General features: G+C 70.3%; 110 protein-coding genes (1 of these 110 only partly in view). 28 read left to right on the top strand and 82 right to left on the bottom strand.

What is annotated here, in order from left to right; genetic code table 11:
* From H284_RS0118400 to H284_RS0118340, 13 genes are all read right to left on the bottom strand, one after another.
* Positions 1 to 705, bottom strand: partial view of an FtsQ-type POTRA domain-containing protein gene (locus H284_RS0118400; RefSeq protein WP_155885518.1) — the 5' portion only. Its footprint begins 318 nt before the window's first position; only the first 705 of its 1,023 coding nucleotides appear in the window; its start codon is at positions 703 to 705; its stop codon lies off the left edge, out of view.
* 11 nt (positions 706 to 716) lie between these two features.
* A complete protein-coding gene (gene murC / locus H284_RS0118395; RefSeq protein ID WP_020077373.1) occupies positions 717 to 2,144 on the bottom strand; it encodes a UDP-N-acetylmuramate--L-alanine ligase in 1,428 nt (475 codons plus the stop codon).
* A 95-nt stretch (positions 2,145 to 2,239) separates the two neighbouring features.
* Positions 2,240 to 3,307 carry a UDP-N-acetylglucosamine--N-acetylmuramyl-(pentapeptide) pyrophosphoryl-undecaprenol N-acetylglucosamine transferase gene (locus H284_RS0118390; protein ID WP_020077372.1) on the bottom strand — a complete coding sequence of 356 codons (1,068 nt, stop codon included), beginning with the start codon at positions 3,305 to 3,307 and terminating at the stop codon, positions 2,240 to 2,242.
* On the bottom strand, positions 3,304 to 4,596 hold the full coding sequence (gene ftsW, locus H284_RS0118385; RefSeq protein ID WP_018191366.1) for a putative lipid II flippase FtsW: 1,293 nt from the start codon (positions 4,594 to 4,596) through the stop codon (positions 3,304 to 3,306). The genes H284_RS0118390 and ftsW overlap by 4 nt, the downstream gene beginning before the upstream one ends.
* Positions 4,559 to 6,139 carry a UDP-N-acetylmuramoyl-L-alanine--D-glutamate ligase gene (gene murD / locus H284_RS0118380; protein ID WP_020077371.1) on the bottom strand — a complete coding sequence of 527 codons (1,581 nt, stop codon included), beginning with the start codon at positions 6,137 to 6,139 and terminating at the stop codon, positions 4,559 to 4,561. The genes ftsW and murD overlap by 38 nt, the downstream gene beginning before the upstream one ends.
* Entirely contained in the window at positions 6,136 to 7,251 is a 1,116-nt protein-coding gene (gene mraY, locus H284_RS0118375) for a phospho-N-acetylmuramoyl-pentapeptide-transferase (RefSeq protein ID WP_018191368.1), read from the bottom strand. The genes murD and mraY overlap by 4 nt, the downstream gene beginning before the upstream one ends.
* Positions 7,248 to 8,687, bottom strand: a complete 1,440-nt coding sequence (locus tag H284_RS0118370; RefSeq protein WP_020077370.1) for a UDP-N-acetylmuramoyl-tripeptide--D-alanyl-D-alanine ligase — start codon at positions 8,685 to 8,687, stop codon at positions 7,248 to 7,250. Before H284_RS0118370 ends, mraY begins: the two co-directional genes overlap by 4 nt.
* Positions 8,688 to 10,232 (bottom strand): Mur ligase family protein, encoded by a 1,545-nt coding sequence (locus H284_RS0118365; RefSeq protein ID WP_018191370.1) that lies wholly within the window; start codon positions 10,230 to 10,232, stop codon positions 8,688 to 8,690. It abuts the gene before it with no gap.
* 27 nt (positions 10,233 to 10,259) lie between these two features.
* On the bottom strand, positions 10,260 to 12,002 hold the full coding sequence (locus H284_RS0118360; protein WP_020077369.1) for a peptidoglycan D,D-transpeptidase FtsI family protein: 1,743 nt from the start codon (positions 12,000 to 12,002) through the stop codon (positions 10,260 to 10,262).
* A gap of 20 nt (positions 12,003 to 12,022) precedes the next feature.
* Complete coding sequence (ftsL, locus tag H284_RS0118355; RefSeq protein ID WP_018191372.1) at positions 12,023 to 12,694, bottom strand: cell division protein FtsL; 672 nt, start codon at positions 12,692 to 12,694, stop codon at positions 12,023 to 12,025.
* Positions 12,691 to 13,695 carry a 16S rRNA (cytosine(1402)-N(4))-methyltransferase RsmH gene (gene rsmH, locus H284_RS20420; protein WP_020077368.1) on the bottom strand — a complete coding sequence of 335 codons (1,005 nt, stop codon included), beginning with the start codon at positions 13,693 to 13,695 and terminating at the stop codon, positions 12,691 to 12,693. The genes ftsL and rsmH overlap by 4 nt, the downstream gene beginning before the upstream one ends.
* Positions 13,696 to 13,810: 115 nt before the next feature.
* Positions 13,811 to 14,242 (bottom strand): division/cell wall cluster transcriptional repressor MraZ, encoded by a 432-nt coding sequence (gene mraZ, locus H284_RS0118345; RefSeq protein ID WP_018191374.1) that lies wholly within the window; start codon positions 14,240 to 14,242, stop codon positions 13,811 to 13,813.
* A gap of 239 nt (positions 14,243 to 14,481) precedes the next feature.
* On the bottom strand, positions 14,482 to 14,862 hold the full coding sequence (locus tag H284_RS0118340; RefSeq protein WP_018191375.1) for an SCO2097 family morphological protein: 381 nt from the start codon (positions 14,860 to 14,862) through the stop codon (positions 14,482 to 14,484).
* 80 nt (positions 14,863 to 14,942) lie between these two features.
* Between H284_RS0118340 and H284_RS0118335 the strand changes: the two genes are divergently transcribed.
* The gene (locus H284_RS0118335; protein ID WP_020077367.1) at positions 14,943 to 16,073 is read left to right on the top strand and encodes a polyprenyl synthetase family protein; all 1,131 of its coding nucleotides are present in this window, start codon (positions 14,943 to 14,945) and stop codon (positions 16,071 to 16,073) included.
* Positions 16,074 to 16,098: 25 nt separating this feature from the next.
* Here H284_RS0118335 and H284_RS0118330 read toward each other — a convergent pair whose 3' ends face one another.
* On the bottom strand, positions 16,099 to 16,440 hold the full coding sequence (locus tag H284_RS0118330; RefSeq protein ID WP_018191377.1) for an Rv2175c family DNA-binding protein: 342 nt from the start codon (positions 16,438 to 16,440) through the stop codon (positions 16,099 to 16,101).
* 150 nt (positions 16,441 to 16,590) lie between these two features.
* Here H284_RS0118330 and H284_RS0118325 point away from each other — a divergent pair, with 150 nt between their 5' ends.
* The 6 genes from H284_RS0118325 to H284_RS0118300 all read left to right on the top strand — a co-directional run bounded on the left by H284_RS0118325 (position 16,591) and on the right by H284_RS0118300 (position 24,338).
* Positions 16,591 to 17,706, top strand: coding sequence for a lytic transglycosylase (locus H284_RS0118325; RefSeq protein WP_020077366.1), 1,116 nt, complete (start codon positions 16,591 to 16,593; stop codon positions 17,704 to 17,706).
* An 86-nt stretch (positions 17,707 to 17,792) separates the two neighbouring features.
* On the top strand, positions 17,793 to 19,694 hold the full coding sequence (gene pknB, locus H284_RS0118320) for a Stk1 family PASTA domain-containing Ser/Thr kinase (RefSeq protein ID WP_020077365.1): 1,902 nt from the start codon (positions 17,793 to 17,795) through the stop codon (positions 19,692 to 19,694).
* Between the two features lie 249 nt (positions 19,695 to 19,943).
* Positions 19,944 to 20,930 (top strand): hypothetical protein, encoded by a 987-nt coding sequence (locus tag H284_RS0118315; protein WP_020077364.1) that lies wholly within the window; start codon positions 19,944 to 19,946, stop codon positions 20,928 to 20,930.
* 194 nt (positions 20,931 to 21,124) lie between these two features.
* Positions 21,125 to 22,411 (top strand): efflux RND transporter periplasmic adaptor subunit, encoded by a 1,287-nt coding sequence (locus H284_RS0118310; RefSeq protein WP_231371277.1) that lies wholly within the window; start codon positions 21,125 to 21,127, stop codon positions 22,409 to 22,411.
* A complete protein-coding gene (locus tag H284_RS0118305; RefSeq protein ID WP_020077362.1) occupies positions 22,408 to 23,082 on the top strand; it encodes an ABC transporter ATP-binding protein in 675 nt (224 codons plus the stop codon). The genes H284_RS0118310 and H284_RS0118305 overlap by 4 nt, the downstream gene beginning before the upstream one ends.
* Positions 23,083 to 23,096: 14 nt before the next feature.
* Positions 23,097 to 24,338 carry an ABC transporter permease gene (locus H284_RS0118300; RefSeq protein WP_020077361.1) on the top strand — a complete coding sequence of 414 codons (1,242 nt, stop codon included), beginning with the start codon at positions 23,097 to 23,099 and terminating at the stop codon, positions 24,336 to 24,338.
* A gap of 57 nt (positions 24,339 to 24,395) precedes the next feature.
* On the opposite strand, the gene H284_RS0118295 is transcribed toward H284_RS0118300, so the two are convergent.
* The 3 genes from H284_RS0118295 to H284_RS0118285 all read right to left on the bottom strand — a co-directional run bounded on the left by H284_RS0118295 (position 24,396) and on the right by H284_RS0118285 (position 27,508).
* The gene (locus tag H284_RS0118295; protein WP_020077360.1) at positions 24,396 to 25,730 is read right to left on the bottom strand and encodes a class II 3-deoxy-7-phosphoheptulonate synthase; all 1,335 of its coding nucleotides are present in this window, start codon (positions 25,728 to 25,730) and stop codon (positions 24,396 to 24,398) included.
* Between the two features lie 109 nt (positions 25,731 to 25,839).
* Complete coding sequence (locus H284_RS20415) at positions 25,840 to 26,529, bottom strand: lysophospholipid acyltransferase family protein (RefSeq protein WP_018191385.1); 690 nt, start codon at positions 26,527 to 26,529, stop codon at positions 25,840 to 25,842.
* Positions 26,530 to 26,557: 28 nt separating this feature from the next.
* Positions 26,558 to 27,508, bottom strand: a complete 951-nt coding sequence (locus H284_RS0118285) for an ROK family glucokinase (protein ID WP_020077359.1) — start codon at positions 27,506 to 27,508, stop codon at positions 26,558 to 26,560.
* 148 nt (positions 27,509 to 27,656) lie between these two features.
* On the opposite strand from H284_RS0118285, the gene H284_RS0118280 reads away from it, so the two are divergent.
* Positions 27,657 to 29,486 carry an AMP-dependent synthetase/ligase gene (locus H284_RS0118280; protein WP_018191387.1) on the top strand — a complete coding sequence of 610 codons (1,830 nt, stop codon included), beginning with the start codon at positions 27,657 to 27,659 and terminating at the stop codon, positions 29,484 to 29,486.
* Between the two features lie 13 nt (positions 29,487 to 29,499).
* Here the strand turns inward: H284_RS0118280 and H284_RS20965 are convergent, their stop codons facing one another.
* The 5 genes from H284_RS20965 to H284_RS0118255 form a co-directional block, all read right to left on the bottom strand.
* Positions 29,500 to 30,432, bottom strand: a complete 933-nt coding sequence (locus H284_RS20965; RefSeq protein WP_155885517.1) for an endonuclease domain-containing protein — start codon at positions 30,430 to 30,432, stop codon at positions 29,500 to 29,502.
* 173 nt (positions 30,433 to 30,605) lie between these two features.
* Positions 30,606 to 31,451 carry an NAD-dependent epimerase/dehydratase family protein gene (locus H284_RS0118270; protein ID WP_020077357.1) on the bottom strand — a complete coding sequence of 282 codons (846 nt, stop codon included), beginning with the start codon at positions 31,449 to 31,451 and terminating at the stop codon, positions 30,606 to 30,608.
* Positions 31,452 to 31,486: 35 nt separating this feature from the next.
* Entirely contained in the window at positions 31,487 to 31,978 is a 492-nt protein-coding gene (def, locus tag H284_RS0118265; protein WP_018191390.1) for a peptide deformylase, read from the bottom strand.
* A 38-nt stretch (positions 31,979 to 32,016) separates the two neighbouring features.
* Positions 32,017 to 33,375, bottom strand: coding sequence for a MinD/ParA family ATP-binding protein (locus tag H284_RS0118260; RefSeq protein ID WP_020077356.1), 1,359 nt, complete (start codon positions 33,373 to 33,375; stop codon positions 32,017 to 32,019).
* An 88-nt stretch (positions 33,376 to 33,463) separates the two neighbouring features.
* The gene (locus tag H284_RS0118255; protein ID WP_020077355.1) at positions 33,464 to 36,868 is read right to left on the bottom strand and encodes a pyruvate carboxylase; all 3,405 of its coding nucleotides are present in this window, start codon (positions 36,866 to 36,868) and stop codon (positions 33,464 to 33,466) included.
* Between the two features lie 79 nt (positions 36,869 to 36,947).
* Between H284_RS0118255 and H284_RS0118250 the strand changes: the two genes are divergently transcribed.
* Positions 36,948 to 37,757: a ParA family protein gene (locus H284_RS0118250; protein ID WP_026307211.1), complete on the top strand. Its 810-nt coding sequence runs from the start codon at positions 36,948 to 36,950 to the stop codon at positions 37,755 to 37,757.
* Positions 37,758 to 37,861: 104 nt separating this feature from the next.
* Here the strand turns inward: H284_RS0118250 and H284_RS0118245 are convergent, their stop codons facing one another.
* The 8 genes from H284_RS0118245 to H284_RS0118210 all read right to left on the bottom strand — a co-directional run bounded on the left by H284_RS0118245 (position 37,862) and on the right by H284_RS0118210 (position 42,980).
* Positions 37,862 to 38,413, bottom strand: coding sequence for a MerR family transcriptional regulator (locus tag H284_RS0118245; RefSeq protein WP_018191394.1), 552 nt, complete (start codon positions 38,411 to 38,413; stop codon positions 37,862 to 37,864).
* A 132-nt stretch (positions 38,414 to 38,545) separates the two neighbouring features.
* The gene (ftsR, locus tag H284_RS0118240; protein ID WP_018191395.1) at positions 38,546 to 39,238 is read right to left on the bottom strand and encodes a transcriptional regulator FtsR; all 693 of its coding nucleotides are present in this window, start codon (positions 39,236 to 39,238) and stop codon (positions 38,546 to 38,548) included.
* On the bottom strand, positions 39,238 to 39,735 hold the full coding sequence (locus tag H284_RS0118235) for an FHA domain-containing protein (protein ID WP_020077353.1): 498 nt from the start codon (positions 39,733 to 39,735) through the stop codon (positions 39,238 to 39,240). The genes ftsR and H284_RS0118235 overlap by 1 nt, the downstream gene beginning before the upstream one ends.
* Positions 39,728 to 40,360 (bottom strand): cardiolipin synthase ClsA, encoded by a 633-nt coding sequence (gene clsA / locus H284_RS0118230; protein WP_018191397.1) that lies wholly within the window; start codon positions 40,358 to 40,360, stop codon positions 39,728 to 39,730. Before clsA ends, H284_RS0118235 begins: the two co-directional genes overlap by 8 nt.
* Before the next feature lie 10 nt (positions 40,361 to 40,370).
* Positions 40,371 to 41,201 (bottom strand): DUF72 domain-containing protein, encoded by an 831-nt coding sequence (locus H284_RS0118225; RefSeq protein WP_020077351.1) that lies wholly within the window; start codon positions 41,199 to 41,201, stop codon positions 40,371 to 40,373.
* Complete coding sequence (locus tag H284_RS0118220; RefSeq protein ID WP_020077350.1) at positions 41,201 to 41,605, bottom strand: RNA-binding S4 domain-containing protein; 405 nt, start codon at positions 41,603 to 41,605, stop codon at positions 41,201 to 41,203. Before H284_RS0118220 ends, H284_RS0118225 begins: the two co-directional genes overlap by 1 nt.
* Position 41,606: 1 nt before the next feature.
* Positions 41,607 to 42,101: a hypothetical protein gene (locus H284_RS0118215; RefSeq protein ID WP_020077349.1), complete on the bottom strand. Its 495-nt coding sequence runs from the start codon at positions 42,099 to 42,101 to the stop codon at positions 41,607 to 41,609.
* Between the two features lie 42 nt (positions 42,102 to 42,143).
* Entirely contained in the window at positions 42,144 to 42,980 is an 837-nt protein-coding gene (locus H284_RS0118210; RefSeq protein ID WP_231371276.1) for a DUF1295 domain-containing protein, read from the bottom strand.
* Positions 42,981 to 43,088: 108 nt separating this feature from the next.
* Here H284_RS0118210 and H284_RS0118205 point away from each other — a divergent pair, with 108 nt between their 5' ends.
* Complete coding sequence (locus tag H284_RS0118205) at positions 43,089 to 43,388, top strand: hypothetical protein (RefSeq protein ID WP_018191402.1); 300 nt, start codon at positions 43,089 to 43,091, stop codon at positions 43,386 to 43,388.
* A 10-nt stretch (positions 43,389 to 43,398) separates the two neighbouring features.
* Here H284_RS0118205 and H284_RS0118200 read toward each other — a convergent pair whose 3' ends face one another.
* Together H284_RS0118200 and H284_RS0118195 are read right to left on the bottom strand one after the other, a co-directional pair.
* Positions 43,399 to 43,788, bottom strand: a complete 390-nt coding sequence (locus tag H284_RS0118200) for a VOC family protein (RefSeq protein WP_020077347.1) — start codon at positions 43,786 to 43,788, stop codon at positions 43,399 to 43,401.
* Positions 43,789 to 43,833: 45 nt separating this feature from the next.
* Positions 43,834 to 44,781, bottom strand: a complete 948-nt coding sequence (locus tag H284_RS0118195) for a DnaJ domain-containing protein (protein ID WP_020077346.1) — start codon at positions 44,779 to 44,781, stop codon at positions 43,834 to 43,836.
* A gap of 147 nt (positions 44,782 to 44,928) precedes the next feature.
* Here H284_RS0118195 and H284_RS0118190 point away from each other — a divergent pair, with 147 nt between their 5' ends.
* Positions 44,929 to 45,309 (top strand): glyoxalase superfamily protein, encoded by a 381-nt coding sequence (locus H284_RS0118190; RefSeq protein ID WP_018191405.1) that lies wholly within the window; start codon positions 44,929 to 44,931, stop codon positions 45,307 to 45,309.
* Between the two features lie 115 nt (positions 45,310 to 45,424).
* Here H284_RS0118190 and H284_RS0118185 read toward each other — a convergent pair whose 3' ends face one another.
* From H284_RS0118185 to H284_RS0118160, 6 genes are read right to left on the bottom strand one after another with little or no spacing between them, the layout of a single operon-like run.
* On the bottom strand, positions 45,425 to 46,297 hold the full coding sequence (locus H284_RS0118185; protein ID WP_502685494.1) for a prenyltransferase: 873 nt from the start codon (positions 46,295 to 46,297) through the stop codon (positions 45,425 to 45,427).
* A gap of 5 nt (positions 46,298 to 46,302) precedes the next feature.
* The gene (locus H284_RS0118180; protein WP_020077344.1) at positions 46,303 to 46,626 is read right to left on the bottom strand and encodes a lycopene cyclase domain-containing protein; all 324 of its coding nucleotides are present in this window, start codon (positions 46,624 to 46,626) and stop codon (positions 46,303 to 46,305) included.
* Complete coding sequence (locus H284_RS0118175; protein WP_020077343.1) at positions 46,623 to 46,982, bottom strand: lycopene cyclase domain-containing protein; 360 nt, start codon at positions 46,980 to 46,982, stop codon at positions 46,623 to 46,625. The genes H284_RS0118180 and H284_RS0118175 overlap by 4 nt, the downstream gene beginning before the upstream one ends.
* A complete protein-coding gene (crtI, locus tag H284_RS0118170; protein ID WP_020077342.1) occupies positions 46,979 to 48,577 on the bottom strand; it encodes a phytoene desaturase family protein in 1,599 nt (532 codons plus the stop codon). The genes H284_RS0118175 and crtI overlap by 4 nt, the downstream gene beginning before the upstream one ends.
* Positions 48,574 to 49,497, bottom strand: a complete 924-nt coding sequence (locus H284_RS0118165; protein WP_020077341.1) for a phytoene/squalene synthase family protein — start codon at positions 49,495 to 49,497, stop codon at positions 48,574 to 48,576. Before H284_RS0118165 ends, crtI begins: the two co-directional genes overlap by 4 nt.
* The gene (locus tag H284_RS0118160) at positions 49,494 to 50,642 is read right to left on the bottom strand and encodes a polyprenyl synthetase family protein (RefSeq protein ID WP_029043016.1); all 1,149 of its coding nucleotides are present in this window, start codon (positions 50,640 to 50,642) and stop codon (positions 49,494 to 49,496) included. The genes H284_RS0118165 and H284_RS0118160 overlap by 4 nt, the downstream gene beginning before the upstream one ends.
* Positions 50,643 to 50,715: 73 nt before the next feature.
* Here H284_RS0118160 and H284_RS20960 point away from each other — a divergent pair, with 73 nt between their 5' ends.
* Positions 50,716 to 51,369, top strand: coding sequence for a MarR family winged helix-turn-helix transcriptional regulator (locus H284_RS20960; RefSeq protein WP_155885516.1), 654 nt, complete (start codon positions 50,716 to 50,718; stop codon positions 51,367 to 51,369).
* Here H284_RS20960 and H284_RS0118150 read toward each other — a convergent pair.
* Positions 51,251 to 52,837, bottom strand: a complete 1,587-nt coding sequence (locus tag H284_RS0118150; protein WP_020077338.1) for an SDR family oxidoreductase — start codon at positions 52,835 to 52,837, stop codon at positions 51,251 to 51,253. The genes H284_RS20960 and H284_RS0118150 overlap by 119 nt on opposite strands.
* A 91-nt stretch (positions 52,838 to 52,928) precedes the next feature.
* Between H284_RS0118150 and H284_RS0118145 the strand changes: the two genes are divergently transcribed.
* Positions 52,929 to 53,270 (top strand): DUF7882 family protein, encoded by a 342-nt coding sequence (locus H284_RS0118145; RefSeq protein ID WP_020077337.1) that lies wholly within the window; start codon positions 52,929 to 52,931, stop codon positions 53,268 to 53,270.
* A 92-nt stretch (positions 53,271 to 53,362) separates the two neighbouring features.
* On the opposite strand, the gene H284_RS0118140 is transcribed toward H284_RS0118145, so the two are convergent.
* Positions 53,363 to 54,274, bottom strand: a complete 912-nt coding sequence (locus tag H284_RS0118140; protein WP_018191415.1) for a sigma-70 family RNA polymerase sigma factor — start codon at positions 54,272 to 54,274, stop codon at positions 53,363 to 53,365.
* Between the two features lie 307 nt (positions 54,275 to 54,581).
* Between H284_RS0118140 and H284_RS0118135 the strand changes: the two genes are divergently transcribed.
* Positions 54,582 to 56,003, top strand: coding sequence for an MFS transporter (locus H284_RS0118135; RefSeq protein ID WP_020077336.1), 1,422 nt, complete (start codon positions 54,582 to 54,584; stop codon positions 56,001 to 56,003).
* 85 nt (positions 56,004 to 56,088) lie between these two features.
* Here H284_RS0118135 and H284_RS0118130 read toward each other — a convergent pair whose 3' ends face one another.
* Together H284_RS0118130 and ku are read right to left on the bottom strand one after the other, a co-directional pair.
* A complete protein-coding gene (locus H284_RS0118130; protein WP_018191417.1) occupies positions 56,089 to 57,060 on the bottom strand; it encodes a DNA topoisomerase IB in 972 nt (323 codons plus the stop codon).
* Positions 57,057 to 57,992 (bottom strand): non-homologous end joining protein Ku, encoded by a 936-nt coding sequence (gene ku, locus H284_RS0118125; protein WP_020077335.1) that lies wholly within the window; start codon positions 57,990 to 57,992, stop codon positions 57,057 to 57,059. Before ku ends, H284_RS0118130 begins: the two co-directional genes overlap by 4 nt.
* 99 nt (positions 57,993 to 58,091) lie before the next feature.
* On the opposite strand from ku, the gene H284_RS0118120 reads away from it, so the two are divergent.
* Positions 58,092 to 60,548 (top strand): ATP-dependent DNA ligase, encoded by a 2,457-nt coding sequence (locus H284_RS0118120; protein WP_020077334.1) that lies wholly within the window; start codon positions 58,092 to 58,094, stop codon positions 60,546 to 60,548.
* Between the two features lie 73 nt (positions 60,549 to 60,621).
* Here the strand turns inward: H284_RS0118120 and H284_RS0118115 are convergent, their stop codons facing one another.
* Complete coding sequence (locus H284_RS0118115) at positions 60,622 to 61,923, bottom strand: MFS transporter (RefSeq protein ID WP_196802446.1); 1,302 nt, start codon at positions 61,921 to 61,923, stop codon at positions 60,622 to 60,624.
* Positions 61,924 to 62,072: 149 nt separating this feature from the next.
* Positions 62,073 to 62,516: a nitrogenase-stabilizing/protective NifW family protein gene (locus H284_RS0118110; RefSeq protein ID WP_020077333.1), complete on the bottom strand. Its 444-nt coding sequence runs from the start codon at positions 62,514 to 62,516 to the stop codon at positions 62,073 to 62,075.
* A 151-nt stretch (positions 62,517 to 62,667) separates the two neighbouring features.
* Here H284_RS0118110 and H284_RS0118105 point away from each other — a divergent pair, with 151 nt between their 5' ends.
* On the top strand, positions 62,668 to 64,242 hold the full coding sequence (locus tag H284_RS0118105) for a bifunctional phosphatase PAP2/diacylglycerol kinase family protein (protein ID WP_231371275.1): 1,575 nt from the start codon (positions 62,668 to 62,670) through the stop codon (positions 64,240 to 64,242).
* 18 nt (positions 64,243 to 64,260) lie between these two features.
* On the opposite strand, the gene H284_RS0118100 is transcribed toward H284_RS0118105, so the two are convergent.
* On the bottom strand, positions 64,261 to 64,776 hold the full coding sequence (locus H284_RS0118100; RefSeq protein WP_018191423.1) for a mycothiol transferase: 516 nt from the start codon (positions 64,774 to 64,776) through the stop codon (positions 64,261 to 64,263).
* A gap of 50 nt (positions 64,777 to 64,826) precedes the next feature.
* Positions 64,827 to 65,999, bottom strand: coding sequence for a citrate synthase (locus H284_RS0118095; protein ID WP_020077331.1), 1,173 nt, complete (start codon positions 65,997 to 65,999; stop codon positions 64,827 to 64,829).
* A gap of 19 nt (positions 66,000 to 66,018) precedes the next feature.
* Between H284_RS0118095 and H284_RS0118090 the strand changes: the two genes are divergently transcribed.
* Positions 66,019 to 67,290 (top strand): citrate synthase, encoded by a 1,272-nt coding sequence (locus H284_RS0118090; RefSeq protein WP_231371274.1) that lies wholly within the window; start codon positions 66,019 to 66,021, stop codon positions 67,288 to 67,290.
* 90 nt (positions 67,291 to 67,380) lie between these two features.
* Here H284_RS0118090 and H284_RS0118085 read toward each other — a convergent pair whose 3' ends face one another.
* The 3 genes from H284_RS0118085 to H284_RS0118075 are packed head-to-tail and all read right to left on the bottom strand — an operon-like array spanning position 67,381 to position 70,027.
* Positions 67,381 to 68,040: a methionine ABC transporter permease gene (locus tag H284_RS0118085; protein ID WP_018191426.1), complete on the bottom strand. Its 660-nt coding sequence runs from the start codon at positions 68,038 to 68,040 to the stop codon at positions 67,381 to 67,383.
* Positions 68,037 to 69,080, bottom strand: coding sequence for a methionine ABC transporter ATP-binding protein (locus tag H284_RS0118080; protein ID WP_020077329.1), 1,044 nt, complete (start codon positions 69,078 to 69,080; stop codon positions 68,037 to 68,039). The genes H284_RS0118085 and H284_RS0118080 overlap by 4 nt, the downstream gene beginning before the upstream one ends.
* Positions 69,080 to 70,027, bottom strand: a complete 948-nt coding sequence (locus H284_RS0118075; RefSeq protein WP_020077328.1) for a MetQ/NlpA family ABC transporter substrate-binding protein — start codon at positions 70,025 to 70,027, stop codon at positions 69,080 to 69,082. Before H284_RS0118075 ends, H284_RS0118080 begins: the two co-directional genes overlap by 1 nt.
* Before the next feature lie 201 nt (positions 70,028 to 70,228).
* On the opposite strand from H284_RS0118075, the gene H284_RS20405 reads away from it, so the two are divergent.
* The 3 genes from H284_RS20405 to H284_RS0118060 are packed head-to-tail and all read left to right on the top strand — an operon-like array spanning position 70,229 to position 72,779.
* A complete protein-coding gene (locus H284_RS20405; RefSeq protein WP_018191429.1) occupies positions 70,229 to 70,483 on the top strand; it encodes a hypothetical protein in 255 nt (84 codons plus the stop codon).
* Positions 70,483 to 71,838 carry a cupin domain-containing protein gene (locus H284_RS0118065; protein ID WP_020077327.1) on the top strand — a complete coding sequence of 452 codons (1,356 nt, stop codon included), beginning with the start codon at positions 70,483 to 70,485 and terminating at the stop codon, positions 71,836 to 71,838. Before H284_RS20405 ends, H284_RS0118065 begins: the two co-directional genes overlap by 1 nt.
* Positions 71,835 to 72,779, top strand: a complete 945-nt coding sequence (locus H284_RS0118060; protein WP_020077326.1) for a ferredoxin family protein — start codon at positions 71,835 to 71,837, stop codon at positions 72,777 to 72,779. Before H284_RS0118065 ends, H284_RS0118060 begins: the two co-directional genes overlap by 4 nt.
* 74 nt (positions 72,780 to 72,853) lie before the next feature.
* Here H284_RS0118060 and H284_RS0118055 read toward each other — a convergent pair whose 3' ends face one another.
* The 11 genes from H284_RS0118055 to H284_RS0118005 all read right to left on the bottom strand — a co-directional run bounded on the left by H284_RS0118055 (position 72,854) and on the right by H284_RS0118005 (position 83,138).
* Positions 72,854 to 73,276: a VOC family protein gene (locus H284_RS0118055; protein ID WP_018191432.1), complete on the bottom strand. Its 423-nt coding sequence runs from the start codon at positions 73,274 to 73,276 to the stop codon at positions 72,854 to 72,856.
* An 88-nt stretch (positions 73,277 to 73,364) separates the two neighbouring features.
* On the bottom strand, positions 73,365 to 73,769 hold the full coding sequence (locus tag H284_RS0118050; protein WP_018191433.1) for a helix-turn-helix transcriptional regulator: 405 nt from the start codon (positions 73,767 to 73,769) through the stop codon (positions 73,365 to 73,367).
* Between the two features lie 59 nt (positions 73,770 to 73,828).
* A complete protein-coding gene (locus H284_RS0118045) occupies positions 73,829 to 77,374 on the bottom strand; it encodes a TM0106 family RecB-like putative nuclease (protein ID WP_020077325.1) in 3,546 nt (1,181 codons plus the stop codon).
* Positions 77,375 to 77,499: 125 nt separating this feature from the next.
* Positions 77,500 to 78,066 carry an HhH-GPD-type base excision DNA repair protein gene (locus H284_RS0118040; protein ID WP_020077324.1) on the bottom strand — a complete coding sequence of 189 codons (567 nt, stop codon included), beginning with the start codon at positions 78,064 to 78,066 and terminating at the stop codon, positions 77,500 to 77,502.
* A 4-nt stretch (positions 78,067 to 78,070) separates the two neighbouring features.
* A complete protein-coding gene (locus tag H284_RS0118035; protein ID WP_020077323.1) occupies positions 78,071 to 78,289 on the bottom strand; it encodes an SCO4848 family membrane protein in 219 nt (72 codons plus the stop codon).
* Between the two features lie 66 nt (positions 78,290 to 78,355).
* Positions 78,356 to 79,237, bottom strand: coding sequence for an SseB family protein (locus H284_RS0118030; protein WP_020077322.1), 882 nt, complete (start codon positions 79,235 to 79,237; stop codon positions 78,356 to 78,358).
* The gene (gene priA, locus H284_RS0118025; RefSeq protein WP_018191438.1) at positions 79,221 to 79,967 is read right to left on the bottom strand and encodes a bifunctional 1-(5-phosphoribosyl)-5-((5-phosphoribosylamino)methylideneamino)imidazole-4-carboxamide isomerase/phosphoribosylanthranilate isomerase PriA; all 747 of its coding nucleotides are present in this window, start codon (positions 79,965 to 79,967) and stop codon (positions 79,221 to 79,223) included. Before priA ends, H284_RS0118030 begins: the two co-directional genes overlap by 17 nt.
* A gap of 65 nt (positions 79,968 to 80,032) precedes the next feature.
* Complete coding sequence (gene hisH, locus H284_RS0118020) at positions 80,033 to 80,686, bottom strand: imidazole glycerol phosphate synthase subunit HisH (protein WP_020077321.1); 654 nt, start codon at positions 80,684 to 80,686, stop codon at positions 80,033 to 80,035.
* Positions 80,683 to 81,285 carry an imidazoleglycerol-phosphate dehydratase HisB gene (gene hisB, locus H284_RS0118015; RefSeq protein WP_018191440.1) on the bottom strand — a complete coding sequence of 201 codons (603 nt, stop codon included), beginning with the start codon at positions 81,283 to 81,285 and terminating at the stop codon, positions 80,683 to 80,685. Before hisB ends, hisH begins: the two co-directional genes overlap by 4 nt.
* Positions 81,282 to 82,430, bottom strand: coding sequence for a histidinol-phosphate transaminase (locus H284_RS0118010; RefSeq protein WP_018191441.1), 1,149 nt, complete (start codon positions 82,428 to 82,430; stop codon positions 81,282 to 81,284). Before H284_RS0118010 ends, hisB begins: the two co-directional genes overlap by 4 nt.
* 342 nt (positions 82,431 to 82,772) lie before the next feature.
* On the bottom strand, positions 82,773 to 83,138 hold the full coding sequence (locus H284_RS0118005) for a LysM peptidoglycan-binding domain-containing protein (RefSeq protein ID WP_018191442.1): 366 nt from the start codon (positions 83,136 to 83,138) through the stop codon (positions 82,773 to 82,775).
* A 262-nt stretch (positions 83,139 to 83,400) separates the two neighbouring features.
* Here H284_RS0118005 and lexA point away from each other — a divergent pair, with 262 nt between their 5' ends.
* Positions 83,401 to 84,081, top strand: a complete 681-nt coding sequence (gene lexA, locus H284_RS0118000) for a transcriptional repressor LexA (RefSeq protein ID WP_018191443.1) — start codon at positions 83,401 to 83,403, stop codon at positions 84,079 to 84,081.
* Between the two features lie 98 nt (positions 84,082 to 84,179).
* Here the strand turns inward: lexA and H284_RS0117995 are convergent, their stop codons facing one another.
* From H284_RS0117995 to hflX, 4 genes are all read right to left on the bottom strand, one after another.
* Positions 84,180 to 84,530: a metallopeptidase family protein gene (locus H284_RS0117995; protein WP_018191444.1), complete on the bottom strand. Its 351-nt coding sequence runs from the start codon at positions 84,528 to 84,530 to the stop codon at positions 84,180 to 84,182.
* 91 nt (positions 84,531 to 84,621) lie between these two features.
* On the bottom strand, positions 84,622 to 86,985 hold the full coding sequence (metE, locus tag H284_RS0117990; protein WP_020077320.1) for a 5-methyltetrahydropteroyltriglutamate--homocysteine S-methyltransferase: 2,364 nt from the start codon (positions 86,983 to 86,985) through the stop codon (positions 84,622 to 84,624).
* The gene (locus H284_RS0117985; RefSeq protein WP_018191446.1) at positions 86,982 to 87,962 is read right to left on the bottom strand and encodes a methylenetetrahydrofolate reductase; all 981 of its coding nucleotides are present in this window, start codon (positions 87,960 to 87,962) and stop codon (positions 86,982 to 86,984) included. Before H284_RS0117985 ends, metE begins: the two co-directional genes overlap by 4 nt.
* A 234-nt stretch (positions 87,963 to 88,196) precedes the next feature.
* Positions 88,197 to 89,732: a GTPase HflX gene (gene hflX / locus H284_RS0117980; protein ID WP_018191447.1), complete on the bottom strand. Its 1,536-nt coding sequence runs from the start codon at positions 89,730 to 89,732 to the stop codon at positions 88,197 to 88,199.
* Between the two features lie 55 nt (positions 89,733 to 89,787).
* Here hflX and H284_RS0117975 point away from each other — a divergent pair, with 55 nt between their 5' ends.
* Positions 89,788 to 90,405, top strand: coding sequence for a methyltransferase (locus H284_RS0117975; protein WP_029043010.1), 618 nt, complete (start codon positions 89,788 to 89,790; stop codon positions 90,403 to 90,405).
* Positions 90,406 to 90,522: 117 nt separating this feature from the next.
* Here H284_RS0117975 and dapF read toward each other — a convergent pair whose 3' ends face one another.
* The 13 genes from dapF to dapA form a co-directional block, all read right to left on the bottom strand.
* Positions 90,523 to 91,401 carry a diaminopimelate epimerase gene (gene dapF / locus H284_RS0117970; protein ID WP_020077318.1) on the bottom strand — a complete coding sequence of 293 codons (879 nt, stop codon included), beginning with the start codon at positions 91,399 to 91,401 and terminating at the stop codon, positions 90,523 to 90,525.
* A 10-nt stretch (positions 91,402 to 91,411) separates the two neighbouring features.
* Positions 91,412 to 92,386 (bottom strand): tRNA (adenosine(37)-N6)-dimethylallyltransferase MiaA, encoded by a 975-nt coding sequence (gene miaA, locus H284_RS20400; protein ID WP_051092487.1) that lies wholly within the window; start codon positions 92,384 to 92,386, stop codon positions 91,412 to 91,414.
* A complete protein-coding gene (gene miaB, locus H284_RS0117960) occupies positions 92,383 to 93,993 on the bottom strand; it encodes a tRNA (N6-isopentenyl adenosine(37)-C2)-methylthiotransferase MiaB (protein WP_020077316.1) in 1,611 nt (536 codons plus the stop codon). The genes miaA and miaB overlap by 4 nt, the downstream gene beginning before the upstream one ends.
* A 71-nt stretch (positions 93,994 to 94,064) precedes the next feature.
* Positions 94,065 to 94,934 carry a regulatory protein RecX gene (locus tag H284_RS0117955; RefSeq protein WP_231371273.1) on the bottom strand — a complete coding sequence of 290 codons (870 nt, stop codon included), beginning with the start codon at positions 94,932 to 94,934 and terminating at the stop codon, positions 94,065 to 94,067.
* Positions 94,935 to 94,965: 31 nt separating this feature from the next.
* Positions 94,966 to 96,039 (bottom strand): recombinase RecA, encoded by a 1,074-nt coding sequence (gene recA, locus H284_RS0117950; RefSeq protein WP_018191453.1) that lies wholly within the window; start codon positions 96,037 to 96,039, stop codon positions 94,966 to 94,968.
* A 173-nt stretch (positions 96,040 to 96,212) separates the two neighbouring features.
* On the bottom strand, positions 96,213 to 96,437 hold the full coding sequence (locus H284_RS0117945; RefSeq protein WP_018191454.1) for a DUF3046 domain-containing protein: 225 nt from the start codon (positions 96,435 to 96,437) through the stop codon (positions 96,213 to 96,215).
* 82 nt (positions 96,438 to 96,519) lie between these two features.
* On the bottom strand, positions 96,520 to 96,831 hold the full coding sequence (locus tag H284_RS0117940) for a helix-turn-helix domain-containing protein (RefSeq protein ID WP_018191455.1): 312 nt from the start codon (positions 96,829 to 96,831) through the stop codon (positions 96,520 to 96,522).
* Between the two features lie 158 nt (positions 96,832 to 96,989).
* The gene (locus H284_RS0117935; protein WP_020077315.1) at positions 96,990 to 97,496 is read right to left on the bottom strand and encodes a CinA family protein; all 507 of its coding nucleotides are present in this window, start codon (positions 97,494 to 97,496) and stop codon (positions 96,990 to 96,992) included.
* The gene (gene pgsA / locus H284_RS0117930; RefSeq protein WP_029043009.1) at positions 97,483 to 98,106 is read right to left on the bottom strand and encodes a CDP-diacylglycerol--glycerol-3-phosphate 3-phosphatidyltransferase; all 624 of its coding nucleotides are present in this window, start codon (positions 98,104 to 98,106) and stop codon (positions 97,483 to 97,485) included. The genes H284_RS0117935 and pgsA overlap by 14 nt, the downstream gene beginning before the upstream one ends.
* Positions 98,107 to 98,115: 9 nt before the next feature.
* Positions 98,116 to 100,950 carry an FtsK/SpoIIIE family DNA translocase gene (locus H284_RS0117925; protein ID WP_020077313.1) on the bottom strand — a complete coding sequence of 945 codons (2,835 nt, stop codon included), beginning with the start codon at positions 100,948 to 100,950 and terminating at the stop codon, positions 98,116 to 98,118.
* A gap of 69 nt (positions 100,951 to 101,019) precedes the next feature.
* Entirely contained in the window at positions 101,020 to 101,511 is a 492-nt protein-coding gene (locus H284_RS0117920) for a GNAT family N-acetyltransferase (protein WP_020077312.1), read from the bottom strand.
* A 67-nt stretch (positions 101,512 to 101,578) separates the two neighbouring features.
* Positions 101,579 to 103,255, bottom strand: a complete 1,677-nt coding sequence (locus tag H284_RS0117915; RefSeq protein WP_018191460.1) for a ribonuclease J — start codon at positions 103,253 to 103,255, stop codon at positions 101,579 to 101,581.
* Positions 103,256 to 103,326: 71 nt separating this feature from the next.
* Positions 103,327 to 104,304 (bottom strand): 4-hydroxy-tetrahydrodipicolinate synthase, encoded by a 978-nt coding sequence (dapA, locus tag H284_RS0117910; RefSeq protein ID WP_018191461.1) that lies wholly within the window; start codon positions 104,302 to 104,304, stop codon positions 103,327 to 103,329.
* A gap of 79 nt (positions 104,305 to 104,383) precedes the next feature.
* On the opposite strand from dapA, the gene H284_RS0117905 reads away from it, so the two are divergent.
* From H284_RS0117905 to H284_RS0117890, 4 genes are all read left to right on the top strand, one after another.
* Complete coding sequence (locus H284_RS0117905) at positions 104,384 to 104,824, top strand: TlpA family protein disulfide reductase (RefSeq protein ID WP_020077311.1); 441 nt, start codon at positions 104,384 to 104,386, stop codon at positions 104,822 to 104,824.
* A complete protein-coding gene (locus H284_RS0117900) occupies positions 104,811 to 105,287 on the top strand; it encodes a DUF4395 domain-containing protein (RefSeq protein ID WP_020077310.1) in 477 nt (158 codons plus the stop codon). The genes H284_RS0117905 and H284_RS0117900 overlap by 14 nt, the downstream gene beginning before the upstream one ends.
* A gap of 113 nt (positions 105,288 to 105,400) precedes the next feature.
* Positions 105,401 to 105,826 carry an OsmC family peroxiredoxin gene (locus H284_RS0117895; protein ID WP_029043008.1) on the top strand — a complete coding sequence of 142 codons (426 nt, stop codon included), beginning with the start codon at positions 105,401 to 105,403 and terminating at the stop codon, positions 105,824 to 105,826.
* Between the two features lie 17 nt (positions 105,827 to 105,843).
* Positions 105,844 to 106,740 carry a TIGR01777 family oxidoreductase gene (locus H284_RS0117890; protein ID WP_029043007.1) on the top strand — a complete coding sequence of 299 codons (897 nt, stop codon included), beginning with the start codon at positions 105,844 to 105,846 and terminating at the stop codon, positions 106,738 to 106,740.
* A 40-nt stretch (positions 106,741 to 106,780) separates the two neighbouring features.
* On the opposite strand, the gene H284_RS0117885 is transcribed toward H284_RS0117890, so the two are convergent.
* Positions 106,781 to 107,248, bottom strand: a complete 468-nt coding sequence (locus tag H284_RS0117885; protein ID WP_026307220.1) for a tetratricopeptide repeat protein — start codon at positions 107,246 to 107,248, stop codon at positions 106,781 to 106,783.
* A gap of 13 nt (positions 107,249 to 107,261) precedes the next feature.
* Positions 107,262 to 108,068, bottom strand: coding sequence for a 4-hydroxy-tetrahydrodipicolinate reductase (dapB, locus tag H284_RS0117880; RefSeq protein ID WP_020077307.1), 807 nt, complete (start codon positions 108,066 to 108,068; stop codon positions 107,262 to 107,264).
* A gap of 38 nt (positions 108,069 to 108,106) precedes the next feature.
* Here dapB and H284_RS0117875 point away from each other — a divergent pair, with 38 nt between their 5' ends.
* Positions 108,107 to 108,601: a GNAT family N-acetyltransferase gene (locus H284_RS0117875; protein ID WP_018191468.1), complete on the top strand. Its 495-nt coding sequence runs from the start codon at positions 108,107 to 108,109 to the stop codon at positions 108,599 to 108,601.
* 84 nt (positions 108,602 to 108,685) lie between these two features.
* Here the strand turns inward: H284_RS0117875 and H284_RS0117870 are convergent, their stop codons facing one another.
* Positions 108,686 to 109,288 (bottom strand): histidine phosphatase family protein, encoded by a 603-nt coding sequence (locus H284_RS0117870; RefSeq protein WP_018191469.1) that lies wholly within the window; start codon positions 109,286 to 109,288, stop codon positions 108,686 to 108,688.
* A 40-nt stretch (positions 109,289 to 109,328) separates the two neighbouring features.
* The gene (locus tag H284_RS0117865) at positions 109,329 to 110,687 is read right to left on the bottom strand and encodes a M16 family metallopeptidase (protein WP_020077306.1); all 1,359 of its coding nucleotides are present in this window, start codon (positions 110,685 to 110,687) and stop codon (positions 109,329 to 109,331) included.
* A gap of 184 nt (positions 110,688 to 110,871) precedes the next feature.
* Here H284_RS0117865 and H284_RS0117860 point away from each other — a divergent pair, with 184 nt between their 5' ends.
* Positions 110,872 to 111,456, top strand: coding sequence for a TetR/AcrR family transcriptional regulator (locus H284_RS0117860; RefSeq protein ID WP_018191471.1), 585 nt, complete (start codon positions 110,872 to 110,874; stop codon positions 111,454 to 111,456).
* 123 nt (positions 111,457 to 111,579) lie between these two features.
* Here H284_RS0117860 and H284_RS0117855 read toward each other — a convergent pair whose 3' ends face one another.
* Entirely contained in the window at positions 111,580 to 112,644 is a 1,065-nt protein-coding gene (locus H284_RS0117855) for an aldo/keto reductase (protein ID WP_020077305.1), read from the bottom strand.
* Positions 112,645 to 112,731: the final 87 nt, after the last annotated feature.

Here is a 112,731-nt window from a genome sequence, read left to right as displayed (position 1 = left end):
GCTCGAGATCGGCACCTTCGCTGCATCCACCAGCGTGTACGCGGCGCCCTGCTGGATGACGCCCACCGGCTGCCGCTCCACCACGCGCACGATGATCGAGTCGGGCGGGTGGCTCTCCACCGTGTAGCTGCGGATGAGCGGGAACGCGGCCAGGTCGCTCGAGATGCCGGCCTGGTCGAGCAGCGGCAGCGGGGTGCCGAGCTGATCCGACAGCTTCTTCTCGACGGCCTTCGCATCCAGCCGGGAGGTGCCGGTCACCTGGATGTGCTTCAGCGCGAGCAGCGGGGAGTACGCGATGAGCGCGACGGAGAGCACGAGCCCCGCCACGACGGCGCCGGCGGCCAGCCAGGCGATGCGGCGGCGGCGCGAGCGCTTGGTGAAGCGGCGCACCTCGCCCCGCTCGAGCCGCTTCCGCTCCCGGCGGGCCGCTCGCAGCGCCTTGTCGATCTCCCGGTTCGTGGGGAGCCGCGAGTACGGCGAGGTGTCCGTCGGGCGCTCCGCCCGGGGGGAACGCGCGGGTTCGGCGTCAACGGGCTGCGCGGCCGAGGGATCGGCGATCACCGGGATGGGCTCGGTCACCGTGCCGACGCCGCGCGCGGGCGCGGACTCCAGCCGCTGCTCGTCGCGCGCCTCCGGCTCGTGCCGCATCGGCGCGGGCGCGGACGCCGGCACCTCCTGCCGGTCGAAACCCTGGGGACGCTTCACCGAGCGGCCCGCTAAGCGCTGGGCGCGTCCGGGTGCTCCCGGCGCAGCGAGTCGAGCAACTGGGGCACGATGCGGTACACATCGCCGCAGCCGAGGGTGATCACGAAGTCGCCCTCCCGGGCGATATGAGCGGTGTGGTCGGCGGCCTGCTGCCAGTCGGCGATGAAGGCCACCCGCTCGGGATGCTCGAAGCGGTCGGCGACGAGCGCTCCGGTCACTCCGGGCTCCGGGTCTTCGCGCGCTCCGTACACGTCGAGCACGACGGTCTCGTCGGCGTAGCGCTCGAGCGTCTCGGCGAACTCCTGCGCGAACAGACGCGTCCGGCTGTACAGGTGCGGCTGGTGGACGGCGATGATGCGTCCGTCTCCGACAACCGTGCGGGCGGCGGAGAGCGCGGCGGCGACCTCGGTCGGGTGGTGCGCGTAGTCGTCGTAGACGCTGACGCCTCCCACCGTGCCGTGCAGCTCGAAGCGGCGCTCGGTGCCGCCGAACTCGGCGATGGCGGCGAGGGATGCGGCCGGGTCGAATCCGAGGCCGGTCAGCACGGCGAAGGCGCCGCCGGCGTTGATGGCGTTGTGCCGCCCGGGCACGCGCAGCCGCGCGGAGTAGTCCTCGCCCTGGTAGCGCAGAGAGAACGAGACGGGGCCGTCGGTCACGATGGAGTGGACGCGGACGTCGGCGTCCTCCGCCTCGCCGAACGTGACGACCCGCTTGTCCGGCGCCTGCTCGCGCAGCCGGCCGGTCACGTGCAGGGCGCCCACGTCGTCGGACGAGACGACGACGAACTCGTCCGCTTCGCGGGCGAACGACACGAAGGCGTCCTCGAACGCCTCCAGCGAACCGTAGTGGTCGAGGTGGTCGGGGTCGACGTTGGTGATCAGGGCGACGGCCGTGTCGTAAAGCAGGAACGAGCCGTCCGACTCGTCTGCCTCGACGACGAACAGCTCGCCGGTGCCGGTCTTGGAGCTCGTGCCGAGGGAGGCGATGACGCCGCCGTTCACGAAGCTCGGGTCCTCGCCGAGGCCCAGCAGCCCGGTGATGATCATGCCGGTGGAGGTCGTCTTGCCGTGCGCGCCGGCCACGGCGACCAGCCGCGAGCGGTTGATCAGCCAGGCGAGGGCCTGCGACCGGTGCAGCACCGGGAGTCTCTTGGAGAGCGCCAGCTGGTACTCCGGGTTGTCCTGCCAGAGGGCGCCGGTGACGACCAGCGTGTCGGCGTCGCCGACGTTGGCGGCGTCGTGTCCGATGGCGATCGTCGCGCCGAGGTTCCGCAGGGTGTCGATGTTCGCGGAGTGCCGCACATCCGATCCGGTCACGGTGTAGCCGGCCTCGAGGAACAGGCGGGCGATGCCGCTCATCCCGGAACCGCCTATGCCGACGAAGTGGAGCTTTCCGAGCTCCTCCGGGAGGGCGAGGGTCAGGTCGGGCTTGATCGTCACAGGTACAGCTTTCGGTTACGCGAGAGGGACTCCATCCAGTATGAGGCTACGCGGCGACCCTGCGGATCGGCCCGAGGCTCACCGGAGTGGAGCTGTCAGAGGGCCGAGCGGATGAGGGCGACCATGCGGTCGGAGCCGTCGCGGACCCCGACCGACGCGGCCCGGCGCGCCATCTCGGCAACACGGGCACGGTCGGACAGCAGCGGAAGCAGCTCGCCGTCCACCCAGTCCGGAGCGAAGGCGGCATCGTCGACGAGCACGCCGCCTCCCGCCTCGACAACCCCGGCCGCGTTGAACCGCTGCTCGCCGTTGCCGATCGGGAAGGGAACGTACACCGCCGGGATGCCCAGCGCGGCGAACTCGCACACCGTCGCGGCGCCCGCGCGGGCGACGGCGACGTCGGTCAGGGCGAAGGCGAGATCCATGCGGTCGCAGTAGTCGAGCAGCCGGTAGTGCTCGATGCCGGGGTCCGTCAGCTCGCCGCGGCCGCCCTGGATGTGCAGCACCTGCCAGCCGGCAGCCGTCAGCTCGGCGGCGCGTGCGAAAACGGTCTGGTTGATCCGGCGCGCGCCGAGCGAGCCGCCTGTGACGAGCAGCGTCGGGCGTTCGGGGTCGAGCCCGAACTCGGCCGCGGCCTGTGGGCGGACGGCGGCCGCATCCAGCTGCTCGATCTCCACCCGCAGCGGCATCCCGACGAAGGTGGGATGCGGCAGCGGCGTGCCCTCGAACGCCACGCCGACCCACGGCGTGTACCGGGCACCGAGCCGGTTCGCGAGGCCCGGCCGCGCGTTCGCCTCGTGCAGGACGAGCGGGACGCCCTCGCGCCGGGCCGCCGAGTAGGCCGGGGCCGCGGCGTAGCCGCCGAAGCCGACGACGGCGTCGATCCCGCGGTCGCGGATCAGGGCGCGGACGGTCGCGATGCTGCGCCGGTACTCGCCAGGGAAGCGCAGCGCGGCCGCGTTCGGGCGGCGCGGGAACGGGAGCTTCGGGATGGTCGCGAGCTCGTAGCCTCGCTGCGGGACCAGACGCGCCTCGAGCCCCTCCTTCGTCCCGAGAACCAGCACCTCGGCATCCGGCTGGTCACGGCGCAGACGGTCGGCGACGGCGAGCAGGGGGTTCACGTGGCCGGCGGTGCCCCCGCCGGCGAGAAGGTACCGCGTCATGCCCGCGGACCCGCCGAACCGGTCTCGGAGGCGGCCTGGGAGTCACGGTGAGACTGCCGGGCGAACGACAGCACGATTCCGATGGCGATCATGGAACTGATCATCGCAGTCCCTCCCGCAGAGATCAGTGGGAGCGGGACGCCCAGCACCGGGATCACCCCCAGAACCACGGCGATGTTGACGAACGCCTGGCCGATCAGCCACACCATGATGGCCGCCGTCGTCACCCGCGCGAACGGGTCGGTCGACGCGTGGATGATGCGCAGGAAGACGACCGCGAGCATCACGAAGAGCAGGAGCACGACGACCGCGCCGATGAGGCCGAGCTCCTCGCCGATGATCGCGAAGATGAAGTCGGTGTCGGCGGCGGGCAGCCACGACCACTTGGAGTGCGAGTTGCCGAGTCCGACCCCGAAGACGCCCCCGGAGGCGAGCGCGTAGAAGCCGTTCTTGATCTGCCAGTCCACGTCCGGGTTCGCGACGCTCGTCCCGCCGAAGTAGGCGGCGATGCGGCCGACACGGCTGGCGCTCGACAGCGCGACCATGACAGCGAGCGCGCCGACGGCGACGACACCGGTGAGGAGGTAGCGGAGACGCACGCCTGCGAAGTACAGGGCGCCGAGGATGAGCGCCGCCATGATCATGGTCGTGCCCAGGTCGCCGCCGAGCAGCACGAGCGCCACCGCGCCACCCGCGATGGGGACGACGGGGACGGCGACGTGCTTCCACTGGTCGAGCACATCCCGCTTGCGCGCAAGGACGACGCCCAGCCAGACGACGAGCGCGAGCTTGATCGCCTCCGACGGCTGGGCCGTGACCGAGCCGATGCGCAGCCAGTTGCGGTTGCCGCCGATCTCGACGCCGAGCGGGGTGAGCAGCACGAGCAGCTGCAGGAAGCAGGCGGCGCCGAGGAAGAACCAGATCGTCTTCTTCCAGAACCCGCGTGGGATGCGCGAGACGAGGAACATCAGCGGCAGGCCGACCAGCGTGTACGCGCCCTGCGACCAGAAGCGGGAGAAGAAGTTGTCGTCGTCGTTGTGCGCCTCCACCGAGGAGGAGGACAGCACCATGACGAGGCCGAACACGACCATGAACAGCGTGATTCCGAGCAGGAGGAAGTAGTTGGCCGATTCGGACGTCATCCCCCGGCCCAGCTGGATGCGGGTGGTCAGCGCACCGATGCGTGCGGCGGCGCTGGGGCGGGACGCGGCCGACGGAGCAGCGCTCTGCTGAGACCGGGCGCTCGGACGCTCAGTCCTGCGCGTCGGGACGCGGGGCGGACTCGTCATCCGCCTCACCTCCCAAATACTCGTTCACGGCCGACTGGAAGCGGCGGCCTCGTTCTGCGTAGTCGGCGAACTGGTCCATCGATGCCGCCGCCGGAGCGAGCAGCACGGTGTCTCCTTCGTGCGCGAGACCACCGGCCAGCCGAACCGCCGTCGGCATGACCTCATCAGTCTCGTCGGCGACGACCTCCAGCACCGGAAGGTCCGGCGCGTGTCGCCGGAATGCGGCGAGGAGCGCCTCCCGGTCGACGCCGATGAGCACAGCGCCGCGGAGGCGGCCGACATGTCGGCCGACCAGCGCATCCACGTCGACACCCTTGAGCAGGCCGCCGACCAGCCACACCACGGAGGGGTAGGCGCGGAGGGATGCGTCGGCCGCATGTGGGTTCGTGGCCTTCGAGTCGTCCACCCAGTTCACGCCGGCCTGGACGCGCACCAGCTCGATACGGTGGGCGTCGAGCCGGAAGGCCGTGAGAACGTCGCGGATGACCTGTGGGGCGACACCGTACGACCGCGCGAGCGCGCTGGCGGCGAGGATGTTCGCGACGACGTGCGGCGCCGAGAGCCCGGCCTCCTGCAGCTCGTCGAGAGTGGTCAGCTCGAGCGCCGCGTTCGCTCGGTCGTCGAGGAAGGCGCGGTCGCAGAGGATCCCGTCCACGATCCCGAAGTCGCTCGGGCCGGGCACGCCGAGGCCGAAGCCGATGGCGCGTGCGCCCTCGGTGACCTCCGCCTCCTCCACCATGTGCAGGGTGTTCTCGTCGGCCTTGTTGTAGACGCAGGCGACGCGGGTGTTGTCGTACACCTTCGCTTTGGCGGCGATGTACGCCTCGAGCGAGCCGTGCCAGTCGAGGTGGTCGTCGGCGATGTTGAGGCACGCCGCCGAGAACGGCGACAGCTCGCCGCCGACGTTCCGGTTGACCCAGTGCAGCTGGTAGCTGGAGAGCTCGACCACGAGGACATCGAATCCCTCGGGATCGCGGATGGCGTCGAGGACGGGGACGCCGATGTTGCCGCACGGTGCGACGCGGTTGCCTCCGGCGAGGATCATCGTCGCGGTGAGCTGCACGGTGGTCGTCTTGCCGTTGGTGCCGGTGACGCAGATCCAGTCGGCGGGGCCTTCGGCGCCATCGGGACGGGCGACCTTGTCGCGCAGACGCCAGGCGAGCTCGATGTCGCCCCACACGGCCGTGCCGCGCTGCTCCGCCCAGAGCAGGAGGGGGTGATCCCAGTGGAAGCCCGGCGAGGCGATGACCAGGTCAGGGTCGAACGCGACGAGACGCTCCGGCGGCGCGGTGAGGTCGGGCTCCTCGAGGAGCTCGGCGCCGATGACCTCCAACAGCATCCGCCGCTCGTCGTCGGCCTTCGCCGCGACGACCAGCACGTCGGCTCCCAGCTCGACGAGGGTGTCCGCGACCGAGAAGCCGGTGACGCCCAGGCCGTACACGGCGACCCGCAGGCCGCTCCAATCGTGGTGCCAGCTGGTCAGAGCGGCCAGGCGCTCCGCCAGGGCGTCGCCCGCGCGGGCGGTGTCGTCGGAATCGGTCACGTCGCCAGCCACTCCAGGTAGAAGGACCCGACGCCGGCGGCGACGAGGAGTCCGCCGATGATCCAGAACCGTACGACGACCGTCACCTCCGCCCATCCCTTCAGCTCGAAGTGATGGTGGATGGGGCTCATCAGGAAGATGCGTTTGCCGTGCGTGAGCTTGAAGTACGCCCGCTGCACGATCACCGACCCGGCCTCGATGACGAAGATGCCGCCGATGAGGATGAGCAGCAGCTCGGTGCGGCTCAGGATGGCGAGGGCCGCGACCGCGCCGCCGAGCGCCAGCGAGCCGGTGTCGCCGAGGAAGATCTGCGCGGGCGAGGTGTTCCACCAGAGGAAGCCGACGACCGCGCCGACGATCGCCGTCGCGACGATCGCGAGATCGAACGGATCGCGCACGTCGTAGCATTTCGCGACGTTCTCGGGGTTCAGGTTGATGCTCGCGCACGACTGGATCGACTGCCAGAACCCGATGATGATGTAGGCGCCGATCGCGAGGATGGACGCGCCGGAGGCGAGCCCGTCGAGGCCGTCCGTGACGTTCACACCGTTCGATGTCGCCGCGACCAGGAAGTTGATCCAGATCAGGTAGAGGCCGTAACCGACGATCACGCCGATGGCGCCGTACCGGGTGATCTCGCCGAAGTCGATCGCCGGCAGGTCGCGGATGAAGGACACCGTCATCGTCGCCGGCGTGTAGCCGTTGCCGTTCGGGAAGCGGATCGCGAGGAAGGCCCAGACGGTGGCGACGATGACCTGGCCGGCCACCTTGGCCCAGCCGGTGAGACCGAGGCTGCGCTCGCGCCGCGTCTTCAGGAAGTCGTCGATGAACCCGACGACGCCCAGGCCGACCATGAGGAACAGCACGAGGAGCGCCGAGACGCTCGTCTCGTCCCCCGTCAGCAGGAGGGCCGTGAAGTAGCCGAACAGGGTGCCGAGGATGACGACGATGCCGCCCATGGTCGCCGTGCCGCGCTTCGCGTGGTGGCTCTGCGGTCCGTCGTCGCGGATGAACTGTCCCCACTGCAGCCGGCGGAAGAGCCGGATGAAGAGCGGGGTCAGGAAGAGCGTGAACGCCATCGACAGCGCACCGGATGTCAGCAGGGCTCTCACGAGAACGATTCTCCCAGTCGGTCGCCCAGGAAGCGCAGTCCGGCCGAGTTGGAGGACTTCACGAGCACCGTGTCGCCGGGACGCAGAGCGCCCCGGAGGTGCTCGAACGCGGCGTCCTGCGTGTCGAAGTACAGGGATTCGCCATCCCAGGAGCCCTCGTTGATGGCGGAGATGTGCATCCGGCGCGCCGCCGGTCCGACGATCACGAGCTGATCGATGCCGAGCCGGACGGCCAGCAGGCCGATGCGGTCGTGCTCCTCGCCGGAGAACTCCCCCAGCTCGCTCATCTCGCCGAGGACGGCGATCGTGCGGCCGTCCGGTTCGGCGATCTGCGCCAGGGTCTTGATCGCTGCGGCCATGGAGTCCGGGCTCGCGTTGTAGGCGTCGTTGATGACCGTCACGTCGCTGCCGCCCATGACCTCCATCCGCCAGCGCTCCGCCGTCTCCACGGTCTGGAGCGCGGACACGATGGTGTCGATGTCGACGTCGAGCACGTACGCGGAGGCGGCGGCGGCCAGGGCGTTCATGACGTGGTGCTCGCCGAGCACCTGGAACCGCACCGGGCGCGACTGCGCCTCGGTGCCAGGACCCTCGGCCCCGTTCCGGGGCGGCAGGTGGAGCGTGAACGACGTGCCCCTCCGGTCCGAGACGACGTCGGTCGCGCGCACGTCGGCGCGCTCGTCCAGGCCGAACCAGAGCACGCGGGCGACGGTCTTGTCCGCCATCGTGGCGACGCGCGGATCGTCCATGTTCAGGACGGCGACGTCGGACTCCAGCAGGTCGGTGACCATCTCGGTCTTCGCCTGCAGGGTCTTCTCGATGCCGCCGAACTCGCCGGCGTGCGCGAGGCCGACCTTGAGGACGACTCCGACGTCCGGGCGCGCCATGCGCACCAGGCGGGCGATCTCGCCGATTCCGCTCGCGCCCATCTCGGCGACGAGGAACTGCGTCTCCTCGGTCACCTGGAGCATGGTCACGGGTGCGCCCACCTCGTTGTTGAAGGAGGCGCGCGGCGCGATCGTCGGTCCGACCTGCTCGAGCACGGCGCGGAGCAGGTTCTTGGTCGTGGTCTTGCCGTTGGACCCGGTGATGCCGACGATCTTGAGCAGTCCGAGCGCCCGGACCCGGGCGATGACCTCAGTGGCGAGGTCGCCGAGGGCGACCACGGTGTCCTCAACCAGCAGCTGCGGGACGGGCAGCTCGAGTGGATGGTCGACGACGACGAGCGCGGCGCCCGCCTCGACCGCCTGCGGGGCGAAGAGGTGGCCGTCGGTCACATCCCCCGGCTTCGCGAAGAAGATGCTGCCGGGGACGACCTCGCGCGAGTCGGTCGTGGACAGTCCGGAGACGACCGTCTCCGGGGAGACGTGGGTGCCGTCGAGCAGCAGGGTGCCGCGGGTGGCCTCGGCGATCTCGGCCAGGGTGAGGGCGATCATCTACAGCCACCCGGCCTCTCGCAGCGCGAGGCGCACATCGTCGCGGGCCGAGTACGGCAGACGCTGTCCGGCGACCTCCTGGTAGTCCTCGTGGCCGGGACCGGCGTACAGGACCACGTCGCCCTCGTCGGCCAGGGACAGCGCGGTGCGGAACGCGGCGCGCGGGTCGGGCACCTCGTACAGCTCGAGGTCGGGGACGGCGCTGCGCGCTCCGTCGAGGAGGGCGGCACGGATGCTCGCCGGGTCCTCCCAGCGCGGGTGGAAGTCGGTGATGACCACGGCGTCCGACCCGCGGGCCGCGATGGCCCCCATGTCGGTGCGCTTCGTGGTGTCGCGGTCGCCGTCGGCGCCGAACACCATGACGATGCGGCCGTCGGTCACCTTGCGCAGTGCGCTCAGCGTCGAGAGGAACGCGTCGGGGCTGTGGCCGTAGTCGATGAAGACGACGGGGCCGCGATCGCCCGACAGCCGCTCTGCACGGCCTGGGATGTACGCGTCGATCCCGCCGTCGCGCTCCAGCGCCGCTCCGATCGCGTCGAGGTCGTACCCCGACTCGACCAGCATGACGATGGCGAGCGCCGCGTTCGCCGCGTTGTAGGCGCCGAGCAGCGGGATGCTGGTCTCCAGCCGGCGTCCGTCCGGGCCTTCGAGCGCGAACGACGTCCGGGTGAGCGTCTCCTCGAGCACGGTGAGCAGCCACTCGGAGTCGGCCCCCGGCGAACTGGACAGCGTGGCGACCGGGATGCGCGACTGCTCGACCAGGGCGCGGCCCCAGTCGGAATCGACCGTGACGACGCCGCGTCGGGCGCGGTCGGGCTGGAAGAGCTCGAGCTTCGCGGCGAAGTAGTCGTCCATCGCGGCGTAGTCGTCGAGGTGGTCGTGACTGAGGTTGGTGAAGCCGACGACGTCGAACACGATCCCGTCGACGCGGTGGCGAGTCAGAGCCTGCGCCGACACCTCGATGGCGACGGCGCGGACGCCCTCCTCGCGCATCCGGGCGAGCAGCGCGTGGAGCTCGCTCGCCTCCGGCGTGGTCAGCTTGCTCGTGATCGCCGTGTCGCCGATGCGGCGCTCCGCCGTCGAACTGAGGCCGGAGACGACTCCGAGCTGCCCGAGGATGGCGTTGAGCAGGTACACGACGCTGGTCTTGCCGTTGGTGCCGGTGACGCCGAACAGGGTCGCCGAGTTCTCGTCGGTGCGGTAGATCCAGGCGGAGACCGCGCCGAGCGCGGCCCGGGGCTCCGGCGTGACGATGACCGGGAGGCCGGACTCGGCCGCGAGGGCCGCACCCTCCTCGTCGGTGAGCACGGCGACGGCTCCCGCCTCCGCCGCGGCGGTCGCGTACGTCGCGCCGTGTGCGTTGCGGCCGGGCACGCCGACATAGAGGTCACCGGGTTCGACGGCGGAGCTCGCGAGAGCCGCACCGGTCACCTCGACCCCGTCGAGGTCGCCGCGGCAATCCAGCCCGAACTCCGCTACCAGCTGGGCGAGCGGGCGGGCGACGGGATGCTCGGGGCGCAGTGAAGAGGGCGCCGGTCCTGTCACGTGGCTCACTTTCCGTTGACGGTGTTTCTAGTAGTAGGGCGGATAGTCCGCCGGGCTCGACGTGGAGGGCTTCACCCGGTAGGTCTTCAGCACCTGACTCATGATCGTGTGGAACAGCGGAGCGGCGGCTGCCGACGAAGTAATGGTAGTCGGGAACCCGAGGTTGACCGAAACGACGTACTGCGGATCGTCAACCGGCGCGACGCCCATGACCGACACGTAGTACGACGGCAGGTACCCGCCCTTGCCGTCCGGCTGCTGGGCCGTTCCGGTCTTCGCGGCGATGCGGTACCCGGGGATCTGGAGCTGCTTCTTCAGCTCGCCGTCGGTGACGACGGACTCCATCATCCCGAGTGTCGTGGCCGCCGCCTGAGCGGAGACGACCGGCGTCGGCTTGCTGTTCGGGATGTCCGTCACCGAGCCGTCCGGGTGCTCGCATCCCTCGACCAGGGACAGCGGGATGCGGGTGCCGCCGTTGGCGAGCGCCTGGTACGCCCCGACCATCTGCAGCTGGGTCGCCGAGACGCCCTGGCCGAACATCGTCGCGTACTTGGTCTGGTCGTCCCAGTCCTTGACCGGGTGGAGCTCGCCGGCGGACTCGTCGGGGTACGGCAGACCGGTCGGATCGCCGATCCCGAACTTCTTCAGGTAGTCGTACCGCGTCTGGTCGCTGAGCGCGCGGCCCAGCTGCGACATGCCGGTGTTCGACGACATCATGAGCACGCCGGTCAGGGTGAGCCGGAGCGGTGCGTGGAATCCCGAGTCGTGCAGGTCGGCCCCGTTGCCCGACTGCCAGGAGTACGGGGCGAGCACCTGCGAGGTCGGCGTCGCCTTGCCCTGGTCGATGAGCATCGCGGCGGTCAGCGCCTTGAAGGTCGAGCCCGGCTCACGCGGGTCGGTGAGCGGCTGAAGCCGCCAGAACGACGGGTCCGTCGCATCGATGTTGTTGGGGTCGAGCGACGGCACCTGCGCGATCGCCTTGATCTTCCCCGTCTTCGCCTCCGCCACGGTCACGAAGCCGAACTTGGAGCCTGTCGCGGCGACCTGCTGCGCGAGGGTCTGCTGCGCGAACCATTGGAGATCCGAGTCGATCGTCAGCTTGAGCGTGCCGCCGTCCTTCGCCTCCTTCTGTACCACGGTGCTGCCCGGGATGGCGACGCCGTCGGCTCCGCGCTGGTAGGTCTCCTCGCCGTTCTCCCCTGCCAGACAGCCGTTCTCGCTGGCCTCCAGCCCCGCGTCGCCGCCCTGAGAGAGGTAGCCGAGCAGGTTGCCCGCGACGGCGCCGTTCGGGTAGCTGCGGGCCTGCTTCTTGGTGAAGGTGAGCCACGGGTACGGGAGCTTGTCGAGCTTGTCGAACGTCCCGACATCCATACCGGCCTTGATGAGGACGTACTGCGACTTCGGATTCTCTTTGAGCGCCGCGTCGAGAAGCGCGACGACGGCATCGCCGCCCTGGCCGGTGATCGCACCGATCTTCGCGGCCGCCTCGACCATCTTCGCCCGGCCGCCGGCGATCGCATCCTTCGGCGATGCCGCAGCCGTGTACGTGTAGATCGTGGTGGCCAGCACTGTGCCGTCACTGTCGATGATGTCGCCGCGGTTGCCCAGCAGCGGCGTCGACACCTCCTTGGCGGTCACCGACTGCTTCTGCAGCGCATCCGCCCGGACCACCTGGATGTCGACCAGCTTGGCGCCGAGGATGCCGACGGTCGCTGCGACGGCGAGGACCGTCATGGCGGTCCGCCGCCGCAGCATCTTCTTGCTGACCATGCCCCGCATCCGTCCCGTCGTCAGTGCGTCACCGGAGTCGGCAACGCTCCCTGCAACGGTACGGTCGGCGCGGCCCCGGATCCGGTAGCCCCACCCGAAGTTGTGGAATTCCCAGCCTGCCCCGCCGCTGGGGACGGATTCGCCGTCTGCTGCGGCTGCGTCACCAGCGAGACGCCCGCGAGCAGTGCGTTCGGGACGAGGTTGCCCTGCGTGCCGGTGACCGTGCCCGCGGCCCCGCTCGCCGGCAGCGGCGCCCCCAGCACCGCTCCGTCGGAGAGGCGCAGGTAGGCGGGGTTGCTGTTGCTGACCATCCCGAGCGCGTTGGCGTTCGCGGCCAGATTCTGCGGCGACGCGACCCGGTTGAGGTCCTCCGACACCGCCTGGTACGAACGCTGCAGCTCGGTCTGCTTCGACTCCAGCGTCTGCAGCTGGTAGGCGCCCTGCGAGATTCCGATGCTGAGGAGGAGCTGGGCCACCACGACCGCGAGCAGCGTGGCGACCGCGATCCCCGCGTACAGGGCGCGAGGGCGTGCACGTCGCTGGGACCGGGTCGGGACGACCTCGAGGTGGGTCCGCTTCGGCTCCTCCACCGGTGCGGGGAGGGCGCCGCCGCGCCAGAGCGCCGCGGGGCGCAGTGTCGCGGGACGTCTGCGCCCGGTGACCGGGGCCGCCTCTGCCAGATTGCCGCTCACGACCGCCTCCTCGTCTCGTCTTTGCTGTGGGATGCGCCGCTCGCCGGGCGCACCCGCTCGGCCGCCCGCAGGCGCACCGGGGTGGCCCTCGGGTTGGCGGCCTTCTCGTCGTCGTCGGCCAGTTCCGCACCGCGGATGAGGAGCTTGAGCTCCGGCCGGTGCTCGGGGAGTTCGACGGGCAACCCCGCGGGAGCACTCGACGTGGAGCGGGCCTGCAGCTCGCGCTTCACGATGCGGTCCTCGAGCGACTGATACGCCTCCACGACGATGCGCCCGCCCACCGACAGGGAGTCGATGGCCGCAGGGATCGCCCGCTGCAGCACCGCCAGCTCCTGGTTGACCTCGATGCGCAGAGCCTGGAAGACGCGCTTGGCGGGATGCCCCTGCCGCTGCAGGGCCACCGGAGTCGCCTTGATGATGAGGTCGACCAGCTGTCCGGAGCGCACCAGAGGCTCGCGCTCGCGCGACTCCACGATCCGGGAGGCGTAGCGGCCCGCGAGCTTCTCTTCGCCGTACTCGCGGAAGATGCGCCGCAGGTCGGCCTCGGAGTACTCCGCCAGGACCGTCGCGGCGGTGAGCTCGCTCGTGCGGTCCATCCGCATGTCGAGCGGCGCGTCCTTCGAATAGGAGAAGCCGCGCTCCACCCGGTCGAGCTGGAGGGAGGAGACGCCGAGGTCGAACAGCACGCCGTCGACCGCCTCGAAGCCGAGCCCCTCGATGGCCTCGCGGATGCCGTCGTACACCGTGTGGACGAGGTGCACGCGGTCACCGAAACGCTCCAGGCGCTCCCCCGCGATCGCCAGCGCCTCGGGGTCGCGGTCGAGCCCGACCAGCGTGACGTCCGGGAAGCGCTCGAGGATGCCGGCGGAGTGGCCGCCCATCCCGAGCGTCGCGTCGACGAAGACGGCGCCGGGCCGCGTCAGCGCGGGGCCGAGCAGCTCGATGCAGCGCTCCAGGAGGACCGGAGTGTGGATGCGGGAGTTGTCGTCGGAGTCGGTCATGGTCGTTCGGGACGAGTCGCCTGCCCCTGATCCCGGATCCCCATCCATTCCGACCTGGCACCGGGGAAGTGGTGTCAGGGCGTATGGCTGGGAGTCCGGCGCCAGGGACGCGGGCTCAGAAGAGTCCCGGGATCACCTCCTCCTCCGTGTTGGCGAATGCTGCTTCCTGCTCGGCCAGGTAGGTCTCCCAGGCCTGGGCGTCCCAGATCTCCGCGCGGCTGCCGGCGCCGATCACGACGAGGTCGCGATCGAGTCCCGCATACGAGCGGAGCGCGGACGGGATGGTCACCCGGTTCTGCTTGTCCGGGACCTCTGCGCTCGCCCCCGAGAGGAAGACGCGCAGATAGTCACGGGCCTGCTTGCTCGTCACCGGCGCCTGGCGGATCTTCTCGTGGAGCGATTCGAACTCGCGCTGCGAGAAGACGTAGACGCAGTGCTCCTGGCCACGGGTGAGGACGAGGCCGGACGCGAGCTCATCCCGGAATTTCGCCGGCAGGATGATGCGCCCCTTCTCGTCCAGCTTGGGGGCATGCGTACCGAGGAACATCGGCTGCCACCCCCACTCTCCCGGCCCAGGTTGCGGTGTGGCTCCACTTTACTCCACTTCCATCCACAAAATCTCGCATTGAGGACAGATTGCCCCGAAGTGGGTACGTCAAGGCCCGGAAAGACGCGGAACTCGCGGGTGGAGGAAAGTGGAGCGATCAGGCGGCTCCTGGAGCAACAAAAAAGGGCCGATCAGAAGATCGGCCCTTCGTCGAAGAACGTGTGGAGCGGAGTGGAGGGTTAGCCCTCGCCGCCGTCGTTGCGCTTGTCCCAGCGGTCGTTCATGCGGTCCATGAAGCCTGTCTGACCGCCGCGCGCCTTCGCCTTCTTCGGCTCGGCGGCGCCCGGCTCGACCGCGACGCGCTTACCCGGCGCGATGGACACGAGGACGCCCGCGAACATCACGACGAAGCCCAGGATCCCGACGATCGGCTGCTGGTAGTAGACCCCGGCGATCAGTACGCCGACGCCCACGACGGCGAGCAGGATGCCGAGCACGATCGACCGGTAGGCGGGACGTGCCCGCTTGCCCCCGACCTTCGCGACGAAATCTGCGTCGTTCTGATAGAGACTGCGTTCCATCTCTTCGAGGAGGCGCTGCTCGTGTTCCGAAAGCGGCATCCGATTCCCCCTCTTTCTCGCGGGTTCGAGGCTTCAGTGAGGTCGATTCTAGACCTCACGTGTCTGGCTAGGCTAGGCGTGTGTCTGAAAGCATCCGATTCGTCGACCTCATCCAGTCAAGAATCGATGGATTCTTCGATGCGCGTGCCTCCATTCTCGTCTCGATCGCCGACGAGCTCTCTCCCGTAGCGGCGTTCTCAAGGGAATTTCTCAGCGGCGGCAAGCGCTTCCGCGCCCTGTTCTGCTTCTGGGGATGGCAGGCCGTCCGCACCGCAGGAGACGAGGGCGACGACGGGTCGGACAGTGGCGCCGTCACGGCCGGCGGCGCCCTCGATGCCGTGGTCTCCGTCGCCAGCGCGCTCGAGCTGTTCCACGCCGCAGCGCTCGTCCACGACGACCTCATCGACAACTCGGACACCCGGCGCGGCAAGCCGGCCGCCCACAAGCGCTTCGAGCACCTCCACGAGAACGAGGGATGGGGCGGTTCCGGCGCCACGTTCGGCACGGGCGCGGCGACCCTCCTGGGCGACCTGCTGCTCATCCTCAGCGACGAGCTGTTCGACGAGGGGCTCACCCAGCTGGTGAGCGCACCGGCCCGGCGGGCGACGCGGGCGGAGTTCAACCGGATGCGGATCGACGTCACGGCGGGCCAGTACCTCGACATCTTCGAGGAGATCGGCTGGTCCGGCCGCCCCGACTCGGAGCAGCTGGAGCGCGCCGAGCGCGTCATCGTCTACAAGTCGGCCAAGTACTCGATTGAGTCCCCTCTGCTCATCGGCGCGAGCCTGGCGGGAGCGACCGTCGGCCAGCTGGAGTCGCTCCGGGCGTTCGGACTCCCCCTCGGCATCGCCTACCAGCTGCGCGACGACCTGCTCGGCGTCTTCGGAGACGCCGACGTGACGGGGAAGCCCAGCGGAGACGACCTCCGCGAGGGCAAGCGGACCGTCCTCATCGCGCTCACGCGCCAGTCCATCCCTTCGGGCGCGCGTGCTGCCCTGGACGAACTGCTCGGCGACCCCGAGCTCACGCCGGAGCAGATCAGGACGATGCAGCTGACCATCCGGGAGTCCGGGGCCGTCGACACGGTGGAGCGGATGATCGCCGACAACGTCGCGCGCGCCATCGAGGCGTTGGATGCGGCGCCCCTCGGGGCGGCGGCGAAGGGGCAGCTCCGCGAGCTCGCGGTCGCGGTCACGCGCCGGAGCGCGTAGGCCCCATCCCTGAGCCGGGAGCGATTCAGGCCAGCGCTTGGGCCACGCGGCGCACCTCGGCCTTGCGGCCGGCACGCAGAGCCTCGATCGGCGATGTGCCGAGGCTCTCCTCCTCCGTCAGCAGCCAATCCACCGACTCGTCGTCGCTGAAGCCGTCGTCCGCCAGGACGATCAGGGTTCCCCGCAGCTCGCTGAGCGGCTGGCCGTCCTTGAGGAAGGACGCGGGCACCTTGAGCACGCCGTCGACGCGCTTGGCTCCCAGGTGGCGGTCCTCGATGAGCCGACGGACGCGGCTCACGCTCAGTCCCATCAGCTCGACGAGGTCGGGTACGGTCAACCACTCGGTGGTCTGGACGTGCTCGGTCACCCCACAAGCGTGCCACGGATTGGCGTCCGGCGAGAAGCGGGAGTAATTGTTACGATCATGTAAACCCGTGTCACATCCGTCACTCCTGTTGACTCCTCTCTCCTTGTGTGTCAGCGTGATGGGCGACGTGTCACTCGAAGAGGGGGTCACATGGCTCTGGCAGACACCGGCAGATCGCGCAGCATCCTGGGCACCGTCCCGATCGCGGTCGCGAGCTCGCTCGCGGTGACCCTGAACCTGGTCACGCCCGCACAGGCGGCGCCCCAGGAGGACCGCGCGACCGACGACTCCGGAGACACCGGCGAGATCAGTCCTCTCGAGCGCGCGGCGCTCGGCAGCACCATCGGGATGACGCCCAGCGGATCGACGTCGAGTACGTCCGCTCCGCTCACCTCCGTCGCGGCAGCACCTGCGACCTACCGCGTGCAGTCGGGCGACACCATCTCCGGCATCGCGGCCCGTTTCGGACTCTCGACCGCGGCCGTCCTCGCGATGAACGGCCTCAGCTGGAAGAGCCTGATCTTCCCGGGCCAGGTGCTCGCCCTCGCGCAGGCCGCACCCGCGGCCGCGCCGGCCCCGGCTCCCGCGGCTCCCGCGCCGGCTCCCGCTGCCACGGTGTACTCCGTGGTGCGCGGCGACACGATCAGCGGCATCGCCGGCCGTTTCGGCGTCACCACCCGCGCGGTGCTGGCTGCGAACGGCCTGAGCACCTCCAGCCTGATCTTCCCCGGCCAGAAGATCCGCATCCCGGGCATGACCACCGCCGCGCTCAACGCACCCGCACCGGCGCCCGTCGCCGCTCCGGCCCCCGTCGCCGCGCCGGCACCGCTGCCGACCGCGTCCGCCGGTCAGGTGGTCGCCCTCACCGACGAGATGCGCGCGAATGCCCAGCTGATCATCCGCATCGGCCGCCAGCAGGGCGTCCCGGACCAGGGCATCGTCGTCGCCCTCGCCGCGGCCGCACAGGAATCCGGCCTCCGCAATGTCCGCTATGGCGACCGCGACTCCCTCGGGCTGTTCCAGCAGCGGCCGAGCACCGGATGGGGCACGCCGGAGCAGGTGCTCGACCCGACGCGCGCGACGCTCGCCTTCTACGGCGGAGCGGGGAACCCCAACGCCGGCCGCACCCGTGGCCTCCTCGACATCCCCGGATGGACGCGGATGAGCGTGACGCAGGCCGCGCAGGCCGTGCAGATCTCGGCGTTCCCCGACGCCTACGCCAAGTGGGAGACGTCGGCGCGCACCTGGCTGGCCCAGCTCGGCTGAGCCGGAATGTCACAGCCCGATCACAGCCACCGCGTCCACCGGTGTTTTGCAGGGTTCTCGCCCGGCTCGTTCCCTAGACTCGATCCGTGACCACGAGCCAGACCGACCCGATGATCGGCCGTCTCATCGACGGCCGCTATCAGGTGCGCTCGCGGATCGCCCGAGGCGGCATGGCCACGGTGTACCTCGCGACCGACCTGCGCCTCGAGCGCCGCGTCGCGATCAAGATCATGCACGGCCACCTCGCCGACGACTCCACGTTCAAGAGCCGCTTCGTGCAGGAGGCCCGCTCGGCGGCGCGGCTCGCACATCCCAACGTGGTCAACGTCTTCGATCAGGGCCAGGACTCCGACATGGCCTACCTGGTCATGGAGTATCTGCCCGGCATCACCCTGCGCGACCTGCTCAAGGACTACGGCAAGCTGACGCCCGAGCAGACCATCGACATCATGGAGGCGGTGCTCTCCGGCCTCGCCGCGGCGCACAAGGCGGGCATCGTCCACCGCGACCTCAAGCCGGAGAACGTGCTGCTCGCCGACGACGGGCGCATCAAGATCGGCGACTTCGGGCTCGCCCGTGCGGCCAGCGCCAACACGGCCACCGGCCAGGCGCTGCTCGGCACGATCGCGTACCTCTCCCCCGAGCTCGTCACCCGCGGCGTCGCCGACGCCCGCAGCGACATCTACGCGCTCGGCATCATGATGTACGAGATGCTCACCGGCCAGCAGCCGTTCCAGGGCGAGCAGCCTATGCAGATCGCCTACCAGCACGCGAACGACGCCGTGCCCGCGCCGAGCAGCAAGAACCCGGCCGTGCCCGCAGAGCTGGATGAGCTCGTCCTCTGGGCGACGGAGAAGGACCCGGACCGACGGCCGCGCGACGCGCGAGAGATGCTCGACCGCCTGCTGGAGGCCGAGAAGGCGCTCCGCGGCGAGGCCGTTCTGCAGCCGACGATGGTGCTGCCGCCGGCGTACGAGATCGACCAGGGCGACACCCAGATCATCAACCCGGCGATCCGCCAGCAGGTCGCGTCCAGCACGCCGGCCGCGGCGACGACCCTGACCGCCGCCGCCGCCAAGCGCCGTTCGAAGGGCTGGTGGCTGTTCGCGCTCGTCCTCGTGCTCGCCGGCGTCGCGGCCGGCACCGGCTGGTACTTCGGGGCGGGCCCTGGTTCGCTGGTCGCCATCCCGAACGTCGTCAACAAGGCGCCGGATGCGGCGGTGTCGCAGCTGCAGAAGCTCGGCTTCAAGACGGCGCAGGCGCCCGAGTACAGCACGACCGTCGCGGCTGGGATGGTGTCGAGCACCGACCCAGGAGCCGGCGTGCCCGCGGGGCGCGGCAGCACGGTGACGCTGCGCGTCTCGCAGGGGCCGAAGCCCGTGACCATCCCGCCGCTCGCGGGCACGACGATCGACACAGCCAAGAGCGCTATCACCGGCGTCGGGGCGAAGGTCGGCACGGTCGCCGAACAGTTCGACGCCAAGGTGCCCGCCAACACCGTCATCTCGGCGACCCGCGCCGACAACGGCGCGGATATCTCCGGCGGCGGCAGCTACTTCGAGGCCGCGTCGGTGAACCTCGTCGTGTCGGTCGGTGCCATCCCGGATGTCGCCGGCAAGTCCGTGGAGGACGCCACGGCCACCCTGAGCAAGGTCAAGCTCCTCACCTCCGCCGGCCCGCAGAGCTACAGCGACACGGTCGAGGAGGGCGACGTGATCTCCGCGCAGCCGCAGCACGAGCCCGTGCGCCCCGGCGACACGCTGCTGCTGGAGACGTCGAAGGGGCCGGAGCCCGTCACCATCCCGGATGTCGCCGGCAAGACCTGGGATGTGGCCAAGAAGGCGCTCACCGACGCCGGCTTCAAGCTCAAGTACAGCGCCATCGCCGACGTCGCGCCGAGCGCGTTCGTCGTGTCGAAGGTGTCGCCGGCCGGCGGGACCCAGGCGCCCAAGGGCTCCACCATCACGGTCAACTTCGCCGGCTTCTGAGCCCGCGGTCGGAGCGAGCGCGTCGGCGCGCCGACGCACGAGCCGGACGTCGGCGCGCCGACGTCCGGGCCGCGCGGAACGCGTATGCAATGTCGCATAGATAGGTAGAATTTCTCGTACCAACGATGGATGTCAATCCATCCGGCGAAGGACGCAATCGTGTCTCAGGTCCGGTGTACTCGAAGGAACGGCAAAAACGCGGCCGAACGCCCGCGAACCGCCTCCCTTCCGTGAACAAAGGACCCACACATGACCACTCACCGATCGAGTCGCCGCACCGGCGGCCTGGCAGCGTGCATTGCCGCGGTCGCCGTCGTCGCCACGGGGCTGTCCGGCTGCGCGACCGCATCGACGCCCGCGACAGAACTCACCCGAGAAAAGAGTCCGCTCTTCGCCATTCTCGGCCCTCTGAGCGGTCCGACGGGCGACGACGGCAGACGCGAGTTGGAGCGAAAGGTCGAGAACCTGATCGCGAAGTGCATGACCGACCAGGGCTTCGAATACACCCCCACCGACAACTCCGCCGCTGCGCCTGCGGAAGACGACGGGGAGAGCCGGGAGAGCGAGGACTGGATCTCGAAGAACGGCTACGGGATCACGCTCGGTGAGAAAGACGGCGCCGCCGCCGACCCCAATGAGGACTACGTCGCGTCGCTGTCCGACACACAACAGGCGGCGTATTACGAAGCTCTTCACGGGAGTGTCGCGGAAACCGAGGAAGGGGCCACCAACGCCAGCAAGCCGTTCGACCCGAAAACGGCGGGGTGCTGGAACACGGCCTACCGGGAAGCGAACGGCGGGAAGGGTGACTTCTGGGAGGACAAGAAGTACGCCCAACTCCTGGAGTCGATGTCTGAGCTGACGACGAAGGCCGAGAAGCAGCCTGCTGTCAAAGCCGCGACGGCTACCTGGGCCAGTTGCATGGCGGATGCGGGATTCTCGACGATGAAGAAGAAGTCGGATGCCCTCGAACTCGCATCCCAGAAGCACGGAGACCTCTACAACGCCACGGACGGCGAGGTGAACAGCGCAGAATCCGTCGACCCCTCGAAAGCGGACCTGGCGAAATTCCGCGAATGGGAAATCGACATCGCGCTTGCCGACTTCCGCTGCGACAAGAAGTCCGACCTCACCCAGGTCGCGCTGAAGGCGCAATTCGAACTGGAAGAGAAGTTCATCGCGGACCATCGCGAGGAACTGGACCAGCTTGTCGACGCGTATGGCAACAGGAAATGACCCGGCGCGACCGCCAGCCCGTCGCGGTCGCGGGGTGGTCGCGGGTGATCCGCGGGAACCGTCCGATCTGGGGCGTAGCGGCCGCCTCGGTCGCGTGCCTTCTTGCCGGGTACGTCGGTGGGGGCGCACTCTCCTCGGCGGGTGCGGAGCCTTCCGTTGACGGAGGGCCGGTCACCGTCCCCGTCGAGTCACGGGTGCTCACGAATACCGTGAAGCTCCGCGGTGACGCAACATTCGACGACGCGATCGAACTGACCGTCGCCGCCGGAGAACTGGACGGCGCGGCCGTTGTCACGGGCGCCGTCCCCGATGTCGGCGCCACCCTCAACGCGCTCAGTGTCGCCCTCGAAGTCGCGGGACGCCCGGTAATCGTCCTTCCGGGTGCGCTGCCCGCATACCGAACGGTGCGCGCGGGGAATTCGGGCCCGGACGTCGTCCAGGTGAAGGAGGCGCTCCGCGCATCCGGATTCGATCCCGGGAGCTCGGACACGTACGATGCGGCGACAGCCGCTGCCGTCGCGGCCATGTATGAGAAGGCGGGATATGCCGCCCCCGCAGTCGACTCTGCGGCCGCGAGCGCGCTCGAGGCAGCAGAAGGCGCAGTGGCGGAAGCGGCAAAGGCACTCGCTGCAGCGCAGCGCGAACTCGCCGCTGCGGCTAAAGGACCGGACCAGGCTCGGCGCGTCGAACTCGACAATGCAGTCAAGGAAGCGCAGCGAGAGCTCGCTGCGGCGCGGAGCGCAGGCGAGCCCGCTGCCATTGACCGCGCTGAAGACGCGGTGGTCCTCGCCCAGACGCAGCGGGATGTCGCACTAGCTGCGCCCGACACCGCTTCCGAAGCAGCCGCGGTCGCTGCTGCTCGAACGGAGCTGTCGGCCTCCCAAACCGCCCTCGAGACAGCACGCCAGGCCGCCATCACCCCTCTCCCCGCCAACGAGGTGCAATTCCTTCCGACCCTTCCGCGCCGCGTCGACGAAGTGCGAACCGAGCGCGGGAAGACCCTCGACGGCGCGGCTCTCGTCGTCTCCGGCGCGACGCTGTCGATCACCGCGGAAGCCGGTTCCGCCGACGCCAAACTCCTGCGGGCCGGCCAGAAGGCGACCGTCGAACTGGCGGACGGGTCGGAGACGGATGCGGCGGTCGGCACAGTCACCCCGCAGACAGCCAAGGACGGCGATAAAAACAAGACCGGAGCCCGTTGGGATGTGACGCTCGCCTTGACTTCTCCCCGTCCGCAACAGATCGAGCAACTGCGCGGGCAGAGCGTCCGGGTCGACATCCCGGTCTCGGCGACGGACGGCAAGGTACTCGTTGTTCCGGCCGCCGCGCTTTCAGCCGGACCGGGAGGCGAGACCCGAATCGAAATTGCAACGGGCCGCGAGACCCGTGTCGTACCAGTCGAGACCGGCCTCGCGGCCGAGGGACTCGTCGAGATCAGCGGAAAGATCACGGCGGCCGACCGCGTGGTGGTCGGCCGGTGAGCGCGCCCGTGATCGAGCTCGTGGACGTGACGAAATCGTTCCCCGGGCCGCCCGTGGTCACTGCTCTGCATGCTGCCACAATCCGTATCGAGTCCAGCGCCTACGTCTCCATCGTCGGGCCGAGCGGTTCGGGGAAATCGACGCTGCTCAATCTGCTGGGTCTGCTCGATCGACCGACGACGGGCAGTTACCTGTTCGACGGTGTACCAACAACCGATCTGACCGAGAACGGACGTGCCGCCCTTCGCGCGCGCAGCATCGGTTTCGTCTTCCAGTCGTTCCATTTGCTTCCTGAACGGACGGTGCTCGAGAACGTGCTGTTATCAACTTTGTACAGCGGCGTTCCGCGGGAGTCCCGTCTCGAGCGCGCCCTCACCGCGATCGAACAGGTCGGGCTGAGCCACCGCTCCACCTTCACCCCAGCCACGCTCTCGGGCGGTGAGCGGCAACGCGTCGCCGTCGCGCGCGCGATCATCACCTCGCCGAAGGTCCTCCTCGCCGACGAGCCGACCGGAAACCTCGATCAGCAGACGTCACGGCAGGTGATGGAGCTCTTCGAGCAGCTCAATGACGACGGCATGGCGGTCGTCGTCATCACCCACGACGCCGCGGTCGCCCGGCGCGCGACCCGCGTCGTCCATATCGTCGACGGACGGGTGGAGGAGCAATGAGAACGGGAGCGCGGATGGGCACAAAGCGCCGCCGCGCCGATCCCGACCGCTTCACGGTCCAGGATCTCTTCGCCGAGGCGACTCGGGGGCTCACGGGGCATCCGGGACGACTCCTGTTGACAACCGTCGGCACCGTGCTCGGCATCGGTTCACTCGTGGTGACGTACGGTCTGGCTCAGACGACGAACGCCGAGCTGCGGAGGCAGCTCGACCCCTCCCAGGCGACTCACTTCGTCGTCGCGCCCGAAACCGCTCGGGACTCGTCCGGCACCACGCGCCCGACCTCCGTGTTCCCTGTCGATGCTGAAGATCGTATCCTCGCACTGCGCGGCGTCGACGCGGCCGGAGTGCTCACAGAGGTACCGACGGGCGACGCCGCCATCACGACGGTCCCGGTGAACGATCCGTCCGCCCCCGACACCCTGCCTCCGGTGGTATTCGCCGCGAGTCCCGGTCTCTTCGAGGCCGTCGGAGCGCACGTCGGGGCCGGACGTGCATTCGACCACGGCCACCGTTCCCGAAGCGACAGAGTCGCAATCCTCGGGAAGTCAGCGGCGTCCGACCTCGGGGTTTCCCGACTCGACCGGCAGCCCACGGTCTTCATCGATGCCCTTCCGTACACCGTGATCGGGATACTGACGGAGACCCAACAGCGGCGTGACATGCTGGGCGGCGTCATCATCCCCGACAGCACGGCGCAGACCGACTTCCGCGCACCTCCCGGCGATGAACTCCACCTGAAGGTGAAGCGCGGTCTCGGCGGGCTCATCCAGCGTCAAGCGCCCATCGCCTTGTCGCCCAATGCACCGGAGGATTTCCGATCGCAGGTTCTCGCGGCCTCCGGTCGCGCGGCCCAAGCGCAGGCTGATACGAACATGGCGTTCCTCGTGCTCGGCATCATCTCGCTGCTCGCGGGCGCTCTCGGCATCATCAACGTGACCATCCTGTCGGTGAAGGAGCGCACCGGCGAGATCGGGCTCCGGCGGGCTCTCGGCGCCACACCACGTAACATCGGCTCTCAGTTCATGGTGGAAACCGGAATCATCGGCATCATGGGAGGACTGGCCGGCACTGCCCTCGGCGTGGTCGCCGTGGTCGCGATCGCGGCGACGCAGGGGTGGAGTCCGGCTCTGGACAACTGGATCGCGCTGGCCGCCCCGGCACTCGGCACTACCATCGGCTTGGCGGCCGGTATCTATCCCGCCCTCCGGGCCGCACGTATCGAGCCGGCCACCGCGCTTCGCGGCGGCACCTAGTCCGTCGCCGATTCTCGATGCCACTCAGCATCGGGACCGGCGACGGACGAGCTGGTATCAGCGACCGGCGGCCGAGAGCTCCTCGGCGACCAGGAAGGCCAGCTCCAGCGACTGCTGGTGGTTCAGGCGCGGGTCGCAGAGCGACTCGTAGCGGGTCGCCAGCGTCTCCTCGTCGATGTGCTCGGAACCGCCCAGGCACTCGGTCACGTCGTCGCCGGTGAGTTCCACGTGGATGCCGCCCGGGTTGGTGCCGGCAGCGCGGTGCGCCTCGAAGAAGCCCTTCACCTCGTCGACGATGTCGTCGAACCGGCGCGTCTTGTAGCCGGTCGGCGTGGTGAGACCGTTGCCGTGCATCGGGTCGGTGACCCAGAGCGGCTTCGCGTCCGACCGCTTGATCGCCTCGAGCAGCGGCGGGAGGGCATCCCGGATCTTGCCGGCGCCCATCCGGGTGATGAAGGTCAGGCGGCCGGGCTCGCGCTCGGGGTCCAGCTTGTCGATCAGGCGCAGCATGTCGTCGCGGGAGGTGGTCGGCCCGAGCTTCACGCCGATCGGGTTGCGCACGCGGGACAGGAAGTCGACGTGCGCGCCGTCGAGCTCGCGCGTCCGCTCGCCGATCCAGACGAAGTGCGCCGACGTGTTGTACGGCGTGCCGGTGCGGGAGTCGATGCGCGTCATCGGCCGCTCGTAGTCCATGAGCAGCGCCTCGTGGCTGGAGTAGAACTCCACCCGCGTGAGCTCGTCGAAGTCGGCGCCCGCGGCCTCCATGAACTTGATGGCGCGGTCGATCTCGCGGGCGAGGCCCTCGTAGCGCTGGTTGGCCGGGTTCGCGGCGAAGCCGCGGTTCCAGCTGTGCACCTGGCGCAGGTCGGCGAACCCACCCTGGGTGAAGGCGCGGATGAGGTTCAGCGTGGATGCGGCGGTGTGGTACCCCTGCACCAGCCGGCGCGGATCGGCCTGGCGCGACTCGGGCGTGAAGTCGTAGCCGTTGACGATGTCGCCGCGGTAGGCGGGCAGCGTGACGCCGTTGCGCGTCTCCGTGTCGCTGGAGCGCGGCTTGGCGAACTGCCCGGCCATGCGGCCCATCTTGATGACGGGCACGGAGGCGCCGTAGGTGAGAACGACGGCCATCTGCAGCACCGTCTTGACGCGGTTGCGGATGGCGTCGGCGGTCGCTCCGGCGAACGTCTCGGCGCAGTCGCCGCCCTGCAGCAGGAATGCCTTGCCCTCGGCTGCCCGGGCCAGCCGCGTCCGCAGCTGGTCGACCTCGCCGGCGAACACCAGCGGCGGAAGGGTGGCGATCTCGGCGGACGCGGCAGCCGCGGCCTCCGGGTCCGGCCAGGCCGGCTGCTGCTTGATCGGGAGCGTGCGCCAATACTCCAGGCCCTCGATCACGGACTCGTCAGGTCGCACGACGGGCTCTGTGGTCTGTAGCACTGGTCTTCCGCTCACTCGGGGTTTGGATGGGATATCCGAGCCTATCGCGAAAGCCGATGCGGCCGTCCTACTGTGACAGCGTCGCCCGCTTCTCCTTGACCGTGCTGGCGTAGACATCGACGTATTCCTGGTCGCCGAGGCGCTGCAGCTCGTACATGATCTCGTCGGTGACGGAGCGCAGGATGAAGCGGTCGCCCTCCATCCCGTCGAACCGGGAGAAGTCGAGCGGCTCCCCCACGATGATGCCGATGCGCCCGATCTTCGGGAGTCGCTTGCCGATCGGCATGATCTTTGCCGTATCCACCATCGCGACGGGGACGACCGGGACGCCGGCCTCCAGGATCATCCGCGCGACGCCCGTTCGGCCGCGGTACAGCTTGCCGTCCGGGCTGCGAGTGCCCTCCGGGTAGATGCCGAGGATCTCGCCACGAGCGAGTACGGCGAGCCCGGTGTTGAGCGACGCCTCCGACGCCTTGCCGCCCGAGCGGTCGATGGGCAGCTGGCCGGTGGCGTTCATGAACGCCTTGGTCGCCCATCCCTTCAGGCCCCTGCGGGTGAAGTAGTCGCTCTTGGCGAGGAAGGACACGTGCCGGTCGACCTCGAGCGGCAGGAAGATCGAGTCGATGAACGACAGATGGTTGCTCGCGAGGATGACCGGTCCGTCGGTGGGGATGTTCTCGAGGCCGACGACCCACGGCCGGAAGATACCGCGCAGCAGCGGTCCCACGATCACGTACTTCATCAGCCAGTAGAACATCGAACCGAAGCCTATCCCCGCGCTGCCCCTAGAGCGAGGATGCGTGCAGTCGCGCCAGGTCGGCCGCTCCGACCACCCCGGCGTCGTTCACCAGCTCGGCGATCGCGAACTCGGGCTCCGGGTGGAAGCCGCGGGCGGGCAGGTTCTCCAGATACGCCAGCCGAATGGGCTCCAGCAGCAGCTCGCCGGCCTGGGCGACGCCGCCGCCGAAGACGAAGAGCTGCGGGTCGAGGATGGCTCCGAGGCTCGCGCACGCCTGCCCGAGCCAGTCGCCGAGCTGGCGGAGAGCGGCGAGCGCGCCCGGGTCGCCCGCGGTGATCAGGGCGCTGATGTCGTTCCCGGTGAGCGCGCCGGTCCGGCTGCGCACATCCGCGAGTCCCTGGCCGATCCCACCCGCATCCGCGAGCTCGTTCGCCATGCGCTGCAGGGCACGGCCGGAGCCGTACTGCTCGATGCAGCCGTGCGCGCCGCAGCCGCAGGGAAGCCCGCCGGGCACGACGCGCATATGGCCGATCTCGGCTCCCGCGCCGAAGCCGCCGCGGAACAGGCGGTCGTTGCTGACGATCGCACCCCCCACACCGGTTCCGATGGTGAGGACCACCATGTCGGAGACCAGCCGGCCCGCGCCGTAGCGGAACTCCGCCCAGCCGGCCGCATTGGCGTCGTTCTCGATGATCACCGGGATGTCGAGACGCTCCTCGAGCTTCTCCCGGAAGGGCTCGTGGCGCCAGTTGATGTTCGGCGCGTAGTAGACGGTCGACTGAGCGGCGTCGATGAAGCCGGCGGCGGCGACTCCCGCACCGGCGATCTCCTCGGGGCCGTCGCTGAGGCGCTGGATCATCGCGACGACCGCGTTCTCGATCTCCTCCGGACGCGTCGCGTCGGTGGGGACGCGATCCTCCCGGACGATCGTCCCGAGCTCGTCGACGAGGGCTCCGGCGATCTTGGTCCCTCCGATGTCGATGCCGATGGCGTGCACGTGGGGCCTTCCTGGAGGGATGGTGAGAGGGAGGGTCGGTCGGGCCGGGTCTCGGGCGAGCCGTGGCGGGACCATCTAGAGTGTAATCAACCGAATCGCCCCGAGCCATTCGGCCGCACGCCCGCCCACCGGTATCGAGGGAGCTACCGTGAAACAGATCCTTACCCCCGCGATCGTCCCTGCAGACCCGGACGCCAACGCCACCGACCTGCTGGTCGACCGCGTTGCGCAGACGCCGGACCAGCCGCTGTTCAGCCTCCCGGACGGCGACGGCTGGCGCGACATCACGGCGGCGGAGTTCCACCGCCAGGTGATCGCCCTCGCGAAGGGACTGGTCGCCGCGGGCATCGAGCCCGGCGACAAGATCGGGCTGATGTCGAAGACCCGGTACGAGTGGACTCTCATCGACTTCGCCGTGTGGTTCGCCGGCGCGGTGCTCGTTCCGATCTACGAGACGTCCTCCCCCACCCAGATCCAGTGGAACATGTCCGACTCCGGCGCGATGGCGGTGTTCCTGGAGAACGCCGAGATGCACGCGCGCTTCGACGAGGTGCACCCGGAGCTCCCCGACATCCGTACTGTCTGGCAGCTGCACCTCGGCGACCTCGACAAGCTCGCCGCTGCGGGCGTCGACGTGCCCGACGAGGAGATCGAGCGTCGCCGTCGCATCGCCAAGGGCTCCGACATCGGCACACTGATCTACACCTCCGGCTCGACCGGGCGGCCGAAGGGATGCGTCCTCACGCACTCGAACTTCGTCGAGCTCTCGCGCAACTCGGCCGAGGCGCTCAAGCAGGTCGTGCAGCAGCCGGGCGGCGCATCCACTCTGCTCTTCATCACCACCGCGCACGTCTTCGCCCGCTTCATCGCCGTGCTCTGCGTCACCGGCGGCGTGAAGGTCGGCCACCAGGCCGACACCAAGCAGCTGCTGCCTGCGCTGGCGAGCTTCAAGCCGACGTTCCTGCTGGCGGTGCCGCGCGTGTTCGAGAAGGTCTACAACTCGGCAGAGCAGAAGGCGGAGTCCGGTGGCCGCGGCAAGATCTTCCGTGCCGCCGCGGAGGTCGCGGTCGAGCACTCGAAGGCCGTCGAGGCGGGCTCGGTGCCGTTCGGACTGAAGCTCAAGTTCGCCCTCTACGACCGGCTCGTCTATTCGAAGCTCCGCGCCGCGATGGGCGGCCGCGTGAAGTTCGCGGTGTCGGGCTCCGCACCGCTCGGCTCGCACCTCGGCCATTTCTACCACAGCCTCGGCATCAAGGTCCTGGAGGGATACGGGCTCACCGAGACCACGGCGCCCGCGACCGTGAACCGGCCGGACACGTTCCGGATCGGCACGGTCGGACCGGCGCTCCCGGGCGTCGACCTGCGTCTCGCCGACGACGGCGAGATCGAGGTGCGCGGCATCAACGTCTTCAAGGAGTACTGGAAGAACCCGGAGGCGACGGCTGCGGCGTTCGACGACGGCTGGTTCAAGACCGGCGACCTCGGTTCGTTCGACGAGGACGGCTTCCTCACGATCACGGGACGCAAGAAGGAGATCATCGTCACGGCCGGTGGCAAGAACGTTTCCCCCGCCGCGCTCGAGGACCCCATCCGCTCGAACCCGCTCGTGAGCCAGGTGATCGTGGTGGGCGACCAGAAGCCGTTCATCTCCGCCCTCATCACCCTCGACACCGAGATGCTGCCCACGTGGCTCGCCAACAACGGCGAGGACAAGGACATGACCCTCGCCGAGGCGTCGGTCAACCCGGCCGTCCACGCCGAGATCCAGCGCGCCATCGACCACGCCAACGCCGGTGTCTCGCGCGCCGAGAGCGTCCGCAAGTTCGTGGTGCTCGCGACGGAGCTGAGCGAGGCGAGCGGCCACCTGACGCCCAAGATGAGCATCAAGCGCAACGTCATCCTCGCCGACTTCGCCGACGTGATCGACGGCATCTACAGCGACAACCCCCGCACCGAGGGCTTCTCCCTGGCCCACTGACCCCTCGTCTCGTTCACGATTTGCGCCAAATCTCGGGTTTCGGCGTCGCAATACCGAGATTTGGCGCAAATCGCTGGAGGCGCTCGACGAACGCGGAGCGGTCGGCGAAGAGGTCGTCGGCGGTGACCCTGAGCACCCGCCAGCCTGCCGCCACGAGAAGGTCGTGACGTTTGATGTCGAGGAACCACTGGCGCCTCTCGACCCGGTGTCCGTCTCCGTCGTACTCAAACGCGATGCGCTGGTCGGGAAGCGCAAGGTCCGGGTGCAGGACCCGGCCGTCGGCGACCAGGACGGACTCGTTCACCCTGAGGCCCGTGATGCCGAGCTCCTCCAGGAACAGGCGCAGCAAGCTCTCCGGGCGGGAGTCGGTTCCGAACCGGATGCGGGACAGAGCCCAGGCTCGGGCCTTGCCTCCTTTCGTCCGGCGAACGCGGGCGGATGTCTCCGCCAATTGATCGATCGTGACGAACGGAGGGCGGTTTCGCGCGCCGACGAGATGATCGCCGGCAGCGACGAGATCGCTCGGCCCGAGCATCCCGGAGAGCTGGCACCAAACATGAGCGGGCATGGACACCGGAAGGCCGCTGACGTCCATCCCTTCGATCGCTCGCAGACTGTGCCCGGTCACCCCTCGACCGTGCGGGGCTGTGCGTGGAGAGAGCACCGACACGTGCAAGGGGCGACGAGGCGCATCAGCCGGCAACGGGATGCTGAGGAGTTCAGCGGCCGTAGTGTGACTGAAGAACGCATGCATCGGCATGACGCGCAGGTACGCCCGACACAGCTCCTGCAGCTCACCTGGACCGTACGACAGATTCACGCCGTGAAACGGATGGTGGATGTCGCCGGCGCGCAAGCGCAACGCGTCGACGCCGTGCCGCTGTGCCTGCGACAGAGTGAAAGGGACACCGACGAGCGGTCGTGGGAGGGGTGGTGGGGTTCGCATCCCGTCATCATGGCGAACACGCCCGCCGCAGGACCCTGCAGCCCGCCGATCTGTGGACAGCGCGCGTTCTCCACAGCCGCGCCGCCGATTGAGATTTGCGCCAAATCGCGGTTTTGACGCCCCCATAACCGAGATTTGGCGCAAATCTCAGGAAGGGCGGATGCGACGGCGGGTCAGACCTCGTCGCGCCAGGAGTGCGTGGGGGCGTAGCCGAGGATGCGGCGGGCCTTGTCGATCGACAGGAGGGTGTCGTTGACGCCGAGCTCGCGCTTCAGCGGCACACCGGGGAACACCTCGGCGACGAGCTCGTCGTTGGGGCGGCTCATTACGGTGTCAGCGGCGGCGATGATGAAGCGGTCGAAACCGGTCGTGTCCCACTCCAGCGCGCGGCGGATGGCCTGGGCGCCGTCCCGCGCGTCGATGTAGCCCCACAGGTTCCACTTGCGCGCCCACGGGTCGTCGTCGAACGCCGGGAACGCCGCGTAGTCCTCCGGGTCCATCACGTTCGAGAAGCGCAGCGCCACGATCTTCAGCGCCGGATCCCAGCGCACCAGCTCGATCGCCATCTGCTCCTCGAGGTGCTTCACCAGCGAGTAGGTGCTCTCCGGCCGGGCCGGGTAGTCCTCGTCGACGGGGATGTACGGCGGCGGCACGTCGAACGGCAGTCCCAGCACGGTCTCGCTCGACGCGTAGACGACATTCCGGATGCCTGCGCGGCGCGCGGCCTGGAACACGTTGTACGTGACCCGGATGTTGTTGTGGAAGGTCGCGACATCGCTCAGGATGCCGGGCGCCGGGATGGCCGCCAGGTGCACGATCGCGTCGAAGCCGTCGTGCTTGTCGTTGACGCCGAAGATCGCATCCACCGTCTGCCCGTAGTCGGTGAGGTCGACGCGGACGAAACCAGGCCCACGCTCCCCCGCCGCGTCGAGGGAGACGACGACGTCTCCCGACTTCCGCAGCTCGCGCACGACAGTGCGTCCGAGCTTGCCCGATCCTCCGGTGACCGCGATTCGCATGCGGCCAGTCTACGAGTGCAGCAGGTCGTGGGACGTCAGAACCAGTCCGACTCGCGGACCTGCTTCATCGCCTCGCGACGGCTCTCCTTGTCCAGCCGGTCGAGGTAGAGCTTGCCGTCGAGGTGGTCGGTCTCGTGCTGCAGGGCCTGCGCGAGCACACCGGTGCCCGAGACCTCGATCTCGTTGCCGTCGAGGTCGATGCCCGTCACCCGGGCGAACGGGTAGCGCAGCGTCTTGAACCAGAGACCGGGCACCGAGAGGCAGCCCTCGTCCATCAGCTCCGGCTCCCCCGACACCTCGACGAGCACGGGATTGATGACGTACCCGACCTTCCCGTCGACGTTGTAGCTGAACGCGCGCTCGTTGACGCCGATCTGCGGGGCTGCGACGCCGGCGCGGCCCGGCGGGAGCACGCTGTCCACCAGGTCCTCGACCAGCCCGCGCACGCCGTCGTCGATCTCGCCGATCGGATCGGACGGGGTCTTCAGGACGGGGTCGCCGAACAGGCGGATCTGACGCTCGGTCACAGGTACTCCTCGGTGGATCGGGCGGACGGTCGGGATGCTCAGTCGCGCTCCGCGGGCAGGCCCTCGACGACGAGAGCGGCCAGCGTGCGGGCAGAGAGGCGGGTAAGCGGCTTGAGGTCCTTCCACGACACCACCGAGCCGGCGGCCAGCTGCGGGTCGTACGGGACACGGACGATCTCGCGGACGCGTGAGCGGAAGTGCGCCTCGATCTCCTCCAGCTTCACCAGGTTCGTGGCGTGCGTGGCGGTGTTCAGCGCGACGACGGCGTTGCGGACGAGTTCGCCGTAGCCGTTCGCCTCCAGCCAGGTGAGCGTCTCGGAGGCCAGGCGCGCCTCATCCACACTGCCGCCGGACACGATGACGAGCGAATCCGCCCGCTGCAGGGTCGCGCGCATGACCGAGTGGACGATGCCGGTTCCGCAGTCGGTGAGCACGATCGAGTAGAACCGTGCGGAGAGGTCGGCGACGACGTTGTAGTCGTTCTCGTCGAACGCCTCCGAGAGCATGGGGTCGGTGTCGGACGCGAGGATATCGAGCCGCGTCTCGTCGCGCGAGACCAGCGCCGAGAAGTCGGTGAAGCCGCCGATGCTCGCGGCCTTGTGCACCACGTCCCGCACGGTCGAACGCGTCTGGCGCGGAACCCGCTCCGACAGCGTCCCGCGGTCCGGGTTCGCGTCGATCGCGATGATGCGGTCCTCGCGGGCTGACGCCAGCGCCATCCCGAGCAGCGTGGTGACCGTGGTCTTGCCCACGCCGCCCTTACGGGTCAGCACGGGTACGAAACGTGCGCCGCCCTCGAAGTGCTTCTGGATGCGGTGGTCGAGCTCTTTGCGCGCCCGCACCTTGGCCGAGTCGCCCAGGTTCACGGTGCGGAAGGTGACGTTGTAGACGAAGCGCTGCCACGGTCCCTCCGGGCCGGGACGCGTCTTGCGGTTGACCTCGAGGAGGCGGTCCGCGGTCAGCATCGCCGCCGGCTCGGGCTGTCCGGACTGCTCGCCGCGGAGCCGATCGCGGCGGGAGCCGGCGAACGCATCGGACGCGGGCAGCGGGGGCACGTCGGCGGCGGGTGCCACTGCGCCCTCTGGAGGTTCCGGCGTCGACGCGAGACGCGAGGCGACGATGGCGACCGACATGGTGGTCGGCTCGGCGGGCGACGCGACGAATCCCGGGTCGACCGGTACCTCGTCGATCGCGACGGCGGCCTCGTCCTCCGGGATCTCCCGCGGCGGCGTCGGCGGGAGGTCGACGGCGATGCTCAGCGTCGATTCCACATCCAGCGTCGGCTCGCGCGACGACGTCGGCTCGAACGAGCGCGCGGGCGTCAGCTCGTCATCCGCGGGCACGAGGTCGCGCGGGGCGCGCTCCTCGGGCGCGTCGGCGTCGGACCTGTCAGCCACGTCGTCTCGTCCTCCTTCTGCCGCGGGAGTGTCCCGCCGACTCGTCATTGTAGGCCGCCCCGGGCCGGGGCGGCCGATCAGCGCCCGCTCAGGCCGGCTGGATCACCACGAGCAGGTCGCCCGCGTCGACCTGCTGGGTCTTCGGGATGGCGAGCCGCTCGATGGTCCCGGCGATCGGGGCCGTGATGGCGGCCTCCATCTTCATCGCCTCGATGGAGGCGACCGCCTGGCCCGCTGCGACCGTGTCGCCGGCCGCGACCTGGAGGGTGACGACGCCGGAGAACGGCGCGGCCACCTGGCCCGGTTTCGCGGAATCGGCCTTCTCGGCCGCCTTGGTCTCGACGACGATGCTGCGGTCGCGCACGAACACCGGCCGCAACTGGCCGTTGAGCGTGGTCATGACCGTGCGCATGCCCTTCTCGTCCGCCTCGCCGATGGCCTCCAGACCGACGTACAGGCGCACGCCGCGGCTGAACTCGATGACGTGCTCCGAGCCCTGCTTGAGCCCGTACAGGTAGTCGAGCGTGTCGACGACGGAGAGGTCGCCGAACAGCTCGCGCATCTGCTCGTAGATGCGGGTGGGAGCCGGGAACAGCAGGCGGTTGAGGGTCGCGCGACGCTCCTCGCTCGATCCCTCGAGCGCGCTGCGGTCGTCAGCCGAGAGGTCCTCGACGCCGACCTTGACCGTCTTGCCCGCGAGTACCTTCGTGCGGAACGGCTCCGGCCATCCACCCGGCAGCTCGCCCAGCTCGCCCGCCATGAAGCCGACCACCGAGTCCGGGATGTCGTAGTTCTGGGGGTTCTCGGCGAAGTCGTCCGGGTCGGCCTTGACCGCCGCGAGGTGCAGGGCCAGGTCGCCGACGACCTTCGAGGACGGCGTCACCTTCGGGATGCGGCCCAGGATGCGGTTGGCCGCCGCGTACATGTCCTCGACGAGCTCGAAGTCCTCCGCGAGGCCCAGCGCCTTCGCCTGCTGACGCAGGTTGGAGAGCTGACCGCCGGGGATCTCGTGCTTGTAGACGCGCCCCGTGGGGCCGGGCAGACCCGACTCGAACGGGCGGTAGACCTGGCGGACGGCCTCCCAGTACGGCTCGAGGTCCTCGACTGCGGTGAGGGAGATGCCGGTGTCGCGCTCGGTGTGGGCGAGGGCGGCCACCAGGGCGGAGGCGCTCGGCTGGCTGGTGGTTCCGGCCATGGGGGCGCTGGCCACATCCACCGCGTCCGCACCCGCGCGCGAGGCGGCGAGCAGCGTGGCGAGCTGGCCGCCGGGGGTGTCGTGGGTGTGCACGTGGACCGGGAGGTCGAACCGCTCGCGGAAGGCGGCCACGAGCTTCTCGGCGGCCGACGGACGCAGCAGTCCGGCCATGTCCTTGATGGCGAGGATGTGCGCGCCCGACTCGACGATCTGCTCGGCGAGGCGGAGGTAGTAGTCGAGCGTGTACAGGTCTTCGGCGGGGTCGAGCAGGTCACCGGTGTAGCAGACCGCCACCTCGGCGATCGCCGAGCCCGTTGCGAGCACGGACTCGATGGCCGGGCGCATCTGCGACACGTCGTTGAGGGCGTCGAAGATGCGGAAGATGTCCACACCGGTCGCGGCGGCCTCCTGCACGAAGGCGTCGGTCACCTGCGTCGGGTACGGCGTGTACCCGACGGTGTTGCGACCGCGCAGCAGCATCTGGATGTTGATGTTCGGCAGTGCTTCGCGGAGCGTTGCGAGACGCTCCCACGGGTCCTCGCCGAGGAAACGGAGCGCGACGTCGTAGGTCGCGCCGCCCCAGGCCTCCACTGAGAGGAGCTCCGGCGTCATCCGGGCGACATAGGGGGCGACGGCGACCAGGTCGCGGGTGCGGACGCGCGTTGCCAGCAGCGACTGGTGCGCGTCGCGGAAGGTGGTCTCCGTGACCGCGAGCGCCTTCTGCGCACGCAGGGCCTCCGCGAATCCGGCCGGGCCGAGCTCGAGCAGGCGCTGGCGCGAGCCCGCGGGGGCCGGCGCGCTCAGGTCGATCTTCGGCAGCTTCTCCGCCGGGTCGGCGCTGATCGGGCGCGGGCCGTTGGGCTGGTTCACGGTGACATCGGCGAGCCAGTTGAGCACCTTGGTGCCGCGGTCCTTCGACGCGCGGCCCTTGAACAGCTCCGGGCGCTCCTCGATGAAGGAGGTGGAGACGTTGCCTGCGATGAAGTCCGGGTCCTCCATGACCGCCTGCAGGAACGGGATGTTCGTGGCGACACCGCGCACGCGGAACTCGGCCAGCGCACGGCGGGCGCGCAGCACGGCGGCCGGGAAGTCGCGTCCGCGGCAGATGAGCTTCGCGAGCATGGAGTCGAAGTGCGGGCTGATCTGAGCGCCCGGGTTGATCGTGCCGCCGTCGAGGCGGATGCCCGCACCGCCCGGAGAGCGGTAGGTCGTGATCTTGCCCGTGTCGGGGCGGAAGCCGGCCGTCGGGTCCTCCGTGGTGATGCGGCACTGCAGCGCCGCACCCCGGATCTGGACCGTGTCCTGGCTGAGGCCCAGGTCGGCCAGCGTCTCGCCGGCCGCGATGCGGATCTGCGACTGGACGAGGTCGACGTCGGTGATCTCCTCGGTGACCGTGTGCTCCACCTGGATGCGCGGGTTCATCTCGATGAACACGTGCTGTCCGGCGCGCTCGCCCGCGGTGTCGAGCAGGAACTCCACCGTTCCCGCGTTCTCGTAGCCGATGGAGCGGGCGAACGCGACGGCGTCGCGGTACAGCGCCTGACGGATGTCCTCCGACAGGTTCGGCGCCGGAGCGATCTCGACGACCTTCTGGTGGCGGCGCTGCACCGAGCAGTCGCGCTCGAACAGGTGCATCGTCTCGCCCGTGCCGTCGGCGAGGATCTGCACCTCGATGTGACGCGGGCGGAGCACGGCCTGCTCGAGGAACATCGTGGGGTCGCCGAAGGCGCTGTCCGCCTCGCGCATGGCCTCCTCGAGCGCCGGACGCAGCTCGTCCTTGCTGCTGACGCGGCGCATCCCGCGGCCACCGCCGCCGGCGACCGCCTTCGCGAAGATGGGGAAGCCGATCGCATCGGCGCCCGCGAGAAGCTCGTCGATGTCGCGCGACGGCGGGGTGGACTTGAGGACGGGGACGCCCGCGGCGATCGCGTGCTCCTTCGCCGTGACCTTGTTCCCGGCCATCTCGAGCACGGAGGCGGACGGGCCGATGAAGGTGATGCCGGCGGCGCGAGCCGCCTCGGCCAGGTCCGGGTTCTCGGACAGGAAGCCGTAGCCGGGGTAGATGGCGTCCGCGCCGGACTCCTTCGCGACGCGGATGATCTCGTCCACATCCAGGTAGGCGCGGACCGGGTGGCCCGGCTCGCCGATCTGGTAGGCCTCGTCAGCCTTCAAGCGGTGCATCGAGTTGCGATCTTCGTACGGGAAGACGGCGACCGTTTCGGCGCCGAGCTCGTACGCGGCCCGGAAGGCTCGGATGGCGATTTCACCGCGGTTGGCAACGAGGATCTTTCGGAACATGGGGACCTTTCGAGCAGGGGTCGACACCACACAGCAAACGGTTAGGTTCTCTAAGACTAGTGAAGGTAACGTGGCTCTCGTGCACGTACTCAGCGTTAGCTCCCTCAAGGGCGGTGTCGGAAAGACGACGGTGACGCTCGGTCTGGCGTCGGCGGCGTTCGCGAAGGGCCTCCGGACGCTGGTGGTGGACCTCGATCCGCAATCGGATGTCTCGACCGGCATGGACATCCAGGTCGCCGGTCACCTCAATGTCGCCGATGTGCTCGCGTCGCCCAAGGAGAAGATCGTGCGCGCCGCGATCGCCCCGTCGGGCTGGACGAAGGGCCGTTCCGGCACCATCGACGTCATGATCGGCAGCCCGTCCGCGATCAACTTCGACGGACCGCACCCGAGCATCCGCGACATCTGGAAGCTCGAGGAGGCGCTCGCCAACGTCGAGCACGACTACGAACTGGTCCTCATCGACTGCGCCCCGTCGCTCAACGCGCTCACCCGCACAGCGTGGGCCGCGAGCGACCGGGTGGCCGTCGTGACCGAGCCCGGCCTGTTCTCGGTCGCCGCCGCCGACCGTGCGCTGCGTGCGATCGAGGAGATCCGCCGCGGGCTCTCGCCGCGCCTCCAGCCGCTCGGCATCATCGTGAACCGCGCGCGCGTCCAGTCGCTGGAGCACCAGTTCCGCATCAAGGAGCTGCGCGACATGTTCGGGCCGCTCGTGCTGTCGCCCCAGCTGCCGGAGCGCACGTCCCTGCAGCAGGCGCAGGGCGCGGCGAAGCCGCTGCACGTCTGGCCGGGCGAGAGCGCTCAGGAGATGGCGCACAACTTCGACCTGCTGCTGGAGCGTGTGCTGCGCACCGCCCGCATCGGCGAGTACGCGACCGCCCAGTCCTGAACTCGGGCTCACCCCCGCCGTCGAGTCCGCACAAATTGCACGTTTCCGGCGCCCGGAGCGTGCAATTTTTGCGTACTCGACGGGGGGTGGAGAGCGCGGGGAGTTTAGGAGGCGCGGGTGCGCGCGGCGCGGCGGGCGGCGAGCTCGTCCATGGCGTCGGTCTGCGTGTCCAGCTCGACGAGGCTCGACTCGACCTCGCGCAGCACCTTGCCGACGGCGATGCCGAAGACGCCCTGCCCGCGGCTGACCAGGTCGATGACCTCGTCGTTCGAGGTGCAGAGGTAGACGCTCGCGCCGTCGCTCATCAGCGTCGTCTGGGCGAGGTCGTTCACGCCCGACTCGCGCAGCTGGTTGACCGCCGTGCGGATCTGCTGCAGCGAGATGCCGGTGTCGAGAAGGCGCTTCACCAGCTTGAGGACGAGGATGTCGCGGAAGCCGTACAGGCGCTGCGAACCGGAACCCGCGGCACCGCGGACAGTCGGCTCGACCAGTCCGGTGCGCGCCCAGTAGTCCAGCTGGCGGTACGAGATGCCGGCCGCGCGGGCGGCGACCGCACCGCGGTAACCGTTCACGTCGTCCATCTCGGGGAGGCCGTCGGTGAAGAGGAGTCCGAGGTCGTACCGGGCGACGCCGTCTTCACGACTCAGTTCGCTCATGTTGTTCGCCTCTCACCCCGGGTTGTGGATCGCGCGTCGCATCCGCGTCGCTTCATCCACGGTACCCATGCGGCGGTCGCCGGGCAACGACATCCGCCCTTTCGGTTTCGGCGTGTCGAGGCGCCGGGGCCGTCACGGACGCAGCCGGGCGATGGATGAGCGGATGATGCTGCCGCGCACCACGTCGAGCTGCGCCGCGATCTCCCGGGCGAGTTCGGCCGTACGGGCCTTACTGCTCACGTCGTTGCGGCGCGCGATGGGGACGAGCGCGGTCTCGATCAGCCCGATCTCGCGCTCGGCCGCTGCGCGGAAACCGCGGAGGTGCCGCGGCTCGATCCCGCTGCGACGGAGCTCGGCGAGGGCGCGGAGCACGGTCAGCGCCTCGTCGCCGTACACGTCTGAGGCGGGGAGCAGCGAGGCGCTCACGGCGTCTTGCAGCAGTTCCGCGTCGGCGCCGGCCTCGCGCAGCAGCTCGTCACGCCGGTACCGCCGGGTGCCGGCGAGGATGGACCCCGCGGGCGCTGTGCCAGGGAACGCCGGATCGAGCCCCGCATCCAGGTCGGCGAAGTACTTCTTGATGACCTTCAGCGGGAGGTAGTGGTCGCGCTGCATGGCGAGCACGGCGCGCAGCCGCTCCACATCGGCCGGCGAGAACTTGCGGTACCCCGAGGCCGTGCGGGCCGGCGACACCAGCCCGCGCTCCTCCAGGAAGCGCAGCTTCGACGACGACAGGTCCGGGAACTCGGGAGTGAGCCGCGCGAGGACCTGGCCGATGCTGAGCAGGGCCGGAGCGCCGTCGGCGGCCCTGGTGGCCGGCCGGGCCACTAGCCGTTCGCCGCTGCGGCGAGGTCGTGACGCGAGGCGTAGAAGGTGAGGCGGAACTTGCCGATCTGCACCTCGGCCGAGTCGGAGAGGAGCGCGCTCTCGATCCGGACGCCGTCGTAGTACGTCCCGTTCAGAGAGCCCAGGTCGCGGACCTCGAAGGAGGTGCCGCGGCGGGTGAACTCCGCGTGACGACGCGAGACCGTCACGTCGTCGAGGAAGATGTCCGCGTTGGGATGGCGACCGGCCGTCGTGACGTCGGCATCGAGGAGGAAGCGGGCGCCCGAGTTCGGCCCCCGTCGCACGATCAGCAGGGCGGAGCCGGACGGCAGGGCGGCGATGGCCTCCTGCTCCTCCGGCGACACCTCGCCCGAGGGGTACATCTTCGAGATGAACTCCTCGCCGAAACGCGCGGTCGTGTCCTCGTTGCCCGCCGCGTCCCGCAGGGGGCCCTTGGCGGCGTCGTCGGCCGGGCCGTTCGGGTTAATGTCTTCAGGCACCGTCAACCTCCTTGCCGTCCAGCGTATCCGATCGCGGGCTCCTGTCATCGGCCGGAAGGCGGATTACCCGTGCCGTCTCCCGGATGTACACGATGCCGGCCCACCAGTAGAGGAAGGCGCCCCACAGCGCGAAGGCCCAGCCCAGCGGGAGGGAGAAGGGTGCGAGCGGCTCGAACGCCTCGCCCAGCATCAGCAGCGGGAGCGCCCAGAACAGGCAGAAGGTGGCCACTTTTCCCAGGTGGTGCACGGGAAGCGGCCCGAACCCGTGGTTCGCGAGGATGACGCCGAGGACGGCGAGCATCACGTCCCGCGCCACGATGACGAGGAACAGCCACCAGGGGATGACCTCGCGCCAGCACAGGCCGATGAGCGCCGCGAAGATGTAGAGCCGGTCGGCGGCGGGGTCGAGCAGCTGCCCGAGACGGGACTCCTGGTGCAGGCGGCGGGCGAGGAAGCCGTCGAGGAAGTCGGTCACGCTGGAGAAGACCAGCACGAGGAGGGCGAGGCCGTCCTCCCCGACGATGATCAGCCACAGGAACACGGGGACCAGCGCGAGCCGGAAGAAGCTGAGCACGTTGGGGATCGTCCACACCCGCGAACTCACCACGGCGCTCTCACCCTGCACGCTCCCGAGTCTAGTGAGGACGCGGCGTCCACTCGGAAAGGCGGTCACGCAGGCCCATGGCATCGTAGGGGGCGCGCACCTTCACGTCGTTGTCGAAGTAGGCGTACACATCCCGGCCGTGGGCGAGGTGGATGCTGAGCTCCGCCGCCCAGCGGTCGAGCGACTCGTCGGTGTACCCGCTGGTGTACAGCTCCTCGTCGCCGTGCAGCCGCACGTAGACGAAGTCGGCGGTCGTGTCGCGGATGACCGGATAACGGCCGGCGGTGTCCGCCAGCACGATCGCTACCCCGTGTGCGCGGGCGAGCGCGGCGAACTCCGGGACGTCGAACGAGGCGTGGCGCACCTCCACCGCGTGCCGCAGCGGACGCTCCTCCCCCGCCGCCAGGTGGGTGCGGTCCTCCTTCAGCGTCGTCTCGCGGGCGAGCGCAGCCGCCTCGGTCGTGGTGCGCGGCAGCATGCCGAGGAACGCATCCACCTCCCCCGCCTCGAACTGCAGGGTCGGCGGCAGCTGCCACAGCAGCGGCCCGAGCTTCGGACCGAGGGCGAGCACGCCGGAGGCGAAGAAGTTGGCGACGGCTCCGCGGGCGTTCTTCAGGCGCAGGATGTGGGTGATGTAGCGGCCGCCTTTGACCGAGAACACGAACTCGTCCGGGGTGCGCTCCGCCCACGTCCGGTAGCTCGTCGGACGCTGCAGGGAGTAGAAGCTGCCGTTGATCTCGATGGAGTCCAGCCGCTCGGCGGCGTACTCCAGCTCGAGGCGGTGCGGCAGCTTCGGCGGGTAGAACACGCCTCGCCACGGGGCGTAGGTCCAGCCGGAGATGCCGATGCGCGCGAACGCCATCAGCGGCCCCGGAGCTGCTCGAGCAGTCGTCGTTCGCGCTTGGTCGGGCGTCCGGCGCCACGCTCGCGCAGCACGGCGGCCGGTGCCTCGGTGCGTGGCGGGGGTGGCGGAGTGCGGTCCTCGAAGCAGCCGGCGGCCGCGGCGGCGCCCAGCCGCTTGGTGATCAGGCGGCGTGCGATGTAGATGCGCTCGACGCCGCCGACGAGCGCGCGCACCTCGTCGCCGACCTTCACCGGCTGGGCGGGCTTCGCACGGTCGCCGTTCACCTTCAGGTGGCCCGCCTTGCACGCGTCGGAGGCTGCGGAGCGCGTCTTGAACAGCCGGACCGCCCAGGCCCACGAGTCGACGCGGACGCTGGAGCGGCCGCCGTCGGGCGGCGTCGCGTGCGGGGTGGAGCCGGCCATGTCAGGCCACCGGGACCGGGCGGCTCTCCGCCCGCTGCCCTTCCGGCGCCTGCTCCTCGTCCGCCAGCGATGCCTTCCACTTCACGAGGCTCCGGACCGTGCGGCTGCGGTCGGATGCGAGCTTCTCCATCACATCCGCCGGGACGAAGTAGTTGACGGCGACCCAGCCGCGCACGGTCTCGGAGCGGTCGTCCGCGAGTTCACGCAGGATGTCGCACGGCGTCGCCTCGTTCTTCGCGACACAGCCGCGCACTCCGTCGTCGGGGTCCTTCGCGAGCGTCGCGAACAGGTCCACCGGGGTGTTGTAGCTGCTGGCGACCGCCTCCCGGATCTTCGGATTCGGGTCGGACGCCAGCAATCTCAGGCGGCGGAGCTTGCTCTCCGTCACCTCGGGTGCCGGGTGCAGCGCGGCCGCCTCCTCGGCGGTGAGCATGGCCGGCCGGTGGTTCCGCATGGCCTGGCGCTGGGCGGGGGTGTTGAACCGGATGCAGGACATGCCTCCACCGTAGCCCCGGTCCTCAGCGTCGCGCGGGGTGTGTCACCGCGATTCGGGCGACACGCGCGCCGCTCCGGCCCCGCGGCCGGGGAACCACGGGATCACCGGCGAGGTGCGCGCCTGGTACTCCGCGTACTCCGGGTAGCGCGACCGGCTGATGCTCTCGGTGAACACCGTCGAGCCGACGAAGAGGCCGGTCAGCAGGAGCGGCCCGATGACCGTCCACTGCAGGAGGGATCCCGCGGCGACGCAGCCGAACAGGAAGAGCACCCACCACTGCGCCTGCTCGAAGAAGAAGTTGGGATGACGTGAGAAGCGGAAGAGGCCCGACTGCAGGAAACGCGGCGACGGCTCGCGGCCGGCAGCCACCTCCAACTTCTTCCAGCGGTGGAAGTTCCACTGCTGCTGGTCGGCGATCGTCTCGCCGGTGAGGAAGAAGAGGAACACGGCGGCGAGGATGACGTCGAGCGCGTTCAGCGGCGTCCGGTGCTGGAACGCGGTCCAGGCGGGGAGGGCGATGAGGAGCAGCAGGATGTTCTGGTAGATCACGATGAAGAACAGGTTGAAGACCTGGAATGCGCCCGCGCCCATCCGCCCGCGCAGCACCACCCAGCGGTAGTCCTCGCCCCCGGGCGCGTAGCCGCCCTTCCGGGCGAAGTTGAAGGTGAGGCGTGCGCCCCACAGCGTGACCAGGATCGCCATGAGGTCGAGGCGCGCGTCCGCCAGGCCGGCCGCGCCTGCGAAGACCCACACGTACACGACGGGCACGATCGACCAGATGCGATCCACCCAGGAGTGCTCGTTGGTGATGAGGGACAGCACCCAGGTCGCCAGGCAGGCGGCGGCCAGGATCCAGAGACAGACGATGAAGGGCTCCACGTGCACAGTGTAGAACTCCCGTGCAGCCGCCGTGACTTCGTCGGGATGCTGCTGAATGAAAGCCGAGGAGGACTCGAACTCTCAGCGCGACACGCCTAACGTGTCAGCGTGTCGATTTCCGGTCCCCACGCGTTCCGCGCCGTGCTCCTCCGTGACAACGGGGAGCCCGCGCGTACGCTCACGCTGCCCAGCGACGTGGATGTGCCGCCGAGCCGCATCCGCGTGCCGTCCGACTTCGTCGGCGCGTCGGCGTTCGACGTCTACGAGCTGGTCGACGACCGGTCGTGGCCGGAGGAGGCGACGTTCCAGCTGGTGTCGACCGTCCCGCGTTCCACCGACGACCTGCCCGAGCACGAGCGCGACCTGCAGCAGAGCGGCGATCTCGACAGCGACGACGAGCGCGCCTGAGCCCGCGCCGTCAGTTCTGCAGCACCGAGATCACGTTGCCCGCGGGGTCGCGGAACCACGCGATATCGGGTCCTTGGCCGGCCGCCCGGCCCCGGAGCACGCCCTTCTCGTCGGTCGGCAGCGACGGATCGTCGTAGATCGCCGTCGCCACCCCGCGGGAGTTGAGGTCGTCGACGGCAGCGTCGATGTCCTCCACGACCAGGTTCAGGATGGTGAACGTCGCCGGCGTGTGGTCGGGCTTCGGATAGATGAACACGTGACCGCCGGAGGGCAGCTCGAGGTCGAGGTTGCCCATCGGGCCGTCGCTGATCGCGAGCCCGAGGGTGTCGCCGTAGAAGGATTTGGCCGCGGCGATGTCGTCGACGCTGAAGCCGCTGAAGATCTCGAGTGGGGTGACCATGGCGTCCACTCTGCTCGCGCCGGCCGCGCCGTGTCTAGAGCGGGTTCAGACGAACCGCACGGCCTCCTGCAGCCGGGTCCGCAGTTCGAACGCGCGGTCGACGCTCTCGCGTCCGGCCGCGTTGGCGCCGTCGCGGAGCAGCCGCGGGAGGAGGGACCGGCGCACGAGCATCGAGCCGCTCAGCCGGCCGCGCCGCACGACGTCGAAGGGCACGTCGAGGTCGTCGTCCGGCACCACGACGATGTAGCCGGTGAACCGGACGCCGGCCTGCCGGCCGAAGCTCTTCGCCGCGTGGTACAGGTCGTGGAAGGGCTCCTCGTCGGAGCCGATGCCCTCGCCGACCACCTCGCCCTTCGCGAGCTTGACCGGAGAGCCCCAATCCGCCGAGCGGATGGCGAACAGTCCGGCTGGACCGAGGACGATGTGGTCGATCTTCGCGTCGGTCGAGGGATGCACGGCCACGTCGTTCCAGATCGTGAAGCCGATGCCCAGCCCGGAGACGGCGCGTGCCGTCGCCTCCTCGGCGAGCGCGACCGCCAGCAGCTGGCGGATCTCGCGCGGTGCGGAGCGCACCAGGGCGGGATCGTACGGGTCGCGGTCGTCGGTGCCCCGGCCCATCCACTCGCGCATGAGAGAGAGGAAGCGCTCCCGCGATCGGCCGCCGGGATGCCCGTAGCTGCGGGCGCGGACGGTCGCGCCGCGCGAGGTCCCGCGCGAGGTGTGGAAGGTCGCGCTGAACCCGCCGCCGGCGGAGTCGCCGGCCACCGCATCCACCGTGATGCTCTCGCCGCGGTCGTACCGGGCGCGGTCCTCCGGGTCGCCGATGAGCTCCCACGCCTGCTGGACGGCCTGGAACGCGGCCGCCGTGCCGCCGGTGTCGGGATGGGTCTCCCGCAGGAGACGCCGGTAGGCGCGGCGCAGGTCGTCGTGGCTCACATCCGGACGGACGCCGAGGACCTCGTAGGGGCTCGGGGCGGCCGGGGAGTCGCTCATCGCTGGGGCGTCGCTTTCGGTTCTGGCGGGGGCGGAGATTACGACGATAGCGCGCGCGACCGCGAAAATGCCGAAACCATATTGCGGCCGGAAACTGACCGCATCCCGCTCTAGCCTGGAATCATCCGATCACGAAAGGGTGTCACCATGACCATCACCGACTGGCGCATCGAGCTCATCATCCTCCCCGTCACGGACGTCGACCGGGCCAAGGCCTTCTACGTCGATGCGCTCGGCTGGAACGCCGACCACGACCAGCGGGTCTCGCCGGAGCTCCGCTTCGTGCAGATCACCCCTCCCGGTTCCGCGTGCTCGATCGCGTTCGGCGAGGGACTCACCGACATGGCGCCCGGCACGATGAAGGGCCTCCAGATCGTCGTGCCCGACGCCGACGAAGCCCTCGCGCACCTCACAGAGCACGGCGTCGAGGCGCGCGGCGTCGCCGACCTCGCCTGGGGACGCTTCGTCGACTTCACCGACCCCGACGGCAACGCCTGGACGCTGCAGCAGCTCCCGAAGCGCGACTAGCACGCTCTCCCTCTTCTCCCGCGCGCTCCGCCCCACCGTCGAGTCCGCATAAATTGCACGCCGACCACCCGCTCGGCGTGCAATTTTTGTGGACTCGACGGTGGGGGGATGGGGGTCAGCGGAGGGAGGCCCAGAGGATGAGGAGGAGGGTGACGACGAAGCCGCAGGCGTAGTTGATCCAGAGGAAGCGGCGCCAGCCGCGGTTCGCGGTGCTGGAGTCGGCGTCCGTCACCGACCAGAACGGGGCGGCGGCCGCGATGTACGGGAGGGCGAGCACGGCGGCGAGCGGGCCCGGCCACGCGGTGAACAGCATCGCGACGCCGGCCGCCGCCCAGGCGACGATCGCGAGCCGCACGGTCGCCGCCGCGCCGATGGCGGTCGCGATGGACGAGATGCCGCCTTCGCGGTCGGGCACCACATCCTGAACGGCGCCGAACGCGTGACTGCCGACGCCCCAGAGGAAGAAGGCGAGCAGCACCAGCCACAGCTGCGGGGTGAAGACCGCGCCCGCGAGCACCAGCCCGTACAGGGCGGGGCTGACGAAGTGGATGCTCGAGGTGGCCGAGTCGAGGAACGGCACCTCCTTGAACCGGAGGCCCTTCACCGAGTACGCCAGCACCGCGAACAGCGAGAATGCGAGCACCAGCCAGGACAGCGGCGACCCGACGATCACGAGGTACACGACGAACGGGAGGGTCGTCACGGCAGCCGCGATCAGGGTGCGGCGGTGCGCCGACCGGTCGAGCAGTGCCCCCTCCGCGCCGCCCTTCCGCGGGTTGCGCAGGTCGGACTCGTAGTCGAAGACGTCGTTGATCCCGTACATCGCCAGGTTGTACGGGATGAGGAAGAAAATGGTGCCGATGACGAACGTCGCATCCACCCGGCCGGTCGTGAGCAGATAGGCGGCGGCGAACGGGAACGCGGTGTTGATCCAGCTGAGCGGGCGCGACGCCAGCACGAGCTGCCGGAAGGGGGCTGCCGGGGCCACGGCGGTCACGACCTGCTCCCCCGCCGCCGGGTCAGCAGCCACAGCGCGGGCAACAGCAGGAGTCCGGCGATCGGGTACGCGAAGTCCTCGAGCGGCACGAGCCCGACGCGCACGCCGCTGATGCGCGCGTCCTGATAGGTCATGAACCCTGCGCCGATCATCAGATTGTCGAAGACCGCGGTCAACAGCAGGATGACGACGGCCGCGATGACGATCGGAGCCCACCAGCGACGCACCAGCCGCGCCCGGTCGCGCGCGGTCGCCAGCGCGATGACGAGCACGGCCGCCGCGATCGCGACGAAGACCAGGCTGAGCAGTGCGTACGTCATCGGGCACGCTCCTTCGCGTGCTGCGGGTCGCCGGTCTGCCGGCGGCGCGCATCCATCACCGCTCGCGCTCCGAAGACGGCGACCAGGGTGAGGTAGCAGAGGAACAGCAGGAAGAAGACCTCCTCCAGCGGCAGCTCCGGGGCGAGCTCGACGCCGGTCATCAGCGGCGACTCTCCCCGGGCGAACACGCCGAGCAGGATACCGGCGGCATCCCACGCCAGGAAGAAGGCCAGGCCGACGGCGAGCACGATCGTCGCCCGGCGCGCATCCCGCCAGAACACCAGGCGGAAGCGGGCGTCGAGCAGCACCATCGCCGCCAGCGAGAGGAGCAGGCAGCCGAGGTAGACGAACGTCACGACACCCGCTCCGCCTGCGGGGCGGGAAGCGGTTCGGGCAGCGGACCGGCCCCGCCGTCGCCGCGCAACCGCTTCAGCACCAGCTCGGCGCTGATCAGGCACATCGGCAGGCCGATGCCGGGGATCGTGGAGCAGCCGGCGTAGAGCAGGTTGTCGACCTTCGCGGAGGCGTTGCCGGGGCGGAAGAACGCACTCTGCCGGAGGGTGTGCGCCGGGCCGAGGGCGCCGCCGCTCCAGGCGTTCAGGTCGGTCGCGAAGTCCTCCGGTCCGACCGTGCGACGCAGCACGATGCGGTCGGCGAGATCCGGGATGCCGGCCCAGGCGGAGATCTGGGCGATGGCCGCGTCGGCGGCACGCTCGATCGCGCGGTCGCCCGCGCCGTTCAGTCCGCCGGCGCCGAGCGACACATCCGCCGGCACCGGGATGAGCACGAACAGGTTCTCGTACCCCTCCGGCGCCACGTCCGGGTCGGTCGTGCTCGGCATGCACACGTACAGCGAGGCCGGGTCCGGGATGCCGGGATTCGGCCCGTAGATCGTCTGGAAGTTGGCCTCCCAGTCGGTGGTGAAGAACAGGTTGTGGTGGGTCAGCTCCGGCAGACGGCCGCGCACGCCCAGCATCGCGAGCACGACGCCCGGGCCGGGGTCGCGGCGCTCCCACTTCTTCTCGGGATGCGTGCGCAGCTTCTCGGGGAGCAGCGCCGTCTCGGTGTGGTGCAGGTCGGCGCCGGACACGACCACGTCGGCGTCGACGGTGTGCACGGCGCCGGACGCATCCCGGTACTCGACGCCGGAGGCGCGCGGACGCGGCGAGGCGCCGTCGGCGGTGGTGCGGATGGCGGTGACCCGCGCCCCGGTCACGAGCCGGGCCCCCGCCCCCTCCGCGAGCGCGGCCACCCGGTCGATCAGCGCTGCGAAGCCGCCGAGCGGATACCGCACCCCGTCGTCGAGGTCGAGGTGGCTCATCAGGTGGTACATGCTCGGCGCGCGGTCCGGTGAGGTGCCCAGGAACACCGCGGGGTAGCCGAGCACCTGGCGCAAGCGGACATCGCGGACGAAGCGGGCGGCGTAGCGGTCGAGCGGTTCGAGCAGTAGCCGGGCGAGGCGGGGCAGCCGGCGGATCAGGTCCGACGCGAACAACGGCCGCAGGTCGGCGAAGGTGCTGTAGAGGAAGCGGTCGACGGCCAGGCGGTACGTCTCGGCCGCGCCCGTCAGGTACCGGTCGAGCGCGGCGCCGGCGCCCGGCTCCTCCCGTTCGAACACCGCGCGGTTCGCGGCGCCGTCGGCGAGGATGTCGAGCGGCGGCCGGCCGTCCTCCGAGAACACGCGGTAACCCGGATCGAGCGTGACGAGGTCGAGCTGCTCGGCCGTGGAGGTGCCCATCAGCCGGAAGAAGTGGTCGAAGACCTCGGGCATGAGGTACCAGGAGGGCCCGGTGTCGAAGCGGAACCCGTCGTGCTCCCACGAGCCGGCGCGGCCGCCGAGGGTCGCGTTCTGCTCCAGCAGCGTGACCCCGTAGCCCTCGCGGGCGAGCAGCGCCGCTGTGGCGAGACCCGCGATCCCGCCGCCGATGACGACCGCGGTCTGACCGGTCATGGTCGCGCCCCCTGCGGCGAGCGCGGGAGTGCGGCCGAGACGGTCGCGCGCGTCAGGATGCCGAGCTTCACCCGAGTCGGGACGCTGATCCGGCGGGTCAGCAGTTCGCTCGCAGGCGTCGAGCGGATGCGGTCGCTCAGCTCCGCGAACAGTCCGTGCGCGGCGATGATCGCCCGGCGGCAGTTGTCCGGGAGCTCCGGGATGACGTCGGCCGCCGCCCCGAGGTCGCAGTCGATGTCGACGACCAGGGCGAGCTTCTGCCGTTCCGTCAGCCGCGCCGGGTCGATGCCCGGGAAGTAGCTGCGGCCGAGCTCGGTCCAGTCGACCGCGAGGTCGCGGAGGAAGTTGATCTTCTGGAAGGCGGCGCCGAGCCGTCGGGCGCCCGCCTCCAGCCGCCGGCGCGTGTCGTCCGGCACCGGACGGTCGGCCAGGAAGACCCTGAGGCACATGAGGCCGACCACCTCGGCCGAGCCGTAGACGTACTCGCGCAGCTCCTCCGCCGTGAAGTCCACGGGGCTGAGGTCGCGGCGCATGGACGCGAAGAAGGGACGGGTCAGGTCGACACCGATGCCCGTCGCCCGGGCGGTCACCGCGAACGAGTGCACGACGACGTTGGCACTGTACCCGGTGCGCATCGCGCGCTCGGTGTCGGCCTCCAGGGCGTCGAGCAGCTCGCGCTGGTCGTCGACGTCGAGCCCGGCCTCTGCCGCGGCCCCGTCGACGATCTCGTCGGCGACGCGGACCAGCGCGTACACGTCCTCCACCCGCGGACGGATCTGCGCGGCGAGGAGGCGGGTCGCCATCCCGAACGACGTCGAGTAGGCGTGGATGATCGTGGCCGCGCCGGCGTGCGCCGCGTCCGTGTAGGTGGCGAGGTCGGTCGGCACGGTGGTTGTCGGGGCCTCGGGCGCTCGAGTCATGCGATCCTCCCGATGCACGAGCGTGCCACGTCGGCGAGGGGCTCGGCCAGTGCCGGCGGGATGGATGGGGAGTCGAGCAGCGCGACGGCACGATCGACATGGTCGGCGAGCAGACGCTCGACGAACCGGCGGGCGCCGCACTCCTCGAGCACGGTGGCGAGCCGTCCGGCCTCGTGCGGCGCGAGGTCGCCACGGCCGAGGGACGGCGCGACCTCCTCCCATCGGGCGGTTCCACGCGCGTACGCGATGAGAGAGGTCTCCTTGCCCTGCCGGAGATCGCTGACGATGCTCTTGCCCGTGACATCCTCCGCGCCGAAGACGCCGAGAAGGTCGTCGCCGAGCTGGAACGCGATCCCGACGAGCCGGCCGTACTCGGCTAGCGACGCGAGGACGTCCTCTCCCCCGCCGGCGAGCAGCGCGCCCGTCATCAGCGGACCGGACACCGAGTAGGCGGCCGTCTTGTGCTCGGTCATGGCGAGAACGTCCTCGAGTGCCGGGGCGTCGTCGCCCAGGCGCTCCGAGAGGGCGACGTCGGCGAGCTCGCCTGCCGCCGTGACGAACACGCTGTGGTCGAGGATGTCGAGGAGGCGCTCGCGCGTCCACTCGTCCGTGTCGGCGCGGGCGAGGACAGTGGATGCGGCGTGAAGCAGCAGATCGCCGGCCAGGATGGCGCCGGACTCTCCCCAGCGCCGGGCCCGGACCGCGCTCGCCCCGTGAGCGACGGCGTCGGCGGCGAACTCGCCCGCGGTGTTCGGCCGGCCGCGCCGGACGGTGTCGCCGTCGATCACGTCGTCGTGCAGCAGGAACGCGGTGTGCAGCAGCTCGTACGCGACCGCCCCGGTGCAGGCGACGTCGCGCTCGACGCCGCCGAGTCCGCGGTACGCCAGGAGGACGAAGCGCGGGCGGATGCGCTTGCCGCCGTCTGCCGCATCCCGAGCCGACTCCCACAGCCGGCGGTAGGAGGGGTCGTAGGCGGAGGCTGCGGAGATCCGCTCGGTGAAGAAGCGGTCGAGCCGCTCCTCGACCGACGCGAGGTCGTGCGCCACAGTGTCGTCAGCCTGGTGCGGGGTGGCCGTGTCGGCGGGCGCTTTCTCGTCAGGAGTCCGTGCGTCAGGAGTCTGAGTCTCGGGGTGCAGCTGTGTCATACCCGGCTCCCTTGTCTAGCTTGGGTAGCAAATAACTTAGCACGCTTCTTACGGATGGGAATAGGATGTCGGCATGACACCGGCTCGGGATGACGCGCGACGCGACGCACGCCGCATCTCCGCATCCCTCACCGATCCCCGCGTGATCGACCCGCGGCAGGAACTCGTCCGGCACGACGACCTGAGCGAGGAGGAGCTGGCCCAGATCGTCCGGCTGCTCGCCGCGATGCGTGAGTGGCGCGACGCCGACCAGCGGCTCAGCTTCGAATCCCGCACGCACATGAAGCTCAACGAGACCGACATGCGGGCGCTGCGGTACATCATCGCGTCGATGAACGCCGACGTCCCGGTCACCGCCGGGGCGCTGTCCGACCACCTCCACATCTCCACCGCGTCCACGACGAAGCTGCTCGACCGCCTGGAGCGTGCCGGCCACGTCGTCCGCCGCCCGCATCCCACCGACCGCCGCGCCGTCACCGTCGAGATCACGCCGGAGACGCACCGCGAGGTCCGCCGGACCATGGGGCTGCAGCACGCCCGCCGGTTCGAGGTGGCGCGGTCTCTCAGTCCCCAGGACCGTGACACGGTGACCCGATTCCTCCGCGACCTCAGCGAGACGACGCTGGCGTCGGTTCCTGCTGTGGGCGCGGGTTCGGGCGATCCGGATGCTCCTGCGCCGGACTCCGGTCCGGATTCTGCTGCCCGGTCGGGCGCGCGACGCGGCTAGCCGCCTTCGGGTGCTCCGCCTCGTACACGATGCGGTTCGCCATCCCGTTGAAGATCACGCCGTGGAACGGCAGGATCGCGAACCAGTAGAGCCGCCCCGAGAGTCCGCGCGGGAAGAACACGGCGCGCTGCCGGTACTGCGATCCCCCGCCCTCGCGCGGACGGACCGCGAGCTCCAGCCAGGCACGCCCCGGAACGCGCATCTCGGCGCGCAGCCGGAGGCTGCTCCCCCGCTCGATCCGCTCGACCCGCCACCAGTCGAGAGCGTCGCCCGTGTTCAGGTGGTCGGCGTCGCGGCGTCCGCGGCGGAGGCCCACACCGCCGACCAGCTTGTCCGCCCAGCCGCGGAGCGCCCAGGCCAGCGGGAACGAGTACCAGCCGCGCTCTCCGCCGATGCCTTCGACGACGCGCCACAGCATCTCGGGGTCGGCGGTCGAGTCGCGTTCGCGCAGGTCGGTGTAGACGGTGTGCCCCGACCATTCGGGGTCGCTCGGCAGCGGATCGCTGGGCGCCCCCGCAACCGACGCGTCCTGCCAGCTGGTCTCCACCTCCCCCGACCGCTCGCGCGCCAGGGCCAGCCGGACCGCCCGGCGATACGGGGTCAGCCCTTCTGTCGGCGGCGGGATGACGGCGTCGATGTCGTGCTCGCGCATCACGCAGTCGTATTGCAGCGACTCGATGATGGGGACGGCGAGGCTGCGCGGGATGGGCGTGACGAGGTTGACCCACTGCGACGCGAGCCACGGGGTGAACACCGGCAGGGACGCGATCGGTCGTTGCGGCAACCCCGCCTCCAGGGCGTAGGCGTTCATCATCTGGCCGTAGCGGAGGATGTCCGGGCCGCCGATGTCGAAGGCGCGCGACACCTCCGGCGGGAGCTCGGCGGCCTCGAGCAGATAGTGCAGGACGTCGCGGATGGCGATCGGCTGGATGCGGTTGCGCACCCAGCGCGGCGCCGGCATGTACGGCAGCACCTCGGTCAGGTGCCGGATCATCTCGAACGAGGCGGACCCGGAGCCGATCACGACGCCCGCCTGGAAGACCACGGTCGGGACGCCGGAGTCGAGCAGGATGCGGCCGACGGCCACGCGCGAGCGCAGATGCCGCGAGAGCTCGCCGTCCGGGTGCAGGGCGCCGAGGTAGACGATCCTGCGGACGCCCGCCGCCTTGGCCGCCTCCGCGACCGTGCGAGCCGCCGCGGACTCCTCCTCGTCGAAGTCGCCACGGGCCCGCATCGAGTGGACGAGGTAGTAGACGACGTCCACATCCCGGACCGCGCGGGCTACGGCATCGGCATCGTGCAGGTCGCCCTCCACCACCTCCACCTCGCCCGCCCACGGCACGTCCGTCAGCTTCTGCGGCGAGCGCGCCAGCACCCGGACGTCGTGACCGCGGGCGAGCAACCGCGGGACGAGGCGGCCGCCGATGTAGCCGGTGGCGCCGGTGACCAGGATGCGGGAGGGGCTCATGGGGGCGACAGTACGCCCGTGGGCGAACATCCGGGCATGGCAGCCGTTCGGCGTCGCATCGAACGGGGGAACCATCCTGTACGTTTTTCGTATGGGCAAGCTCGTCTACGGCGGAACCACCGAGATCGGTTTCGAGGACAGGGTGCTGGCGCACCTGCAGATCGTGGTGGGACTGAAGCTCCGCCGCAAGGAGGGTTTCTTCTTCTCCTGGCGCGACGAGCAGGGCGTCGGCGACGGTCGCAGTGCGATCTGGATCGACCCGGCCATCCCGCTGCTCTTCCGTTACAGCGGCGGCCGGTACCCCCGCATCAACAAGGCCTGGCTGGAACAGCTGACGGCGTCGTCGAACAGCTCGCAGGGCCTCCAGCTGACCGAGGAGATCGGCGCGCTCGGCGCGGACGAGGTCGACGCGGATTCGCCTCCCGGGCGCTGACCGCATCCACACGCAGACAGCATTCACACGTATCCACACGCAGAAGGACCCCGCACCGATCAGGTGCGGGGTCCTTCTTCTCGTACTCTCGCTCAGCGCAGGTACTCGAGCAGCTCCGGGGAGCGGAGGCGCTTGAGGCTGCGGGTCTCCAGCTGGCGGACGCGCTCACGGGTGATGCCGTACACCTCGCCGACCTCGTCGAGCGTCATCGGCTTCTGACCGTCGAGGCCGAAGCGCATGCGCACGACCTTCGCGTCGCGCGGCGGCAGCTCGCGGAGGCGCTCCTCCAGGTCCCGGTGACGGAACTCCACCTCGACGGCCTCCGGCGGACCGGCGAAGTCGCCGTCCTCGATCAGGTCGCCGAGCTCGGCGCCCTCGTTCTCGCCGACTGGCACGGCCAGCGAGACGGTCTCCGAGTCGCTCATCTGCAGCTTGTGGACCTCGGCGGGGTCGAGGTTCGAGGCCTCGGCCATCTCCTCCAGGGTGGGGGTGCGGCCCAGCTCCCCGCCCAGGTCGCGGCGGATGCGGTCCAGCTTGTCGATCTTCTCCACCGTGTGCACGGGGATGCGGATGAGGCGGGCCGTGTCGGCGATCCCGCGGAGGATCGACTGGCGGATCCACCAGGTGGCGTACGTGGAGAACTTGTTGCCCGTGCGGTAGTCGAACTTCTCGACGGCGCGGACGAGACCGAGGTTGCCCTCCTGGATGAGGTCCATCACGGGGAGGCCGCGGCCGGCGTAGCGCTTGGCGATGCTCACCACCAGGCGGAGGTTCGCCTCGATGAACCGCTCGAACGCGCGCTTGCCGTCATCGGCGAGGTACTGCAGCTCGCGCTTCTCGCGGGGGGTCAGGTTCGGGCGGATCGCCAGCCGCTCTCCGGCCAGCACTCCCACCTCGATCCTCTTGGCCAGGGCGACTTCCTCGTCGGCGGTCAGCAGCCGCGTGCGGCCGATGGCGTTGAGGTAGTCCCGTACCGGGTCGCTGGTAACTTCGAGCGTCGTCATCGTGTCATCCCATTCAGCCCGTGTACGCACGGGCGACCTCGTTTAAGTGCTCTCAGTTCGGGTGCGCCACCTCCCCGTCCGGGTCGGTGGTTCGTTAGCCACGATAAGCAATGCACCCCGTACCCCAACAAGGGGTTGACAGGGGTACCAGCGGTGCGCTACCGGACCCTGAGAACAAGTGAACGCCGGTTTGTCAAGGCTCTCCCTTCGGATACACAGGACCCGTACAGTCCCCCGAGTGACAGCTCACACATCGCAGAGGAACGCGGCGTCGCTGAAGACGATCCGCACAGCCATCCCCGCTCGCATGGACCGCCTCCCCTGGTCCCGCTTCCACTGGCTCGTCGTCGTCGGACTCGGGACCGTGTGGATCCTGGACGGCCTCGAGGTGACCATCGTCGGCGCCATCGGAAGCCGCCTGACCGAACCCGACAGCGGCCTCGGACTCACCACCGCCCAGGTCGGACTCGCGGCGGCCATCTACGTCGCCGGCGCCTGTACCGGCTCCCTGGTGTTCGGCTATCTGACCGACCGGTTCGGTCGCAAGAAGCTGTTCATCATCACCCTGGGCCTCTACCTGGTGGCGACGGTGCTGACCGCGTTCGCCGTCACCCCGTGGATGTTCTTCCTGTTCCGGTTCTTCACCGGCGCCGGCATCGGCGGCGAGTACGCGGCCATCAACTCCGCGATCGACGAGCTGATCCCGGCCCGGCGGCGCGGACTGGTCGACCTGGCCATCAACGGGTCGTACTGGCTCGGGACGGCGTTCGGCGCCATCCTCACCGTGTTCCTGCTGAACACCGACATCTTCGCCCCGAACATCGGCTGGCGCATCGCGTTCGGTCTCGGCGCGGTGCTCGGCCTCGTCATCCTGCTGGTCCGCCGGAACGTGCCGGAGTCGCCGAGGTGGATGTTCATCCACGGCCGCGACGAGGAGGCCGAGAAGCTCGTCGACGAGATCGAGGAGAGCGTCGAGAAGGACACCCATCAGAAGCTCGAGGCGGTGCCCAGCGACCGCGAGATCGAGATCCACCAGCGCCGCTCCACCGGTTTCGGCGAGATCGTGCGCGTTGCGATCACGCAGTACCCGAAGCGGTTCGTGCTCGGCCTCTCGCTGTTCATCGGCCAGGCGTTCCTCTACAACGCCGTGTTCTTCACCTATTCGCTGGTGCTCACCAAGCTGCTGAACGTTCCGGACGACGTGGCGCCGTGGGCGCTGGTCCCGATCGCGATCGGCAACTTCCTCGGGCCGTTCCTGCTCGGGCACCTGTTCGACACGGTCGGGCGGAAGTTCATGATCACCCTCTCGTACGTCGGCAGCGGCGTCCTGCTGGTCGGGACGGCCATCCTGTTCGACTCCGGTGTGCTGGACGCGTTCTGGCTCACCGTGTGCTGGATGGTCGTGTTCTTCTTCGCGTCGGCCGGCGCCAGCGCGGCGTACCTCACCGTCAGCGAGATCTTCCCGATGGAGACCCGGGCCATGGCGATCGCGTTCTTCTACGCGGTCGGAACCGGCATCGGCGGCATCATCGGCCCGATCCTGTTCGGGAACCTGATCGAGGGCGGCATCCACTCGGTGGTCATCGGGTACTACATCGGGGCCGGCCTGATGATCGCGGCCGGGCTCGTGGAACTGTTCCTCGGCGTGAACGCGGAGGGCAAGTCGCTCGAGGAGATCGCGTCCCCGCTCTCCGCCTCGACGAAGGCGCAGGATCCCGCGAAGCGCTGACGCCTCTCACAAGCCGACAGCTCCTGAGTTTTTCGCCCCCGCGACGGCGTGTCGCGAGGAAAAACTCAGGAGCTGTTGGCGTGTGTCAGCTGGTGGAGAGGAGTTCGAGGAGGGCGGGCTCCGGGGCGCGACCGCCGGAGGTGTCGATGACCTCGCCGCTGCGGTAGCGGTCGAAGATGCGCGGGTCGATGTAGCTGTTGCGCGCGATCGCCGGGGTGTTGCCGAGGGCTGCGGCCGCCTCGTTCACGGCGGCGCTGATCCGCTTCTTCCTCTGGGAGTCGGAGCCGGCGACACCCAGCTCGGCGAGCGCCTCCGCCGCGACGATGGTGCCGTGCAGCGTCCGGAAGTCCTTCGCGGTGAACTCGCCCCGCGTCTGCCGGCGAATGTACTCGTTCAGGGACGCCGGACGGATGGAGTGCCAGGTGCCGTCCTTCCACGACAGCAGCCGTGAACGCTGGCCGCGGAGCGCCTGGATCTGCCGCAGCAGTTCGGCCAGGTCGGCGTCGGTGATCGTGCTCGTCCACTTCTGCGCCGACTTCGCGGGGAACGTCAGCGTGATGTCGTCGTCCTCGATGCGGGCGTGCCTGCAGAGCAGGGTGGTCAGCCCGCGACTGCCGTTGGCGTGCAGGTACTCCTCGCTGCCGATGCGGACGCTGCCGAGGTCGATAATGCGGAAGGCTGCGGCGAGGATGCGGTCCCGGCCGAACCCCTCCTCCCGGAGGTCCATGGTCACCTTGCGGCGCGCCGAGGGCAGGGTCTCGGCCAGCTGCGCGGCCCGCTCGAACTTGACGCGATCCTGGTGCAGCCTCCACGAGTCGTGATAGCGGTACTGCCGTCGGCCGGCCTGGTCCGTCCCGACCGCCTGGATGTGCCCGCGGGCGTCCGGCGAGATCCACACGTCCTGCCAGGCGGGCGGGAGCACGAGCGAGCGGATGCGTTCCAGCTCGCGCTCGTCGACGATCGTGTTGCCCGCCTCGTCCTCGTACACCGGTCCCGAGTCCGTCATCCTCCGGTGGTAGCCGGGGCCGGACGGGTTGCTGCGCTTCAGCCGCGTCACGCGGGTTTCTTCGCAGACTTCTTGGCCGGGGCCTTTCGCGTGGATGCGGTGGACGACTTCGATGAGGCGGACTTCGATCCGGAGGCGGAGCTCTTCCGCGCCGCCGGCTTCTTCTCGTCGGACTTCTCGCCAGAGGACTTCGACGAGCGACTGCGCTCGACGCTGCGCTGCAGAGCCTCCATCAGGTCGATGACCTCGCCACCGCCCTTCTTCTCCTCCGCCTCCTCGCCGAAGGTGGCGGCGGTGTCGACGCTCTCCCCCTGCTCCAGCTTGGCGTCGATGAGCTTGCGCAGCTCGTCCTGGTACTCGTCGCTGAACTTCTCCGGCTCGAAGTCGCCGGCGAAGCTCTCCATCAGGGCGCTCGACAGCTGCAGCTCGCGGTCCGAGATGCGCGGGGTCTGGTCCAGCGACGGGAAGTCGGCCTCCCGGATCTCGTCGTGCCAGAGCAGCGTCTGCAGCACGAGCAGGTTGCCGCGCACGCGCAGCGCGCCCAGCCGGGTCTTCTGGCGGAGGGCGAACTCCACGATCGCTGTACGCTCCTCGTCCTCCAGCGTCTTCCGCAGCAGCGCGTACGCCTTCAACGACTTGGAATCCGGCTCCAGGTAGTAGCTGCGGTCGAACATGAGCGGGTCGAGCTGGTCGTTCGGGACGAACTCCACCACGTCGATCTCGCGGCTGCGCTCCGAGGGCAGCGACGCCATGTCCTCGGCGGTCAGGATGACGGTGCGCTCACCGTCGTCGTACGCCTTGACGATGTGCTCGTAGGGGATCACCTTGCCGTCGATCTCGCAGCGCCGCTGGTAGCGGATGCGGCCGCCGTCCGCGTCGTGCACCTGGTGCAGCGGCACGTCGTGATCCTCGGTCGCGCTGTATACCTTCACCGGAACGTTGACCAGACCGAAGGTGATCGCGCCCGTCCAAATGGCCCTCATGTGCCCATCGTGTCCGGCAAGTGTCGCATTTTCAAGCCATGATCAGGGAATGCGCCGGAACGCATCCGCGACCGCACGGCCCGGGCGTACGGTGAGGGCATGGCCGCGCAGGACACCGAGGTCGTCGAGATCGACGGCCACCGCCTCAAGCTGACCAACCTCGACAAGGTCATGTACCCGGAGACCGGGACGACGAAGGCCGATATCTTCGGCTATTACAACGCCGTCGCCGACGTGATGATCCCGCACGTGCGCGACCGGATCGCCACGCGCAAGCGCTGGGTGCACGGCGTCGGGACGCCCGACGACCCGGCGGAGGTGTTCTTCCAGAAGAACCTCGACCCGGCATCCACCCCGGACTGGGTGCGCCAGGCATCCATCACCCACAAGACCAGCACGAACACCTACCCGCTGGTCAACGACCGCGCGACGCTCATCTGGCTGGCGCAGATCGCGTCGCTCGAGATCCACGTGCCGCAGTGGCGAGTGGGACGCGGCGGCGAGCGGAAGAATCCGGACCGGCTGGTGCTCGACCTCGACCCCGGCGACGGCGTCACCCTCGTCGACTGCGCGGAGGTCGCCCGGCTTGCCCGGGCCATCCTCACCGACATGGGGCTCGACCCGATGCCGGTCACGTCCGGCTCCAAGGGCATCCACCTCTATGCCGCCCTCGACGGGTCGCAGACCAGCGACCAGATCAGTGCGGTGGCGCACGAGCTGGCGCGCGCGCTCGAAGCCGACCATCCCGACCTCATCGTGAGCGACATGAAGAAGTCGCTGCGCGCCGGGAAGGTGCTCGTCGACTGGAGCCAGAACAACGGCGCGAAGACGACGATCGCGCCGTACTCGCTGCGCGGCCGCTTCCATCCCACCGTCGCGGCGCCCCGCACCTGGCGCGAGCTCGCCTCCAAGAACCTGGAGCACCTGGACTACCGCGAGGTCATGCAGCGGCTGAAGCGCCGGGGAGACCCGCTGGCGGAGCTCTCCGCCGGGCACGGTGGTCACGCGTCGGAGCCGGATCGGCTGTCCACCTACCGCTCGATGCGGGATGCGGCCAAGACCCCCGAGCCGGTGCCCGCCGAGCGGCCCGCGGCCCGGGAGGGACGCTCGTTCGTCATCCAGGAGCACCACGCCCGGCGACTCCACTGGGACTTCCGGCTCGAGAACGACGGCGTTCTCGTCAGCTGGGCGCTGCCGAAGGGCACGCCGACCGACACCAAGCAGAACCACCTCGCGGTGCACACCGAGGACCATCCGCTCGAATACGGCAGCTTCGCGGGCGACATCCCGCACGGCGAGTACGGGGCCGGGCACGTCGACATCTGGGACCACGGCGACTATGAGCTGGAGAAGTGGCGCGACGACGAGGTGATCGCCACGCTGCACGGCCAGCCGGACGGCGGGCTCGGCGGGGAGCCGCGGAAGTTCGCGCTCATCCGCACGGCGCAAGGCGGCGACGAGAAGAACTGGCTCATCCACCTCATGAAGACGGAGGGGCAGGACGGACATTCGGAGCCGAAGGATCGGGCGGCGGCGCGGTCGAAGCACGCCTCCGCGGCGGCCTCCCGCGAGCCGGGGCCGGCGATCACCGGTGACCCGGTCTCCCCCATGCTCGCAACGCTCGGCTCGCAGGCCGACGTGACCGATGAGGACGAGTGGGCGTTCGAGATGAAGTGGGACGGAATTCGGGCCATCGCGGAGGTGCGCGGCGGCCGGCTGCGGCTCACCACACGCAACGGCAACGACGTGACCGTCACGTATCCCGACCTCTCCGGGCTCGTGGACCTCGCGGGCGACCACGACCTCGTCCTGGACGGCGAGATCGTCACGCTCAACCCGAAAGGCCGGCCCGACTTCGGGCTGCTGCAGACGCGGATGGGACTGACCCGGCCCGGCGACGTGCAGTCCGCCCTCACACGAGCGCCCGCGCACTACATGGTGTTCGACGTGCTGGAGGTGGACGGGAAGAAGCACACGCGCGACACCTACGACGAGCGCCGTGAACTCCTCGGCGAGGTGCTGCGGCCGGACCGAGGCGACCCGGTGCAGGTGCCGCCGGCGTTCGACGGGGACCTCGAGCACTCCATCGCATCCAGCCGGGAGCTCGGCCTCGAAGGCGTCATGGCCAAGCGCCGCGACAGCACCTACGCGACCGGCCGGCGCTCGCGCTCGTGGATCAAGATCAAGCACCACCTCACGCAGGAGGTCGTCATCGGCGGGTGGACCCCCGGAAACGGGCGCCGGGCGAACACCATCGGAGCACTGCTGCTCGGCATCCCGGACGGCGACACCCTGCGCTACGTCGGCAAGGTCGGGACCGGATTCACCGACCGTGTCCTGGACGATCTGGCCGCCAAGCTCGGAGCGCACGAGCGCAAGACGCCGCCTCTGGAGGGCGTGCCGTCCGCCGACGCGCGCGGCGCCCACTGGGTGCGGCCGGAACTCGTCGGCGAGGTCGAGTTCGCCGAATGGACCGGGCCCGGGCGACTGCGGCAGCCGTCTTGGCGCGGGCTCCGGCCCGACAAGCGGCCGGACCAGGTCGTCCGGGAGTCGTGATCCTCGTCGAAGTGCACGTCGTGGCGGTTATTTCGCGCGAATAGCGACCACTACGTGCACTTCGACGAGGGATTCAGGGCGTCGGCGCGAGCGCGTCGTAGCGGCGGAACGAGCCCTGGATGCGGGCGATCACGCCGACCAGCACGACGATCAGCAGGCCGCCGAGGAGCGGCGGGAACCAGAGGGCACCGGTCACGGCGAGCACACCGATGTACAGGTCGCCGAGACGCGGACCGCCGGTGACGACGACGGTGAACACGCCCTGGAGCCGGCCGCGCATCGCATCCGGCGCGGAGGCCTGCAGGATCGTCATCCGGAAGATCGAGCTGACGTTGTCGGCCGCTCCCGACGCGGCGAGCAGCACCGTCGCCGCGATGAGGGCGGGCAGGTTCGCCTCGACGAGGGACGCGCCGCCGCCGGCCGTGCCGGTGAAGGCGACCACCGCCAGCACGATCCCGAAGCCGAGGATGCTGGCCCCGTAGACGATGATGGCCCGTTCGACCGCGCGGCCCTGCCAGCGGACCCCGCCGAGCCGCCCGGAGAAGACGCTCGAGAGCAAGGTTCCGACCGCCCCGGCGGCCGTCAGGATGCCCACCGTGATCGGTCCGCCGCCGATCAGCAGCGCACCCACCGCGGGGAACAGCGCACGCGGCTGACCGAACGTCATGGCGATGACGTCGAGCACGAACGTCATGCTGAGGTTCGGCGCAGTGCGGAGGAACCGCAGACCCTCCAGCACCGAGGAAAGACCCGCGCTCTTCCGCTCGCCCTCCGGCACGATGGACGGGAGGGTGAAGATGCCCAGGAACGCGGCCGTGAAGAGCACCGCATCCACCGTGTACGTCCACGGGATGCCGACGGTCGCAACCAGCAGGCCCGCCAGCGCCGGGCCGACGGTCACCATGACGCCCATGCTGATGCCGCCCAGGGCGCTGGCCGCGGGGAGCAGGCTCACCGGGAGCAGGCGCGGCGTGATCGCCTGGCGGGTCGCCCCGATCATCACTCCGGCCACGGCGTTGATCGTCGTGATGACGTACAGCGGCCAGACGACCGGGATGTGCATCCAGGCCAGGAGCGCGAGCGCGGCCGTCGACGACCATGCGACGATCGCGGTCACCAGCGCGACGGTGCGCCGGTCGAAGGCGTCGGCGAGGACGCCGCCGTAGAGGCCGAAGACGATCATGGGGACCAGGGCGAAGAGCGCCACCAGCGACACCGCGAGCGTCGAGTGCGTGAGGTCGTAGATGTGCAGCCCGACCGCGACGATGGTCATCTGCGAGCCGATGCCGGAGATCGCACCGCCCGCCCAGAGCCGGGCGAAGGCCGGGGACTCGCGCAGCGGCGAGAGGTCGACGAAATGGCGACGCCGCGACAGGGTCTCAGCCGGTGGTGCCGAGGGGTCCGCGGGGGCGGTCGGGTCGGGGAGGCCGGTCCGGTCGGTGCCGGTCCGGTCGGAGCCGATCCGATCGGCGCCGATCCGGTCGGGGCTCGGGTGCGGCTCCGTCCCGCGCTGCCGGTCCGTGCTCAGAAGCGAGGCTGCTTGCTGAGGCGCACCGCGGCGGTCGAGAAGACGACGCCCGCGAGCATGATCACCACGGTGATCGCCTGGAGCAGCACCTGGAAGAACGGGGTGAACGGCGTCACGGAGACCCAGAGCCACAGGATCGCGCCGATGAGCGTGATGACGTAGCTGAAGGTGCGGCGGGCGTAGAGCGCGTTGAGCGACACGACAGTGGCCGCGACCGTGACCTGGAAGAAGGGCAGGAAGTCCTCCGCGTTGCCGGTCCAGGTGGCCACGAGGCTCCACACGCCGATGACCAGCGACGCGAGCACGACGATCGTGGCGAGGAGGTTGCCGAGGGCCGTCGGAAGGGTCGTGCTGAGGCTGCGGACGAGCGTGCCGTGCTCGTCGCTGCCGACGACGTCGCGCTGCTGTTCGTTGGGCTGGGAGATGACGTGCGTGCTCACGCCGTCGATCCTACCGCCCGCGGCGACGTCCCGCAGAGGCCGTCCACAGGGCGGGTCGTGCGCAGTCGTCCACAGCTCCGCGACCCCGGGCGTTCTCCACAGACAGCGGGGATGCGCGCCTCACCACGCGGGCCCGGCGTACGTTGGCGGTATGGCAGCATCCCGTCGTCGCACCCGATCGCGCACCTCGCGCCGCGCTCCCCGTCGCCTCTCGCTCCCCGCCCGCCTCAAGAGGTGGGATGCGAGGGTCGCGTCACGCATCAACGCGCGCACGACGGGCGCGGTGTCGGACGGGTTCTGGCGCGGCCTCACACTCGCGGCCAACCACGGCAAGTTGTGGTTCGCCGCGGCGGCCGTCCTGGTCGCCCTGGGCCGCCCGCGGGCGGCGGTTCGGGGGCTCGCCTCGCTCGGCATCGCCAGCTTCGTCGCCAACCTGGTCGGCAAGCGGCTGGTCGGCGGCGACCGGCCGGCGCTCACGTCCATCCCGCTCGCGCGTCGGCTGGAGCGCTCCCCCACCTCGCCGTCATTCCCGTCCGGGCACACGGCGAGCGCCGCCGCCTTCGCGACCGGAGCGGCGCTGGAGTGGCCCGCGGCCGGCGCGGTGCTCGCGCCGCTGGCCGCGGGCGTCGGATACTCGCGCCTGCACACCGGAGCACACTGGCTGTCCGACGTCGCCGGAGGCGCCGCGATCGGCGCGGGGGCCGCCGTCGCGCTGAAGCTCGCCGCCCCGGCGGTGAAGACCGCCGCGCGCCGCGACCCGCCGACGGCCCGCGTGATCGACCTCCCGGCGACCGAAACCGGCGATGGCGTGTTCATCGTGGTGAACCCGGGCTCCGGTCGCGGGCTCGGCGGCCCGGAGCCAGGGCCGCTGTTGCGGAAACGGCTGCCGCAGGCCGACATCCACGAGCTGGCGGACGGCGACGACATCGGCGAGGTGATCGAGGGCCGGCTCGGTGCGGAGACGCCGCCGCGCGTGCTCGGCGTCTACGGCGGTGACGGCACGGTCGCAGCGGTCGCCCAACGGGCTCGGGCCGCGGACCTCCCGCTCCTGGTGTTCCCGGGCGGGACGTTCAACCACTTCGCGAAGGCCGCCCTGCTCGACACCGTCGACGCGACGCTGCAGGCGCTGGCCGACGGGTCCGGCCGCCAGGTCGATGTCGCTGACCTGACATTCGGCACCGGCGAGACGATCACCGTACTGAACACGGCCTCGGTCGGCATCTACCCGTCGTTCGTCGAAGAGCGCGAGAAGCACGAGAAGCGGCTCGGCAAGCCGATCGCTGCGCTGATCGCGGCGATCCGGGTCGTCCGCCGCGGCGATCCCCTGCAGATCGAGATCGACGGGCGACCGCGAACGGTCTGGTCGGTGTTCGTCGGCGTCGACCGGTACTACCCGGTCGCGGTCGCGCCGATCGAGCGGCGGCGGCTCGACGACCACCTGCTCGACGTGCGCATCCTGTTCGCCGGCGGGAAGCCACGATCCCGCGGCGCGGTCGCCCTCGCCTTCGGCGGCAGGACCGACGCCCTGGTCGCCCGGCTGCCCTTCCTGCAGGGGCCGCCCGCACTCGAGGCGCGCACCGTCGAGGAGATCACCATCGCGGCGCGGGGCGATGACCCGGGCTACGCGCACGACGGCGAGGCGTCGACCGAGACGCCCGGCGACCCCCGGAAGATCACCCTCCGGATGCGGCCGGCAGCTCTGAAGGTGTACTCGCCGAAGGCGTGACGCGCACCGACGGTGCGGTCAGCCGCGGCGCTGGAGCACCCCCTTCACGTACGCGGCCTGGCCGGCGTGCTGCAGGTCGTCCGAGATCACGCTGACCAACCGCACCGCCAGCGTGACCGGCGGATCCCACTGCCGGTCGACGACGCGGGCGAGATCGTCGTCGGTGAGCGTTCGGACGAACTCCTCGGTACGTGCGTGGACCGCCTCGTGATACCCGACCAGGTCGGTCGCGCTCACGTCGGCGAGCTGCGCGACATCGTCGGAGCTGTGGCCGTACCCGGTGTCGGAGACATCGAACGGCAGGGCGAAGCGCTCCGCCCATCCCTCCTCCGTCCACGCCTGAGCGCGGCCGGCGACCTCGGAGACGTGATCGTCCTGCACCCGCGTCAGATGCCAGACCAGCCACGCGATCGAGTTCGCGTCCGGGTCGACCCGGCCTCCCAATGTCTCGGCGTCCAATCCGCGGACGGTGCTGCGCACCACCCCCGCGATCCGGTCGAATGCATCGATCAGAAGCTCGCTGCTCGCGGTCACGTATCCTCCTCGCATCGTCCGCCCCGCACGATACGCCGCCCACGCTCCGCTCAGTGCACGGCAGCCTCCCGCGCCGGAAGCGGCTCGGGAGCCGCCGGGCCGACATACCGCGACGACGGCCGCAGGATCTTCCCGTCGGCCGCCTGCTCCAGGATGTGCGCCGTCCACCCCACCACCCGCGCGGCGGCGAACGTCGGCGTGAACATCGACCGGGGGATGCCGCAGAGCTCCATCACGACACCCGCGTAGAACTCCACGTTCGTGTGCAGCTCCCGGCCCGGCTTCAGCTCCGCGAGGAGCTCCTGCACCCGTCGCTCGACCTGCACCGCAAACTCGACCCGCGGGCCACCGAAACCTTCGGCGAACTCGCGCAGCATGCGCGAACGCGGATCCTCCGTGCGGTACACCGCATGCCCGAAGCCCATCACGCGGCCACCCTCCGAGAGCGTGCGCCGCACCCACTCGTCCGTCCGGTCCGGCGTGCCGATCTCATCCAGCGTGTCCAAGGCTCGGCTCGGCGCGCCGCCGTGCAGGGGCCCGGACAGCGCGCCCAGCGCCCCGCCGACCGCCGACGCGAGATCCGCCCCGGTCGACGCGATCACGCGGGCGGTGAATGTGGAAGCATTGAACCCGTGATCGATCGCCGCGGTCATGTACGCGCTCAGCGCGCGCTCCTCCTGCGGCGTCGGTTCGCGACCCGTCACCAGCTGGAGGTACCCGGCGACGTATCCCAGATCGTCCCGGGGCTCGAGCGGCGCACGTCCTTCCGCGAGCGCGTGGAGCGCGGCGAGCAGGACGGGCGTGACCGCGGCCGTGCGGATGGCGTCCTCCACCCGCGCCTCCGGGCTCTCGTCGTAAACCGGACGCGCCCCGTCAGCCGCGGCAACCGCAGTGAGAGCCATGCGCAGACCGGCCAGCGCGTCCCCGCCCGCAGTCAACCGGGCGATCGCCGGGAGCAGGTCGCGCACCTGGGACGGGACCGACCGGGCCGCCACGATGCGCGCGCGGAACGCCTCCAGCTCCGCCGGGGTCGGCAGCGACCCGAAGAGCAGCAGGTGCCACGCCTCCTCGAACGTCCGCTCGCGCGCCAGGTCGACGGCCGAGTACTGCCGGTAGTGGTAAAAGCCTTCGTGACCGCGCACATCGCCGAGCTCCGTCCGCGCCGCGACCACGTTGGTGAGGCCGCGGGGAACGTCGATGAGGGTGTCATCCATCCTGTCCATATCGGTAGTGTGAACGTGGATGCAACACATCGTCAACGTTGATCGGATCAATATGGATGCGCTCCCCCGCCTCACCGCCGACCAGACCGCCGAGCGGCTCGGCGTGAAGCTGGAGACCCTGTACGCGTACGTCGCGCGCGGTCGGCTCGGACGCGAACGCACCGCGGAGGGCTCGACCTTCGACCCTCTGGAGGTCGAGCGCTTCGCGGCGAGCAGGCGCCGTCGTCCATCCGCCGACGGCGGGCACTCCGAGGGTCGCCCGTTGATGGTGATCGAGACCGCCTTCGCCCTCATCGAGGACGGCGAGCTGCGCTATCGCGGCCGCCCCGTCGACGAGCTCGCCGCCGAGCCGTTCGAGACCGTCGCGCGCTGGGCGCTCACCGGCGAATGGGATGCGGCGGCGCGATTCGCGCCCGGAACCGGGGTCGATGCTGCGCGGGCCGTGGCCCGCGCCCTCCCCGCTGCGGCAGGCGACCGCGACCGCCAGCTGGTCGCGGTGAGCGCCTTCGCGGCTTCCGACCCGCTGCGTGCCTCCCTCGACCCGGCCGCCGTGGCATCCGCCGCCGAGCGCCTGGTGGCCGGGATGGTCGAGGTGCTCGCGCCGAGGCGGAGCATCGACCAGGGGCCGACCGCTGCGCCGTCGAACGCGAATGGCCAGCCCGACCTCGCCTCCCGCCTATTCGCACGGCTCTCCCCCGCGGCGCCGTCGGCCAACGACATCCGGCTGTTCAACGCCGCCCTCGTTCTGCTCCTCGACCACGACATCGCCGTCTCCACGCTCGCTGCCCGCGCCGCGGCGTCGGCCCGCGCCACCCCGTACGGCGTCGTCGTCGCCGGACTCGGCGCGCTCGACTCGCCGCTACACGGCAACGCCAGCCGGGCGGCGCACCAGCTTCTGGCGCGCGTCGTCGCCGGTGAGGACCCGGCCCGCGCGGTCGCCGACGCCGTGGTCGCATCGCACGGACCCGTTCCGGGATTCGGCCAGCCCCTCTACCCGACGGGCGATCCGCGGGCGCGCATCCTGCTCGGGATGCTGGCTGACGAGCCACGCCATGCTGCCGTCACTGCGGCGGTGGAGGCCGTCGGCGACGTGGTCCGCGAGCGCACCGGCGCGCATCCCAACGTCGACCTCGCCCTCGGCGCCCTCACCCTCGCGACGGGGATGCGCGACGACGCAGGCGAGGTCGTGTTCGCCACGGCCCGCACGGTCGGCTGGATCGTCCACGCCCTCGACGAGTACGCGCAGCGGCCGTTGCGGCTGCGGCCGGTCGGCCGGTACGTCGGCCCGTGACCGGCGCCGCGCCCGTGTGCCGCATCCCTGGGTCGCAACACGCCGTTACAGCGACGCCTTAACGGCGTGTTGCGACCCACGGCTCGGCGGTCAGCGCCGCAGCGCCTTGCGCGCCAGCCAGTTGCCGAGGAACTGCGCCGCCTGCACCAGCACGACGATCGTGATCACCGCGATCCACGTCACCGCCCAGTTGTAGCGCTGGTACCCGTACGAGATCGCGAAGTCGCCCAGACCACCGCCGCCGATGCTGCCGGCGATGGCGGACAGGTCGACGATCGCGACGAAGATGAACGTGTAGCCGAGGATGAGCGGACCGAGCGCCTCGGGGATGAGCAGCGTCGTGATGATCCGCCACGGGCTCGACCCCATCGCCCGCGCCGCCTCGATGACGCCCGGTTCGATGGTGACGAGGTTCTGCTCCACGATCCGAGAGATGCCGAAGGTCGCCGCGATCGTCATCGGGAAGATCGCCGCGGGGGTGCCCAGGAACGTGCCGAGCACCAGCTGCGTCAGCGGCGCGATCGCGGTCATGAAGATGATGAACGGGATCGGCCGGATGAAGTTGACGACGACGTTCAGCACGGTGAAGAGCGCCCGGTTCTCGAGCAGTCCGCCGCGCCGCGTCGTGTAGAGCAGGACGCCGAGCGCGAGTCCGAGGATGCCGCCGAGCACCAGGGTGGCGACGACCATCCACAGCGTCTGGCCGATGGACTCCAGGTACACCGGCCACAGGGTCGACCAGTCGGTCATGCGGCCACCTCCTCGACCTCGGTTACCGTGCGGAGCTCGGCGATCAGCGCATCCACGTCGCCCGGCTCGCCGAGGAGCTCCAGCGTGAGGCTGCCGAACGATCGGCCCTGCAGCGCGGAGATGCCGCCGTAGACGATCTCGAAGCGCACGTTGCGGCGGCCTACGGCGTCTGACAGCACGGATCCGAGGCGGCCGTCGTCGTGGATGCGCGCCGAGACGATCCGCCCGGAGTGCTTGCCGCGGAGGCGCTCGATGTCCGCTTCGCCGGGCTGGTTGCGCAGCACCGTCCCCACGAACCGCCGGGCCGTCGGCGTCTGCGGGTCGGAGAAGACCTCGAACACCGTGCCCTGCTCGATCACCCGGCCGGCGTCGAGCACCGCGACGCGGTCAGCGATCGAGCGCACGACCTCCATCTCGTGCGTGATCACGACGATGGTGACGCCGAGTTCGCGGTTGACCCGCTTCAGCAGGGCGAGCACGTCGGACGTGGTCTCGGGGTCGAGCGCGCTGGTGGCCTCGTCGGCGAGCAGGATGTCGGGGTTCGTCGCGAGCGCGCGGGCGATGCCGACGCGCTGCTTCTGGCCGCCGGAGAGCTGGTCGGGGTAGCTCCACGCCTTGTCGGTGAGGCCGACGAAGGCGAGCAGCTCGGCGACCCGCTGCTTGCGCTTGTCGGCCGGCCACCCCGCCACCTTGAGCGGGTAGGCGACATTGCCGAAGACGGTGCGCGAGCGGAACAGGTTGAACTGCTGGAAGATCATGCCGATGCCGGCGCGGACCTGTCGCAGGTCGCGTTCCCGCATGGTCGTCAGGTCGCGTCCGTCGACGATCACGGCCCCCGCGGTGGGATGCTCCAGCGCGTTGATCAGCCGGACCAGGGTGCTCTTGCCCGCGCCGGAGTAGCCGATGATCCCGAAGATCTCGCCGCGGCCGATGGTGAGGTCGAGCCGGTCGACGGCGGGAACCGCTGCGTCGCCAGAGCCGAAGCTCTTGGTGACGCCGCGGAACTCGATGATGGGACCCGCGGTGGCCGTGTCGGGCACTACTGCGCCGCCTCGATGGTCTTCTTCAGGTCGTCGAGGATGCCGATCAGGTCGGACTCTGGACGGCTGACGATGACCGCCGTGTTCTTCGACTCGGCGAGCACCGCATCCGTCACGGCCTTGGTGTGGTACAGCTTCGCGATCTTCAGGTAGGTCGGGTTGTCCTTGTCCTTCTCGCGGGCGACGAAGGCGTTGATGTAGGGCTCGGCGGTCTCCGACTTCGGGTCGTCCTGGAACAGCGCCGACTTCGGGTCGATGCCCGCGGTCAGGGCGTAGTTGTTGTTGATGATCGCGCCGTCGGCCGAGCTGAGCGCCGGGGCCGTCTGGGCGGCGTCCACCGGGATGACGGTGACCTTCGAGGCGGCGGCGTCGATGTCGGCCGGGGTGGCCAGGGTGCTGCCGCCGTTCTTCAGCTTCAGCAGCCCGGCCTTCTGCAGCACCAGCAGGGCGCGCGCCTGGTTGGTCGGGTCGTTCGGGATGGCGATCTTGCCGCCCTGGGGGATGTCGTCGAGGCTCTTGTGCTTGGTCGAGTACAACGGCAGCGGGACGACGAGGGTCGCGCCGATCGGCACCAGGTTCTGCTTCGCCTGCACGTCGTAGTTGGCGAGGAACTGCAGGTGCTGGAACAGGTTCAGGTCGAGCTGACCGTCGGCGAGCGCCGGGTTCGCCTGCGTGTAGTCGCGGAAGTTGACGGTCTGGATGTCGATGCCCTCCTTCGCCGCCTCCTTCTTCAGCACGGCCCAGTACGGTGAGGACGCCTCCGTTGTGCCGATCTTCACCGTGACGCTCTTGGCGGTGGCGGCGCCCGATCCCGTGAGGTTCACGACGACGAGGACGACGGCCACGATCACCGCGACGACGGCGATGCCGATGCCGACGAAGAGGCCGGTGCGGGAGCGCTTCGGCTTCTCCGGGAGCGCGGGGGTGGGCGGGGTGGCGTCGGACATGGCTGTGCCTCTCTCTCGTGAAGGGGGGATGTGCCGGCGAACGCTGTGGCGGCACCTCCGAGCCTCTCCCGAGCCGACGACAGTGGTCAAAACGTCTTGCGAAATGTGACGCCGCCCGTTCATCCGGCGACCCTTACGGTCGCGGTGGGCCACGCGTAGGGTGAGTGGGGTCAGCGTTCCCGCAGACGGAGTGGAGACGGAATGAGCGACATCAACGACGACGACATCAGCACCGACGCGGTCGGCGGCGGCGAGGGCCCCGCGGACGGCGGAGCGAACCCCGGCGGCCACGACGGCGGAGCCGACGGCTCGGCCGCAGGCGAGGGCCCGGCCGACGGCGGAGCGAACCCCGGCGGCCACGACGGCGGAGCCGACGGCTCGGCCGCAGGCGAAGGCCCGGCCGACGGCGGAGCCAACCCCGGCGGCCACGACGGCGGAGCCGACGGGTCCGCTTGATGACGACCCACGAGCGCGGGCCGGGCGACCGGCCCGCGCTTTCGCGTTGCGTGCCGATCGGCCGCGAGGAGTTCGCGACCGATCACTGGGGCCGGAAGCCGCTGTTCACCCGCGCGGCCGCGCTCCCGGAGGACTTCTCCGACCTCTTCAGCGTCGACGCCGTGGATGAGCTGGTCTCGTCCCGGGCGATCCGCACGCCGTTCGTCCGCATGGCGAAGGAGGGCTCCGTCCTCCCGCCGTCGCGGTTCACCGGCCCTGGCGGCTTCGGTGCGGAGGTGGGCGACCAGCTCGACTCCGCGAAGGTGCTGGCCGAGTTCGCGAACGGCGCGACCCTCGTGCTCCAGGGGCTGCACCGCACCTGGCCGCCCATCCAAGAGTTCGCGCGACAGCTCGCCACCGAGCTCGGGCATCCCGCCCAGGTGAACGCGTACATCACGCCCGCGTCCTCCCGCGGCTTCGATCCGCATTACGACGTGCACGACGTGTTCGTGCTGCAGATCGCCGGGGAGAAGCACTGGCGCATCCACGAGCCGGTACATGTGGACCCGCTGCGCGACCAGCCGTGGAGCGACCACCGCGACGCCGTCGCCGCCCGTGCCCAGGAGGCGCCGGCGATCGACGAGACGTTCCGCCCCGGCGACGTTCTCTACCTCCCGCGCGGGTGGATACACTCGGCCGAGGCGCTCGGTGGCGTCTCGGTGCACCTGACCATCGGCGTCGCCGCGTACACCCGACACGACGTGGTGCGCGAGGCTGTGGCCCGAGCGGCGGACGCCGCCGCGCTGCGCAGCTCGCTTCCGCTCGGCTTCGACCCGTCGGACCCCGCGGCGATCGCACCCATCGTCGAGGAGACGGTGGATGCGCTGATCGAGGCACTCAGCGACCCGTCCGCCCGGTCCGCGGTCGCCGCCGCAGTGACGGACCGCCTGCGGCGCCGCCAGCGGTCGGACACCCCGCCCGCGCCCGTCCGGCCGCTGGCGACGATCGCGGTCGCCGACGGGCTGTCGGTCGACAGTGTGGTCGCCGTACGGCCCGGTCTCGGCGTCGACGTCACGGTGGAGGTGGAGACGGTCACCGTGCGGCTCCCGACCAAGACGGTCGCGCTGCCCATCGCCGCGCGAGCAGCGGTCGAGCGTCTGCTGGACGGGTCTCCGGTCGTCGTGGGCGAACTGCCGCTCGACGAGCGCTCGGCGGTCGTCGTGGCGCGGAGGCTGCTGCGTGAGGGGATCGTCACTCCGGTGTCCGACCCGGCTGACGCCGCCTTCCCGGACGTGGACCCCGCGGACGAAGCGGGTGTCTCGAGCGACGGCGAGCGGAGCGCGACCGCCGACTTCGGGACCGCGACGGCGACGTGACCGGCCTTCCGCCGGATCTCGCCGGACCGGCGCGCGCATCCGCCGGGCATGGCACCCCCGGGTGGCTGCCCTGCAGCGATCGCGCCCTGGAGCGGCACGACCCGCTGGCCGGGACGGCCGGCTTCGGTGAGCGCTGGCTGCTGGTGGAGATCGAAAGCGGTTGGGGTCGCCACGCGTTCTTCGACTCGGCGCTCGATCCTGCGCTCGGCGCCCGGATCGTCGCGCGGGCCGAGGAGGCGGGCATCCGTCCCCTGGCGATCCGGCGCACGCGGCTGCGCGCGCCTCTCCGCCGCGACCAGACCTCGTGGCGCTGGGCGCTGGTGGACTCGCGTCCCGGCCGCGAGAGCATCCACTGGGGGCAGGTCGACGACCCGGCCGAACTCCTGACTCTCCCGCTCGACGGGAGCTCCGGCGAGCCGAGCGAGGCGCCGATCTACGCCGTGTGCGCGCACGCTCGCCACGACCAGTGCTGCGCCGTGCGCGGACGCCCGGTGGTGGAGGCCCTGGCCGTCGAGCATCCCGAGCTGACCTGGGAGTGCTCCCATCTGGGCGGCGACCGGTTCGCCGCGACGATGATCGTGTTTCCCGAGGGCCTCCTCTACGGCCGGGTCGGAGCCGAGGACGCGTCGCGCATCGTGGAGCGTCACGCGGAGGGCCGCGTGGTGCCGGAGCTGCTGCGCGGACGCACCAGCCGCAGCACCATCGCCCAGGCGGCGGAGGCGTTCGCCCGGGCCGACACCGGAGACGACCGCATCGGTGCGTTCCGGCCGCTGGCGGAGCACCCACATCCCCACGGCTGGACGGTGGAGCTCGCCCACGGTCGCGATCGCCTCACCGTGGAGGTGGGCGAGCGACTCTCTGAGCCCCTGCTGAGCACGTGCGCTGCGACGATCGCGCATCCGGTCCGGGAGTTCGTTCCGGTGTCGGTCGCCCACGCCTGACGCGGGTGGCCTGTGCGCGGCCGGCGCAGGCGACCGGCATGCGCGGCGAACGGCCGCGCACGCCGGCCTCCGGCTCAGGCGTTCTGCGTCGCGGGCGTCGACTGGAGGATGCGCACCATGTTGCCGGACGGGTCGCGGAAGGCGCAGTCGCGGGGACCCCACGGCTGGTCGATCGGCTCCTGGAGCACCTCGGCGCCGGAGGCGCGCACCCGCTCGAAAGCGGTGTCGAGGTCGTCGGTGCGGAAGACGATCGGGCTCAGGGAGCCCTTGACGACGAGCTGCGCGAGCGCGTCGCCGTCGGCCTGGGAGCGGCCCGCGTGCGGGTCGCTGAGCACGACGGCCGCGCCGTCGTCGCCGGCCACCCCGAGGGTGACCCAGCGGTGGTCGCCGGAGGTGACGTCCTGGATGACGTCGAGGCCGAGGGCGTCGCGGTAGAACGCGAGCGACTCCTCCGGGTCGAGGACGGTGATCTGCGAGTACTGGAGTGAAACGGTCATGAGTCGACTCTAGGAACGCCGGATCGGCCGCGCTTCTCCAAAACTGCTCAGGTGGATAACTGCTCGCGCGGGCGGCCTGTGGACGGGTTCAGGCCCGCGCCCGGACGGGCCGGGTGCGCTGCTTGGCGATGCAGTCCGGCATCGCCCGCACCGCCTCGTGCTCGCGGGCACGGTAGTCGGTCGGTGTCATCCCGACGATCTCCGAGAACTTCGAGCTGAACGACCCGAGCGACGTACAGCCGACCGCCATGCAGGCGTCGGTGACCGACATCCCGGTGCGCAGCAGGGCCATCGCGCGCTCGATCCGCCGGGTCATCAGGTAGCTGTAGGGCGTCTCGCCGTACGCGGCCCGGAACTGGCGGGAGAAGTGTGCGGGCGACATGTAGGCGCGCGCGGCCATGGTGGGGACGTCGAGCGGCTTCGCGTAGTCGCGGTCGATGAGGTCCCTGGCCCGGCGCAGGTGCGCGAGCGTCTGCAGCTCCTCCGGTGACACGGGATGAGCGTAACAGGACGCGTCTCGCGGCGGCAGAGCCGCTGTCGCGGGCGTGCGCGTCAGCCGACCGGCAGCGCGGCCGTGCGCTCTGCTCCTTCCACCAGCCGGATGAACGCGCTGAGCTCCCCCACCCCGGCCGGCGTCGTCGGCAGGAACTCCGTGAGCTCCGGCGAGTGAACGAGGTACGCCGCCCACTTCGCCCGCGAGATGGCGACGTTGAGCCTGTTCTTCATGAGCAGGAAGGACACCCCGCGCGGCACGTCGACCGCGGACGACGCGGCGAGGCTGACGATGGCGACGGCAGCCTCCTGACCCTGGAACTTGTCGACGGTGCCCACGCGCACCCCGCGATGACCCGCCGCATCGAGAAGGGCGCGCACCTCGGCGAGCTGGGCGTTGTAGGGCGTCACGACGATGATGTCGTCCTCCGCGAGGGGAACATCGTCGCGCCCGGCGGCCGGGTCGCTCCACGACCGGCCGAGCAGGTCGTCGACGAGGGCGACGACGGTCTCGGCCTCCTCGGGCGACGCGGTCGAGTTGCCGACGTGCAGCACCGGCACGGGATGCACCCCGGGCATTACCCCGCCGAGCTCGCGTTCCGACGCGCCCTCATGTGCGCGCAGTTTGCCCTCGTACGAGAGCCTCGACACCGCGGCTGCGAGCGCAGGATGCATGCGACGCGTCTCCGCGAGGAAGTACCCGTACTCGGGCGGCAGAACGTCGTGGCCATCGCTCACCCAACCGAGCGCGGAGCCGTCGACCGGCTCGGGATGCCGCCCCTGGCTCACCTGCGGCAGCTGCTGCGGGTCGCCGAGCAGGAGGAGGTTCTTCGCCGCGACACCCACGGCGATGGTGGATGCGAGCGAGAACTGGCCGGCCTCGTCCACCACCAGCAGATCCAAGCTGCCCCGCGGGACGCGCCCGGCGTTCGCGAAGTCCCACGCGGTGCCGCCCAGCACGAACCCGCGCTCCTCATTGATGCCGGCGAACTCCAGATGCCCGTTGGCGGACAGCGGCGTGAAGCGGACGGCCGACTCCCCCGCCGCGTCGTCCACGTCCTCCGCCTGGTCCGGCTTCTGGCCCCCGCTCGGAACCTTGCCGACCTGTTCGGGATCGAGGCCTGCGGCCACCACCCGGTCGAGAAGGTTCTCGACGACCGCGTGCGATTGCGCGACGACTCCGACCTTCCAGCCCTGCTCGGCCACCAGCCGCGCGATGACGTGCGCGCCCAGATACGACTTCCCCGTACCGGGAGGCCCCTGGACCGCGAGATACGACCGGTCGAGGTCGAGCAGGCTCGCGACGACCGCGTCGATCCGTCCCGTGCCGTCGCTCGCCCCGTCCTCTCCACTGCTCGTCGGGTCAGGCACCAGGGCACCAGACCGGGTTCGAGGCGGCGTGCGCCGCAGCAGGTCGATCGTCGCATCCGCTGGCCAGGTCTCATGGTGCCGAGCGATCAGCAGCGCGGTCCCCCATTCGCGGATCGCCTCCCCGAGCCGCCGCGAATCCGGTGGAGACGCCGGAGTGAGGGCGCTCGGCAGATCGCGGTAGGGGGCGACCTCGGGCGGCAGCGTCTCGCGGACGACGATGGAGCCGTCTTCCAGCGCGTCGATCACCGCGACCGTGCGGGCGGCGCGCGCACCGGGCTGCGCACGCGGCTGACGGAAGGGTCCGGGGTACTCGTAGAGCAGGTACGGTCCGGTGCGCTCGCTCACGCGGATGGCACTGCCCGCACCCCAGGCGCCCGTGAGCAGCAGCTCGCGCCGCTCGACGCGCTGGCCCTCATCGAGATACCAGTCGCGCAACACCGTCGCGCTCTCGACGACGAGCACATCGCGCGTCTCGCCCCACTCTTCGATCGGCTGGATCAACCGCGCGAAGTGCGACTGCCAGAAGCTCTTCTGCTCCCGCCGGTGGAAGTCGATCGCCGCGGCGGCGAGCGCCATCGCCCGGCGGTCGGCATCGCGATGCGGGTCGAGCGGATCGCCTGCGAACGCCAGCAGTCCGGCGCGCAGGGGCGACGCCTCGGGTGCGGCCTCCGTCTCCTCCATCGGCGCCGCGCCGATCGGGATGCCGTTCTCCGTCGCGCGGGCGATCAGCCAGTCGCGCAGGCGCAGCGTGGAGACGCAGTCGTACCGGTTGTAGTCGCCGATGTCGTCGAGCAGCGGCTGCGCCTCGTCCAGGCGGCCGAGCGCGATCAGGTCGCGCGCGTTGGCGTACTCGGTGATCGAGTCGGCGCCGGTGGTCACGTCGCTCTCGCGGAGCTCGTCGCCCATGTAGAGCGGCTCGAGCTTCTTGATCGAGTACGAGCGCGACCCGACCCGGACGGCCTTCCGCACCAGCGGATACAGGTCGACCATCACGTTGTCGCGCAGCAGGCCGTCGACCTCCTCTTCGCCGACGCCGTGGCGGGCGGCGAGGGCGAGCAGGTGCGTCTGCTCGTACGCCGCGTAGTGGTAGATGTGCATGCCCGGGAACTGGGCACGGCGGTCGCGGACGAACGCCAGGAACGCCTCCAGCGCCACCCGCTCGGCCGCGAAGTCGTGCGCCCAGAACGCGGTGAAGCGCTCCTCCTGATCGACCAGCCCGAACAGGTAGTCGAGATTCCAGCGCTCACCGGCTCCCTCGGTGTACAGCGGATCGCCCTCGAAGTCGAAGAAGATGTCGCCGGGATCGGGATGCGGCAGCACCGCGAGAACCGGCGCGTTGAACACCCGCACCGGCGGCGGCGCGTCCGGCACGGCCTGCAGCTGCAGCCGCGCCTGTTCGCGCAGCCCGTCGAGCGTGCCTTCGGGGATGCCGTCGATCGGGCCGGTCGAGGCGGCGAGCGCGTCGATGGTGGAGATGCCCGCCGCGAGGAGGTGCTCCCGCTGGGTCACGCGCATCCCCGCCACCAGCAGCACGTCGCGCGACGCCTGCACCTCCGCGTCGCAGGTGTCGCACCGCCCGTCGACCGTGAAGCGCGGGTCGCCCCAGGCGACCGGCCCGGTGTCGGCCACGTGCTCCGCGACGATGGTCAGAAGCCGCGCGCGCCGCTTGCGGTACACCGGCTCGATGTCGTTCAGCGAGTGCTCGCTCACCGAGCCGTCGCCGAGCAGCAGCTCGACCGTGTCGTCGACATCCACACCCATCCGCCGCAGCTGCTCCGCGTAGGCGGCGAGCTGCAGCAGCGCTGTGACGCGGGCGCTGCGGGCCAGCTTGGAATCCTGCACCCGATAGCGGCCGTCGGGCAGCCGCACGACGAAGTCGGCGAACCCGACGAACGAACCGTCGAAGAACGTCGCCTGGAAGACGACCTGCGCTCCGCGCTCGAACGCCTCGGACGTGCGACGGACCGCGTCGGCGAGCGACTCCGCCGTCAGCTGCTCCGGCCGCTCGATCTCGGCCACGCCGCTCCCGAACCGCTCGCGGTAGCGCTCCAGGATGCGGTGCTCGTGCTCGTCGCCCATGCGCGAGGAGCGCACGTACATCGGGTCTTCGACCTCTTCGGTCTTCTCGAGCCGCCCCAGCTTCACATCGAGCGTGCGCAGGAAAGCGAACTCGCACTTGGACGCCTCGGTGAGGTCGCTGGCGCTCGTGACGATGATCCCGTCGAGCAGGAACACGGCGACCTCCCTTCGCTTCGGGGCGGCTGTGGCGCCACCCGCTCTGCGAGACTACCGGCGACCACCGACAGCAGCTGGTTCTCCACAGGGGCGGCCGGCTGGGCGCCGAAAGCCGCTTCCTGTGGTCACTTTCCCTTCGCGGCCGCCTTCATCGCCCGCTTGTGCTCGCGCACGCGGGCAAGCGAATCGGCGTCGACGATATCGGCCACCGAGCGGTAGCCCTCGCTGCCGTAGTCGCCGGCAGCCTGCTGCCAGCCGGCGGCGGTCAGTCCCTTCTGCTTGCCCAGCAGGGCGAGGAAGATCTTCGCCTTCTGCTCGCCGAAGCCCGGCAGCGCCTTCAGCCGGCGCAGCACTTCGGCGCCATCCGGGTCGCCCTGCGTCCAGATGGCCGCGGTGTCGCCGCCCCAGTCGCTCACGATCGCGGCCGCCAGCGCCTGCACCCGCGCGGCCATCGACCCGGGGAAGCGGTGCACGGCCGGCGTCTGCTTCATGACCTCCGCGAGCTTGTCCGGGTCGAGCGCGGCGACCGTCGCCGGGTCGAGCGCGCCGAGCCGGTCGCGCAGCTTCGCCGGACCGGCGAAAGCGGTCTCCATCGGGATCTGCTGGTCGAGCAGCATGCCGGTGAGCAGGGCGAAGGGCGACTGGTCGAGCAGCGCGTCGGCTTCGGGGTCGCCGGTGATGTTGAGAGCCATGCGCTCAGCCTGCCACCAGCAGCAGCACACCCGCCACCGCCGAGAGCACGGCCAGCAGCAGGGCCACCCCGAGCAGCACGCCATGGACGATGAGGAACGACGTCGCGCGGCCCGCCGCGTCCCGAGCCCGCGCATCCTTCCGGACCCGGGTGAAGAACCGCGGCCAGGCGAAGATGTTGAACAGGGCGTTGAGGAACAGCACGATGGCGGCGAAGACGGTCATGGTGCCTCCAGCCTAAGCGGCCGGCGGCGGCGCATCGCCGCAGCCTCCGCCTCAGCCGCCGCAGCCTCAGTCACCCGAGGCGACGAGCTGCACGCGCAGCGAGTCGACGCGCGTCGCGATCATGTCGTCCGCCGCCCAGCGCTGCGCCAGCCGCGAGAGGATGGCGTCCAGCTCCTCGCGCGTCAGGCCCGCGGCGAGCGACAGCCGCACCACGAGCTCTTCGCCCGCAAGCCGGTTGCCGGGATCGCCCGCCAGCAGGGCGACGTCATGCACGCCGAGCTCGGAGGCGATGGACCGCTGGAACGCCTCCCGCACCTCCGCGTCGCGGTCGCTCGGCACCCACGCCGTGCCCTGCGCGACCGCCCACACGGCCGGCCGCCGCAGCACGAACTCGGTCTCCGATGTCGGGTCGAGGACGATGAGCTCCGTCCCCTCCGCCGCGGCGGCGAGCGCGGCCCGCCGGCTGTCCACCGGCACAGGACGCGCGGACGGGTTCCACGCCTGCAACGCCGTCACCGAGGAGAACACGGGCTGGACGGTGCGTCCGTCCGGCCCCGCCACCGTCACGATCGACAGTTCCTGCGTCTTGTCGACGCGCATCCCCGCGTCATTCGTGCCCTCGTCGCCGAGGTCCGCCATCAGCGGGATGAGGAGGCGCACATCCCGCAGCGCATCCACGACGGTCTCCGCGCCTGTCTCCCCGGCGCGGAAGGCGGCGAGCGCGCCGAGCAGCGCAGGCGGCGCGGAGCCGTCGTCGTCACCGAAAGGATTGTCGTCGAACTCGCGCCCCTGCCACGGCTGACCGGCGGAGTCGGCGAGGGACGCAGCGAACCCGGCCAGCCGCGCGGCGCCCTCGGCACTGGGTCGGCCCGGCGGAGTCACCCCGTTCGCGTCCGCCGCCCCCTCGGGAGCGGCGCCCGTCTCGGCGTCGTCAGCGTCCCGCGACATCCAGCGCCTCGGGCAGCGTGAACGCGCCGGCGTACAGCGCCTTCCCGACGATCGCGCCCTCGAGTCCCAGCGGAACCAGCTCGCGCAGCGCGGCGATGTCGTCGAGGTTGGAGATGCCTCCGGAGGCGACGACCGGGCGCTCGGTGCGATCGAGCACCTGGCGCAGGAGTTCCAGATTCGGGCCGCGCAGCGTGCCGTCCTTGGTCACGTCGGTGACGACGTAGCGGGCGCAGCCCGCGTCCTCCAGGCGGTCGAGCACCTCCCACAGGTCGCCGCCCTCGCGGGTCCAGCCGCGGGCCGCAAGGGTGGTGCCTCGCACATCCAGTCCGACGGCGATCGCCTCGCCGTAGCGGCCGATCGCGCTGGCGGCCCACTCGGGGTTCTCCAGCGCGGCCGTACCGAGGTTGACGCGGGTCGCGCCCGCCTCGAGGGCGTGCTCGAGGGAGGCGTCGTCGCGGATGCCGCCCGAGAGCTCGATGCTCACACCGTCCACCTCGCGGATGACCTTCTTGAGCAGCGACCGGTTGTCGCCCCGCCCGAATGCGGCGTCGAGGTCCACCAGGTGGATCCACTCGGCACCCGCCGCCTTCCACTCGGCCGCGGCATCCACCGGGTCGCCGTAGCTCGTCTCGCTGCCGGCCTCGCCCTGCGTGAGGCGCACCGCCTTGCCGTCGGCCACATCCACCGCGGGCAGGAGGACGAGCCGGGGCGTGCTGATGAAGTCGGTCATGTGTTTCCTCGTGTCGGTCCGCGGCGCGGACAGGTGGGCCGGAGTCGGCGAAGGCCGGACGGCGGCTACAGCGTGCCGATCCAGTTGCGGAGCAGCTGGATGCCGGCGCGGCCGGACTTCTCCGGGTGGAACTGCGTCGCGCTCAGCGGGCCGTTCTCGACCGCGGCGACGAACGGCGAGCCGTGATCCGCCCACGTCACCTTCGGCTGCGCGAACGGGCCGGACGCCTCCAGCGTCCAGTCCTGGGCGGCGTACGAGTGGACGAAGTAGAAACGCTCGTCCCGCAGCCCCGCGAACAACGTGGAGTCCTCGGGCGCGCGCACCGTGTTCCAGCCCATGTGCGGCACGACGTCGGCGCGGATGAGGTCGACCGTCCCCGGCCACTCCCCGAGCCCCTCGGTCTCGACGCCGTTCTCGACGCCGCGCTCGAACATGACCTGCATGCCGACGCAGATGCCCAGCACGGGTCGTCCGCCCGCGAGGCGCCGGTCGACGACCTCGTCTCCGTGCGACGCCTTGAGCGCCTCGGCGACGGCGGTGAACGCGCCGACGCCGGGCACCAGCAGGCCGTCCGCCTCCAGCGCACGCTTGCGATTGCCGGTCAGCTCGACCTCCGCGCCCGCGGCCTCGAGCGCCTTGACGGCCGAGTGGACGTTGCCCGTCCCGTAGTCGAAGACGACGACCTGCGGGGCGCTGCCGGGAGTGCGTGCCACGGTCACAGCGCGCCCTTGGTCGAGGGGATGCCGCTGATCAGCGGGTCGAGCGCCTTCGCCTGGCGGAACGCGCGCGCGAACGCCTTGAACTCGGCCTCCGCGATGTGGTGCGGGTCGCGACCGCCGACCACGGTGATGTGCGTGGTGATGCGGGCGTTGAACGTGATCGCCTCGAAGACGTGACGGACCATCGAGCCGGTGAAGTGACCGCCGATGAGGTGCAGCTCGAAGCCGGCGGGCTCCCCGGTGTGCACGAGGTACGGGCGACCGGAGATGTCCACGACCGCTTGCACCAACGCTTCATCGAGCGGCACCAGGGCGTCGCCATAGCGGGAGATGCCCGACTTGTCGCCGAGCGCCTCCAGGATCGCCTGGCCGAGGACGATGCCGATGTCCTCCACCGTGTGGTGGACGTCGATGTCGGTGTCGCCGGTCGCTCGGATACGCAGATCGGTGAGCGAGTGCTTGGCGAACGCGGTCAGCAGGTGGTCGTAGAAGGGGACGCTCGTCTGGATGTCGGATGCTCCGGTGCCGTCGAGATCGAGGCTCAGCTCGATGCTCGACTCGCTCGTCTCCCGCGTGACCGTGGCGGCGCGATTCGTCATGCGTCCGAGTCTACCGGGGCGCTCTGGGCCCTGTCGGGGGCCTCGTCGGCGCCCGCGTCCTCTGCGGCGGGCCGGCCGAGCGCGGCCAGCGCCTCGAGGAAGGCGGTCGTCTCGGCCTCGGTCCCCGCGGTGACCCGCAGGTGGTGCGGGATGCCGACATCCCGGATCAGGATGCCGCGGTCGGCCAGCGCTTCGAACGTCGCGTGCGGGTCGTCCACCCCGCCGAAGAGAACGAAGTTGCTGCCGCTGCGGTGGGGCGTGTAGCCGAGGCGTGCGAGCTCCGTCACCAGCCGGTCGCGCTGGCGGCGGATGTCGCCGACCGTCGCGAGCATCTCGTCGGCGTGCGCGAGCGCGCCCAGCGCGGCTGCCTGGGTGATGGCGGACAGGTGGTACGGGAGGCGCACGAGCCGGAGCGCGTCGATGACCGCGGGGTCGGCGGCGAGGTAGCCGACGCGCGCCCCGGCGAAGGCGAACGCCTTGCTCATCGTCCGGGAGATCAGCAGGCGTGGCCGCCCCGGGAGCAGGGTCAGCGCGGACGGCTCGCCCTCCGGCATGAACTCCGCGTAGGCCTCGTCGACGACGACGATCCCGTCGGTGGCGTCGTAGACGGCCTCGATGGTGTCGAGTCCGAGGGGCGTGCCGGTCGGGTTGTTCGGCGAGCAGAGGATGACGATGTCCGGGTTGTGCCGGCGGAGCTCGGCGACGGCCGTCTCCGGTGTCAGCTCGTAGTCGGCGTCGCGCGCGGCCGCGACGTACGCGGTCCCGGTGCCCGAAGCGAGCAGGGGGTACATCGAGTAGGTGGGCGCGTACCCGAGCAGTGTTCGTCCGGGGCCGCCGAAGGCCTGCAGGATGTGCTGAAGCACTTCGTTCGAGCCGTTCGCCGCCCAGATGTTCTCCGGTGCCAGGCCGTGGCCGAGGTACCGTGCGAAAGCCGTGCGGAGCTCGGTGAACTCGCGATCGGGGTAGCGGTTCACTCCGCCGACCGCGGCGGCGACGCGGGCAACGATGTCTGCGGCCACGTCGTCCGGGACGGGATGCGTGTTCTCGTTCACGTTGAGCGCGACGGGCACCGGACGCTGCGGAGCGCCGTACGGGGATCGACCGCGCAGGTCGTCCCGGATGGGCAGCTCGGAAAGAGAAGTCACCCCTCAATCGTAGCCAGCGCCGTCACCCCGCTTCCGCCGGATGACGCCCGGCGACGCCGAGCGACGAGCCCCACCAGGCAGGGCTCGAGATCGCCCGCCCGATGAAAACGGAGGAGATCCGGTGGTGCTGCGACCGCATCCACCTCCGTTTCGGCCGAATCCGGCCCCCTGCCGACCGATCCCCTCCCTTCTCGCCACCGGCCTCCGGGCGACGGAAACGGAGGACCTTCCGACGAGATGCAAGCCCGGGAACGGGAAACGGAGGCGATCCCGGCTGCCGAGCCGCGGATCCCCTCCGTTTACCGCCGCGAGGTGCGGACGGCGCCTACCGTGCGACGCCGCCTAGTGCGCGTACTTCGCCGGGACCGCGAGCTGCTGGCCGGGCGAGACGACGGCCGAGTCGAGGCCGTTCAGGGAGACGATGTCGGCGATCACGTCGCGCGGGTCGGCGTTCGGCGCTACGCGCTCCGCGACCGACCAGAGGGAGTCGCCCGACTCCACCGTGACGTACTGGAAGCTGACGTGCGTCTGCTCACCGGTGGCGACCGCGCCGCCGCCGTTGAGTGCGAACACGAGGGCTCCGATGACGAGGGGCAGCGCGACGAGGGCGGAGAGGACCGCGCGACCGCGCCGCGTGAGACGCAGGCGGACCCGTGCTCCCTCCGGCAGCGGCGGGACCGCACGAAGGGTGGGAACCGACTCGCTCATCAGTACTGCGCTCATGGTCGTGACCTCCTCAGACTCGCGGGTGCGAAGCTGTGTTCCGAATGTATCTTCGAATGTCCGAATCCGCAAGATACCCTCAGGCCGGGGATTCGGGGACGAAGTTCGCGACACACTCGAACACATGTTTGTCTTCCCTTCCCGACGCGGATACAGTTTCGACTGTCTGAGGACATCAGATCAGGAACCACCGACATTCCTGCAGGGAGCATCCCCGCAGGGCCGCCGACGCCAGGAGAGGACGCCCGTGTCGAATGAGAACCAGGCACGCGGAGGCACCCGTCGCCGCAAGAACCTGAGCGACAAGCAGCTGGCGATCCTCGATGTGATCCAGCGATCGGTGAGCCAGCGCGGCTATCCGCCGAGCATGCGCGAGATCGGTGACGCCGTCGGCCTCTCCTCTCTGTCGTCCGTCACGCATCAGCTGAACCAGCTCGAGCTGAGCGGATACCTCCGGCGCGACCCGAACCGTCCGCGCGCCCTCGAGATCCTCATCGACCTGCCGTCGTCGTCGCAGTCCGCGCCGGACTACGAGAACCAGACACCGGTCGGTGACGCCGCGATGGTCCCGCTCGTCGGCCGCATCGCGGCCGGAATCCCGATCACGGCCGAGCAGCAGGTGGACGAGGTCTTCCCGCTCCCCCGCCAGCTGGTCGGCAACGGCGAGCTGTTCATGCTGAAGGTCGTCGGCGAGTCGATGATCGACGCGGCGATCTGCGACGGCGACTGGGTCGTCGTGCGCGCCCAGAACACGGCAGAGAACGGCGACATCGTCGCCGCGATGCTCGACGAGGAGGCGACCGTCAAGGTCTTCCGCCAGCGCGACGGCCACACCTGGCTGTTGCCGCGTAACTCGAACTTCGAGCCCATCCTCGGCGACTACTCGCAGGTGCTCGGCAAGGTCGTCGCGGTCCTCCGCGCGGTCTGAGCATCCCGCCCGCCCCACCCCACGTTTTGCGCCAAATCGTGGTTATGACCGCCTCATAACCGCGATTTGCGCCAAATCGTGGCACCGGGAAGAAAGGGCTAGGCCCAGCCGAGTTCCCGCAACCGGTCGTCGGAAAGCCCGAAGTAGTGACCGATCTCGTGCACCAGGGTGAGCCGGACCCGGGCCCGCAGGTCGTCCTCCGACACGGCCGACGCCTCCAGGTTGTTGCGGAACAGCGTGATCCGGTCCGGCAGCTCGCCGAACCCGTACACCGAACGCCGGGTCAGCGGCCGTCCGCTGTACAGCCCGAACAGCCGCGGCCGGGCGCCGTCCGGTTGATCCTCGATGAGGATGGCGACGTTCTCCAGCGGCCCCACCATGTCGTCCGGCAGCGCATCGAAGATGTCGCCGACCATCCGCTCGAACTCCTCGTCCGGGATGCGCACCATGCGCCCATCCTCACACGCAGGCCCTCCCGAAACACCGCGGCCCCGGTACGCCGTGAGCGTACCGGGGCCGCAGATCGCCTCGTCGAAGGCGTCAGGCGTTCACGGCCGCCCGCTCGCGCACTCCGCGCGTCGCCTCGATGATGTTGCGGAGCGAGGCGACGGTCTCGTCGTACCCGCGCGTCTTGAGGCCGCAGTCCGGGTTCACCCAGAGCTGCCGGCCCGGGATCGCCTCCAGCGCCGTCTCCAGTAACTCGGTCACCTCGGCGACCGACGGCACACGCGGCGAGTGGATGTCGTAGACGCCCGGTCCGATGCCGTGCTCGAAGCCGGAACGCTGGATGTCGTGGACGACCTCCATCCGGCTGCGGGCCGCCTCGATGCTGGTGACGTCGGCATCCAGGTTCCGGATCGCGTCGATGACGACGCCGAACTCCGAGTAGCAGAGGTGCGTGTGGATCTGCGTGCCGTTGGCGACGCCCGAGGTGGCGAGGCGGAACGACCCGACCGACCAGTCCAGGTACTCGCCCTGCGCCGCCTTCTTCAGCGGCAGCAGCTCCCGCAGCGCCGGCTCGTCCACCTGGACGACGCGGATGCCCGCCTCCTCCAGGTCCGCGATCTCGTCTCGGAGCGCGAGCGCGACCTGTCGTGCGGTCTCGCCGAGCGGCTGGTCGTCGCGCACGAACGACCACGCGAGGATGGTCACAGGCCCCGTGAGCATCCCCTTCACCGGCTTGTCGGTGAGGCTCTGGGTATACGCCGACCACTCGACCGTGATGGGTGCGGGCCGCGAGACGTCGCCCCAGAGGATCGACGGGCGCGTACAGCGGGAACCGTAGGACTGCACCCAGCCGTTGCGCGTGACCGCGAAGCCGTCCAGGTTCTCGGCGAAGTACTGCACCATGTCGTTGCGCTCGGGCTCGCCGTGCACGATCACGTCGATCCCGATCTCCTCCTGGAGGTCGACGACGCGCTTGATCTCGTCGCGCATGCGGCCCAGGTACTCCGCCTCGGTGATGAGGCCCTTCGCCAGCTGCGCGCGCGACCGGCGGATGTCGGCCGTCTGCGGGAACGACCCGATCGTCGTCGTGGGTAGGAACGGGAGGCTGAGGGCGGCATCCTGCGCCGCCAGCCTGTCCGCGTACGCGCCACGACGGAAGTCGTCCTCGGTCAGCGCGGCCTCGCGCTCGCGGACGGCGGGGACGCGGACGCCCGGCGCCGACGCACGGTCGGCGAGCGCAGCGGTCGCGGCGGTCAGCTCCTCCTGGATCGCCTCGTGGCCGTCGACGATCCCGCGCGCGAGCACGGCGACCTGGGCGACCTTCTGGTCGGCGAAGGCGAGCCACGACGTCAAGCGCGCGTCGAGGTCCGGCTCGTCATCCACGTCATGCGGGACGTGCAGCAGCGAGGTGGACGTGGACACGGTCACGACGGGGCTGAGCGACAGCAGCTCCGTGAGCTTCCCGAACGCCGCCTCGAGGTCGCCGCGCCAGATGTTGTGCCCGTCGATCACGCCGCCGACGAGTGTCTTCCCGGCGAGGGCGGATGCGGTCGCCGCGTCGAGCCCCGACGGGATGGACCCGCGCACGAGGTCGAGGGAGATCGCCTCCACCGGGCTGGCCGCGAGGACGGGCAGGGCGTCGTCGAGGCTCCCGTACGGAGCCGCCACGAAGAGTGCAGGACGGTCGGACGCGCGCCCGAGCACGTCGTACGCCTCGCGCACCGCGCCGAGCACCGCATCCCGCGGCTCGTCGATGCTCTCGCTGACGAGAGCCGGCTCGTCGAGCTGTACCCACGGGGCGCCTGCGGCGGACAGGCGCGAAAGCAGCTCCGCGTAGACGGGCAGCAGGTCGCTCAAGCGCGAGAGCGGACGGAACCCCTCCGGGGCGTCGTCGGCCGCCTTGCTCAGCAGCAGGAAGGTCACCGGCCCGACGATGACCGGACGCGTGACGAACCCCGCAGCGCGGGCCTCCTCGAACTCGCGGACGATGCGGTCCGAGGCCAGCCGGAACGCCGTCTCCGGGCCGATCTCCGGCACGAGATAGTGGTAGTTGGAGTCGAACCACTTCGTCATCTCCAGTGGCGGGTTCTCCCCCTCGCCTCGGGCGATCGTGAAGTAGCCGGACAGGTCGACGGAGCCGTCGGCCGAGGCGAGCCCCGCGAACCGCGAGGGCACGGCGCCGACGGTGACCGCCGCATCCAGCACCTGGTCGTAGAAGCTGAAGCTCTCCGGGATGGACGCGTCGGTGCGGCCGAGGCCGAGGGTCGCGAGCCGCTCGCGCGTGGCGGCGCGCAGGTCGGCCGCGGCCGCCTCCAGCTCGTCGGCGTCGATGCTGCCCGCCCAGAACGCCTCGACGGCCTTCTTCAGCTCTCGGCGGCGGCCGATGCGCGGGTAGCCGATGATGGTGCCCGCCGGGAACGCGGGGCGGCCCGAAGCGGCGGAGGTGGTGTCGGTCATGCTGGTTCCTTCTCGGTGGCCGGGTTCGCCGGGGTGGTGGATGCGGTCTCGCTCGCCGCCGGGAGGGCGCCGATGCGGTCCAGCACGGACAGGACGGCCTCGTGCTGGTTGAACGTGTACAGGTGGAGTCCGGGGGCGCCGCCGGCGAGCAGCCGCTCGCCGAGCCGGGCCGCCCAGGCGATGCCGATCTCGCGGCGACCCTCGTCGGTCGGCTCGACCTCCAGCTCGATCGCGAGGTCGCTGGGGAGGTCCTCGCCGCTGAGCTCCAGCATCCGCTTCAGGCGTGCGGGGCTCGTCACCGGCATGATGCCCGGCAGGATCGGGAACGTCACGCCCGCCTCGGCCGCACGCTGGGTGAAGTGGAAGTAGTCCTCGGCGTGGAAGAACAGCTGCGTGATCCCCAGGTTCGCCCCGGCCGCCTGCTTGGCGAGCAGGGCGTCGATGTCCTGCGAGACCGAATGCGACGACGGATGCCCGTTCGGGAAGGCGGCGACGGCGATCTGCACATGCTCGCGATGCTCCAGCACGGCCTGCGCGTGCAGCTCGGGAACGGCCAGCTCGCCGTACGGGACCCGCTCGGCCTGGACGCGATGGATGAGCTGCACCAGCTCCGCGGTCGTGCGGATGTCGCCGATCCCGTCGTCCCCTTCGGCCAGCCCCTCCGGCGGGTCGCCGCGGACCGCGAGGAAGCGGCGAACGCCCGCGTCGAGGAAGTCGCGGATCAGCCGGTGCGCCTCCTCGTGCGACGAGCCGACGCAGGTGAGGTGGGCCATCGGGCTGACCTCGGTGTGCTCGATGATGTAGCGCAGCACGTCGAGGGAGGCGGTCCGCGAAGAGCCGCCGGCACCGTACGTCACGGAGATGAAATCCGGACACGTCGCGGCCAGCAGGTCGATCGTCCCCGGCAGCGCCGCCGCGGCGCGTTCGGTGCGCGGCGGGTACAGCTCGAAGGAGAACCGGGCCTCGGTACAGCTCATGGGTTCCTCGGATGGTCGGACAGCGGCACAAGGACGTCCCACCCGCGCTCGGCACAGGCCGCTCGGCACAGGGAGGGATTCACTCGGGCGGGTGCCGGGCTCGGCTGTCGCACCACGTCGGCGGTCGCCCGCTTCGGTTGTCTGGCAATCTAGCAACGCAGAAGGCCGGGCGGAACCTCCCGCGTCATCCAGTGACACAGAGGATCCGCCCGGCCTTCGGGTGGCGGCTCGCGGCTATGAGGTCGCGGCCACCTCGAACGGTTCGAACGCCGCGTGGTATTCGGGCATGATCCGCGCGGTCACGCGGGTGCCCTCCTCCACGTACTCGGTCGAGATCACGCGGCCCCGCTCGTGCAGCGCAGAGATGAGGTCGCCGCGGTCGTACGGCACCACCAGCTCCACCTCGAGGGAGGGATCCGGCAGCAGCCGCGCGATGGCGGCCAGCACCTCGTCGATCCCCTCGCCGGTCCGGGCCGACGCGAAGATCGCGCCCGGCTCCAGTCCGCGCAGGATGAGCCGGTCGTCCGCCGAGATCAGGTCGGCCTTGTTGAAGACCACGATCTCCGGGATGTCGCGGGCGCCCACCTCGCCGATCACGTCGCGCACCGTCGCCAGCTGCGAGGCCGGGTCCGGGTGCGAGCCGTCGACCACGTGCAGGATGACGTCGGAATCGGCGACCTCCTCCAGCGTCGAACGGAACGCCTCCACCAGCTGGTGCGGCAGGTTGCGCACGAAGCCGACGGTGTCGGCCAGCGTGTACAGCCGGCCATCGGCGGTCACCGAGCGGCGGACCGTCGCATCCAGCGTCGCGAACAGCGCGTTCTCGACCAGCACGCCGGCCTTGGTCACGCGGTTCAGCAGACTCGACTTGCCCGCGTTGGTGTAGCCGGCGATCGCCACCGACGGAACCGAGTTGCGGTTGCGGTTCGCGCGCTTCGCCTCGCGGGCGGGCTTGAAGCCGGCGATCTGCTTGCGCAGCCGGGCCATGCGCGTGTGGATGCGACGACGATCCAACTCGATCTTCGTCTCACCCGGTCCGCGCGAGCCCATGCCGGCGCCCGCTCCACCCACCTGGCCACCGGCCTGGCGGGACATCGACTCACCCCAGCCACGGAGGCGCGGGAGCAGGTACTCGAGCTGCGCGAGCTCGACCTGCGCCTTGCCCTCACGGCTCTTGGCGTGCTGGCTGAAGATGTCGAGGATCACCGCGGTGCGGTCGATCACCTTCACCTTCACCACGTCCTCCAGCGCACGGCGCTGGCTCGGTGCGAGCTCGGTGTCGGCGATCACGGTGTCGGCGCCGAGGGCCGCCACGATCCCGGCCAGCTCCTCGGCCTTGCCGCGGCCGAGGTAGGTGCTGGGGTCGGGATGCGGTCGGCGCTGCAGCAGCCCATCGAGCACGGCCGCTCCTGCGGTCTCCGCCAGGGCGGCGAGCTCGCGCATCGAGTTCTCGGCGTCCTGCAGGGAGCCCTGCGAGTACACGCCGATCAGCACGACGTTCTCGAGTCGCAGCTGCCGGTACTCGACCTCGGTGACGTCCTGGAGCTCGGTGGAGAGCCCGGACACACGTCGAAGCGCCGCGCGCTCCTCGCGGTCGAGCTGCTCGCCGTCGTGCAGTCCGCCCTCGACGGCGTCCGCCTGCAGGGCCTGCGCCCGTGCGGACGCACCCGAGCCGAACAGCGTCACCGTTGCACGGTTGTCCTGCGTGGCGAGCACGCGCGCGACCACGTCGTCTGCGTCGTGGTCGCGGATGTCGGTCTTATCAGTCATTCAGTTCCCCGATCCGGGTTAACCCTAGTTTGTTCGTGTCCTGTACGGTCTGCTTATGGCCAGCGGAGATCACTACTTTTCCCCGGCGCCCGAGAGCGAGATGAACCTGCGGCCGTTCACCGTTCAGCTCGCCGGCCAGACATATGAGCTGGTGACGGCGAACGGGATCTTCAGCCCCGAGCGCATCGACATGGGTACGCGAGTGCTGCTGGACCATGTCCCCGCAGCGCCGCCCGGAGGTCAGTTCCTCGACCTCGGCTGCGGCTGGGGGCCACTGGCTCTCACACTTGCTCTCGAATCCCCTCATGCGACGGTCTGGGCCGTCGACGTCAACACCCGAGCGTTGGACTTGGTGCGCAGGAATGCGCAGAAGCTCGGTCTCACCAATGTAAACCCGGTGACGCCGGATAATGTTCCCGATGACGTGCGATTTACGACGATCTGGTCGAATCCACCGATCCGCGTCGGCAAGAACGAGCTGCACAACATCCTGGAGCGCTGGCTGCCCCGGCTCGAGCCCGGGTCGGACGCCTGGCTCGTCGTGCAGCGCAACCTCGGCAGCGATTCCCTCCAGCGATGGATCCAGGCGACCTTCCCCGAGCTGACCACCACGCGAGCCGCGACCTCGAAGGGCTACCGCGTCCTCCGAGCCCGCTCCCACGCCGACGCCTGATCGCACGCCCTCGCGCCTCCCCTCCCCCGTCGAGTACGCACAAACTTGACGCCGTCGTGGCGCGGCGCGTGCAATTTGTGCGGACTCGACGGTGGGGGCAGGGAAGGGGGAAGGGAGTCAGGCGAGGTCGAGCGTGCCGGTGAAGACTAGGGCGGCGGGGCCGGAGAGGCCGACGTGCTCGCCGTCCTCGGTCGCGAACATGCGGACGCCGACGGTGCCGCCGGGCACCTCCACGCGCCACTGGTTCGGGGCGCCCTCGCCCGCCCAGTAGCGGACCGCGAGCGCGGCGGCCGCAGCACCCGTGCCGCAGGAGAGCGTCTCGCCGCTCCCGCGCTCGTGCACGCGCATCCGGATGCGGCCGACGCCGTCGACGACGAGCGGCTCGTGCGGCACCACGAACTCGACGTTCGCTCCGTGCTCGGGGGCCGGCTCGATGTGCGGGATGTAGGAGAGGTCGGCCGCGTCGAGCTCGGAGTCGTCGGCGACGGCGACGACGACGTGCGGGTTGCCCATGTCGATGCCCAGCCCGGGCCGGGCGACGGCGAGCTCCTTGGCACGGACGAGCGGCTCGCCGCCGTCGAGGCGCCAGCGGCCCAGGTCGACCTGGAAGCCGTTGGTGCTGCGCTGCACGTCACGCACGCCGGAGCGTGTGCCGATGGCGATCGTCCCGCCCTCGGGGAGCTCGGCGAGGCCGGTCTCGAGGAGGTAGCGGACGTAGACACGGATGCCGTTGCCGCACATCTCGGCGGGCGACCCGTCGGCGTTGTAATAGTCCATGAACCAGATGGCCGCTTCGTCCTCGGCGAGGGCTGCCTCGCCCTCGGAGAGGTGCGCGGAGCGGACCGCACGGATGACACCGTCGGCACCGACGCCGAAGTGGCGGTCGCAGATCTCGGCGATCTGGGCGGCGGTGAGCGGCAGGCGCCCCTCCGGGTCGGAGTAGAGCACGAAGTCGTTGCCCGTGCCCTGACCCTTGGTGAAGTGGATGGTCGCCATGCGTTCCAGCCTAGCGACCCGCCGCCGGTGCGCCGCGCTCGACGGCCTCCGCCGAATCCACCAGCGCGATGGCCGCATCCACCAGGTCCGGGGCGTCGTAGTCGAGCCAGTGGATGCCCGGGTAGCGCTTGAACCAGCTGACCTGCCGGCGGGCGTAGCGACGGGTCAACTGCTGGGTCTGGGCGATCGCGTCCTCCCGGGAGAGCTCGCCGCGCAGCTCTGCGAGGGCTTGGGCGTAGCCGATCGCACGGCGGGCGGTGACACCGCGGTCGATGCCCTCAGGGATCAGTGCCGTCACCTCGGCGAGCAGCCCCTCCGCCCACATCCGGTCGACGCGGGCGTCGAGCCGGGCGACGAGTTCGTCGCGCGGGGCGGCGAGCCCGATGATGACGGTCGGTTCGTGCCAGAGGGACGGCTCGTCGGGCAGCGCGCCGGTGACGGAGGTGCCGGTCAGCTCGGCGACCTCGAGGGCGCGGACGATGCGGCGGCCGTTCCGCGATCCGATCCGCTGTGCGGCTTCCGGGTCGCGTTCGGCCAAGCGCTGGAAGAGCATCCCCGGCCCGTGCTCGGCGAGTTCGGCTTCGAGGCGTGCCCGAAGCTCGGGGTCGGTTCCCGGGAACCGCAGGTCGAACAGCACGCTCGACACGTACAGTCCTGAGCCGCCGACCAGGATGGGGACGGCGCCACGGTCGGCGATCTCCTGGATGCGCGCCCGCGCTTCCGGCTGGTAGCGGGCGACGGTGGCCTCGTCGGTGACGTCGAGCACGTCGAAGAGGTGGTGCGGGATGCCGCGCCACTCCTCCGCCGGGAGCTTGGCCGTGCCGATGTCCATGCCGCGGTACAGCTGCATCGCGTCGGCGTTGACGACCTCGGATGTGCGCCCTCGGACGCGCAGCGCGTCGGCCAGCGCCAGCGAGAGGTCGGTCTTGCCGGTGCCGGTCGCGCCGACGATGGCGACGAGCGGAGGGACGGACGCCGCGCTCAGCGCTGTCCGTCCGTCGGGTCGTAGATCGGCATCGTGCCGACGCCCGGCGACGTGAGCGGCTCGCGGGTGCGGAGCGTCGGGAGTCCGAGGGAGACGCGGCCCGCTGCGGCGCCCGCCGCCGTGCCGCCGTGGGTGGGCACGGCGCAGGACTCGGCCTCTGCACGGTCCCAGGCGTCGCCCGCGCGGGTGCGGCGGATGCGCAGGGGCGCGCCGTCCGCCGAGTCGGCGATGAGGTGGTGCGGCGCGGCCTGGGTGACGCGGACGGTGACGACGTCACCGGGACGCGGCGTCTCGGAGCCTGCGGGCAGCTCGAAGTGCACGAGGCGGCTGTCTTGGGCGCGGCCGCTGAGCCGGCGCGTGTCAGCGTCCTTCCGGCCCTCGCCGTTGGCGACGAGGAGTTCGACCTCGCGGCCGATGAGCTTCTGGTTCTCCTCCAGGGAGATGCGCTCCTGCAGCGCCGTGAGCCGGTCGTAGCGCTCCTGGACGACCTCCTTGGGCACCTGGTCCTCCATGGTCGCCGCGGGCGTGCCGGGGCGGATGGAGTACTGGAAGGTGAAGGCCGACGCGAAGCGGGCGGCCTCGACGACGCGGAGCGTCTCCTGGAAGTCCTCCTCGGTCTCACCGGGGAAGCCGACGATGATGTCGGTGCTGATCGCCGCATCCGGCAGCTTCGCCCGCACGCGGTCGAGGATGCCGAGGAACTTCTCGGAGCGGTACGAACGGCGCATGGAGCGGAGGATGCGGTCGGACCCGGACTGCAGCGGCATGTGGAGCTGCGGCATGACGTTGGGCGTCTCGGCCATCGCGTCGATCACGTCGTCGGTGAACGCTGCGGGGTGCGGGCTGGTGAACCGGATGCGCTCGAGGCCCTCGATCTGGCCGGCGGCGCGCAGGAGCTTGCTGAATGCCTGACGGTCTCCGAACTCCACGCCGTAGGAGTTGACGTTCTGCCCGAGCAGCGTGACCTCGATGGCCCCGTCGTCGACGAGGGCCTGGATCTCGGCGAGGATGTCTCCCGGGCGGCGGTCTTTCTCCTTTCCGCGGAGCGACGGGACGATGCAGAACGTGCACGTGTTGTTGCAGCCGACCGAGATGGAGACCCAGCCGGAGTACGACGAGTCGCGCTTGGTCGGAAGCGTCGACGGGAAGGTCTCGAGCGATTCGAGGATCTCGATCTCGGCGGCGTCGTTGTGCCGGGCGCGCTCGAGCAGGCTCGGGAGCGATCCCATGTTGTGGGTGCCGAAGACGACGTCGACCCACGGCGCCTTCTCGAGGATGACGTTCTTGTCCTTCTGGGCGAGGCACCCGCCCACGGCGATCTGCATGCCTTCGTGCCGGCGCTTCACGCCGGCGAGGTGGCCGAGGTTGCCGTAGAGCTTGTTGTCGGCGTTCTCGCGCACCGCGCAGGTGTTGATGACGACGATGTCGGCCTCTTCACCGTTGGCGGGGATGTAACCCGCCGCTTCGAGAGAGCCGCTGAGGCGCTCGGAGTCGTGGACGTTCATCTGGCAGCCGAACGTGCGCACCTCGTAGGTTCGCGCTCGGCCGTCGGGACGGATAGCCGCCTCGGAGGGCGCGATGACGCTGTGCTGTTCCAGGATGCTCATGATGGCGACAAGTCTACGTTTCTCGCCGCCTCGCGGGCGACGTGGTCACGGGGCGTTCGGCAGACGCCCGCCTACTGGAAACGGACTCCGGAACCGCCACGCGGGCGCCGGGTCGCGAACGCCGCATCCATCGCCTGCCGCACGACATCCGACGCGTACCCTTTGCGCGCAAGGAACCCGTGCAGCCGGCGTCGGGCGGTCTCGTCGTCGTAGGACGACAGCTGCCCCATGCGCTTCACGGCCAGCTCCGTCGCGCGCTCCAGTTCGTCGTCGTCGCCGATGTCGGCCAACGCGGCCTCGATCAGGACGGGATCGATGTGGCGCCGCTTGAGCTCCTGCTCGATCGCCGTGCGCCCGAGCCCTTTCCGGCTGTGCTGCGTGAAGGCGAGTGTCGCAGCGAGCGCTGCGTCGTCGATCACGCCGAGCACCTCCAGCCGATCGAGCTCCGGCCCGTACACCGCCGGGTCGATCTCGCGCTTGGTGAGCAACTGCTCGAGCTCCCACCGCGACATGCCCCGCCGCGCCAGCTGACGGATCGCGACCCCGGACGTCTTGCGCGCCTGCCGAACCGTCTCCTCGTCGACCTCGGCCTCGTCGGGAATCGATGGCGCCGGGGGCTCGGCACCCCAGGTGTTGTTCCACCCGGAGTCCGACCCCGCGTCGGTCCTCTGACCGGGTCGCCCGCGCGCGGCGCCCGCCGCGGCGTCCCCGCCTGGAGCCTCGCCGGGCAATGCGACCACTGGCCGCACAACGCCTTCCTGCGACCGGCCCTCGCGGGCCTTGCCGCGGCGCGACGGATGCTGGTCGCCGTCGGCACCGCGGGCGGAGGCCGCTCGCCGGAGTGGGGTTACGGGAGCCAAATGCTCCCGCGCCCCCGCCTCGGCGGTCGACGTACCGTCACCCTGGTCGTCCTGCGGAGAGGACGGGAACTTCACCACCACGAGGATCTCCTCCGTGAGGCGAAGGGCACGGTTACGCGCCCTTTCGAGCCTGCAGCTTGTCTTCGATCGACCCGACGTTGGACGGCTCTTCCGCCACCGCGTTCGGGTCGGCCATGATGCCCAGCTTGATCTTGATCTTCTGCTCGATCTCGGACGCGATGTCCGGGTTGGCGATCAGGAAGTTGCGCGAGTTCTCCTTGCCCTGGCCGAGCTGGTCGCCCTCGTAGGTGTACCAAGCGCCCGACTTCTTGACGAGGCCGTGCTCCACACCGAAGTCGAGCAGGCTGCCCTCGCGGGAGATGCCGACACCGTAGAGGATGTCGAACTCCGCCTGCTTGAAGGGCGGGGCCATCTTGTTCTTGACGACCTTCACCCGGGTGCGGTTGCCGACCGCGTCGGCGCCGTCCTTCAGGGTCTCGATACGACGGATGTCGAGGCGCACCGACGCGTAGAACTTGAGCGCCTTACCACCGGCGGTGGTCTCCGGGCTGCCGAAGAAGACACCGATCTTCTCACGCAGCTGGTTGATGAAGATCATCGTGGTGTTGGTCTGGTTGAGGCCACCGGTGAGCTTACGGAGTGCCTGCGACATCAGACGGGCCTGGAGGCCGACGTGCGAGTCACCCATCTCGCCCTCGATCTCGGCGCGGGGCACGAGCGCGGCGACGGAGTCGATGACGATCAGGTCGATGGAGCCGGAGCGGACCAGCATGTCGGCGATCTCGAGCGCCTGCTCACCCGTGTCGGGCTGCGAGACGAGGAGCGCGTCGATGTCGACGCCGAGCTTTCGCGCGTACTCGGGGTCGAGTGCGTGCTCCGCGTCGATGAAGGCTGCGATGCCGCCCGCCCGCTGGGCGTTGGCGATGGCGTGCAGGGTCAGCGTCGTCTTACCCGACGACTCCGGGCCGTAGATCTCGACGATGCGGCCGCGGGGCAGTCCACCGATGCCGAGGGCGACGTCGAGGGCGATGGATCCGGTCGGCACGACCTCGACGGGGGCGCGCTCGTCGCTGCCCAGTCGCATGACGGAGCCCTTGCCGAACTGGCGGTCGATCTGCGCGAGGGCTGTTTCCAGGGCCTTCTCGCGGTCTGCGGGTGATGGCATTTTGCGGTTCTCCTTCGTGGGCTTCGCTACGGTTCGACTCTAGGAGTGACGTCCGACACCCGAAGCGAGGGACGCGCATCTGTGGACAACCGGTTTTCGACTGCCGATGTGAAGAAGTGTAGCCAGTTCCGAACATATCTTCGAGAACCGAAAATGGCGTGTCGCGCCGACGATCAGCGCTTCGGGGCAGGCTTTCCCGCGCCGTACCAGTGCGACTGCGGCACACCGGTCTCCTTGCAGAGCGCGATCCACACCTCGCGCGGAGACAGACCCGCGGCGATGGCCTCGTTGGGCGTGCGACCGCCGAGTTCGCCGAGGACGAGGTCGGTCAGCAGCGTCTGACCGTAGGTGCTGCCGAACTCGTCGGTGACGGCGCGCTGGAACTCGCTGAGCTTCATGGGTCCTTAGTTTCGGAGAGCCGGGAGGGGGTAAACGAAGGACGCCCCGCCGAGAGCGGGGCGTCCTCCTGAGTGTGCGGGATCAGCGGGCGACCAGGTCCGAGTCCATCGCCGAGACGAACTCGTCCGGAACCGTGTCCGGAATGACCGGCTCGAGACCCTCGAGTACCGCGATCCGATCGCCGACCTCGCGCATGATGACCGAGACCGGCGTCTCCAGAGCGTCTGCCACGGAGGCGAGGATCTCACTCGACGCCTCCTTCTGTCCGCGCTCGACCTCGCTGAGGTACCCGAGCGCGACGCTCGCCTTACTGGCGACCTGGCGGAGCGTACGACCCTTTTGCAGGCGGAAGTCCCTGAGCACGTCGCCGATTTCCTGACGTACAAGAATCATTCGGAGCCTCCCTCTCTTACCCTGCCGACGTATCGATGGGATACGAATGTACCGCATCCCTGCGCTCCACGATATCGAGGGCTACTGGGCTTTTCTTGTGAATGCAGCAGGTGTAACCAGACCGAAACACCGCGTATTCCCGCGGTAATCCGGGAGTCTCAAACACCCGTTATGCCGAGCTCGTCCGCAAGCGCCCGGACGGCCTCGACGACCGTCTGCCGGCGGATGCCGTCTCGATCGCCCGTGAGAGCGAGCGCGACGGACCGCGCACCCGCATCGGAAGCGACTCCGACATAGACCGTGCCGACCGGTCGCCCGCCCTGCGGATCGGGTCCGGCGACTCCCGTCGTGGCCACTCCGATGTCGGCCGGGCGGCCGGCGACGGCCAGACGATCGCGGACGCCGACGGCCAGTTGACGGGCGACCTCGGGATGGACGGGGCCCTCCGCCGCGAGCAGAGCGGCGTCCACCCCCAGCAGGGTGTGCTTCAACTCGGTGGCGTAGACCACCGCTCCCCCGAGGACGACGGCGGAGGCTCCGGGGACGCTGGTGAGCTCGGCGGTGAGGAGGCCGCCGGTGAGCGACTCGGCCACCGCGATCGTGAACCTGCGCTGGATCAACGCGTGGACGACCGTCTCTGTCGCTGATGGATCAGGCGACGGCATGCTTCGCTCTCCGGCCCTTCCACGCCTGCCAGAGGTAGTCGATGCCGGTCCAGACCGTGAGGATGACGGCCGCGGTCATGAGGATGCCGTTGACCCAGAAGATCCAGTCTCCGAACACCGTCCACAGCGGGACGAGCGCGAAGGAGATGGCCACCGACTGGACGATGGTCTTGATCTTGCCGCCGCGCGAGGCGGCGATGACGCCCTGCCGGATCACGACGAAGCGGTAGACGGTGATCCCGATCTCGCGCACCAGGATCACGACGGTCACCCACCAGGGCAGCTCCCCCAGGATGGACAGCGCGATGAGCGCACCCCCGGTGAGCACCTTGTCGGCGATGGGATCGAGGAGCTTGCCGAGATCGGTGACGAGTCCTTGGCGCCGTGCGAGGGCACCGTCGACGCCGTCCGTCGCGATCGCGAGAATGAACAGCACCGCGGCCGCCCAGCGGAGCCAGCCGTCGTCTCCGCCGTCGGCGAGCAGCATCCAGACGAACAGTGGAGCGAGCAGGATGCGCACCACGGTGATCGCGTTGGGCAGGTTCCAGTTGCTCACGAGCTCTGTTCCGCCGTCCGCCGCTGCGGGCGGAGGCGTGTCGGGCACCGACATCGTGGTCGTCTACTCTCTGTCGGTCAGCTGCCAGGCGTCCTCGTCGGAGTCGCCCTCGACCTCAGGATAGCCCGCCGTCATCGCCGCGACGGGGTCGTTTCCGTAGCGGTCGTCGATCTCGGCGTCGCCGGCCCCGGCAGCGGGTCCGAGCGCAGCGGACGCGCCCGCTCCCGCTCCCGCCGCCGCGCTCGGCGCGGACGGGGCCACGCCTGCGGGCGGCTCCTCGCCGCGGAGCCGCGCGATCACCTGCGGGAGCTGCTCCGCCGTGGCGAGCACGTCGCGGGCCTTGGACCCCTCAGACGGGCCGACGATCTCGCGGGACTCCAGCAGATCCATGAGCCGGCCGGCCTTCGCGAAGCCGACGCGCAGCTTGCGCTGCAGCATCGACGTGGAGCCGAACTGCGACGACACGACGAGCTCGGCGGCCGCGAGCAGGAGCTCGAGGTCGTCGCCGATGTCGGAGTCGATCTGCTTCTTCTCGGCCGACACCGTGACGTCCTGCCGGTACTCCGGCCGCGCCTGCCGGGTGACATGGTCGACGACCTTCTGGATCTCGTCCTCGTTCACCCATGCACCCTGCACGCGGATCGCCTTGGATGCACCCATCGGCAGGAACAGGGCGTCGCCCTGGCCGATCAGCTTGTCGGCGCCCGGCTGGTCGAGGATGACGCGCGAGTCGGTGACGCTCGTCACCGCGAACGCCAGCCGCGAGGGGACGTTCGCCTTGATCAGTCCGGTCACGACATCCACCGAGGGTCGCTGGGTGGCGAGGACCAGGTGGATGCCGGATGCGCGTGCCAGCTGCGTGATGCGGACGATCGAGTCCTCCACGTCGCGCGGCGCGACCATCATCAGGTCGGCGAGCTCGTCGACGACGACGAGCAGGTACGGATACGGCTTCAGCTTCCGCTCACTGCCTGCGGGCAGGACGATCTCGTCGTTCACGACGGCGCGGTTGAAGTCGTCGATGTGGCGGAAGCCGAAGCTCGCCAGATCGTCGTACCGCATGTCCATCTCCTTCACGACCCACTGCAAGGCCTCGGCGGCCTTCTTCGGGTTCGTGATGATGGGCGTGATGAGGTGCGGGACGCCGCCGTAGATCGTCAGCTCGACGCGCTTCGGGTCGATGAGCACCATCCGCACCTCCGACGGCTTCGCGCGCATCAGGAGGCTTGTGATCATCGAGTTGACGAAGCTCGACTTGCCCGAGCCGGTGGAACCGGCGACGAGCAGGTGGGGCATCTTGGCCAGGTTCGCGACCACGAAGCCGCCGCCGACGTCTTTACCGACGCCGATCGTCATCGGGTGGACGCTCTTCGTGGCCGCGGGAGACCGCAGCACGTCGCCGAGCGACACGATCTCGCGGTCGCTGTTCGGGATCTCGATGCCGATCGCGCTCTTGCCCGGGATCGGCGAGAGGATGCGGACCTCGTTGCTCGCGACGGCGTACGACAGGTTCTTGCTGAGCGCGGTGACGCGTTCGACCTTGACGCCGGGGCCGAGCTCGATCTCGTACTGGGTGACCGTCGGGCCGCGCGAGTAGCCGGTGACCTTCGCGTCCACACCGAACTGAGTGAGGACGGACGTGATGGCGGCGACGATCTCGTCGTTCGCGCCGGAGCGGGTCTTCGCGGGCGTTCCGGCGGACAGCATGGTCGCGGACGGGAGGTTGTACGGAGAAGACGGCTCCGGGAGCGCCGGCGGGGCGACATCCTCGTCGAAGTCCTCGGCGCCGGCCTGGAAGCCGGGGAGCACGGCCGCGCCACCGGGCGCCCCGCCCACGGGCGGGAGCGGCGCGACGGCCGTCGGCGGCTGCTCTCCGGTGAAGCGCTGCAGGGCGTCCTCGGCGTTGGCGAGCTCGCTCAGCACCTCGGTGTTGTAGTGGTCGCTGGCCGGGTCGGGTTCGAGGGCCGTCGCGAACTCCCCCTTGCCCCGCTGCCCGGCGCCGAAGACCTCGGTGAGGCCGTCCGCCGGGGCGGCGTCATACTCCGGGTCCTCTTCGCGCTGCGACTTGTTCCGGCGCCACCAGGGCAGGTTGGCCTCCTGCTCCGGCTCGTCGTCGACGCCGTCGAGCTCGACCTGCTTCGATCGGGCTTCCTTCGCCTCCTGACGCTCGTCCTCCGTCGGCAGCTGCGCCCCGAACAGGTAGGCGTACAGCTCACGGATGCGCTCGGGCAGCTTGTTCGGCGGCGTCTTGGTGATGATGAAGAGGCTGAGGATCAGCAGCAGGATGATGACGGCGCCCGCGCCGTACGGGGTGATCAGCAACGACAGCGGCGCGGCGATCAGCCACCCCAGCACACCGCCCGCCTGTGCGAGCGCCGTGACGCCGTCGCTCGGAGAGGGGTGGGGGCTGAACAGGTGACACAGCCCCGAGACCATGAGCAGCAGGATGCCGAGGCCGATGCCGATGCGCGTGTTGTCGTGCACCGAGCTGGGATGGCGGAAGAGCCAGGCGGCGAACAGCACCATGACGATCGGAAGGGCGAACGCGACGCGCCCGAACAGCGCACCGAACGTCCACGCGTCGAGCATGCGCGCGACCTGGTCGTTGATGAGGAACCACTCGATGACTGCTCCGGCGATTGCGAGGAGGACCAGGAAGAACGGAAACCCGTCACGGCGCTCTTCTTTCGCCAGCTTCTCCGGACCGAGCGCACGGAATGCGGCGCCGGTGAGGTGGGCGAGGCCCATCCACGCGCGGATCAGCGGACTGGACCCCGCGTCGGCTGCCGGGTAGGCGACCGTCTTCTGCTGCGCGGTCTTCGACGCCGGCTTGCGCGCGGTCGACCCGCCGCGACCGGAGTTCCGGGCGCGTGCATTCGACTTGGTGCTCGTAGCCATGGCACAACGGTACGTCGTGCCCCCGTCATCACGCGGTTCCCGCGCCTGAGTTGTGGAAATCCGGCCCCGTCAGCGAACTGTGCGCACCATCGTGTCGGAGCCCTCTTCCGAGGCGACCGTCACGTACCCCTCGCTGATGTAGAGGCGCTGGGCGAAGTTGGAGCGCTCGACGCTGAGGCTGAGTCGCGCGTGGCCGCGGGCCGCCGCGTCGCGCGCCAGCTCGCGGAGCAGCGCCCGGCCGACGCCCTGCGCGCGCCACTGCGGATAGACGCCCAGCGTCAGCTCGGGCACCCCGGCAGCGACGAAGCCGTAGCCGGGGTCGCTCGGCGAGAACAGGCGCGCCCAGGCGGCGCCGACGGGCACGCCGCGGGCGTCCTCGGCCACGCAGCCGAAGTCGCCCGGCCGCTGCCAGCCCGCGATGTAGTGGCGGACGGAGGGATCGTCGAGGACCGTCACCCGCGGCCTGGTGCGCACCGGATTCCAGTTCGCGGCCTCCACCAGCATGTCCGCGAGCACCCGGGCGTCGCCGGGAACGGCGGGACGGATGTGGAACGCGTTCATGGACGAACGTTACCCACCGGCGTGTTTCCGGCGGGTAACGATCCCGGCCGGCCGGCGCGAGGCCGGATCAGGCCTCGATCACCAGCGGCACGATCATCGGCCGGCGGCGGTAGCTGGTGTTGACCCAGCGGCCGACGGTCCGCCGGACCACCTGCGAGAGCGCGTGCGAGTCGCGGACACCGTTGTGGGCGGCCTCCGACAGGGCGGCGGCGATCTTCGGCTTGACGTCGTCGAACACCGCGTCGTCCTCCGCGAAACCGCGGGCGTGCACCTCCGGGCCGGTCACGATGCGGCCGGTCGCGGCCTCCACGACGACGATGATCGAGATGAAGCCCTCCTCGCCCAGGATGCGGCGGTCCTTCAGGTCGGCGTCGGTGATCTCGCCGACGCTGGAGCCGTCGACGTAGACGAAGCCCAGGTCGAGCTGGCCGACCACGCGGGCGACGCCGTCGCGCAGGTCGACGACCGAGCCGTCCTCCGCCAGGATCGTGTTCTTCTCGGGAACGCCGGTGTCCATCGCGAGGCGCGCGTTGGCCACCAGGTGGCGGTACTCGCCGTGCACGGGCATGACGTTCTTCGGCTTCAGGATGTTGTAGCAGTAGAGCAGCTCGCCCGCGGCCGCGTGGCCCGAGACGTGGACCTTCGCGTTGCCCTTGTGCACGACGTTCGCACCGAGCTTGGTGAGCCCGTCGATGACGCGGTAGACCGCGTTCTCGTTGCCCGGGATGAGGCTCGACGCCAGGATCACCGTGTCGCCGGGACCGACCTCGATCTGGTGGTCGAGGTTCGCCATCCGCGCGAGCACGGCCATGGGCTCGCCCTGCGATCCGGTCGACATGTAGACGATCTCGTCGTCGGGGAGGTCGGCGGCCTTCTTGTAGTCGATGAGCACGCCATCGGGGACCTTGAGGTACCCGAGCTCCGCCGCGATGGTCATGTTGCGGACCATCGAGCGGCCGAGGAGGGCGACGCGGCGGCCGTTCGCGGCGGCGGCGTCGAGCACCTGCTGCACGCGGTGGACGTGGCTGGAGAAGCTGGCGACGATCACGCGACGGGGCGCCCGGGCGATGACGGCGTCGAGCACCGGGCCGATCGAGCGCTCCAGCGGTGTGAACCCCGGAACGTCGGCGTTGGTCGAGTCGGCGAGGAACAGGTCGACGCCCTTCTCGCCGAGGCGCGCGAAGGCCCGCAGGTCGGTGATGCGGTCGTCGAGCGGAAGCTGGTCCATCTTGAAGTCGCCGGTGTGGAGCACGACCCCGGCCGGGGTGGTGATCGCCACGGCGAGCGCATCAGGGATGGAGTGGTTGACCGCGACGAACTCCAGGGAGAACGGGCCGAGCTGCTCGACCTGCCCCTCCTTGACCGTGAGTGTGTACGGCTGGATTCGGTGCTCCTTGAGCTTCGCCTCCACCAGGGCCAGTGTCAGGCCCGAGCCGATCAGCGGGATGTCGCGCCGCAGCCTGAGCAGGTACGGAACGGCGCCGATGTGGTCCTCGTGCCCGTGGGTGAGCACGACGCCGACGACGTCATCCAAGCGATCGCGCACCGGGGCGAAGTCGGGGAGGATGAGGTCGACGCCCGGCTGGTCCTGCTCGGGGAAGAGGACGCCGCAGTCGACGATGAGGAGTTTTCCCTCGTATTCGAAGACGGTCATGTTGCGGCCGATCTCACCGAGACCGCCCGTCGGGATGATGCGGAGTGTTCCGGGTTCGAGCGCGGGAGGCTCGGCGACGAGGTTGGGCATGTGCCCTCCTATTTCTGTGTTCTTCTCGGGGCTTCGCGCGCCCGCCATGTGTTCGACCGCCTGTGCGGTCGTCAGCGTGTGGTCCCGGCGATCTTCGGGAGCGCACCGCCCGCGGCCGCGTTGCGGTCGGGGCGGAAGTTCGAGAAGTCGACACCGGGGATGTCTGTGACGAGGTCGAGCTCGTCTTCGATCTGGGCGGCCTCCCACTCCTCGGGCCCGACGAGCGGCAGACGCACGCGGGGACTCGAGATGCGGCCGAGGCCGTGGAGGATGTACTTGGCAGCAACGGTACCGGGCACGTGTGTCATCACCGCGCGCACCAGCGGTTCGAGCTTCATGTGGGCGGCGGTGGCGGTCGCCAGGTCGCCTGCGTTGACCGCATCCACGATCTGGCGGTACGGGGTGGCGGCGATGTTCGCCGTGACGCCGATGAGCCCGCTCGCCCCGATGGAGAGGTGCGGGAGCACGTTGGCGTCGTCGCCCGAGAAGTACATCAGGTCGGTCTGGTTGAGCACGCGACTGACCTCGCTGAAGTCGCCCTTCGCGTCCTTGATCGCGAGCACGTTCGGATGCTTCGCGATGCGGAGGATGGTCTCGTACTTGATCGGGACTCCGGTCCGGCCGGGGATGTCGTAGAGGATGACCGGAAGGTCGGTCGAGTCGGCGATCATCCGGAAGTGGGTCAGGATGCCGGCCTGCGTCGGCTTGTTGTAATACGGCGTGACGACCATGACGCCGTCGGCCCCGGCCTTCTCGCTCTGTTGGTACAGCTGGATGGCGTGGGCGGTCTCGTTGGACCCGCCGCCGGTGATGATCTTGGCCCGGCCGTCGGCGACGGACTTGCCCACCTCGACCAGGCGGAGCTTCTCGGGGTCGGTCAGCGTCGAAGTCTCCCCCGTCGTGCCTGTGACCACGATGCCGTCCGCCCCCGCGCGGATCACGTCGTCGATGTGCTTCTCGACCGCCGCCCAGTCCACTTCGCCATCGGCGGTGAACGGGGTGACCAGGGCGACGAGGACCTGGCCGAACGGATTCTCGGAAGCAGCCATGGCACAAGGCTATCGGGTCGCCGTCACGGGAGGTCACATTAGCTGCGCTGTCCCCAGCGTCGGCGTAGCGTCCCGACCTGTGAACGGATTCGCGGCTCTCGGCATCCTGCTCGGGCTCGTCGCCGTCGTCACGGCGGCCGGTCTCCTCTGGCGCGCGACGACCGGCCGGGCCCGGACGGTGCGCACCCACGACGTCGTCATCCCCGCCGAGGTCGGCGTCGACGGCTTCGGCGGCCGTGCCACCCTCCTGCAGTTCTCCACCGAGTTCTGCGCACCCTGCCGCTCCACCGCCCGCGTGCTCGACGACGTCGCCGCCGATGTCGACGGCGTCACCCACACCGAGGTCGACCTCACCGAGAGGCCGGAGCTCGCCACCCGCTTCGGGATCCTCCAGACGCCGACGACCCTCGTCCTCGACGCCACGGGCGCGGTCCGCGCCCGGATCGGCGGCGCCGCCCGCCCGGCCGACGTCCGCCTCACCCTCCACCGCATCCTCGGGAGTGATCATGTCTCAGCCTGATCCATCCGCTCGCACGGGCATCGACCCGCGGTCGCCGCGTTTCGGCGCCGGGATCACCGCCGTGCTGCTCCTGATCGACCTGTTCCTCTCGCTCGTCGGTGCGACGACCGCCGCCGCGGTGCTGCTGCTCGTCATCGCGCTCCTCTTCGCCTGGGGCGCCTTCGCGGGCATCCGCCGCCATCCGTACGGCGTGCTGTTCCGCGCCGTGATCCGGCCCCGGCTCGCGCCTCCGACGGAGCTCGAAGACCCGGCGCCCCCGACTTTCGCGCAGGCGGTCGGGCTGCTCGTCACCGGCGTGGGCCTCGTTCTGTTTGTGTCCGGGGTGCCGCTCGCCCTCCCGATCGCGGCGGCGCTCGCGTTCGCCGCCGCCTTCCTCAACTCCGTGTTCGGATACTGCCTGGGCTGCCAGCTGTACCTGCTGCTGGTGCGCGCGCGGCTCATCCGGCGCCGCGCCGACGCCTGAGCGAGCGGCCCAGCCGGGAATCCGCCCAGCACCCGGTGACGGTGTCGGAACCCGTCACTAGGGTGGAAGACGCCCGGCCGCGCTCGGCGGCGGAGCGTCACGAGGAGGTCTTCATGGCAGTCACCAGCGCATCCACCACCGTCTGGAACGGCGATCTCAGGAGCGGCTCCGGAACGGTCACGTTCGATTCGTCGCACGCGGCGGAACTGGCCGTCAACTGGAAGGCCCGCTCCGAGGGCGGCGCCGAGGTCACCACCCCGGAGGAACTGCTCGGAGCGGCGCACGCCGCCTGCTTCTCGATGGCCTTCTCGAACGTGCTCGCGCAGTTCGGCAACGCGCCGGAGAGCATCCGGACCACCGCCGCGGTCACCTTCGACCCGGCTCAGGGCATCACCGGCAGCCACCTGACCGTCACCGCGAGCGTTCCCGGACTCTCGGACGAGGACTTCCAGCGCCTCGCGGATGAGGCCAAGAGCACCTGCCCGGTGTCGCGGGCGCTGGTCGGCATCCCGATCACCCTCGACGCGTCTCTCGCCTGATCCGCCGGCGGCCGGACATGCGCGTATTGCTCGCCGGGGCCTCCGGCATGATCGGCGGCGAGCTGCGCCGTCAGCTGACCGCTGCCGGACACGAGACGCGGAGGCTGGTCCGCCGCGAGCCCGCCGGCGCCGACGAGTTCCGCTGGGCGCCGGAGGAACGCTCCGTCGACCCCGCGCTGTTCGACTGGGCCGACGCGGTCGTCAACCTCTCCGGCAGCTCGCTGCAGCGGCTGCCCTGGACACGCGCGACCAAGCGGCGCATCCTGTCGTCGCGCCTGCAGGCGACGGGCACGCTCGCCGAGGGGATGCGCCGGGCCGACACCCCGCCCGATGTGTTCGTCAGCGGCTCCGCCGTCGGCTACTACGGCGACCGCCCGGGCCAGCAGCTCACCGAGGCGGCGACGAAGGGGCGGGGATTCCTCGCCGATGTCGTCGACGCGTGGGAGGCGGCAGCCCGGCTCGCGCCATCGTCCACCCGGGTGGCGCTCGCGCGGACCGGTGTCGTCATCGGCCGCGGCGGCGCTCTGAAACCGCTGCTCCCGCTCGCCAAGGCGGGACTCGCGGGACCGCTCGGCGGCGGACGCCAGCACTGGCCCTGGGTCAGCCTGCACGACGAGGCGGCAGCGCTCGTCCACCTGCTGACCTCGTCGCTCGAGGGGCCGGTCAACATCGCCGGGCCGACGCCCGCGACGGCCGGAGAGATCGTACGGGCGCTCGCACAGGCGGTGCGACGGCCGTACCTCCTGCCGGTGCCGAAGTTCGCGATCGAGCTGGCGCTGCAGGACGCCGGCCGCGAACTCCTGCTCGCGGATCAGCTGGTGGTGCCGAAGGCGCTGCTCGACGACGGCTTCGAGTTCCGGGATCCGACGATCGAGGACGCGATGGACCGGCTCGTCGAGGTGCGCGCGGCCTGACGGAGTTGCACTGCCGCCGCCGGCATCCGGAGCCGGGTGCTCAGCGTGCCGCGGGACGTTCCGCCTTCGCCTGTGCGCGCTCGAGGCGGATCGCCTGCCGCAGTGCCTCCCTCGCCCGACGCCGGTCTCCGGACGCGTCGTAGGCGAGCCCGAGCCGGAACCAGGCGCGCCAGCTCTCCGGCTCCGCCTCGACCTCGGCGCGGTACCGCGGGAACTCCGCATCGGCGGCGTCCCGAAGCGGTCGGCCGCTCGCACGGGTCGGGAGGTCTTCGACGGGGAGCGCGCCCTCCGCATCCAGCTGTCGCACCAGACGCTCGGTGCGCGCGCCGAACAGCAGCTCCCGGCCGATGGCCCACGCGGCGATGAACGGGAGCACGATCAGCGCGACACCCATGGCGATGCCGACCGGCTCGCCGGTCAGCACGAGCATGACCGCGCGCTGGGTGACCAGCACGAGGTAGACGAGCAGGAGGACCGCCATCAGGATGGCGGCCAAACGGTTTCTCATAGCGGCCGGTCTCTTATCGCGTCGGGTCGGTGCCGTCGTCGCCCGCATCCCGGACGGTCGGGCGCGGCGGCTCGCCGCTCGGCTCGGCGATCCCGAGGTCGACGAGCTTGTCGAGGCCGACGGTCACCCCTGTTGCGGTCGCTGCCGCGCGCAGCGCGAGGAGGATGCCCGCCTCGTACGCCTCCGGGCCGATCGTGTCGTGGCGGATGGTCAGCTGCTCCCCCGCGCCGCCGAAGATCACCTGCTGCTGGGCGACGGCCCCGCGCATCCGGAGGCTGTGGATGGGTACGCTCGCGACCTGCTGCCCGCGAGCGCGCTGGTCGGAGTGCGGTGCCTCCACCGGGCCCTTCGCCGCGCGTGCGGCGCCGATGAGTTCGGCCGTGCGCACCGCCGTGCCGGACGGCGAGTCGACCTTGCCCGCACCGTGCGTCTCCACGATCTCGATGGAGTCGAAGAACCGGGCGGCGACGGTGGCGAACGCGGTGCCCAGGGCGGAGCCGAGGGAGAAGTTGGGGATGACGACGGCGCCGCGTCCCTCGTGCTCGGCGACCCGACGCTCCAGGTCGAGGATGCGGTCCGCCGACCAGCCGGATGTCCCGACGAGAACATTGAGGCCGTGATCGACCGCGAAGGCGACGATCCGAGGGCTGACCTGCGGAAGCGTCATGTCGACGAGCACGTCCGCGCCGAGCATGTCCTCCAGCGGCGAACGGGAGCCGAGCCGTGCGACGAGCTCGAAGTCGTCGGCCTCCTCGATGAGACGGACCGCCACGCTTCCCAGTTTTCCGGTCGCTCCGGCGACGGCCACGCGAATGCTCACCCGATCAGCCTACCCGCGGGCCGCGTTACGCTGGGCCGATGGTGTCTTTCGCAGACGTCGCCGTCACCGACGCGACCGCCCACCGGATGCTTTCCGACTACTTCGCCGAGCGCGCGGAGACGTTCCCGAGCTCGCAGGGCGCGTACCGGACCTCGTTCCCGGATCCTGGCCAGTTCGTGGCGCCGAACGGCGTCTTCCTGCTCGCCTACGACGAAGGCGTGGAGGTGGGATGCGGCGGGATCCGCGAGCTGCGCGTCCCGCTGTCGGAGATCGAGGAGGGCGTGCCGGTCGTGCGGTACGAGATCAAGCACCTGTGGGTGACGCCGACGCAGCGAGGCAACGGGTACGGCCGGGCGATCCTCGCCGAGCTGGAGCTGCGCGCCCGCGGCTTCGGTGCGACCGAGCTGGTGCTCGACACGAACGCGAGTCTGGAGGCGGCCGGCGGCCTGTACCGCTCGCACGGCTACGAGCCCATCCAGCCCTACAACGACAACCCCAACGCGACCGACTGGTTCCGCAAGCCCCTCCATTGACGCCGACAGCTCCTGAGTTTTTCGGCCGAATCGGCGCTCGGAGGCCGAAAAACTCAGGAGCTGTTCGCTGCTTGGCCGGGGCGGTCAGACCGGCTGCAGCTCGGGGAGTCCCGTACGCAGCTCGACCGGCAGGTGCCCGAGGTCGTTGTGCACCACCAGCACCGGCGGCTTGGCGGAGCGGACGCGGATGATCGTCAGGCCGCAGTTCGCCTGGTTGAGGCCGAGCCAGCGCCAGTCCGGCGCGTCGAACACATGCCGGACGAACCAGCCGATCACGAAGTTATGGGTCACCAGCAGGTCGTGCCGGTCTCCCATCGCGGGGGTGAGGAACTCGTGCACAGCGTCGTCCATCTGCGCGCGGCCCGCCTCGATCTCCGCCTCCGTCACCGGGCCGAAGAACGACTCGAACGCCTTGGGCATGTCCGGGGTCGGACCGGAGGGGATGCAGTCGAACAGCAGGCTCGACGGCTGCGGTTCGAGCGCCGGCATCCGCTCGGCCATGATCTCGGCTGTCTGGGTCGCCCGCACCAGGGGCGAGTGGTACATCGAGGTGAACGGGATGCCGCTCAGCCGCTCGGCGACCAGCTGCGCCTGACGTTTGCCCCGCGGGGAGAGCGGGCCGTCCGGCAGGCCGTGCTCGGCATCCTGCTGCTCGCCATGGCGCACGAGGTAGATGTAGTGGGGCACGAGCGGGACCTTTCGGAGATGGAACGGAAGGAAGGGCGGGTCAGGAGGCGAGGCCGGCGAACACGTCGTCGGTGACGCTCCCCACCGCGGCGACGGAGACCGGCCGGTCCGCCAGATCGGCGGCGAGGGCGCGCACATCGTCTGCGGTGACGAGGTGGAGGCGCCGGAGGCTCTCATCGAGGTCGGCGAACTCGCCGAGCGTGATCTCGGCACGGCCGAGACGGGACATGCGGGTGTCGGAATCCTCGAGGGCGAGGGCCGCGCCACCGGACAGCTGGCCGACCGCGCGGCGCAGCTCGTCGGGCGTCACGCCGCCGGACGCGAGCCGCCGCAGCTCGTCGAGCATCAGCTCGGTGACCTGGCGTGCCTTCGCCGGGGTGCATCCCGCGTAGAGGCCGAACACGCCGGCGTCGGAGTACGAGCCGGAGAACGAGTAGACCGAATAGGCCAGGCCGCGGCGCTCGCGCACCTCCTGGAACAGGCGGCTCGACATCCCGCCGCCGAGGATGGAGTTCAGCACGCTCATGGTCGTGCGGCGGTCGTCCGTGGCCAGGATCCCGGGCATTCCGACGAACACGTTGGCCTGCTCGATGGGGCGCTCCACCGTGACGATGGGGCTGCCGCGGCGGATGTCGGCGGGGGCCGCGGGGCGGCGGGCGACCGGGGTGGCGACGAGCTCCGGATCCCAGCCCGCGGCGGCGAGGGCGCGCTCGACGCCGACGACCAGCAGGTCGTGGTCGACGGCGCCAGCGGCGGTGACCACGAGGTCCTGCGGCCGGTAGTTGGCGCGGTAGTGCTCCCACACGCCGTCGCGGCTCGCGGCACGGATGGTGTCGGGGCGACCGCCGATGGGACGGCCCAGCGGATGCTCGCCGAGGACGGCCTGGAACATCCGCTCGTTGGCGACGTCGGCCGGGTCGTCCTCCGCCATGGAGAGTTCCTCGAGGATGACGTCGCGCTCGTTCTCGAACTCGGCCGCGTCGAGCACCGACGACGTGAGCATGTCGCCGATGACCTCGACCGCCATCGCGAGGTCCCGGTCCTGGACCTTGGCGTAGTAGCAGGTGTATTCCTTGGCCGTCATGGCGTTGTGCTCGCCGCCCACCGAGTCGAACGACACGGCGATGTCGAGGGCGGTGCGGGTGCGCGTGCCCTTGAAGAGGAGGTGCTCGAGGAAGTGCGTGGAGCCGAGGGAGCCGGGATGCCCGGGCTGGCCGTCGCTCTCGTCGCGCGAGCCGACGGCGACCCAGTAGCCGAGGGTTGCGCTGCGTGCGCCGGGCACCTGCTCGCTGAGGATGCGGACTCCGCTCGGGAGCACCGTCCGCCGGACCAGCGCTTCGCCGGACGCCGCGAAGGTGAGGTCGGCCATACCGAGCGGGAGGTCGACTGCGCTGTTCATCCCCTCCACCCTACGCCAGAGCGCGCGGGATGCCGTGGCTGGGAAAAAGAGGACAAACAGACTCGTCTGTCTACCGCTATACTGTGAAAGCCATCGTGTCCGGTGCCCCGCGCCGGATGCGATCGGCCCTACGAACAGCAATGCGGAGGCGACCCAGCCTCCCCCGAAAAAGGAGTCGTGCCGGATGGTCGTAAGTGCCCGAGCGACCATCCGGCCGCCCGCGCCGTCGAAGGTCAAGATCCTCGCGACGGCGGATCAGCTCTTCTACCAGGAGGGCATCCACACCGTCGGCGTGGACCGCATCATCGCGGGCGCCCGTGTGACGAAGGCGACGTTCTACAAGCACTACCGATCGAAGGACCTGCTGATCATCGCGTACGTCGAGGGTCGCGACCGCCAGGTGCGCGAATGGTTCGCCGAGCAGGAGGCCAAGCACGACGACCCGCGCGACATCGCACGCGCCCTCGTCGACTCGATCAACGACCAGGCCGTCAGCCCCGGCTTCCACGGCGACCCCTTCATCAACGCCGCCGCGCAGTTCGCCGACGAGACGGACCCGGTCCGTGTCGCCGTGACCGCGCACCGCGACTGGTACGCCGACCGCATCGAGGAGCTGTTCCGCCAGATCGGCCACCCGCGGCCGGGAGACGCCGCGGACGACCTCATCCTCGCGCGCGACGGCGCACTCGCCGGCGGCTACGTCGGCGACCCGATCGCCGCGGGCGCCGCCCTGCACCGGGCGCTCGACCGCATCCTCGGCGAGGTCTGACCGGCGCGACCCAGCTGTGGGTCGCGACACGCCGTTATGCGACCCGAATAACGGCGTGTTGCGACCCACGTCTGCGCGGCGACGTGCGCGGCGGACCAGCCGAGCCGGCCGGGCAGGCGCGAGCTACTCCGAGACGCGGTCCAGGTCGAGCATCTGCGACCGCGTGAGGCGGATGCCCGCGGCGGCCATCAGCGCGTCGACTTGATCCGGCCGGCTGGCGCTGGCGACGGGCGCCGCGATCGTCCGCTTGGCGAGCAGCCAGGCGAGCGCGATGCTGGCGGGCGCGACGTGGTGCTCGGCCGCGATGCGGTCGAGCACGGCGAGCACGCGCTGGCCCCGACGGTTCACGTACGCGGCGGCACGGACGCTGCGCGCCCCGGCCGTCAGATCGCCCTTGCTGCGGTACTTGCCAGTGAGGAAGCCGTTCGCCAGCGCGTAGTACGGCATCACCGCGAGCCCCTGCGCCGCCGCGACGATGCGCGGGGCGCTCTCGAACTCGCTGCGGTGCATCAGGTTGTACTGCGTCTGGATGGCCACGAACTTCGGCAGGCCGGACGATGCCAGGATGCGGGCCTCGATCAGACGGTCCGCACTGAAGTTGGATGCGCCCAGGTACCGCACCTTGCCGCTCTCGATCAGCCACTCGGCCGTCGCCAGGCTGTCCTCCAGTGGAGTCTCCGGGTCGTCCTCGTGGAAGTAGAGCAGGTCGATGTGGTCGGTCTGCAGACGTTCGAGGGATGCCTCGACGGCGCGGATCATGCTCACGGAGCCGAGGCCCGGGTTGTCGTGGTGCCGCCCGACCTTGGTCGCCACGACCATGCGGTCGCGGTTGCGGCGCTCGCGCATCCACTTGCCGATGAGGACCTCGCTGCGGCCGCCGACGTAGCTGTCGGCCGTGTCGATGAAGTCGCCGCCCAGTTCGGTGAAACGGTCGAGGATGGCGAGGGACGTGTCTCCGTCTGCTGTCCAGCCGAAGACGCTCGCGCCGAGCGACAGCGGGTACACCGCGAGGTCGCTCTCGCCGATGCGGCGGGGCGCGATGATCGACAGCGGGCCGGTGCTCGCGATGGCCGGGTCGACGTCGATGACGCCCGTCGGCGGCTCGGCGGAGCCGGCGCGCGGGTCTGCAGCGGTGCTGCTGCGGAGGCCGACGGTCTCGAGCAGGCGCAGGGGTAACAGCTGTGGCATGTCTCCCCCTCCCCCGCGACCTCCAACCGCCGCGTATGTCCGTTCCCCGCGAATCGATTGCCCTCGAATCGATTCGAGAACGGCGGA

Source organism: Cryocola sp. 340MFSha3.1 (assembly GCF_000383315.1).
Lineage (GTDB): Bacteria > Actinomycetota > Actinomycetes > Actinomycetales > Microbacteriaceae > Leifsonia.
The sequence above is the reverse complement of the archived record's forward strand: the minus strand, read 5'-3'. Positions and strand labels throughout refer to the sequence as shown.

Excerpts from the sequence above, each read along its gene's own strand:
- priA (WP_018191438.1), bottom strand. The coding sequence starts at position 79,967 with ATGACCGACTTCATCAGCACGCCCCGGCTCGTCCTCCTGCCCGCGGTG.
- H284_RS0118095 (WP_020077331.1), bottom strand. The coding sequence starts at position 65,999 with ATGGACAGGATGGATGACACCCTCATCGACGTTCCCCGCGGCCTCACC.
- ftsW (WP_018191366.1), bottom strand. The coding sequence starts at position 4,596 with ATGACGAGTCCGCCCCGCGTCCCGACGCGCAGGACTGAGCGTCCGAGC.
- H284_RS0117890 (WP_029043007.1), top strand. The coding sequence starts at position 105,844 with ATGCGCGTATTGCTCGCCGGGGCCTCCGGCATGATCGGCGGCGAGCTG.
- H284_RS20415 (WP_018191385.1), bottom strand. The coding sequence starts at position 26,529 with ATGTTCTACTGGCTGATGAAGTACGTGATCGTGGGACCGCTGCTGCGC.
- H284_RS20405 (WP_018191429.1), top strand. The coding sequence starts at position 70,229 with ATGAGCGACATCAACGACGACGACATCAGCACCGACGCGGTCGGCGGC.
- H284_RS20965 (WP_155885517.1), bottom strand. The coding sequence starts at position 30,432 with ATGCGAACCCCACCACCCCTCCCACGACCGCTCGTCGGTGTCCCTTTC.
- H284_RS0117900 (WP_020077310.1), top strand. The coding sequence starts at position 104,811 with ATGTCTCAGCCTGATCCATCCGCTCGCACGGGCATCGACCCGCGGTCG.
- H284_RS0118140 (WP_018191415.1), bottom strand. The coding sequence starts at position 54,274 with ATGACGACGCTCGAAGTTACCAGCGACCCGGTACGGGACTACCTCAAC.
- H284_RS0118340 (WP_018191375.1), bottom strand. The coding sequence starts at position 14,862 with ATGCCGCTTTCGGAACACGAGCAGCGCCTCCTCGAAGAGATGGAACGC.
- miaB (WP_020077316.1), bottom strand. The coding sequence starts at position 93,993 with ATGAGCATCCTGGAACAGCACAGCGTCATCGCGCCCTCCGAGGCGGCT.
- H284_RS0118220 (WP_020077350.1), bottom strand. The coding sequence starts at position 41,605 with ATGGCCGGCTCCACCCCGCACGCGACGCCGCCCGACGGCGGCCGCTCC.
- H284_RS0118165 (WP_020077341.1), bottom strand. The coding sequence starts at position 49,497 with ATGACTCGAGCGCCCGAGGCCCCGACAACCACCGTGCCGACCGACCTC.
- H284_RS0118085 (WP_018191426.1), bottom strand. The coding sequence starts at position 68,040 with ATGACCGACTGGTCGACCCTGTGGCCGGTGTACCTGGAGTCCATCGGC.
- H284_RS0118390 (WP_020077372.1), bottom strand. The coding sequence starts at position 3,307 with ATGACGCGGTACCTTCTCGCCGGCGGGGGCACCGCCGGCCACGTGAAC.
- H284_RS0117875 (WP_018191468.1), top strand. The coding sequence starts at position 108,107 with ATGGTGTCTTTCGCAGACGTCGCCGTCACCGACGCGACCGCCCACCGG.
- H284_RS0118255 (WP_020077355.1), bottom strand. The coding sequence starts at position 36,868 with ATGTTCCGAAAGATCCTCGTTGCCAACCGCGGTGAAATCGCCATCCGA.
- H284_RS0117985 (WP_018191446.1), bottom strand. The coding sequence starts at position 87,962 with ATGAGCTGTACCGAGGCCCGGTTCTCCTTCGAGCTGTACCCGCCGCGC.
- H284_RS0118105 (WP_231371275.1), top strand. The coding sequence starts at position 62,668 with ATGGCAGCATCCCGTCGTCGCACCCGATCGCGCACCTCGCGCCGCGCT.
- H284_RS0118055 (WP_018191432.1), bottom strand. The coding sequence starts at position 73,276 with ATGACCGTTTCACTCCAGTACTCGCAGATCACCGTCCTCGACCCGGAG.
- H284_RS0118270 (WP_020077357.1), bottom strand. The coding sequence starts at position 31,451 with ATGCGAATCGCGGTCACCGGAGGATCGGGCAAGCTCGGACGCACTGTC.
- hisB (WP_018191440.1), bottom strand. The coding sequence starts at position 81,285 with ATGACGAATCGCGCCGCCACGGTCACGCGGGAGACGAGCGAGTCGAGC.
- H284_RS0117925 (WP_020077313.1), bottom strand. The coding sequence starts at position 100,950 with ATGGCTACGAGCACCAAGTCGAATGCACGCGCCCGGAACTCCGGTCGC.
- H284_RS0117885 (WP_026307220.1), bottom strand. The coding sequence starts at position 107,248 with ATGAGAAACCGTTTGGCCGCCATCCTGATGGCGGTCCTCCTGCTCGTC.
- H284_RS0117865 (WP_020077306.1), bottom strand. The coding sequence starts at position 110,687 with ATGAACAGCGCAGTCGACCTCCCGCTCGGTATGGCCGACCTCACCTTC.
- H284_RS0117975 (WP_029043010.1), top strand. The coding sequence starts at position 89,788 with ATGGCCAGCGGAGATCACTACTTTTCCCCGGCGCCCGAGAGCGAGATG.
- H284_RS0117940 (WP_018191455.1), bottom strand. The coding sequence starts at position 96,831 with ATGATTCTTGTACGTCAGGAAATCGGCGACGTGCTCAGGGACTTCCGC.
- H284_RS0118035 (WP_020077323.1), bottom strand. The coding sequence starts at position 78,289 with ATGACCGTCTTCGCCGCCATCGTGCTGTTCCTCAACGCCCTGTTCAAC.
- H284_RS0118040 (WP_020077324.1), bottom strand. The coding sequence starts at position 78,066 with ATGGCTCTCAACATCACCGGCGACCCCGAAGCCGACGCGCTGCTCGAC.
- H284_RS0118160 (WP_029043016.1), bottom strand. The coding sequence starts at position 50,642 with ATGACACAGCTGCACCCCGAGACTCAGACTCCTGACGCACGGACTCCT.
- H284_RS0117920 (WP_020077312.1), bottom strand. The coding sequence starts at position 101,511 with ATGAACGCGTTCCACATCCGTCCCGCCGTTCCCGGCGACGCCCGGGTG.
- H284_RS0118120 (WP_020077334.1), top strand. The coding sequence starts at position 58,092 with ATGGCCGCGCAGGACACCGAGGTCGTCGAGATCGACGGCCACCGCCTC.
- H284_RS0118005 (WP_018191442.1), bottom strand. The coding sequence starts at position 83,138 with ATGAGCGAGTCGGTTCCCACCCTTCGTGCGGTCCCGCCGCTGCCGGAG.
- H284_RS0118180 (WP_020077344.1), bottom strand. The coding sequence starts at position 46,626 with ATGACGTACGCACTGCTCAGCCTGGTCTTCGTCGCGATCGCGGCGGCC.
- recA (WP_018191453.1), bottom strand. The coding sequence starts at position 96,039 with ATGCCATCACCCGCAGACCGCGAGAAGGCCCTGGAAACAGCCCTCGCG.
- H284_RS0118190 (WP_018191405.1), top strand. The coding sequence starts at position 44,929 with ATGACCATCACCGACTGGCGCATCGAGCTCATCATCCTCCCCGTCACG.
- H284_RS0118325 (WP_020077366.1), top strand. The coding sequence starts at position 16,591 with ATGGCTCTGGCAGACACCGGCAGATCGCGCAGCATCCTGGGCACCGTC.
- H284_RS0117895 (WP_029043008.1), top strand. The coding sequence starts at position 105,401 with ATGGCAGTCACCAGCGCATCCACCACCGTCTGGAACGGCGATCTCAGG.
- H284_RS0118300 (WP_020077361.1), top strand. The coding sequence starts at position 23,097 with ATGGGCACAAAGCGCCGCCGCGCCGATCCCGACCGCTTCACGGTCCAG.
- H284_RS20960 (WP_155885516.1), top strand. The coding sequence starts at position 50,716 with ATGACACCGGCTCGGGATGACGCGCGACGCGACGCACGCCGCATCTCC.
- crtI (WP_020077342.1), bottom strand. The coding sequence starts at position 48,577 with ATGACCGGTCAGACCGCGGTCGTCATCGGCGGCGGGATCGCGGGTCTC.
- H284_RS0118030 (WP_020077322.1), bottom strand. The coding sequence starts at position 79,237 with ATGTCGCGGGACGCTGACGACGCCGAGACGGGCGCCGCTCCCGAGGGG.
- H284_RS0118225 (WP_020077351.1), bottom strand. The coding sequence starts at position 41,201 with ATGGCGTTCGCGCGCATCGGCATCTCCGGCTGGACCTACGCCCCGTGG.
- hflX (WP_018191447.1), bottom strand. The coding sequence starts at position 89,732 with ATGACTGATAAGACCGACATCCGCGACCACGACGCAGACGACGTGGTC.
- H284_RS0118315 (WP_020077364.1), top strand. The coding sequence starts at position 19,944 with ATGACCACTCACCGATCGAGTCGCCGCACCGGCGGCCTGGCAGCGTGC.
- H284_RS0118090 (WP_231371274.1), top strand. The coding sequence starts at position 66,019 with ATGCAACACATCGTCAACGTTGATCGGATCAATATGGATGCGCTCCCC.
- H284_RS0118245 (WP_018191394.1), bottom strand. The coding sequence starts at position 38,413 with ATGAGCGAACTGAGTCGTGAAGACGGCGTCGCCCGGTACGACCTCGGA.
- H284_RS0118135 (WP_020077336.1), top strand. The coding sequence starts at position 54,582 with ATGGACCGCCTCCCCTGGTCCCGCTTCCACTGGCTCGTCGTCGTCGGA.
- mraZ (WP_018191374.1), bottom strand. The coding sequence starts at position 14,242 with ATGTTCCTCGGTACGCATGCCCCCAAGCTGGACGAGAAGGGGCGCATC.
- H284_RS0117860 (WP_018191471.1), top strand. The coding sequence starts at position 110,872 with ATGGTCGTAAGTGCCCGAGCGACCATCCGGCCGCCCGCGCCGTCGAAG.
- rsmH (WP_020077368.1), bottom strand. The coding sequence starts at position 13,695 with ATGACCGACTCCGACGACAACTCCCGCATCCACACTCCGGTCCTCCTG.
- dapA (WP_018191461.1), bottom strand. The coding sequence starts at position 104,304 with ATGGCTGCTTCCGAGAATCCGTTCGGCCAGGTCCTCGTCGCCCTGGTC.
- H284_RS0117945 (WP_018191454.1), bottom strand. The coding sequence starts at position 96,437 with ATGAAGCTCAGCGAGTTCCAGCGCGCCGTCACCGACGAGTTCGGCAGC.
- H284_RS0118360 (WP_020077369.1), bottom strand. The coding sequence starts at position 12,002 with ATGGTCAGCAAGAAGATGCTGCGGCGGCGGACCGCCATGACGGTCCTC.
- H284_RS0118150 (WP_020077338.1), bottom strand. The coding sequence starts at position 52,837 with ATGAGCCCCTCCCGCATCCTGGTCACCGGCGCCACCGGCTACATCGGC.
- H284_RS0118195 (WP_020077346.1), bottom strand. The coding sequence starts at position 44,781 with ATGAGCGACTCCCCGGCCGCCCCGAGCCCCTACGAGGTCCTCGGCGTC.
- H284_RS0118370 (WP_020077370.1), bottom strand. The coding sequence starts at position 8,687 with ATGATCGCCCTCACCCTGGCCGAGATCGCCGAGGCCACCCGCGGCACC.
- H284_RS0118215 (WP_020077349.1), bottom strand. The coding sequence starts at position 42,101 with ATGTCCTGCATCCGGTTCAACACCCCCGCCCAGCGCCAGGCCATGCGG.
- H284_RS0117935 (WP_020077315.1), bottom strand. The coding sequence starts at position 97,496 with ATGCCGTCGCCTGATCCATCAGCGACAGAGACGGTCGTCCACGCGTTG.
- H284_RS0118065 (WP_020077327.1), top strand. The coding sequence starts at position 70,483 with ATGACGACCCACGAGCGCGGGCCGGGCGACCGGCCCGCGCTTTCGCGT.
- dapF (WP_020077318.1), bottom strand. The coding sequence starts at position 91,401 with ATGGCGACCATCCACTTCACCAAGGGTCAGGGCACGGGCAACGACTTC.
- ku (WP_020077335.1), bottom strand. The coding sequence starts at position 57,992 with ATGAGGGCCATTTGGACGGGCGCGATCACCTTCGGTCTGGTCAACGTT.
- H284_RS0117855 (WP_020077305.1), bottom strand. The coding sequence starts at position 112,644 with ATGCCACAGCTGTTACCCCTGCGCCTGCTCGAGACCGTCGGCCTCCGC.
- H284_RS0117915 (WP_018191460.1), bottom strand. The coding sequence starts at position 103,255 with ATGCCCAACCTCGTCGCCGAGCCTCCCGCGCTCGAACCCGGAACACTC.
- pgsA (WP_029043009.1), bottom strand. The coding sequence starts at position 98,106 with ATGTCGGTGCCCGACACGCCTCCGCCCGCAGCGGCGGACGGCGGAACA.
- metE (WP_020077320.1), bottom strand. The coding sequence starts at position 86,985 with ATGACCGACACCACCTCCGCCGCTTCGGGCCGCCCCGCGTTCCCGGCG.
- H284_RS0118075 (WP_020077328.1), bottom strand. The coding sequence starts at position 70,027 with ATGTCCGACGCCACCCCGCCCACCCCCGCGCTCCCGGAGAAGCCGAAG.
- H284_RS0117995 (WP_018191444.1), bottom strand. The coding sequence starts at position 84,530 with ATGGTGCGCATCCCGGACGAGGAGTTCGAGCGGATGGTCGGCGACATC.
- H284_RS0118145 (WP_020077337.1), top strand. The coding sequence starts at position 52,929 with ATGGGCAAGCTCGTCTACGGCGGAACCACCGAGATCGGTTTCGAGGAC.
- H284_RS0118200 (WP_020077347.1), bottom strand. The coding sequence starts at position 43,788 with ATGGTCACCCCACTCGAGATCTTCAGCGGCTTCAGCGTCGACGACATC.